The 115,343-nt window shown below is 32.5% G+C and carries 98 protein-coding genes, 3 tRNA genes, 2 pseudogenes and 1 CRISPR repeat array (1 of these 104 only partly in view); of the genes and pseudogenes, 36 read left to right on the top strand and 67 right to left on the bottom strand.

Translation table 11 applies throughout. The features are described 5' to 3' along the window. Together ACM55G_RS09185 and ACM55G_RS09180 are read left to right on the top strand one after the other, a co-directional pair. Window positions 1-782: the 3' portion of an NAD-dependent succinate-semialdehyde dehydrogenase gene (locus ACM55G_RS09185; RefSeq protein WP_416843612.1), read on the top strand. 571 nt of this gene lie to the left of the window's left edge; only the last 782 of its 1,353 coding nucleotides appear in the window; its start codon lies off the left edge, out of view; the stop codon is at window positions 780-782. A 44-nt stretch (window positions 783-826) separates the two neighbouring features. Then, window positions 827-1,669, top strand: coding sequence for a TorF family putative porin (locus ACM55G_RS09180; RefSeq protein WP_416843611.1), 843 nt, complete (start codon window positions 827-829; stop codon window positions 1,667-1,669). 84 nt (window positions 1,670-1,753) lie between these two features. On the opposite strand, the gene can is transcribed toward ACM55G_RS09180, so the two are convergent. The 3 genes from can to ACM55G_RS09165 all read right to left on the bottom strand — a co-directional run bounded on the left by can (window position 1,754) and on the right by ACM55G_RS09165 (window position 4,453). Further along, a complete protein-coding gene (gene can / locus ACM55G_RS09175) occupies window positions 1,754-2,389 on the bottom strand; it encodes a carbonate dehydratase (protein WP_416843610.1) in 636 nt (211 codons plus the stop codon). A 37-nt stretch (window positions 2,390-2,426) separates the two neighbouring features. Next, window positions 2,427-4,082 (bottom strand): SulP family inorganic anion transporter, encoded by a 1,656-nt coding sequence (locus ACM55G_RS09170; protein WP_416843609.1) that lies wholly within the window; start codon window positions 4,080-4,082, stop codon window positions 2,427-2,429. 89 nt (window positions 4,083-4,171) lie between these two features. Further along, window positions 4,172-4,453 (bottom strand): hypothetical protein, encoded by a 282-nt coding sequence (locus ACM55G_RS09165; protein WP_416843608.1) that lies wholly within the window; start codon window positions 4,451-4,453, stop codon window positions 4,172-4,174. Window positions 4,454-5,205: 752 nt separating this feature from the next. Here ACM55G_RS09165 and ACM55G_RS09160 point away from each other — a divergent pair. Further along, a complete protein-coding gene (locus ACM55G_RS09160; RefSeq protein WP_416843607.1) occupies window positions 5,206-6,255 on the top strand; it encodes an outer membrane beta-barrel protein in 1,050 nt (349 codons plus the stop codon). A 362-nt stretch (window positions 6,256-6,617) separates the two neighbouring features. Here ACM55G_RS09160 and ACM55G_RS09155 read toward each other — a convergent pair whose 3' ends face one another. The 5 genes from ACM55G_RS09155 to ACM55G_RS09135 form a co-directional block, all read right to left on the bottom strand. After that, complete coding sequence (locus ACM55G_RS09155; RefSeq protein ID WP_416843606.1) at window positions 6,618-7,520, bottom strand: N-acetylmuramoyl-L-alanine amidase; 903 nt, start codon at window positions 7,518-7,520, stop codon at window positions 6,618-6,620. Between the two features lie 38 nt (window positions 7,521-7,558). Continuing rightward, complete coding sequence (locus ACM55G_RS09150; protein WP_416843605.1) at window positions 7,559-8,038, bottom strand: hypothetical protein; 480 nt, start codon at window positions 8,036-8,038, stop codon at window positions 7,559-7,561. 30 nt (window positions 8,039-8,068) lie between these two features. After that, window positions 8,069-9,382 (bottom strand): 30S ribosomal protein S12 methylthiotransferase RimO, encoded by a 1,314-nt coding sequence (gene rimO / locus ACM55G_RS09145; protein ID WP_416843604.1) that lies wholly within the window; start codon window positions 9,380-9,382, stop codon window positions 8,069-8,071. A gap of 218 nt (window positions 9,383-9,600) precedes the next feature. Continuing rightward, window positions 9,601-11,103 (bottom strand): OmpP1/FadL family transporter, encoded by a 1,503-nt coding sequence (locus ACM55G_RS09140; RefSeq protein WP_416843602.1) that lies wholly within the window; start codon window positions 11,101-11,103, stop codon window positions 9,601-9,603. Window positions 11,104-11,148: 45 nt separating this feature from the next. Beyond that, on the bottom strand, window positions 11,149-12,141 hold the full coding sequence (locus ACM55G_RS09135) for a hypothetical protein (RefSeq protein ID WP_416843601.1): 993 nt from the start codon (window positions 12,139-12,141) through the stop codon (window positions 11,149-11,151). A gap of 101 nt (window positions 12,142-12,242) precedes the next feature. On the opposite strand from ACM55G_RS09135, the gene proS reads away from it, so the two are divergent. From proS to rpsT, 5 genes are all read left to right on the top strand, one after another. Next, window positions 12,243-13,721 carry a proline--tRNA ligase gene (proS, locus tag ACM55G_RS09130; RefSeq protein ID WP_416843600.1) on the top strand — a complete coding sequence of 493 codons (1,479 nt, stop codon included), beginning with the start codon at window positions 12,243-12,245 and terminating at the stop codon, window positions 13,719-13,721. Between the two features lie 78 nt (window positions 13,722-13,799). After that, window positions 13,800-13,871, top strand: a tRNA-Glu gene (locus ACM55G_RS09125). 47 nt (window positions 13,872-13,918) lie between these two features. Continuing rightward, window positions 13,919-13,990 (top strand) — tRNA-Glu (locus ACM55G_RS09120). Window positions 13,991-14,028: 38 nt separating this feature from the next. Continuing rightward, window positions 14,029-14,100 (top strand) — tRNA-Glu (locus tag ACM55G_RS09115). A gap of 33 nt (window positions 14,101-14,133) precedes the next feature. Beyond that, on the top strand, window positions 14,134-14,385 hold the full coding sequence (gene rpsT / locus ACM55G_RS09110; RefSeq protein ID WP_039109573.1) for a 30S ribosomal protein S20: 252 nt from the start codon (window positions 14,134-14,136) through the stop codon (window positions 14,383-14,385). A 786-nt stretch (window positions 14,386-15,171) separates the two neighbouring features. Here rpsT and ACM55G_RS09105 read toward each other — a convergent pair. After that, window positions 15,172-15,579: a response regulator gene (locus ACM55G_RS09105; RefSeq protein ID WP_416843599.1), complete on the bottom strand. Its 408-nt coding sequence runs from the start codon at window positions 15,577-15,579 to the stop codon at window positions 15,172-15,174. Then, window positions 15,579-17,294, bottom strand: a complete 1,716-nt coding sequence (locus ACM55G_RS09100; RefSeq protein WP_416843598.1) for a PAS domain S-box protein — start codon at window positions 17,292-17,294, stop codon at window positions 15,579-15,581. Before ACM55G_RS09100 ends, ACM55G_RS09105 begins: the two co-directional genes overlap by 1 nt. Before the next feature lie 171 nt (window positions 17,295-17,465). On the opposite strand from ACM55G_RS09100, the gene typA reads away from it, so the two are divergent. Then, window positions 17,466-19,262, top strand: a complete 1,797-nt coding sequence (typA, locus tag ACM55G_RS09095) for a translational GTPase TypA (RefSeq protein ID WP_416843596.1) — start codon at window positions 17,466-17,468, stop codon at window positions 19,260-19,262. Window positions 19,263-19,437: 175 nt separating this feature from the next. Here typA and ACM55G_RS09090 read toward each other — a convergent pair whose 3' ends face one another. From ACM55G_RS09090 to ACM55G_RS09065, 6 genes are all read right to left on the bottom strand, one after another. Further along, the gene (locus ACM55G_RS09090; RefSeq protein WP_416843595.1) at window positions 19,438-24,396 is read right to left on the bottom strand and encodes a T9SS type B sorting domain-containing protein; all 4,959 of its coding nucleotides are present in this window, start codon (window positions 24,394-24,396) and stop codon (window positions 19,438-19,440) included. A 24-nt stretch (window positions 24,397-24,420) separates the two neighbouring features. After that, window positions 24,421-26,736 (bottom strand): choice-of-anchor L domain-containing protein, encoded by a 2,316-nt coding sequence (locus ACM55G_RS09085; protein WP_416843594.1) that lies wholly within the window; start codon window positions 26,734-26,736, stop codon window positions 24,421-24,423. A gap of 15 nt (window positions 26,737-26,751) precedes the next feature. Beyond that, a complete protein-coding gene (locus ACM55G_RS09080; protein WP_416843592.1) occupies window positions 26,752-27,588 on the bottom strand; it encodes an ABC transporter permease in 837 nt (278 codons plus the stop codon). 4 nt (window positions 27,589-27,592) lie between these two features. After that, the gene (locus ACM55G_RS09075; RefSeq protein WP_416843591.1) at window positions 27,593-28,507 is read right to left on the bottom strand and encodes an ABC transporter ATP-binding protein; all 915 of its coding nucleotides are present in this window, start codon (window positions 28,505-28,507) and stop codon (window positions 27,593-27,595) included. 66 nt (window positions 28,508-28,573) lie between these two features. Next, window positions 28,574-28,975 carry a response regulator gene (locus tag ACM55G_RS09070; protein ID WP_416843590.1) on the bottom strand — a complete coding sequence of 134 codons (402 nt, stop codon included), beginning with the start codon at window positions 28,973-28,975 and terminating at the stop codon, window positions 28,574-28,576. Then, window positions 28,965-30,794, bottom strand: coding sequence for a sensor histidine kinase (locus tag ACM55G_RS09065; protein ID WP_416843589.1), 1,830 nt, complete (start codon window positions 30,792-30,794; stop codon window positions 28,965-28,967). The genes ACM55G_RS09070 and ACM55G_RS09065 overlap by 11 nt, the downstream gene beginning before the upstream one ends. A gap of 321 nt (window positions 30,795-31,115) precedes the next feature. Between ACM55G_RS09065 and ACM55G_RS09060 the strand changes: the two genes are divergently transcribed. Together ACM55G_RS09060 and ACM55G_RS09055 are read left to right on the top strand one after the other, a co-directional pair. Further along, on the top strand, window positions 31,116-32,180 hold the full coding sequence (locus tag ACM55G_RS09060; protein ID WP_416843588.1) for a hypothetical protein: 1,065 nt from the start codon (window positions 31,116-31,118) through the stop codon (window positions 32,178-32,180). Between the two features lie 26 nt (window positions 32,181-32,206). Further along, window positions 32,207-33,091, top strand: coding sequence for a hypothetical protein (locus ACM55G_RS09055; protein ID WP_416843587.1), 885 nt, complete (start codon window positions 32,207-32,209; stop codon window positions 33,089-33,091). A 162-nt stretch (window positions 33,092-33,253) separates the two neighbouring features. Here ACM55G_RS09055 and ACM55G_RS09050 read toward each other — a convergent pair whose 3' ends face one another. The 9 genes from ACM55G_RS09050 to ACM55G_RS09010 form a co-directional block, all read right to left on the bottom strand. Then, window positions 33,254-33,376: a hypothetical protein gene (locus ACM55G_RS09050; protein ID WP_416843586.1), complete on the bottom strand. Its 123-nt coding sequence runs from the start codon at window positions 33,374-33,376 to the stop codon at window positions 33,254-33,256. A 258-nt stretch (window positions 33,377-33,634) separates the two neighbouring features. Beyond that, window positions 33,635-33,874, bottom strand: a complete 240-nt coding sequence (locus tag ACM55G_RS09045; protein ID WP_416843585.1) for a hypothetical protein — start codon at window positions 33,872-33,874, stop codon at window positions 33,635-33,637. Window positions 33,875-34,102: 228 nt separating this feature from the next. Beyond that, window positions 34,103-35,161 carry a nucleoid-associated protein gene (locus ACM55G_RS09040; RefSeq protein WP_416843584.1) on the bottom strand — a complete coding sequence of 353 codons (1,059 nt, stop codon included), beginning with the start codon at window positions 35,159-35,161 and terminating at the stop codon, window positions 34,103-34,105. Window positions 35,162-35,253: 92 nt separating this feature from the next. Further along, complete coding sequence (locus ACM55G_RS09035; RefSeq protein WP_416843583.1) at window positions 35,254-35,793, bottom strand: IS1096 element passenger TnpR family protein; 540 nt, start codon at window positions 35,791-35,793, stop codon at window positions 35,254-35,256. 213 nt (window positions 35,794-36,006) lie between these two features. Next, complete coding sequence (locus tag ACM55G_RS09030; RefSeq protein ID WP_416843581.1) at window positions 36,007-36,612, bottom strand: HPP family protein; 606 nt, start codon at window positions 36,610-36,612, stop codon at window positions 36,007-36,009. Window positions 36,613-36,618: 6 nt separating this feature from the next. Next, the gene (locus ACM55G_RS09025) at window positions 36,619-37,899 is read right to left on the bottom strand and encodes a chloride channel protein (RefSeq protein ID WP_416843580.1); all 1,281 of its coding nucleotides are present in this window, start codon (window positions 37,897-37,899) and stop codon (window positions 36,619-36,621) included. 185 nt (window positions 37,900-38,084) lie between these two features. Further along, window positions 38,085-38,474 carry an SMU1112c/YaeR family gloxylase I-like metalloprotein gene (gene gloA2 / locus ACM55G_RS09020; RefSeq protein ID WP_416843579.1) on the bottom strand — a complete coding sequence of 130 codons (390 nt, stop codon included), beginning with the start codon at window positions 38,472-38,474 and terminating at the stop codon, window positions 38,085-38,087. Between the two features lie 12 nt (window positions 38,475-38,486). Beyond that, window positions 38,487-38,747, bottom strand: a complete 261-nt coding sequence (locus ACM55G_RS09015; RefSeq protein ID WP_416843578.1) for a hypothetical protein — start codon at window positions 38,745-38,747, stop codon at window positions 38,487-38,489. Between the two features lie 9 nt (window positions 38,748-38,756). Further along, complete coding sequence (locus ACM55G_RS09010; RefSeq protein ID WP_416843577.1) at window positions 38,757-39,314, bottom strand: sugar O-acetyltransferase; 558 nt, start codon at window positions 39,312-39,314, stop codon at window positions 38,757-38,759. Between the two features lie 138 nt (window positions 39,315-39,452). Here ACM55G_RS09010 and ACM55G_RS09005 point away from each other — a divergent pair. From ACM55G_RS09005 to ACM55G_RS08980, 6 genes and pseudogenes are all read left to right on the top strand, one after another. Continuing rightward, a pseudogene (locus tag ACM55G_RS09005) lies at window positions 39,453-41,612 on the top strand (TonB-dependent receptor). A gap of 123 nt (window positions 41,613-41,735) precedes the next feature. After that, entirely contained in the window at window positions 41,736-42,356 is a 621-nt protein-coding gene (locus tag ACM55G_RS09000; RefSeq protein ID WP_416843576.1) for a hypothetical protein, read from the top strand. 27 nt (window positions 42,357-42,383) lie between these two features. Beyond that, on the top strand, window positions 42,384-43,739 hold the full coding sequence (locus ACM55G_RS08995; RefSeq protein ID WP_416843717.1) for a 2TM domain-containing protein: 1,356 nt from the start codon (window positions 42,384-42,386) through the stop codon (window positions 43,737-43,739). A gap of 30 nt (window positions 43,740-43,769) precedes the next feature. Further along, entirely contained in the window at window positions 43,770-44,111 is a 342-nt protein-coding gene (locus ACM55G_RS08990; RefSeq protein WP_416843575.1) for a 2TM domain-containing protein, read from the top strand. 15 nt (window positions 44,112-44,126) lie between these two features. Beyond that, window positions 44,127-44,480 (top strand): 2TM domain-containing protein, encoded by a 354-nt coding sequence (locus ACM55G_RS08985; protein WP_416843574.1) that lies wholly within the window; start codon window positions 44,127-44,129, stop codon window positions 44,478-44,480. Window positions 44,481-44,541: 61 nt separating this feature from the next. Beyond that, complete coding sequence (locus tag ACM55G_RS08980) at window positions 44,542-45,297, top strand: LytR/AlgR family response regulator transcription factor (protein ID WP_416843573.1); 756 nt, start codon at window positions 44,542-44,544, stop codon at window positions 45,295-45,297. Between the two features lie 104 nt (window positions 45,298-45,401). Here the strand turns inward: ACM55G_RS08980 and ACM55G_RS08975 are convergent, their stop codons facing one another. The 5 genes from ACM55G_RS08975 to ACM55G_RS08955 all read right to left on the bottom strand — a co-directional run bounded on the left by ACM55G_RS08975 (window position 45,402) and on the right by ACM55G_RS08955 (window position 49,727). Next, the gene (locus tag ACM55G_RS08975; protein WP_416835302.1) at window positions 45,402-45,584 is read right to left on the bottom strand and encodes a CsbD family protein; all 183 of its coding nucleotides are present in this window, start codon (window positions 45,582-45,584) and stop codon (window positions 45,402-45,404) included. A gap of 237 nt (window positions 45,585-45,821) precedes the next feature. Next, window positions 45,822-46,595, bottom strand: coding sequence for a CDP-alcohol phosphatidyltransferase family protein (locus ACM55G_RS08970; protein ID WP_416843572.1), 774 nt, complete (start codon window positions 46,593-46,595; stop codon window positions 45,822-45,824). A gap of 58 nt (window positions 46,596-46,653) precedes the next feature. Beyond that, a complete protein-coding gene (locus ACM55G_RS08965) occupies window positions 46,654-47,676 on the bottom strand; it encodes a COX15/CtaA family protein (protein ID WP_416843571.1) in 1,023 nt (340 codons plus the stop codon). A gap of 50 nt (window positions 47,677-47,726) precedes the next feature. Continuing rightward, window positions 47,727-49,148, bottom strand: coding sequence for a CCA tRNA nucleotidyltransferase (locus ACM55G_RS08960; RefSeq protein WP_416843570.1), 1,422 nt, complete (start codon window positions 49,146-49,148; stop codon window positions 47,727-47,729). An 18-nt stretch (window positions 49,149-49,166) separates the two neighbouring features. Further along, window positions 49,167-49,727, bottom strand: coding sequence for an L-threonylcarbamoyladenylate synthase (locus tag ACM55G_RS08955; RefSeq protein WP_416843569.1), 561 nt, complete (start codon window positions 49,725-49,727; stop codon window positions 49,167-49,169). Window positions 49,728-49,797: 70 nt separating this feature from the next. Between ACM55G_RS08955 and ACM55G_RS08950 the strand changes: the two genes are divergently transcribed. The 3 genes from ACM55G_RS08950 (at window position 49,798) to ACM55G_RS08940 (ending at window position 52,799) form a co-directional block, all read left to right on the top strand. Continuing rightward, complete coding sequence (locus ACM55G_RS08950) at window positions 49,798-50,760, top strand: WaaS/CpsH family glycosyltransferase (protein WP_416843568.1); 963 nt, start codon at window positions 49,798-49,800, stop codon at window positions 50,758-50,760. 82 nt (window positions 50,761-50,842) lie between these two features. Further along, window positions 50,843-51,958: a glycosyltransferase gene (locus ACM55G_RS08945; protein WP_416843567.1), complete on the top strand. Its 1,116-nt coding sequence runs from the start codon at window positions 50,843-50,845 to the stop codon at window positions 51,956-51,958. 19 nt (window positions 51,959-51,977) lie between these two features. After that, complete coding sequence (locus ACM55G_RS08940) at window positions 51,978-52,799, top strand: polysaccharide deacetylase family protein (RefSeq protein WP_416843566.1); 822 nt, start codon at window positions 51,978-51,980, stop codon at window positions 52,797-52,799. A 56-nt stretch (window positions 52,800-52,855) separates the two neighbouring features. On the opposite strand, the gene ACM55G_RS08935 is transcribed toward ACM55G_RS08940, so the two are convergent. Then, window positions 52,856-53,926 carry a glycosyltransferase family 4 protein gene (locus ACM55G_RS08935; protein ID WP_416843565.1) on the bottom strand — a complete coding sequence of 357 codons (1,071 nt, stop codon included), beginning with the start codon at window positions 53,924-53,926 and terminating at the stop codon, window positions 52,856-52,858. 264 nt (window positions 53,927-54,190) lie between these two features. On the opposite strand from ACM55G_RS08935, the gene ACM55G_RS08930 reads away from it, so the two are divergent. After that, on the top strand, window positions 54,191-54,952 hold the full coding sequence (locus tag ACM55G_RS08930; protein WP_416843564.1) for a lipopolysaccharide kinase InaA family protein: 762 nt from the start codon (window positions 54,191-54,193) through the stop codon (window positions 54,950-54,952). On the opposite strand, the gene ACM55G_RS08925 is transcribed toward ACM55G_RS08930, so the two are convergent. Genes ACM55G_RS08925 through ACM55G_RS08910 form a run of 4 tightly spaced genes read right to left on the bottom strand, consistent with a single transcriptional unit; the run spans window position 54,938 to window position 58,674 of the window. After that, the gene (locus ACM55G_RS08925; RefSeq protein WP_416843563.1) at window positions 54,938-55,726 is read right to left on the bottom strand and encodes a glycosyltransferase family 2 protein; all 789 of its coding nucleotides are present in this window, start codon (window positions 55,724-55,726) and stop codon (window positions 54,938-54,940) included. The genes ACM55G_RS08930 and ACM55G_RS08925 overlap by 15 nt on opposite strands. Before the next feature lie 30 nt (window positions 55,727-55,756). Continuing rightward, window positions 55,757-56,821, bottom strand: coding sequence for a glycosyltransferase family 9 protein (locus ACM55G_RS08920; RefSeq protein WP_416843562.1), 1,065 nt, complete (start codon window positions 56,819-56,821; stop codon window positions 55,757-55,759). Between the two features lie 20 nt (window positions 56,822-56,841). After that, window positions 56,842-57,822 carry a glycosyltransferase gene (locus ACM55G_RS08915; RefSeq protein ID WP_416843561.1) on the bottom strand — a complete coding sequence of 327 codons (981 nt, stop codon included), beginning with the start codon at window positions 57,820-57,822 and terminating at the stop codon, window positions 56,842-56,844. Window positions 57,823-57,858: 36 nt separating this feature from the next. Continuing rightward, a complete protein-coding gene (locus ACM55G_RS08910; RefSeq protein WP_416843560.1) occupies window positions 57,859-58,674 on the bottom strand; it encodes a 2,3,4,5-tetrahydropyridine-2,6-dicarboxylate N-succinyltransferase in 816 nt (271 codons plus the stop codon). A gap of 145 nt (window positions 58,675-58,819) precedes the next feature. Between ACM55G_RS08910 and ACM55G_RS08905 the strand changes: the two genes are divergently transcribed. The 3 genes from ACM55G_RS08905 to ACM55G_RS08895 all read left to right on the top strand — a co-directional run bounded on the left by ACM55G_RS08905 (window position 58,820) and on the right by ACM55G_RS08895 (window position 61,611). Next, window positions 58,820-59,554, top strand: coding sequence for a class I SAM-dependent methyltransferase (locus tag ACM55G_RS08905; RefSeq protein ID WP_416843559.1), 735 nt, complete (start codon window positions 58,820-58,822; stop codon window positions 59,552-59,554). Window positions 59,555-59,577: 23 nt separating this feature from the next. Continuing rightward, a complete protein-coding gene (gene ruvX / locus ACM55G_RS08900) occupies window positions 59,578-59,994 on the top strand; it encodes a Holliday junction resolvase RuvX (protein ID WP_416843558.1) in 417 nt (138 codons plus the stop codon). A 120-nt stretch (window positions 59,995-60,114) separates the two neighbouring features. Further along, window positions 60,115-61,611, top strand: coding sequence for a malate:quinone oxidoreductase (locus tag ACM55G_RS08895; protein ID WP_416843557.1), 1,497 nt, complete (start codon window positions 60,115-60,117; stop codon window positions 61,609-61,611). Window positions 61,612-61,677: 66 nt separating this feature from the next. Here the strand turns inward: ACM55G_RS08895 and ACM55G_RS08890 are convergent, their stop codons facing one another. Then, window positions 61,678-63,891, bottom strand: a complete 2,214-nt coding sequence (locus ACM55G_RS08890; RefSeq protein WP_416843556.1) for an FUSC family protein — start codon at window positions 63,889-63,891, stop codon at window positions 61,678-61,680. A 194-nt stretch (window positions 63,892-64,085) separates the two neighbouring features. On the opposite strand from ACM55G_RS08890, the gene def reads away from it, so the two are divergent. The 3 genes from def (at window position 64,086) to mazG (ending at window position 66,108) form a co-directional block, all read left to right on the top strand. Beyond that, the gene (def, locus tag ACM55G_RS08885; RefSeq protein ID WP_416843555.1) at window positions 64,086-64,673 is read left to right on the top strand and encodes a peptide deformylase; all 588 of its coding nucleotides are present in this window, start codon (window positions 64,086-64,088) and stop codon (window positions 64,671-64,673) included. Between the two features lie 90 nt (window positions 64,674-64,763). Beyond that, window positions 64,764-65,249, top strand: a complete 486-nt coding sequence (locus ACM55G_RS08880; RefSeq protein WP_416843554.1) for a DUF5606 family protein — start codon at window positions 64,764-64,766, stop codon at window positions 65,247-65,249. Between the two features lie 79 nt (window positions 65,250-65,328). Further along, a complete protein-coding gene (gene mazG / locus ACM55G_RS08875) occupies window positions 65,329-66,108 on the top strand; it encodes a nucleoside triphosphate pyrophosphohydrolase (protein ID WP_416843553.1) in 780 nt (259 codons plus the stop codon). A 428-nt stretch (window positions 66,109-66,536) separates the two neighbouring features. On the opposite strand, the gene ACM55G_RS08870 is transcribed toward mazG, so the two are convergent. The 9 genes and pseudogenes from ACM55G_RS08870 to ACM55G_RS08830 all read right to left on the bottom strand — a co-directional run bounded on the left by ACM55G_RS08870 (window position 66,537) and on the right by ACM55G_RS08830 (window position 84,966). Continuing rightward, on the bottom strand, window positions 66,537-68,558 hold the full coding sequence (locus tag ACM55G_RS08870) for a DUF349 domain-containing protein (RefSeq protein WP_416843552.1): 2,022 nt from the start codon (window positions 68,556-68,558) through the stop codon (window positions 66,537-66,539). Window positions 68,559-68,908: 350 nt separating this feature from the next. Beyond that, a CRISPR array of direct repeats spans window positions 68,909-72,443; the repeat unit is 46 nt; unit sequence GTTGTGAATTGCTTTCAAAATTGTATTTTAGCTTATAATTCCCAAC. Window positions 72,444-72,560: 117 nt separating this feature from the next. Next, window positions 72,561-72,908 (bottom strand): CRISPR-associated endonuclease Cas2, encoded by a 348-nt coding sequence (gene cas2 / locus ACM55G_RS08865; RefSeq protein ID WP_416843551.1) that lies wholly within the window; start codon window positions 72,906-72,908, stop codon window positions 72,561-72,563. Then, entirely contained in the window at window positions 72,901-73,797 is an 897-nt protein-coding gene (gene cas1, locus ACM55G_RS08860) for a type II CRISPR-associated endonuclease Cas1 (RefSeq protein WP_416843550.1), read from the bottom strand. The genes cas2 and cas1 overlap by 8 nt, the downstream gene beginning before the upstream one ends. 210 nt (window positions 73,798-74,007) lie before the next feature. Then, window positions 74,008-74,430, bottom strand: a pseudogene (tnpA, locus tag ACM55G_RS08855) (IS200/IS605 family transposase). Between the two features lie 213 nt (window positions 74,431-74,643). After that, a complete protein-coding gene (gene cas9, locus ACM55G_RS08850; RefSeq protein ID WP_416843549.1) occupies window positions 74,644-79,299 on the bottom strand; it encodes a type II CRISPR RNA-guided endonuclease Cas9 in 4,656 nt (1,551 codons plus the stop codon). 307 nt (window positions 79,300-79,606) lie between these two features. Next, window positions 79,607-80,356, bottom strand: coding sequence for a shikimate dehydrogenase family protein (locus ACM55G_RS08845; protein WP_416843548.1), 750 nt, complete (start codon window positions 80,354-80,356; stop codon window positions 79,607-79,609). Next, window positions 80,356-81,753 carry a tetratricopeptide repeat protein gene (locus ACM55G_RS08840; RefSeq protein WP_416843546.1) on the bottom strand — a complete coding sequence of 466 codons (1,398 nt, stop codon included), beginning with the start codon at window positions 81,751-81,753 and terminating at the stop codon, window positions 80,356-80,358. The genes ACM55G_RS08845 and ACM55G_RS08840 overlap by 1 nt, the downstream gene beginning before the upstream one ends. 313 nt (window positions 81,754-82,066) lie before the next feature. Beyond that, window positions 82,067-83,254 (bottom strand): aspartate aminotransferase family protein, encoded by a 1,188-nt coding sequence (locus tag ACM55G_RS08835; protein ID WP_416843545.1) that lies wholly within the window; start codon window positions 83,252-83,254, stop codon window positions 82,067-82,069. 83 nt (window positions 83,255-83,337) lie between these two features. Beyond that, window positions 83,338-84,966 carry an OstA-like protein gene (locus ACM55G_RS08830; protein WP_416843544.1) on the bottom strand — a complete coding sequence of 543 codons (1,629 nt, stop codon included), beginning with the start codon at window positions 84,964-84,966 and terminating at the stop codon, window positions 83,338-83,340. A 274-nt stretch (window positions 84,967-85,240) separates the two neighbouring features. Here ACM55G_RS08830 and ACM55G_RS08825 point away from each other — a divergent pair, with 274 nt between their 5' ends. Further along, window positions 85,241-87,109: an alpha-amylase family protein gene (locus tag ACM55G_RS08825; protein ID WP_416843543.1), complete on the top strand. Its 1,869-nt coding sequence runs from the start codon at window positions 85,241-85,243 to the stop codon at window positions 87,107-87,109. Between the two features lie 60 nt (window positions 87,110-87,169). Here ACM55G_RS08825 and ACM55G_RS08820 read toward each other — a convergent pair whose 3' ends face one another. The 8 genes from ACM55G_RS08820 to rsfS all read right to left on the bottom strand — a co-directional run bounded on the left by ACM55G_RS08820 (window position 87,170) and on the right by rsfS (window position 93,483). Continuing rightward, window positions 87,170-87,613, bottom strand: a complete 444-nt coding sequence (locus ACM55G_RS08820; RefSeq protein ID WP_416843541.1) for a hypothetical protein — start codon at window positions 87,611-87,613, stop codon at window positions 87,170-87,172. 254 nt (window positions 87,614-87,867) lie between these two features. Then, the gene (locus tag ACM55G_RS08815; RefSeq protein WP_416843540.1) at window positions 87,868-88,641 is read right to left on the bottom strand and encodes a superoxide dismutase; all 774 of its coding nucleotides are present in this window, start codon (window positions 88,639-88,641) and stop codon (window positions 87,868-87,870) included. 3 nt (window positions 88,642-88,644) lie between these two features. After that, window positions 88,645-88,920, bottom strand: coding sequence for an acyl-CoA-binding protein (locus tag ACM55G_RS08810; RefSeq protein ID WP_416843539.1), 276 nt, complete (start codon window positions 88,918-88,920; stop codon window positions 88,645-88,647). Then, window positions 88,920-89,573, bottom strand: coding sequence for a phosphatidylserine decarboxylase family protein (locus tag ACM55G_RS08805; protein WP_416843538.1), 654 nt, complete (start codon window positions 89,571-89,573; stop codon window positions 88,920-88,922). Before ACM55G_RS08805 ends, ACM55G_RS08810 begins: the two co-directional genes overlap by 1 nt. Further along, the gene (locus ACM55G_RS08800; protein ID WP_416843537.1) at window positions 89,563-90,453 is read right to left on the bottom strand and encodes a phosphatidate cytidylyltransferase; all 891 of its coding nucleotides are present in this window, start codon (window positions 90,451-90,453) and stop codon (window positions 89,563-89,565) included. Before ACM55G_RS08800 ends, ACM55G_RS08805 begins: the two co-directional genes overlap by 11 nt. 1 nt (window position 90,454) lies before the next feature. Beyond that, complete coding sequence (locus ACM55G_RS08795; RefSeq protein ID WP_416843536.1) at window positions 90,455-91,057, bottom strand: LUD domain-containing protein; 603 nt, start codon at window positions 91,055-91,057, stop codon at window positions 90,455-90,457. Between the two features lie 113 nt (window positions 91,058-91,170). Beyond that, window positions 91,171-93,096, bottom strand: a complete 1,926-nt coding sequence (ftsH, locus tag ACM55G_RS08790; RefSeq protein ID WP_416843535.1) for an ATP-dependent zinc metalloprotease FtsH — start codon at window positions 93,094-93,096, stop codon at window positions 91,171-91,173. Window positions 93,097-93,111: 15 nt separating this feature from the next. Next, window positions 93,112-93,483, bottom strand: a complete 372-nt coding sequence (gene rsfS, locus ACM55G_RS08785; RefSeq protein ID WP_039109645.1) for a ribosome silencing factor — start codon at window positions 93,481-93,483, stop codon at window positions 93,112-93,114. A gap of 97 nt (window positions 93,484-93,580) precedes the next feature. On the opposite strand from rsfS, the gene ACM55G_RS08780 reads away from it, so the two are divergent. Next, complete coding sequence (locus ACM55G_RS08780) at window positions 93,581-94,309, top strand: biotin--[acetyl-CoA-carboxylase] ligase (RefSeq protein ID WP_416843534.1); 729 nt, start codon at window positions 93,581-93,583, stop codon at window positions 94,307-94,309. 89 nt (window positions 94,310-94,398) lie between these two features. Here the strand turns inward: ACM55G_RS08780 and ACM55G_RS08775 are convergent, their stop codons facing one another. Both ACM55G_RS08775 and pyrE read right to left on the bottom strand, forming a co-directional pair. Then, complete coding sequence (locus ACM55G_RS08775; protein ID WP_416843533.1) at window positions 94,399-94,791, bottom strand: SRPBCC family protein; 393 nt, start codon at window positions 94,789-94,791, stop codon at window positions 94,399-94,401. 28 nt (window positions 94,792-94,819) lie between these two features. Further along, entirely contained in the window at window positions 94,820-95,467 is a 648-nt protein-coding gene (gene pyrE / locus ACM55G_RS08770; protein WP_416843532.1) for an orotate phosphoribosyltransferase, read from the bottom strand. A gap of 7 nt (window positions 95,468-95,474) precedes the next feature. Here pyrE and ACM55G_RS08765 point away from each other — a divergent pair, with 7 nt between their 5' ends. Continuing rightward, the gene (locus tag ACM55G_RS08765) at window positions 95,475-96,080 is read left to right on the top strand and encodes an NUDIX hydrolase (protein ID WP_416843531.1); all 606 of its coding nucleotides are present in this window, start codon (window positions 95,475-95,477) and stop codon (window positions 96,078-96,080) included. Window positions 96,081-96,402: 322 nt separating this feature from the next. Continuing rightward, the gene (locus ACM55G_RS08760) at window positions 96,403-97,749 is read left to right on the top strand and encodes a DEAD/DEAH box helicase (protein ID WP_416843530.1); all 1,347 of its coding nucleotides are present in this window, start codon (window positions 96,403-96,405) and stop codon (window positions 97,747-97,749) included. Window positions 97,750-97,918: 169 nt separating this feature from the next. Here the strand turns inward: ACM55G_RS08760 and ACM55G_RS08755 are convergent, their stop codons facing one another. The 3 genes from ACM55G_RS08755 to ACM55G_RS08745 form a co-directional block, all read right to left on the bottom strand. Further along, complete coding sequence (locus ACM55G_RS08755; RefSeq protein ID WP_416843529.1) at window positions 97,919-98,497, bottom strand: PhnA domain-containing protein; 579 nt, start codon at window positions 98,495-98,497, stop codon at window positions 97,919-97,921. 77 nt (window positions 98,498-98,574) lie between these two features. Continuing rightward, window positions 98,575-99,030 carry a pantetheine-phosphate adenylyltransferase gene (gene coaD, locus ACM55G_RS08750; protein ID WP_416843528.1) on the bottom strand — a complete coding sequence of 152 codons (456 nt, stop codon included), beginning with the start codon at window positions 99,028-99,030 and terminating at the stop codon, window positions 98,575-98,577. Between the two features lie 11 nt (window positions 99,031-99,041). After that, window positions 99,042-100,013 (bottom strand): D-alanine--D-alanine ligase, encoded by a 972-nt coding sequence (locus ACM55G_RS08745; RefSeq protein WP_416843527.1) that lies wholly within the window; start codon window positions 100,011-100,013, stop codon window positions 99,042-99,044. Window positions 100,014-100,132: 119 nt separating this feature from the next. On the opposite strand from ACM55G_RS08745, the gene ACM55G_RS08740 reads away from it, so the two are divergent. Further along, window positions 100,133-100,756 carry a PASTA domain-containing protein gene (locus ACM55G_RS08740; RefSeq protein ID WP_416843526.1) on the top strand — a complete coding sequence of 208 codons (624 nt, stop codon included), beginning with the start codon at window positions 100,133-100,135 and terminating at the stop codon, window positions 100,754-100,756. Then, on the top strand, window positions 100,746-101,792 hold the full coding sequence (locus tag ACM55G_RS08735) for an RluA family pseudouridine synthase (protein ID WP_416843524.1): 1,047 nt from the start codon (window positions 100,746-100,748) through the stop codon (window positions 101,790-101,792). Before ACM55G_RS08740 ends, ACM55G_RS08735 begins: the two co-directional genes overlap by 11 nt. 148 nt (window positions 101,793-101,940) lie before the next feature. Here ACM55G_RS08735 and ACM55G_RS08730 read toward each other — a convergent pair whose 3' ends face one another. The 3 genes from ACM55G_RS08730 to ACM55G_RS08720 form a co-directional block, all read right to left on the bottom strand. Further along, complete coding sequence (locus ACM55G_RS08730) at window positions 101,941-102,084, bottom strand: hypothetical protein (protein ID WP_416843715.1); 144 nt, start codon at window positions 102,082-102,084, stop codon at window positions 101,941-101,943. A gap of 101 nt (window positions 102,085-102,185) precedes the next feature. Beyond that, window positions 102,186-102,992, bottom strand: coding sequence for a transglutaminase domain-containing protein (locus tag ACM55G_RS08725; RefSeq protein WP_416843523.1), 807 nt, complete (start codon window positions 102,990-102,992; stop codon window positions 102,186-102,188). 224 nt (window positions 102,993-103,216) lie between these two features. Further along, entirely contained in the window at window positions 103,217-104,638 is a 1,422-nt protein-coding gene (locus ACM55G_RS08720) for an adenosine deaminase (protein WP_416843522.1), read from the bottom strand. 333 nt (window positions 104,639-104,971) lie between these two features. On the opposite strand from ACM55G_RS08720, the gene ACM55G_RS08715 reads away from it, so the two are divergent. Then, a complete protein-coding gene (locus ACM55G_RS08715; protein ID WP_416843521.1) occupies window positions 104,972-106,495 on the top strand; it encodes a SulP family inorganic anion transporter in 1,524 nt (507 codons plus the stop codon). A 40-nt stretch (window positions 106,496-106,535) separates the two neighbouring features. Here ACM55G_RS08715 and ACM55G_RS08710 read toward each other — a convergent pair whose 3' ends face one another. Then, entirely contained in the window at window positions 106,536-107,786 is a 1,251-nt protein-coding gene (locus ACM55G_RS08710; RefSeq protein WP_416843520.1) for an ATP-binding cassette domain-containing protein, read from the bottom strand. A 149-nt stretch (window positions 107,787-107,935) separates the two neighbouring features. Further along, window positions 107,936-108,460 carry a GNAT family N-acetyltransferase gene (locus ACM55G_RS08705; protein ID WP_416843519.1) on the bottom strand — a complete coding sequence of 175 codons (525 nt, stop codon included), beginning with the start codon at window positions 108,458-108,460 and terminating at the stop codon, window positions 107,936-107,938. Between the two features lie 175 nt (window positions 108,461-108,635). On the opposite strand from ACM55G_RS08705, the gene yaaA reads away from it, so the two are divergent. Next, window positions 108,636-109,394, top strand: coding sequence for a peroxide stress protein YaaA (gene yaaA, locus ACM55G_RS08700; RefSeq protein WP_416843518.1), 759 nt, complete (start codon window positions 108,636-108,638; stop codon window positions 109,392-109,394). A gap of 116 nt (window positions 109,395-109,510) precedes the next feature. Here yaaA and ACM55G_RS08695 read toward each other — a convergent pair whose 3' ends face one another. The 4 genes from ACM55G_RS08695 to ACM55G_RS08680 are packed head-to-tail and all read right to left on the bottom strand — an operon-like array spanning window position 109,511 to window position 114,137. Beyond that, window positions 109,511-111,097, bottom strand: a complete 1,587-nt coding sequence (locus ACM55G_RS08695) for an MDR family MFS transporter (RefSeq protein ID WP_416843517.1) — start codon at window positions 111,095-111,097, stop codon at window positions 109,511-109,513. 1 nt (window position 111,098) lies between these two features. Next, the gene (locus tag ACM55G_RS08690; RefSeq protein ID WP_416843516.1) at window positions 111,099-112,178 is read right to left on the bottom strand and encodes an HlyD family secretion protein; all 1,080 of its coding nucleotides are present in this window, start codon (window positions 112,176-112,178) and stop codon (window positions 111,099-111,101) included. Between the two features lie 11 nt (window positions 112,179-112,189). After that, window positions 112,190-113,515: a TolC family protein gene (locus tag ACM55G_RS08685; RefSeq protein WP_416843515.1), complete on the bottom strand. Its 1,326-nt coding sequence runs from the start codon at window positions 113,513-113,515 to the stop codon at window positions 112,190-112,192. After that, complete coding sequence (locus ACM55G_RS08680) at window positions 113,505-114,137, bottom strand: TetR/AcrR family transcriptional regulator (protein ID WP_416843514.1); 633 nt, start codon at window positions 114,135-114,137, stop codon at window positions 113,505-113,507. Before ACM55G_RS08680 ends, ACM55G_RS08685 begins: the two co-directional genes overlap by 11 nt. A gap of 258 nt (window positions 114,138-114,395) precedes the next feature. Between ACM55G_RS08680 and ACM55G_RS08675 the strand changes: the two genes are divergently transcribed. Continuing rightward, window positions 114,396-114,953, top strand: a complete 558-nt coding sequence (locus ACM55G_RS08675; protein WP_416843513.1) for a DUF4494 domain-containing protein — start codon at window positions 114,396-114,398, stop codon at window positions 114,951-114,953. Window positions 114,954-115,343: the final 390 nt, after the last annotated feature.

Genomic DNA, 115,343 nt, shown 5'->3' with positions numbered 1-115,343 from the left:
GTGTAATCGCTTCGAATATTGTACATGGAATTACGTTGACTGGTAGCGAAATGGCGGGTTCTTCTGTGGCTTCTTTGGCTGGAAAGCATATCAAAAAATCAGTTATGGAGTTGGGAGGTTCAGATGCATTTATTGTTTTGAATGATGCCGATATCGAAAAAGCCACTACTGTTGCCACTCAATCCAGAATGCTGAATGCGGGTCAGGCATGTATTTGTGCCAAGCGTTTTATAGTTACCGAAAAAGTAGCGGATGAATTTGCTGCTCTTTTTGCCCAAAAAGTACGTGCTTTAAGTCAAGGAAATCCTTTACAGATCGGAATTAGTATGGGACCTTTGGCTCGATTGGATTTAGCCGAAAAACTTAGTCATCAGTTAGAAAAAGCATTACAACAAGGTGCGAAATTAGTAGTAGGGGGAGCGCAAGAAAATTGTAATTTCCAACCGACCTTAATTGATTTTGTGGATGCTAATAATATTGCTTTTCAAGAGGAAACTTTTGGACCACTAGCAACAATAATTAGAGCCAAAGATGAAAATGATGCTGTCGCAATTGCCAATAACCATAGATACGGTCTAGCATCAGCAATATGGACAGAAGATCGTGAAAAGGCATACCGATTGGCACGAAAAATTGAGGCCGGAAATGTTTTTATAAATTCATTGGTCCGTTCTGATCCCAGAATTCCCTTTGGAGGAACAAAAAAATCGGGTTACGGAAGGGAATTATCTGAAGTAGGAATCAAAGAATTTATGAATATGAAATCGGTAATTATTGAATAATTGTTATTGAGGAATAAAAATTAACTAACAAAACCAACTTAAGAATGAAAAAAACAGTACTAATCTTTACACTGATGTTGACGGGAAGTTTAGCATTTGCGCAAGATAAACCAGTAGCAGTAGCTACCGAAGAAGAAGCGCCAAAATTTACCGCTGCAATTGATGTAGTGTACCCTTATTTATGGAGGGGGATAAAATATTATGGGGATAAAGTAGCTTTTCAACCGTATCTATCGTATGCTTTTACTGATAAATTGTCTGTTGGCGTATGGGCAACAACTAACTTTTCTAATGCTGCCGATGCTTACAACGAATTTGATTGGAATATTGCGTATCAATTGTCTCCTGTGGTGAAAGTAATGCTGAGTGATTATTATTGGCCGGCAACTAAGAATAATTCAGATTGGGAAAGAAGTAGCTATTTTGATTATTCGGAAGGTTCAGCGCAAAGTTTAGATCTTTCTGTATTATTAGATTTTTCTGAAAAAGGGGTGCCATTAGATTTTCAGTGGAACACGTTTATTGGAGGAGGAGATTATAAATATGATGATAATGGAAATGCTTCAAGAGCTTTTTCTAGTTATGCTGAAATAGGATATACTTATTCTTTTGATAAAGCTAGAGTTGACGTTAGGCCTTTTGTTGGTGCTGCAGTGATTAACGGCGGTTATTATGGAGCAGACGCCAGTGGTAAATCAGGTTTTTCTTTCTCGAACGTAGGAGTAAATGTTGCTAAAGAATTGAAAATTACGGAGAAGTTTAGTTTGCCGGTTTTTGTTCGGTATACAAATAGCGATTACGGAATTCAAGAATTTGACGAGAATGATAATCTGACTAAAACGGTTAAGAATTTCTTTTCTGCGGGTGTGACCTTTAATATTAAATAATATGTTTAACTGTCAAAAACACTTTTTATTTTGATAGCCTAGTTTAATTATGATATAAAAAAATCGCCATAAGGCGATTTTTTTTTAGAATCTTAATTGATAAACTTCATCTAAATCCTTTTCTGAACTGATATTCACATTTAAATCAGTTACAAAACCTGAATTTAATCCATAAACCCAACCGTGTAGTGTTAAATCTTGTCCGTTTTTCCAAGCTGCCTGAACAATGGATGTTTTAGCTAAATCAAAAACTTGTTCTTTTACATTAACTTCAACAAAAGCATTGAAACGTTCTGCCTCATCAGTAATTGAATTTAAGTACTGATCGTGTAAACGATAAACATCTTTTATATGTCGAATCCAGTTGTCAATAATACCAATTGAATCATTTCCCATCGCAGCTTTTACACCGCCACAACCATAATGGCCACAAACAAGTACATGTTTTACTTTCAAAACATTAACAGCATAGTCTAATACACTTAGCATATTCATATCTGAATGTACCACCATATTGGCAATATTTCTATGAACAAATACTTCGCCAGGTTTAGCTCCAATTATTTCATTAGCAGGAACTCTGCTGTCAGAACAACCAATCCATAATAAGGGTGGAGTTTGGCCTTTGGCCAAATCTTGAAAATAATTTGGATCTTTAGCTAAAGAAGTTACGACCCATTCTTTATTATTTTCTAATATTTTTTTATAAAAATCTTTCATTTTTTGTTTTTTTTTAATAGATGTATTTTTTCAATTCTTATTTGATTAAATCTTCCGATGTGATTTCTCTTTGAACCATTTTTCTTTTTGCAACATCGTAATAATGTTCAAAAGTAACTTTGTTTGGCGTTTCTTCACTATTTTCTAACTGATAGGCTTTTTTAAATCCTCTAAGCTTTACTTTTATATTATCATCTTTAGCTCTAGTAGTTTTAAATTCATGGATTAAATCCAAGATATCATGGGCTATGTAAACAGTATCTTTTGCATCTATGATTACTTTTGAATTTTCTGGAATATCATTCAAAGTGGATTTAATTGCCGCTTTATTTAAAAAAGAAACTTCCTGTGCTAAATCAATATGAATTACATCACCATCCGCATACTCCTCTTTTCTAAAATGATAAGCTCGTTTCAAATTCCCTTTTAAAACAAATATAATACTAATGATTATTCCCAATGCCACTCCTTTTAATAAATCGGTAAACACAACTGCTAACATGGTAGCCATGAAAGGTACAAATTGGTATTTTCCTTTTTCCCAAAAATGCATAAATGTTGATGGTTTAGCCAATTTATATCCTATCATTAATAATATTGCTGCTAACGTTGCCAATGGAATTTTATTCAAAATTAATGGGATAGCTACAATACTTACCAATAACAATGTACCATGAATAATGGTTGACATTTTGGATTTGGCCCCCGAACTACTATTTACAGATGAGCGTACAATTACAGATGTTAATGGTAATCCACCTAAAAGCGAACTTACCATGTTTCCAATTCCTTGAGCTTTTAGCTCCATATTGGTATCAGTATAACGTTTTTGGACATCCATCCTGTCAGAAGCCTCAATGCTTAATAACGTTTCTATCGAAGCAACAATCGCAATGGTAAAGGCTACAACCCAAACTTTAGAATTTGTAATCGTAGAAAAATTAGGGGTTACAATTATTTGTTTGAATTCTTCTAAAGACGTTGGAACTGGTAACGAAACTAAATGTTCTTTGGCTATAGCTAATGAGCTTCCAGCTGATATGAAGATTTCATTAAAAATAACACCAAGAATTACGGCTACAAGTGCCCCAGGTATTAATTTTAATTTTTTCAAAAAAGGAACTTTATTCCAAGCGATCAATATTGCTAATGAAAGTATTGTAATAATAATGGACCCCAATTGAATGTAATTAAAAACGGCCAGTAATGCAGAAAATGTATTGCTTCCTCCTAATTCAGAGAAGGCTTGATCCCCTTCAAAATCATTATCATAACCAAAAGCATGGGGTAGTTGTTTTAGAATAATAATAATTCCAATTCCTGCCAGCATTCCCTCAATCACATTGGTTGGAAAATAATTTGAAATAGTTCCAGCCTTGAAAAATCCCAATGCTAATTGTATTAAACCTGCGATAAAAACGGCAGTTAAAAAAACATCAAAAGCACCTAAATCAGTAATAGCAGTAAGAACTATAGCAGTTAATCCAGCGGCAGGACCAGAGACACTTAAGTTAGATGTGCTTAAATAACCTACAATTATACCACCTACAATACCTGAAATTATTCCCGAGAATAACGGTGCGCCAGAAGCCATTGCAATGCCTAAACACAATGGAAGCGCCACCAAAAAAACCACTAAACCAGATGCAAAATCGGATTTGAGGTTAGCAAAAAGATTGATTTTTTTTATCATAATACCGTACTGAAAATTGAATACAAAGATTTTATTCACATTATTATATGTGAGAATTAGATTTTAAAATTTTTAAAATCAACGTTGTATTAAACTTGGTCAGGCGGGGGGATAAATATAGAAGAAGCAATTATATCGTGCTTGGATAAATTCTCGGAAAGAATAAGAGTTGAAGGTAACTCCGATAAATTGATTATTTCATAACCCATATCAAAATGGCAAATTGCTTTAATCTGTTTGTGTGATTGTTCTTCCTCAGAAAAACTATAGCCAATAGAAGTGTTAGCACCTTTCTTTATAACACTAACAATTGTTGGTGTTGAAAGAAAAGCAATAAAAACAAACAATAATATTTGTGCAATCAGCTTCATAGTTGCAAAAATATAATTTAACAAATGAAATCAATACTACTTTGTGAAATTTAAAATAAAATTAACATCTGTATAGCTAAAAAAAGGAGAAAAAGGTTTTCAGGATGATGTTTCTGTTGCTAATGAAATGTTGATTTAAGGGTAATTAATTATTTGATAATCCATAAAATGAATTTCTGTTAAATTCTGGCTTTTGCATCTTTGAGGTGTTTTTTATTGCTTGCACATTGGATTGGATATTAGAACAGTGTTTTTGATTTATAATTTGAAATTTATAATTAAGAATTGGTAATAATAGTTGCTTTTTGTTTTTAATATAAAAATATAATTTTAGTATCAGGGGCTAAAAAAATGGGGTTTAAATTTATCTATTGTTAAAATTATGTATAAAAAAGTATTTTTAATATGTATTTAGATAATTTTAGATAAAAAAAATAGGGGTAATGGTGATATTTTAATTATGAATTTTTTAAAATATCACAATAAAAATATGGAATGTGTATTATTCTTTAACCATTTTTTGTTATCAATAATTCTTCTCCAAAAGAGGTAAAAAAGTAATTAGTAATTATTCATCTTTAAATAAAAGTTAATAAATTCGTCAAAAGGAAAAGGTTGTTTTCTCATAAAAAAGAATAATGTGGAGTGCTTTTTTTTAATAATAACTTAATTAAAAAATTTGATTTGAATATTTTATAACCATTAAACCAAAATAACAACCAACTAGATTAAATAACTAAACTAAATTAAACATGAAAAAAGCAGGACTAATTTTAGCATTGATGCTAACGACGAGCATGATATTTGCACAGGAAACTCCACAGCCGGCAACTACTTTTGGAGGGTCAGCAGATATGTACTACAAATATGATTTTGCTAATCTTGCAGGAAATGGTAAAACTAGTTTTACTAATTCTCATAATTCATTTGAGTTAGGAATGGCTTCTATTGAAGCATCTCATAAAATGGGTAAAGGGTCTGTTTTTGTTGATTTAGGTTTTGGGAATAGAGCTAAGGAATTTACATACAATGATAATGCAACTTCATTTATGATAAAACAATTAAATTTCACTTATGAATTTTCAGATAAATTTAAAGTTACTGCAGGTAGCTTTGGTACTCATATAGGATATGAGTTATTGGATGCTTTGGATAATAAGAACTACAGTATGTCTTATGCTTTTACAAACGGACCGTTTTTTAATACAGGTGTAAAAGCACAATATACCTCGGGTAAAGTTAGTTTTATGGCTGGGGTAACTAATCCAACTGATTTTAAAACGGCTATTGAAGCAGGTTCTACTCAAAAAACATTCATAGGACAAGTTGCTTATGTTGGGGATTCAGGAAGTGTTTATTTTAATGCAACTTCAGGAAGTGCAAATCCTGCAACTACTGTAAATAAAACGCAATTTGATATAGTAGCTTCTAAAAAGATTTCTGATAAATTTTCTTTAGGATTTAACGGAACGTACGCTTTAATAAATGATGATGTGATTAGTGCAAATGATGAAAAATGGTTTGCTTTGATAGGATATGCTAGTTATGCTGCAAAAGAAAATCTTAGTTTAGCATACAGATTAGAGTATTTTGATGCAACGGATGCTGCTGTAACTCTTTCTGCTTTGGGCGGGTCTAGTATTGTAGGGAACACACTTTCGTTGAATTATAAAGTTGGGAATTTAACAATTATTCCTGAGGTTAGAGTTGACCTTTCATCAGAAGATGTGTTTATGGATACCGATGCACTTCCAACAAGTTCTAATGCATATCTTTTACTTGGAACAACTTATAGTTTCTAATTAATTAGATAATAAATATTTTTTTTTGCTGTCGAGATGCTTTTAAGTATTTTGGCAGCTTTTTTTATTGACTAAAACTGAATGTTTTTGCTGATGAAGGGCTAAAGAAGATGATATTTTCTTTAAATATATTGTTTCGTTAGAATGACAAATGGAATATTTTATCAAAATTTCAGAGAATTTAGCTAAAGGATTTGTTGTTGTTTGATAGTTTAATTAAAGGTTTAGGCTTTGTTAAGTCTGATAATGATCAACAATCAATTTATTCTTAAAAATTATAGAAGAAGAGTGTCAACCAAAAAAAATCGGCTTTTTGAATTTTTCAAAAGCCGATTTGCTGTGGTTTATTTTGGAACAAATAATTATTGTTTATTATAAATAGAGTAGATGGTATTCTTAGTATTTTCATCTACGACATCATCAACTTGAGATTGAATGTAATGTAATTTGAATGCAATTACAGCTGCCGAAAGACTTTTAGTATCATAGCCTATAATTCGCAATCCCTGTTCTACATTAAAATCTAATGGTGCAGTTTCTAATAATTCATCAGACCAAATTCCAAAACCTTTCTCCGCTAAGATTTTCCAGGGAAATAATGCACTGGGATCTTTTTTTCTAGTTGGAGCAATATCAGAATGGCCAATGATATTTTCAGCAGGAATATTATAGTCTTTTTTTAATTTAGTCAAAAGCGCCAGTAAACTGTTTATTTGTAATTCAGTAAAAGGTTCGGTACCGTTATTATCTAACTCAATTCCTATCGAGGATGAATTGATATCAGTGTTTTTCCCCCAAGAACCCGTGCCGGCGTGCCAGGCTCTTAAATAATCATTCAACATTTGAACCACTTTACCAGTATCTGAAATTACATAATGGGAACTTACCTGCGTTTGAGTTTTTGTAAATGTTTTAACGGTCTGTTGCAATGAATCTTGGGCAGTATGGTGAATAATTATAAAGTTAGGTTTTCGTAAATTAAAATTTACGGTACCTATCCATTCTGTATTAATTCCATTTAGTAAAGGAGTTGATCCCATTTTTGAAATAGAATCTTTAAAAATATGTAATTGTTTCGCGTATAAAGTATCAATGCTTATTGCAGTTTCGGCAACATAGGGCAAAGGCTGCGGCTCTTTAATTGAAATCTGATCTTTTAATGTTTTGAGTTTTTTGTCATATACTTTCTCACTGGCTTTGTAAGGATTAGTGGAGCAAGAGGTAATTATAACGGCCGAAATGAAGTAGTAAAAGGATTTTCTCATATTTTAAATTGCATTTTTGTATTCCAAATACGAATTATCTATTTTTTTTTCGATTTTTTTGGGTTTTTACTTTCTTCTTTAAGAACCTTATATTTTTCTTTTTGATCGTCATTTAATAATTCTACAATCTTTCTTTCAGTATTTTCAGAAAGTATTTGAATATCTTTCATTTGATCACTTTGATTGGTTTCCTGTTTTAGTATTACTCCTTGGCGTTTTATACTTTCAATGAAAATATTTGATATAGCGATTTCTTGAAGCGCATCAAGACTAAGTGCTGGTTTTATTTTTTCCATTATTTTTGCTACAGTTTCTTCAGCAGGAATTTCTTTTGGTTTTTCCTGACTTCTACTTTGGTCCATACTACTATTCATTCGGCCACTTCCGTAACCGTTTCCACCATAGCTATTTCCGCCATACCCGCCTCCACCATAACCATTGTTTCCGTATTGAGCAGAAATAGTGTTAATAGATAATAACATAAATGCGCCCACTAATAATAACTGAACTATTTTCATATTAAATGTTTTAAAAACTATATTATAAACCTAAACAGGCTCACCGTACAAATCAAATTCTGTAGCCTCGATAATTTTTATCATTACAAATTCACCAGTTTTTACATAATGTTTTGAAGCATCAATTAAAACTTCGTTATCTACATCAGGACTGTCAAATTCAGTACGTCCTACAAAATGACCACCTTCTTTTCTGTCAATGATGCATTTAAATGTTTGACCCACTTTTTCTTGGTTTAAATCCCAGGAAATTTGAGATTGTAATTCCATAATTTCGTTCGCACGTTCTTGTTTTACTGTATCTGGAACATCGTCTTCCAATAAATAAGCATGGGTGTTTTCTTCATGAGAATAAGCAAAACAACCCATTCTGTCAAATTTCATTTCTTGAACAAAATCTTTCAGTATGTTGAAATCTTCTTGAGTTTCTCCAGGATAACCTACAATTAACGTGGTACGAATAGCCATTCCGGGAACTGCTTCACGAAAATCTTTCAATAATTTTGTTGTTTTTGCCTGAGTTGTTCCGCGACGCATCGATTTCAAAATAGAATCTGAAATATGTTGCAACGGAATATCAATATAATTACAAATCTTAGGTTCGCGTTTCATGATTTCCAGAACATCCATAGGGAAACCAGTAGGGAAGGCGTAGTGCAAGCGAATCCATTCGATTCCTTCAACTTTTACCAACGCTTCTAATAATTCACCAAGATTTCTCTTTTTATAAAGATCCAACCCATAATAAGTCAAATCCTGAGCAATCAAAATCAATTCTTTTACGCCATTTTTTGCTAAACCTTCTGCTTCTTTTACCAATTTTTCAATGGTTTGTGAAATATTTTTTCCTCGCATCAATGGAATCGCACAAAAGCTGCATGGTCTGTCGCAACCTTCGGAAATTTTTAAATAGGCATAATTTTTAGGCGTTGTAGTCAAACGTTCGCCCAATAATTCATGCTTATAATCGGCACCCAAAGCTTTCAGTAATTGCGGTAACTCAGTAGTACCAAAAAACTGATCCACATTTGGAATTTCTTTTTCTAAATCAGGTCGGTATCGTTCAGATAAACATCCAGTAACGAATACTTTATCTACTAATCCTCTTTCTTTTTTATCGGCATATTGTAAAATCATGTTTACTGATTCTGCTTTAGCATTATCAATAAATCCACAAGTATTGATCACAATAATATTTCCTTCTTCGGCTTCCGGTGCTTCGTGTGTGACGTCTTTTCCGCTAGCGCGAAGCTGGCCCATTAACACTTCACTGTCATACACATTTTTCGAACACCCAAGAGTGATTACGTTGATTTTATTCTTTTTTAAAGACTTCGTTCTCATAGCATTATAGTCCCGATAATTTGGGAATTTTGCAAATTTACAATTTTTTATTCAAACTGAACTTATTTCAGTTTCTTTTCAATTTTTTTTATGAAGCTATTCCTGCTGTACGTTTCAATCTCCCGAAAAAAATCGGGAGGATTTACACTGCCATCAGGGCTAAAAAAAATCCGTTCCATAATAACGAAACGGATTTCTAATGGTATTTTTTTTGGAAACTATAATTCAAACAATAAAGTCAAAGAAACATTATTATTGATAGTATTTATTTTAGCACCATCGGTAAATCCTTGGTTAAAAAAACCTTGTTGAGAATTTCTTTCCGAAGATGAATACGATAAATCTAACTTGGTTGAACCAAAATTATAACCCAAACCGCCAGAATAACCAGTCAAATCACCAACTGTTGTTTTGTTTTTATAGGGACTTTGTTCGTAGCGGTATCCTGCTCTTAAACTTAATCTCTCAATTTTGTATTCAGCGCCCACTCTTATTTCATTGGTTTTATCCAAAACAGAATTCATATAGCTGTTTGTGTTACTGAAATAGGGATCATTTTCTGGTTTGAATTTCGTATTGCTGTAATCTTTCATCGCATAATCAATGCTTATTAATCCTGATTTACCAAAAACATAAGCAAAGCTTCCCGTAAGTTTACTAGGAGTTTGTAATTTGTAAGGTTCGTAATAATTTTTAACTTGAGGATTTACAACGTCATTCGTATCCGGTAGATTTGTTGCGCTACTCACGGCAACCAATCGTTGTGAAAACTCATCGCTTAAGTGATACCAAGTTGATGATTCGTAAGCCAGTCCTAAGCGAACTTCATTAGTTACTTTTGCAATAGCACCCACTTGAAATGAAAATCCAGTTCCGTAAGTATACAATTCATTATCAAAACGTAAATTAGTCACGGTATAATCCGATGTTAATGGAGCGCTGTTCTCTTCGTAAAAACGAGAAGATTGTCTATAATCTGTAAAATGGGAGTTTAAATTAACTCCTATATATAACTTATCTTGGTAAGACGTAGCTGCATTAAAAGACAATTTTCCATTATAGCCATTAGTGCTCATGGTATTTTCATGATAATAATTCCCGCCCGCTGGAACATTTGAAGTGTATTGTGTGTTGTTTGAATCGGTGCTTACAGGATTAATAATATAACCTTGGTATCCTAAAAAAGCTTGTTGCGCTCCGTGATTTAAATTTCCATAACTGGAGTCTCTGAGTTCGCTTAATGGAATTCCATCAGCATAGCTTAAAAAATAGCCGTCAACTGAATTATTTGGATTGGTTCCTGCTGAAAACAAAGAGTTGTTAAAATTATTGATGTTGTCATAATTCACTCCTACTGAAAACTTTTTCCAATTACTATTTGAATTTCGGTTATTAAAAACAAAAACACCTCCAGCTTGATTTAAATCAAATGAATTCTCTTTTTCGGTGGTTTCAGTGCCAAAATAGTTGGAATTATTTTTAGTATCGTAACTACTCAAAGTTACACCTATTTGGTTATTTGAAAAAACAGCCGAACCTGCAGGATTTATATTCAAAGAAGATAAATCTCCACCTAGCGCTCCAAAAGCGCCACCCATAGCTCTAAAACGTGCTGTCCCATTCAAATTGTCCTGCGCATATCGCATCGCATCTGTTATTTCTTGTGACTGTGCGGCACTAAAAGTGAAGCCAGTCAATAGTAAGAATAAATATTTTTTCATTTTATTTTAAGTAAGATTTAGTTTTTATTCAAATAGATGCAAAAGTTATCTTCTTCCACCTCCGCCAGATGATGATCTTCCACCACCACCACCAGTACCACCGCCACTGTTTTCACCACTGCTTCTGCCATAGTTAGAACCACTTGAGCTAGGGCTATATGATCTGGAAGTATCACTTCTTGGATTTGGTGTGTAAGATCTTGAATTAGTATTGTTGCTTTCGCTGCGAGAACTGTTTGTATTTGTGCTAGTTCTACGATTAGTAGTGCTGAAAGTATTGTTCTGATTTTGATTTCTTGTAAAAACAGGACTTGTTCTGTTAGTGTTAGTAGAATTTCTATCGTTTGATCCTCTGTAACTATTAATTTGGTTTTGAGAATAATTTGAGGAGCTGCGGTTGGTATAATTTCTATTACCGTTTACTGTGTTTGAATAGGATGAACCTCTTCGGCTTGGATTGTAAGAGTAATTACTGTTGTTATAGCCCTGATTATAGCCATAACCATAATTAGCATACCCGTAATTAGCATAGCCAAATCCAAAGCCAAAACCGTAATATGGGTAGTTCCAGCCAAAACTAGAGTAACCAAAACCAGGATATCCATAGCCATAAAATGGATAACCATAGCCGTAATTTGCATAACCATAATTAGGATAGCCCATTCCATAACCGAAAGAAAAATCCCAGTAATTAGGTGATACATTTATTGTGGTTTCACGGGAATTACTTCCCCATCCACCATAGTTTTGATTCGTGCCTTGGATGCTATCGTCATAAGTATTGTAGTTATCCACATCTGTAAAGATCTCTGGCGATTGATTGTTGTCTTGTAATGAGCCAAAATAATTTTTGTAATAATTATTGGTAGTATTTTGATTCTCACTTTCAATGATTTTTCTGTTTGAATTTCCATAAATTCCATCCCCGTCATAGTAAGAGCTATTTTGATAAGAGCCACATGAGGTTAACAGAATGCTCAAAAAGCCAACAATATAATAAATTGATGTGTTTTTGAAGGAAAAAGGACTAGTTTTCATATCTATGGGGTTTTTTATTGTTGGACAATACAAAAATAGTTAGTTTTGCGAAACTATTTAGTTAAAATGATTAAAACAAAATTTGTGCCAAACTATTCAATATGAGTAAGAACTTAACTACAAGATCAGAAGATTATTCAAAATGGTATAACGAGTTGGTTGTAAAAGCCGATTTAGCCGAAAATTCAGGAGTTAGAGGTTGTATGGTTATTAAGCCTTATGGTTATGCAATATGGGAAAAAATGCAAGCTGAGTTGGATCGAATGTTTAAAGAAACAGGTCACCAAAATGCCTATTTTCCTTTATTTGTTCCAAAAAGCATGTTTGAAGCAGAAGAAAAAAATGCGGAAGGATTTGCGAAAGAATGTGCCATTGTAACACATTATAGATTGAAAAATGATCCGGATAGGCCAGGAAAACTTATGGTGGACCCTAATGCAAAACTGGAAGAAGAATTAATCGTTCGTCCAACAAGTGAAGCTATTATTTGGTCAACCTACAAAGGATGGGTGCAATCTTATAGAGATTTGCCGTTGTTGATTAACCAATGGGCAAATGTAGTGCGATGGGAAATGAGAACAAGATTATTTTTACGTACTGCAGAGTTTTTATGGCAAGAAGGGCACACTGCTCATGCTACGAAAGCGGAAGCTATTGAAGAATCTGAAAAAATGATGCATGTATATGCTGAATTTGCAGAGAATTTTATGGCAATTCCAGTAATAAAAGGTTTTAAAACTGAAACAGAACGTTTTGCCGGTGCTGAAGAAACCTATTGTATAGAAGCTCTAATGCAAGATGGAAAAGCATTGCAGGCAGGAACGTCTCACTTTTTAGGACAAAACTTCGCTAAAGCTTTTGATGTTAAATTTGCTAATGCTGAAGGAAAGCAAGAACACGTTTGGGGGACCTCATGGGGGGTTTCTACTCGATTGATGGGGGCTTTGGTAATGACGCATTCAGATGATAAAGGATTAGTTCTGCCTCCAAATTTAGCGCCTATTCAGGTGGTTATTGTTCCAATTCACAAAACGGATGAGCAATTAGAAGAAATATCGACTGTGGTTGCTGATTTAGTTTCTCAATTCAAGAAATTAAAGATTGCGGTTAAATACGATGATAGGACTACGCAAAAACCAGGATTCAAATTCAACGAATATGAACTAAAAGGAGTTCCTATTCGAATTGCTGTTGGTCCAAAAGATTTAGAAAACGGGACTTTTGAAGTTGCACGAAGAGATACATTGACTAAAGAAGTTGTTTCCAAAGACGGAATTGTAACTTATATCAGCGATTTATTAGCTCAAATTCAAATTGATTTGTTTGATAAAGCCTTAAATTATCGTGACACGCATATTACTGAAGTAAATAGTTTTGATGAATTTAAACAAGTTTTAGAGACTAAAGGAGGCTTTGTATCAGCTCATTGGGATGGAACTGCAGCAACTGAAGAGAAGATAAAAGACTTAACCAAGGCTACGATTAGATGTATCCCCTTGGATAGGGTAGAAGAGGCGGGAACCTGTGTTTTTACTGGGGGTGAGTCTACAGGAAGAGTGTTGTTTGCAAAGGCATATTAAAAAAAAATAAATTTTTTTGCATCTAGTATTGTACGTTTCGAAAATAGTTGTATTTTTGCATCCGCATTAGAGAAGCAGGGCCCGTTCGTCTATCGGTTAGGACGCATGGTTTTCATCCATGTAAGAGCGGTTCGATTCCGCTACGGGCTACTATTTTTTTTGCATGTTAAAGTTTTCCTGAACTTAGAGGGAAGAATGGCCCGTTCGTCTATCGGTTAGGACGCATGGTTTTCATCCATGTAAGAGCGGTTCGATTCCGCTACGGGCTACAATTTCAATTTAGATTGATAAAAACTTAGGAGGATAAGGTCCGTTCGTCTAGGGGTTAGGACGCCAAGATTTCGTCTTGGTAACAGGGGTTCGATTCCCTTACGGACTACAAAAAAATAATAAAAGATAAAAAAGCAATAAAATGGCAAATCATAAATCAGCTCTAAAGAGAATTAGAAGTAACGAAAAGAGAAGAGTATTAAATAGATACCAACATAAAACTACTCGTAATGCAATTAAAGCATTAAGAATAGCTACTGATAAAGTAGATGCTACTTCTAAATTATCAAGTGTAATCTCTATGATTGATAAATTAGCTAAGAAAAATATCATTCATGATAACAAAGCTTCTAATTTAAAGTCTAAGTTAACGAAACATGTTGCTAAATTGTAATTAGTACAATTTTTAAAATACTTATGAAAAAAGCTCTCAATTTATTGAGAGCTTTTTTTATGTATATTATGTCCCGTCCTGAAATAACGATACACAAAAAACATCGTTATGGAAGAAAACGAAAATTATGTAAAACGCACTCAATGCGATTACAGTATGTCTTTAAAGCTTCAAATCATTAGTGAGATCGAAGAGACACATTGTTGTTAAACAAGTAAAAAGCAATATGGCATTCAATCCCGTTCAGCTATTGTTCAATGGGTAAAAAATTTGGTGACTTTGATTAGGAGAGTTAAATCCACTAACTCTTTGAACAAATCGGAACAAGTGTGGGTGTTGGACATCACGTATATTGGAAAAAGAGAGAAGCCTTGCTGTTTAATCCAAGAAAATTATGGGTATCTTGTTGCTGATGATCTTTAACACCTAAAGTAGTTTGGCTTTGAAAATGGCAGTCAAATAAAGAAAATACAAAGAAGCATAAACGGCATTTTAAAACAAGAATTTATGTTTGGTAACGACAAACGAAATTAAAGGTTATAAAATTTGTGGTGATTGAAGCCATGAAAACTTATAATAAATAACGTCTCATTATTCAAATTAGATATTGACACACGATCAAATGCGTATGCAAAACCAAATTAAAATAAGAACTTATAAAACAAAAAAAAGTAGTAAACTTACGTTTACTACTTTCTAGAAATTGTACTTTTTTTATTAATCCTGTATCACTTTTTCAGGACTGGGCATTTTGTTAATCTTGTGTTGTTATTTCAGAGCGATACATTATATTTTACTTTTTAAGTATTCAAGCATTGATATGGTTATAGGTTTTGATAAAAAATCAATGACCATAGAGTATGATTTTGCTTTTTCTAAGTCTTCAGGGTCTATTGTAGAGGAAAGAACAATTACTTTTATAGTGTTGAATTCTGAATAGTCATCGGTATTGAAAATATCTAAAAACTCCCACCCTCCCATTACCGGCATATTTAAATCTAAAAAGATTAATTGAGGGTGCTTAATTAATTCGCATTCAGAGTTAGTGCCTTTTAGTTTATTAAAGAAATTAAGCGCTTCTTCTCCGTTTTGAGAAGTAATTATTTCATTTGAAAATGATGCTTTAGTGATCACTTTTTTGCATAACATAAGTGTTATAGGGTCGTCATCAACGCATAAAATTTGATCCAACATTATTGTTTGTTTTTAAATGTTAATGTGAATGTAGTTCCTTTGTTTACTTCACTTTCAATATTAATGGTTCCTCCCATAGTTTCAACCTGAGATTTTACAAGGTATAATCCAAATCCTTTACTGTCAGGATAATTATGGAATCTCTGGTAAAGTCCAAAAACTTTCTCTCTATTTCTTTCTAAATCGATGCCTATTCCATTGTCTGTGAATAGTAGATAAACGGTGTCGTCAATTTCATTAGCGTTAACTGTTATTTTAAGCTTTCTATTTTCAGATTTGTATTTTATGGCATTTGTCAATAGATTTAACAATATGCTTTCTATATAGGCTTTGTTTGTATTTAAAACTGAAACTTTTTCGAAATTAAGTTTAATAATGGGTTTGTGTAATTCAATTTGAAAACTGAGCTGATTAAAAACGTTCTCAAAGATTTCTTTTAAAAGGACAGCTTCTTTTTGAATTGAAGGATTGTCTTTAATAATAATAACTTTTACTAAGTCATTAATTGTTTCATTTAAGAGATGTGTTGATTTATTAAAACCGTTTAGGATTTCCTTTAATTCTTGATCCTCTATGGGGATGTCTTCAATTAAGTTTAAAAGACCTGTAAGGTTAGATAAAGGAGCTCTAAGATTATGGGATGTTATGTAAGAAAATTGTTTTAAGTCTTTGTTGTTTTGTGTTAATTCTCGAATAAGCTGCTCTTTTTCTTTTTCTTGTTTCTTTTTTTCAGAAACGTCTCTTTGTATTGAAATCCAATGCGAAAGTTCGTTTTCTGAATTATATATAGGAATCATAGAAAAGCGAACCCAATATTCTTCTTTACTTTTCTTATAACTAATGGTCTCAATTAAACATTCTTCCTTGTTTTTTAAAGCGTTGATTAATTTGTTGTACTCTTGTTTATCAGAATTTGGACCTTTGAAAAGATTTGGAGTTTTTCCAATAATTTCCTCAGAATTATACCCTGACATAATAGTAAAAGCGGGATTGACATAAATTATTTTTGGAATGGTTGCGTTGCTGCCATTGGCTTCGGTTATAATTATAGAATCTTTAGATTGTGTAATTACAGTTTCTAATAGTTTAAGTCTTTGTTCTTCTTCTTTTTGTTTTGTTATATCCTGAATTGCTCCGATCATTCTTATAGCTTTTCCGTCTAAATCTTTAAGAAGGAATCCTCTGTCAAGAACGTATTTGTAGGAGTTGTCAGCACATCTAAACCGGTACTGATCTTGCCATTTTTCTGTTTTTTGTTCTATGAATGAATATAGTTTAATAGACATTTTAATGCTGTCTTCAGGGTGGATTTTATCAAACCACCATGTTGAGTTAGTACCTACCTGATCTTCTTTGTAGCCAAAAACATTTTCTATTCCTTTATTCCAAGATAAATTATCTTCTTGTATTTTCCAATCCCAAATAGTATCGCTTGTTGCTTTTGCTACAATGTCATATTTTTCGTTTGATTCTTTAATTTCGTCATTTGTATTCTTTAATTTTTCGAAAACCGCTACGTTTCTATTGTCATTTTTTGATAAAATAAATTTGTAAGTGATACCTGTTAAAGAAATGAATAACAAATCTTTTATAAAACTATAATATTGGTAATTAGTATTTTGAGTGTAATTTTGAAATAATTTATGACAAATAATGGCCATAAATATGGAGATGAGGAGATAAGTTAAGGTAATTTGATTGGTTTTATTTTTCATCACTCAAATATAATTAAATAAAACTTAATTATTAAACATGATATCAAACTATTTTTTAAGCTTTATTTACTTACTATTTATGGTTGTAAATGGTTAACAATAGGTAAACTATTGCATTAATATTTTTTATATCAAAATAAAGTGTACCTTTGCACCCATTAAAAATCACAGATGGAATCTATTAGAAACATTGCAATTATTGCCCACGTCGATCACGGTAAAACAACTTTGGTTGATAAAATTATGTATCACTGTCAGTTATTTCGTGACAACGAAAACACAGGTGACTTAATCCTTGATAACAACGACTTAGAGCGTGAAAGAGGTATAACCATTACTTCAAAGAATGTTTCTGTAGTATACAAAGGAACAAAAATCAACATTATCGATACTCCTGGTCACGCCGATTTTGGTGGTGAAGTAGAACGTGTATTGAATATGGCTGATGGAGTTTGTTTACTTGTAGATGCTTTTGAAGGACCAATGCCACAAACGCGTTTTGTATTACAAAAAGCTCTTGACCTTGGTTTGAAACCATGCGTTGTTATTAACAAAGTAGATAAAGAAAACTGTACTCCTGAAGAAGTTCACGAGAAAGTTTTTGATTTAATGTTCGAATTAGGAGCAGAAGAGTGGCAGTTAGATTTTCCAACTGTTTATGGTTCAGCTAAAAATAACTGGATGTCTGACCATTGGGAAAACGTAACTGATAATGTTGAAGCATTGTTAGATATGGTTCTTGAAAATGTACCAGCTCCAAAAGTTTCTGAAGGAACGCCACAAATGTTGATTACTTCATTAGACTTCTCAGCTTTTACAGGTCGTATTGCTATTGGTCGTTTGGAAAGAGGTGTTTTGAAAGAAGGAATGCCAATTTCATTATGCAAAAGAGATGGTGTAATAATTAAATCACGTATTAAAGAATTACATACTTTTGAAGGGTTAGGTCGTAAAAAAGTGCAAGAAGTAGTTGCTGGAGATATTTGTGCAATTATTGGAGTTGAAGGTTTTGAAATTGGAGATACTATCGCTGATTTTGAAAATCCAGAACCGTTACAAACAATTGCTATTGATGAGCCTACTATGAGTATGTTGTTTACAATTAATGACTCTCCTTTCTTTGGTAAAGAGGGTAAATTTGTAACTTCTCGTCATATTAGAGACCGTTTAAATAAAGAATTAGAGAAAAACTTAGCAATGAAATTGGGTGAAACTGATTCTGCTGATAAATTCATGGTTTTTGGTCGTGGTGTACTTCACTTGTCTGTTCTTATTGAAACAATGAGAAGAGAAGGATATGAATTACAAATTGGTCAACCACAAGTTATAATCAAAGAAATTGATGGTAAAAAATGTGAGCCAATCGAGGAATTAACAATCGACTTACCAGAAACACTTTCTGGAAGAGCGGTAGAGTTTGTTACTATGCGTAAAGGTGAAATGCTGAGTATGGAAACTAAAGGGGAGCGTATGATTGTAAAATTTAATATTCCATCACGTGGAATTATTGGATTGCGTAATCAATTGCTTACTGCAACAGCTGGTGAGGCTATTATGGCACACCGTTTTATAGGATATGAGCCTTACAAAGGAGAAATTTCTGGACGTAACAAAGGTTCATTGATTTCTATGGAGAAAGGAAAAGCTATTCCTTATTCTATTGATAAATTGCAAGATCGTGGTAAGTTTTTCGTTGAGCCAAATGCCGAAATTTACGAAGGTCAGGTAATTGGAGAAAACTCTCGTGGTGATGATATGTGTGTAAACGTAACTAAAGAGAAAAAACAATCTAACGTTCGTTCTTCTGGAAATGATGAAAAAGCTAGAATTATCCCTCCAATTATTTTCTCTCTTGAAGAAGCTTTAGAGTACATTCAAAAAGATGAATATGTAGAGGTTACACCAAAATCTATTCGTTTGAGAAAAATATATTTGACTGAAACAGATAGAAAAAGATTTAAATTCTAATTTTAGATTTTATAGTAAAAAAGCCATTCGAAAGAATGGCTTTTTTTATGCTTTTTCTTTTTTATTAAAGTATTAATACCGCTTAGAAATATAAAAACAATCCAAATTTAGCTCCCTCTCCTTTGGGAGGTAGGGGTAGACAGAAAAAACTGTTTTATATTTCTAATGGTATAATTTATCTCTTCAAGCTAAAATGCCCCTTTGCTTCTCTACCGTCTTCTAGTTTTAAGGTATACCAGTAATCATCCGCCGGTAGGAGAAATCCATTGAAAGTTCCGTCCCAACCTTGGCTTGAAGGAATTATTTGTTTAAGGAGTTTTCCGTATCGGTCAAAAATATAAATTGTCGATTTTGAATTAAAAATAGAATTTACTCCTTTTATATTCCAATAGTCATTATAACCATCATTGTTTGGCGTAAAGAATTTTGGGACACCAATTACGGCGATGGTTTGACTAATTAATCCGCATCCATTTTTGTCGTTTATGTATACTTCGTGAATTCCAGCAGGAACATTATTAAAGATATTGGAATCTTGGAAATATCCGGAAGTTTCGTCTAAGCTATATTCATAATCCCCAGCTCCGGTAACATTTACAGTAATCATATTTAAATCAGCCATATCAACAACATCAACCTTTTGAATGGTTGCAAGATCTGAAGCAGTTACTTTTATGGTTCGAATTTTAGTGCAGCCGGATAATGTAGCTACTTCAACGGTATAACTTCCTTCGGCATTTACATCTAATGTATACGCTATTTTATCAAGTAAAATGACTCCATCTTTTGACCAAACATATTTGTAGTTGCTTGTAGAAGATCCATCTTGAATTCCCGCATCTAGTTTTACAAAAAACGTCGGAAGATTGGAGCAAACTAATCTGTCTTCACTTGCATCTGTATTCAAATTTATTTTTGGTGTAGGTTGTACAATAAAAGGAATAATTAGGGAAGCTTTACAAGTCGTATTTATCGGGTTTTCTATTACAACCCTTATGTTTTGTGTTCCAGTGACGAATGGATTTGGTAACGGACTTGGTAACGAATTTCCATTTCCATCAAAGTATTTAACAACCATTCCGGTTTGAGTTCCTAAAATGGTAGATTGAAATGTAGTTGTATCAAAAGCAATCTTTCCGTCTTGAACCAATGGATCTGATTCGTCATCACAAGTAGCCGTCAAATTTACCGGAACACCAAAGGCTTCAGGCAAATCATCCACAATAAATTGAATGGTGTTTTCATCAAAACATTTTTGCGTCGTATTATTGGTAACAACAGCCTTAATGGTTTGTGAAGCAGTTGTGAATGTCGCTGGAAATGGACTCGTTATCAAAACTCCGGAGGCATCTTTTAGAGGATTATTTGCCGCATCAAAATAGGTCACGGTCACAGGAAACGATTGATTGGTTCCCAATAAAGTGGTTTCTAAATTTGATGTATTGAAAGGGAAAATTCCATCTTGATTGTCGTCGCATCGTCTGAAAATTGCGAGAGCATTGGCATAAGGTAATTTTTCTACAGTTAATGTTACAAATGGTCCCAAACCATAACAAGCATTGTCAATATCACTATCTACACGAACCCAAATTTTTTGAGTATTTGGATAGCCAATATTTCTATAATTGGAAATATCAGTAATTGCATTGAGTTCGGCCAAGGCATCAGCTTGATTTCTATAATAGGTTATGGAGTAATTTCCATCGGGTAACAAATCCTTAATGTCAGTTGTAACGCTGCTGAAATTGAAAGTAGTAATTCCATCTCTTTTATCATTATTGGCATTGCTCGCTCCGTTTGTGTCTAGAAAATCATCGCAAACTACAAAAGGGCGATTAAAAGTGATTGGAATTTGTGTTGATAAAACTTGTAATGTGATTTTTGCAGTTCTAAAGCATCCATTATTGTTTACCACTCTTGCCCAAACCGGCATTGTTCCTGCAGTCGTGTTTGTAAATGCTAATGGTGTAGTGATTAGTTGTGCTGCATCGGCGGTATTGGCTCCAGCCAAAGTTTTGTAGTAAGTGAAAATTTCATTAGCGGAATTACTTGAAATCACGTTGTTTTTTACCGTTAAATTAAAGGTTGATTTTGCATCCAAATCGTCATCGCATTGTATTATTGTCACATTATTGACAACTGGTAGGGGGTAAATGGTCAAGGTGGTTTGGGACGAAGTCAATCCGCATGAATTTCCTATTTTGTTTAATTGAACACGATATTTGTAACCGTTCATTGCATTGGTAACACTTATTATGGTCAGTGGGTTTGCTGTAACATTAGGATAAGTTGGATTACTGGTAAGGGTGTTCCAATTCACTCCGTCAGTGGATAATTGCCACTGATAGGTATTTCTGCCGTTATCCACTAATGAAACTGTAGCGTTTTGTAATTCGCACGTTGGGGATACATTGGGTTGCGTAGTTATTGCGATAGGGGCAGCCATGATATAATTTGGATTAGGTATTGTATAACCCATGCCGCTAGTTACTAATCCATTTGCGTCAACTGTTGGTGGAGTTATACTTCCAAGAATTCCATCTCCATTGGCATCTAAAAATCCAGCTTCAATAACGTCACTGCATAAATCGTTGTCACTGTCTAAATCGCGGTAATTTCGAATTCCATCGACATCTAAGTCGTTTCCGGTTTCTGCGGAATCTAAAATTCCATCATTGTCACTGTCTAAATCTAAATAATCTAAAACGCCATCATTGTCTGTATCAACAGGAGTAAATCCGGGCTCAAAAGCATTGTCTATTCCGTTATTGTTTGCATCAGCATTTGATAAAACCACCGAATTGTTTACCTGGACTTCTATTATATCCAGAATTCCATCGTTGTCGCTATCCGGATCCAATTGGTCGGGAATTCCATCTAAATCAGAGTCTTTTGGAAGACAAGGTGTGAAAAACTTTAAGGAGACTCGATTTGGGGCAGTATCAGATAGATTTTTATGGGTGAAACTTATCGAATTGGTTAAATAGGTTAAAAATTGGAAAGTACCAGTTCCCGCCTTTAATGGCAAAGTTCCATTTAACCTAAAGCGTATTTCAAAAGAAGAATATTTGGTTATTCCAGTTTCGTATATGCCATCATAATTCGTGTCTATTAATAATTGATTGTTTGGATTGAGGACTGTTATGGTTTTGTTTATATCAGAATTTACAACATATTCAGCATCAGTATTTAATAAATCTGTTGAATTTGCAGTTGAAACGTATTCAATTCCTGCACTCATTGGGCTCGCAAAGTTCATGGTATAAGTTACACTATTTGTTTTTCCTGCAGGAATTTCAGTGATAAAACTACCATTGGTATTTCCTATAAATGTTCCTAAAGGCAATCCCGACCCGGTAGTTGTAATGGCTCCAGTAAAGGAATTAGAATAACCACCACTACCAATAGTTCCTGCTGCGGCATTTGAAATGTTTATATTTTGATTTCCATACGATTCGGTACAATTGGTAATTCCATCATTGTCGTTGTCTAAATCAATATTATCATTGGCTTTGTCATTGTCATAATTTGTTGCACAGCTACTAACGGGAATTTTATCTGAAAATATAAAGGTGCCACAGTTTGAGTTAGTGCCTTTTACTTGATAAAAACCCGGTACAGAAGGAGTATAAGAATTGGAATTGGAATTTGGAATAGCATTACCATTATAATACCATTCAAAAGCATCATATGAAGTCAAAGCACTAATGCTTAAAACTACATCTGGGATACAATTAGAGCTTGCGCCAATTTTTATATCGGAAATGATTTCTGGTTTCAGGTCAAAACCAGAATAATAGCCACCATAAGTTGCAGCACCATTAGTTCCAAAGTAAGACACATAAACCTGTTTCGTAGATTTCACGGCGATATTGCCAAATAAACCATTAATTGTATATCTCACAAAACCGGAATTTCCTGTAATCGCAACTGGTGAAGCTGTTGTAGGAATGCCTTTTATTTTGACCAAAGCACCTGTTTCGGTAACGATATTTAAACCTCCGTTAAATGTTATATTTCCTATTGATTCAATAAAAGGGATATTATCAACACTATTCGGTGTGGCACAATTTAAAGGTGGCACAAAAAATAGGTTTTGATTTGCCGGAGAGGCGGACCCTCCAATACTTTGATAAGCAAACACATTTTCTGATGTGGTAACATACAAGTTTCCATTACTAAACTGACTTCCGTCAATAGCAACATAATCACCGGCATTAATAAGTGTGGCAAAAGGAGCTGCTGAACCATTCAAATAAATTTGGGTGTTGGGATAATTTGCAATCAGTAAAACACGCTCTATATCATTAGTACCAATTCCTTTTACAAAAATATACTCTTTTCCTGTTTTTTCAAGAGGAACTATTTGGTCATATCCCACATCTCTCCCATTAGTACTTGTGCTATTGCTTCCTCCAAATGAGCCGGAATTGACAACTACTGGTCTATTGGATTCAACCAAAGCACCAATCATTTTAGAGCTATTGGACGGAAAGTTATTACCAGCATAATTTTCCAAAGCCATTACATAACTTTCATTCTTGTTTAATGTTACTACTATTGGAGCCGTATAAATTGTGCCATCTGAAAATAGTGTTCCTATTGGAATGTTTGAGATTGTTACTGTCGTATTATTTTCTGTTGATAAAATTGAGGCAAAATTTAATAAGGTGCCATCTACATTTGGATTTAACATCGCTCCTAATCTAAATGTTTTACCAAGTGCACTATTTCCTTTAGATACAAGACCACCAGCGTGATTAAAAGAACCGTTATTGTTTACGGAAGAATTTCCTCTTACGCTTGCATAAACTAAATTTTCGGCTTCTATTATATATCCTTTGTTTTTTACAATCCCTATATTGGTTTTTGTGGTGAATAATTGAGTTGTATTTCCTATTCCGATAGTATATACATATGGCGCATTGTTGTTTACAACACCCGTTATTATATTTCCTCCAATTTCAATAATTTTAAAATTTACGTTATTAGTGTTAGGAGTAGAAATGTATAAATAATGATCGGCAGCCATCCCGTTTTGAGCTGTTACTGGTGGAATATAATGTGTTTTACTAAATTGGGCAAAACACCCGATCGATAAAAAAATAAAGAAAAGGAGTATTTTTTTTTTCATTCGCTAAAAATAGGGAATTAAGATTTATCTTTTTAGTGAAAAATGCCCTTTTATTATTCGTCCATCTTCAAAAGTTAAATTAAACCAATAATCATCTGCGGGCAACGTATATCCATTAAAATTTCCGTTCCAACCAAAGCTGGTTGAACTAAGTTGTTTTAATAATTTACCGTAGCGATCAAAAATTATTATTGTAGATTTAGGCAACAAATCAAGGTTTTTGATTTTCCAAAAATCGTTATACCCATCCCCATTTGGAGTGAAATAATGAGGATAATCAAGCACGTAAATTTTGAAAGGATTTGAAAGCCCACAGCCATTTTTATCTCGAACATAAATTAAATAATCACCAGAAGCTACTGCGTTGAAAAGCGGCTCGTCCTGAAAAAACGATCCATCAAGCGAAAATTCATAATCGCCGGCTCCCGTATATTCAATCAAAACTGAATTTCCGTTTCCATCAAAGTCATTTATTTTCGCTCCCGTAATAGTTGCAATTCCAGATGCAGTTACATCAAAATTCTTTGTTGCAATACACCCCGTTGGATTAGTAACTTTTACGGAATAATTGCCGGGAGTAGTTACATTAACTGTACTTGTAGTTTCTCCGGTATTCCATAAATAACTTGAAAATCCAGTATTAATAGCTAGGTTTATTGAACTGCCATTACATAATACAAACTTCTCTTCTTGAAAATTTACTGGGTTAAAAGTACTAATTACAAGTGTTTCTGGAGTAATTGCGTAACAATCAGAACCATTTACAATTCGGGCATATATAATTTGTTGATTGGCAACAGTATTATTAAAAACGTTCGGCAAAGGATTTTTTTGAGCAATAGCATCAGTAGTATTCAAATAATATTCAACTACTAATCCGGTTGGCAACCCATTCAGTACCTGGGGCGTTACTTGTGTATTTAAGTCAAACTGATACAAACCATCTTGAACGGTGTCTGCATCACAGGTTTTGATTGGATTTTGGGGACTTATTCTATTATTTGAAATTTGGAGGCTAACTTTTGCATAATTGGCACAACCATAAGAATTTGTAGCTCTTGCAAAGATAATTTGGTTAGTTGTTGTATTTTGATAATTTGTAGTGTTTACGATTGAATTGCGTTGTGCCTGGGCATCCGCTAAAGATTCATAATATACAATGTTGCTTACATCTGAGGCATTGTTTTTCACCAATGTATCAACACGGGTTAAATCATAAACTGTAATCCCATCATTGTTATCATCACACTGTGACAGTGTTGTGTCATTCAAAACGATTTTTGGAGCATATTCTACTTTTATTTCATCAGTGGTCATGCAAGCGGCGGGAGTGAAAGTAATTTCAACTTTATAGTTACCCGTATCAGTAACTATAAGCGATGGGCTAGTTTCTCCTAATATCTCATTGGAATCTTTAAACCATTTGTAGCTGTAGCTTGCGGATAATTTAGTATCAATAATATAATTTTCGCCAAAACAAATAGGATTATTAGTTGTTAATAATCGATCCAAACCTAAATCTATTTTTGGAGAAAAACTACCTGCCTTTAGAAAAACAGCAGAGTCATAATATTGAAAAGTGTCATCAGCAATTACTAATTTTATATGATAAGTTGTTCCGGCTATAACATTTGTTTGCGCATTCATCACCACAGTTTGTGCACTATAGTTAGTAGGACTAGTAGCGGAACTATAACCCCCAAAATAGTTTTCGTTTTTTGCAGGGCAACCACCGAATACGCCAAATGACGGGATGAAAGGATGTATGTTTAATGATGAAACAGGAGTAGTGGAGCCAGGAATTACGGCTAAATTTTGATAATTAGCAGGACTACCTTTTACCTTTATTAAAAATGCAAATCCATCAGAAAAACGACATGGAAAATCATCCTGATATTCATTTGAAGCGAATAAATAATCAAAACTTATGAAATTAGTCAGAGGTGTAAAATCGAATTCTAAGATGGTAGCATTTATTGTTTTAAAACCTAATTCCTTATCTAAATCGGCATCACCTATCCAAGAAGTATCACCCCCTCCTTGATTTCTTATAAAAGGTCCTGTAGAATTTTGACTGCTCCACGTACTTAAAAGCACGCCTTCGGTAAAAGGGAAACTTCCTCCCTGATTGTTAAAATATCCATAGCTATTTTTTCCTGCAGTAAATGTATCTCCAGTTGCAATTGGGTTCGAAATAGTTGCACAAGAGCTATTTACTAAAATATTTTCAACAAGTTGCTGTGCTGAATAAGAGTCATTTACTGAAATAGATTGCGCCGTTGCACTAAATAGAGTGGAACAAATAAAGATATAAAATAAGATTGTTTTTATATATTTCATAGCACTGTAAAGATACTACAAATCTCTATTTTTTAATAAGCGATAGGATAAGAATGTAAAAATGAAAGTCCAGCATAAAACAATTAAAATTGTGAAAAAATGGACACTGTAATCCTTACTGTTGTCCATTCCAATCTGGTTTCCAATAGACTTAATAATTGACAATCGGGATAATGGTTCCACAATTAAATTAGACATGGATTCCAAAGGAAAAAATTGTGTAATATAAGATGCATTATTACTGTCGGGAAATATTTTAAAAGTTAGAATTCCTTTGGCAATTCCTTCAATAATATTCCAAACTAAAAGAAATCCAAGTGCAAATGCCGAACGTTTTACCAATATTCCTAAAAATAAACAGAAAGAGAAAAATCCGATCAATTTTATAAAATAAGCCAAAATATATTCTAAATCAGAGAAAACAATGCTAATTTCGGTATAAGAAGAAAAACTGAATCCAAGAATTAATGATATTAAAAACACAAAAACGGTTGATGCCGCAGCAAATAAAACAATTGTCAGGAATTTAGACAGAATAAATTCTTTTTTACTCATTCCGTCTATTAAATTTTGTTTCAATGTACCGTAACTATATTCATTTGCCATCATTGAAACAATAACAATTGCCAAAAATAATTTTAAAATTGCCGCAATATAGGTGTTGAAATGCCAAATGAATGGAAAATTAAAAATGCCCATTTCAGCAAGATGAAGCTTAAAAATCCCAAGATCAAATTTGATTGAAGCTATTAAAGCAATAAAGGTTAAGAGAATAAAATAAGTTAAAGTCAATACTCGGCTTGCTTTATTTTTCCATATTTTTAGTAATTCTATTGAGAGAAGTCGTTTCATTGTTTTAGTTTTTGGTAGTTGGTTTAGTGTTATTTGTTAATTCTAAAAATTGCTCTTCCAAGCTATTTTTACGTTTAACCAAATGACTTAATACGATGTTTTTTTCAAAAAGAAATTGATTCAACTCCTTTGCATCCCAATCGTGTTTTAAATAAACTAAAACTTTTCCCCCTTTATTTTCAATATTTTTTACAGCTGGATGAGTCTTTAAAACGACCTCCAAATTTTCATTGTCATCAGCTTGTAACTCAAAAAAGCCTTCATTGACAGACATACCACCAACTAAACCAGAATATAAAATTTCTCCTTTTCTTAAAACCAGTGCATGCGTACATACTTTTTCCACTTCGTCCAGTAAATGGGAGGCGAGTAAAATAGTGGTTCCTTTTGAAGCTATATGTTTGATAATATCACGGATTTGATGGATTCCTTGCGGGTCTAAACCGTTTGTAGGTTCGTCAAGAATTAAAATTTCCGGATCATTTAGTAGGGCAGAAGCTATGGCCAATCGCTGTTTCATTCCAAGAGAAAACGTGCTGAATTTACTGTTTTTTCGGTCTGTTAAACCCACTAATTCCAGCTTTTCGTTTACTTTAGCGTAGTTAATACCTTTGATTTTGCAAACCAATTCTAAATTCTCTTTAGCCGTCATATACGGATAGAAATTAGGTCTTTCGATGATAGCTCCCACTTTTTTTAATGCTTCATGAGTTTGCATTGAACCACCAAACCAGCTGTATTCACCTGAGGTTTTATTTACTACATTCAAAACAATTCCTAAAGTTGTCGATTTTCCGCTACCGTTAGGACCAAGAATCCCGTAAACATTGCCTTTATATATTTCGAAGGAAACGTTTTTCAAAGCTTGTAAACTGCCATAACGTTTGTTGAGATTTTTAATAGCGAGTATAATTTCCAAAGTGCTTGTTTTTTTGAGTTTTATATAGGACGAACAAGGTAAGGATTTGTTACTATTAGACTGTATTTAGTTTGTTTTGCCAATTAATATGCATAGCGTATTTAATTTCTCAGTAGTAATAGGTTTCATAATATAGTCTTTTACTACACTGTATTTTTTTGCCATTTCAATATCAATTGGATCGATTGAAGAAGTGATAATAAAAATTGAAATTTCTTTTTTTATTGGCAACAAAACAAATTGATCCAGAAATTGCCAGCCATCCATGATAGGCATATTTAAATCAAGTAAAATTGCATCAGGCAGATTTTTATTTTCAGTACAATTTTGTTTTAATTTATCTAAAGCAGCTTGAGCATTATAAAAAGGTTGCACGTCCTCACAAAACTTGTTTTTTGAGATGAGAATACTGATTAATTTGACAGACATTTTATCGTCATCAATAATATAAGTTAATTTATTTTTCATTTAAATATACTTTAAAAATGGAACCCAAACCTACTTCACTTTCTACTTCAATTTTTCCATTCATGGCCTCTAATTGATTTTTGGTTATAAATAATCCAATGCCTTTTGCATCTTCATTGCCATGGAAGGTTTTGTACATGCCAAAAATTTTATGTCCATTTTGCTTTAAATCTAAACCTAATCCATTATCCTTGAAAGTTAGAACTGTAAAATTTTCATTAGTTTCATAACCGATTTCTAAAATAGCATTACGTTCAGGAGATCTGTATTTTATGGCATTTGTAAATAAATTAAGTAAAATACTATCTAAATATGCGGGAATTGCATTTACCATTAATTCATCAGGAATAGTATGAGTTATCGTTATGTTACTTTCTTTAATAACTAAACTTAATGCTTTTTTTGTTTTTTCAATTTCACTCTTTAAATTAATTTTAGTTATTTCAATATTTGTTTTCTGCTGAATGGTTATAATTTCATTTAAATATTCAATTGTTTCTGATAATTTTTCAGTTCCTTCTCTAAATAAATCAAAATAAGAAAGTTTCTCAGTAATATCTTCAGTATTTTCGATTACGTCTACAACCATGGCTAAATTGCTGCTGTGTGAACGAATATTATGGGAGACAATGTGAGCAAAGTTATAAAGTTTATTGTTTTGTTGGCTGGTAACTTCTAACAAGTGCTTGAGTTCAATCTCTTTTTCAATTCGGTGAGTAACATCTCGGCCGACACCAACAAAATTCATTAAATTATTTTGATTATCAAAAACGGTAGTGATATTCAATTCAAACCAGTATTTTTCTTTTTTCTTATTGTAATTCAGAATAGTAATTTTGATACTTTCTTTAGCCTTGATTGCTTCCCGCATTTTTGCGGTAGTTTGTAAATTTGTTTCTGGGCCTTTTGATAAATATCCAAGTTTTTGGCCAATAACCTCATTCATATCTAATCCTGTAAGATCTAAATAAGCCTGATTTATCCATATTACCTCTCCCTTTGGATTAGCAATTACAATAGTGTCAGTAGTCTCTGAAGCTGCAAGAGACAGCAGTTTCATTTTTTCTTCAATATTCTTCCTTTCGCTAATATCTCTAATGAAACACACTAAATAACTGATCTGATTTACCTGAAATGATTTTCCGGAAGCAATTTCTACAGGTATCGACGCACCAGATTTAGATTTTATATAGGTTTCATTTACACCATAATCATTCCTTGTTAAATTATATGCTAGAAAAATCCGTACTTCTTTTCTGTATGCCACAGGAAATAATTCGGAATTATGTACGCCCAATAAATCGGAACATTTATAACCAGTAAGAGATGTAGTCCTAGGATTACAATCAGTTATTATTCCATTAGAAGTATCAATGATAATAATGGCATCATTAGCACTCGAGAAAATGGAAGAAAATTTTTCAACATTTAATTCAAGTTCATTGATTAAATTTTGCTCTTTTGTAATATCTTGAAAAGTACCAATTAATTTATAAGGTTTTTCGTTTTTGTAAACTATTTGTCCTATACTTTCAATGTGCTTTATATTACCTTTAGCAGTAGTAATTTGAAATTTATCATTGAAAGGAATTCCCTCATTAATAGCTCTTTCAATTAAGTATTTGATTCGAACTCTATTCTCACCTTCAAGATAAAAAAAAATTCCTTTTTCTACACTTGGAATAAAATAATGAGGAACTTCATGGATGTCCCTAGTAACAGCATTCCAATAAACTAGATTAGTTTCTAAATTAATTTCCCAAATCCCAATCTTTGCTGATTGTGCAGTTTTGAAGTAGAGTTCAAGTTTATTTTTCATGATTCGTTTAATCTAATAGGAATTAATCAAAAGTAAAGTAAATATGCTTGTGTGGTTTTTTTTTAACATAATATGGGATGCTATTTTAACTTTTTGGTTTTTTTTAATGTGTTTAAAATTAATGGATTGTATTTTAATTTAAAAAAAATCTAATTATTTTTTTTCAATGAGTAATCCTTTTACGTGTTAAATTTGGATATGATTGACTTTTGAAATATCTTGAAAGGAATCAAAATCATGATTTGACAGAAGTTGAATAAGTACGTTTTTTTGATGTTTTGGAGTTCTAATTTGTTGTAATTTTGCAATAAATATTTTAGAATGAACGAGCCGATAATGCTTTTTAAGAAACCATCTTATCCTATAAATAATTCTCTTTTGGATTATTTGGAACGATTTGACAGAATCTCCAAAGTGCCAATTTTTTATGATGATTTGTTGCGTTTTTCTGGTTCCATAAATGTGTATGATAAAAACGACCAAGATACTTTATGGATTCGGGTGTATTATAATGAATTTGAAAGAAAAGAAATTGATTTGACTTTGATGAAAATCTATTCTCTGTTGCATTCTGATGGTAATCTTGGAATTATTAAATTTCTGAATGTAGATTCGATCGATTATTGCACTTTTGGAAATTCGAAACCATTCCGAATAAAAGTCAGAAACATCTTGAATGATAATTACACGCATTTTTATATTAAAAAAGCAGATGCCTCTCGTGTTTACGGACTGGAACTGGAACATATTCTGTCACCGGATAAAATAAATTTTTTAGTATACAATGATACTTTAATCGAAGAGCACATTATGGGAATTGCTGGAGATGTATTCATAAAAACACTTCTCGCTGATTGTACTGAAACCGAAAAATCACAAATCGCAAAAGAATTTGTCAAGTTCAATGAACGTTGTATGATCCGTTTGTTGGGAGATATGCGTTCGTATAATTATGTAATTATTCCTATTCACGATTTTGATCAGGTGGTTTATAAAATCCGTGCTATTGATTTTGATCAACAATGCTTTGAAGGGAATTTTAAAGTATATCGTCCTCAGTTTTTTAAAGAAAATTATCCAATGGTACACTTGGTTAAAGAAAAACTTCAACACAGTTCGATTGAACAGTATAAAGATGAAGAGCGAGCAGTTCTTGCCAAAAGAATACATTCTGCCGAAAATCGTATCAAAAGATTATTGCAAATCATGGGTTCTGACACAATATCGACCGAGGAACATTTGAATCAATTGAAATTAGAACTGTATAGTTATACCAATGATTTAAATTTTAAAAAGGCAAAATCCATGGGGAATGTAATGAGTGCGGCTTTTGAATTTATTACCCGAAACTTTAAAAATACAAATTTATTCAATACTGGATTTTAGCCTTTTATAAATTTATTTTCATTTCAATGAGTTCGAAAAACTATATTTCTGTCTTATTTTCTTTTGTTTTTTTATCTTGTCAGCAAGATTCGAATTCATTAGAAACGCTATATTCTTTACCTAATAAGTTAAAAGAAGTTTCTGGAATTACCTATTCATCAGAAACTAATTTACTGTGGACACTGGAAGACAGCGGTAATGCAAATGTGATTTATGGTTTGAATTTTCAAAATGGTGAAATTGAAAAAACGGTAACCATCAAAAATTCAGAAAATATCGATTGGGAAGATATTACTAAGGATAAGAATGGAAATCTGTATATTGGAGATTTTGGGAATAATGACAATGAAAGAAAGGATTTGTGTATTTATAAAATTGACAAGAATTCATTGAACAGTGAAAGTGCTGTTCCAGGTTATAAAGTCTCATTTGCTTATCCGGAGCAAAAAAAATTCCCGCCAAAAAAATCAGCAATTTTGTATGATGTTGAAGGCTTTTTTGAGTTTAAAAATAATTTCTATCTCTTTACCAAAAATCGAAGCAAAGGATTTGATGGCACTGCTTTTTTATATAAAATTCCGAATACACCTGGATTTCATCAAGCGGTTTTAATGGGGAAATTTATAACATGCGACGACTATGACCATTGTGCAATTACCAGTGCGACGATAAGTCCGAATGAATCTACAGTCGCCCTTTTAATGCATGATAAAATTTTAATATTCGAAAATTTTAAAGACGAAAATTTTTTGAATGGAACAAAAACGATGCTCAAATTAAACCATTTTTCTCAAAAAGAAGCGGTTTGCTTTAACGATAATGATCATTTATTCATTGCCGATGAAAGAACCAAAAGTATTGGTGGAAATGTTTATAAGACCAGTATCAAAAAGCTAAAATCCAAATCCTAAATCAAAAGTAATTCTGGCTTTCTCATTTGCACTTTTAAAATAGGAATTTCAACTTTTTGAAATAGATCAGGTATAAGCATTTTAGGAGTTTTTCATTATTATGAATCAAATTTAAATCATCAATTCCCGTTCCGAATTCTGAGAAAGGTTCTATTTCTCTCATTATGCTTTAGCATATGAGCGATAATCTACATTGGTTACAGCAATTTTATCTAAAGTTTCAATGAGTTTATCAAACGAAAGTAAGGTCTTAAATGGACTTTCTTTGAACAAAAGAAAATCCATTTGATAGTTTATTTAGAATACTAAATTTCAATTTCCCTTAAAGTTATTCACAACAATTATGAAATAGAAATACTATTGTACTTTAATAATTTTTTTTGGTTATTTTTTTGTCTCAATATCATAATAGACTTTATTAATAGAAGGATTAGCATCTTTTCAAGGTATTAGTAGGTTAGTAGTATGTTGTAATTTAATTTTTTTAAATTTTATTTAACAAAAAGCTAATAATTTACAGCTTTGAAATCAAAAAAAAATGTCTTAAACAGTATGAAGCCTTTTTTTACAAAACCCAATCAATGTTTCGTTTATTTCTTTTAGTTCTGGTGTGAGAAATGTTTTTTGACCATTTACATCGTTGGTTAATTCCAGATTACAAACGGTGCATTTATATTCCTTGAAATGATTTGTTATATTTCTAGTTGTGATAATTCTGTGTCCAAATAGTGAACACAAGATTTTTTTATTAAGAAATTTCTCTTTGATCTCGATTGGCTTCATAACTAGGATATTAGATTAGGGAAGTTAAACTTAACTATTAATCGTTTAAGTGCAAAATAAAACCGATTAAATACTGATTATTTTAATTTAAATATAAAAATACTTACAGAACAAATAGTACCACTTCTTATTTTGTATTTTATAGTCACAAAAAAATCCCCAATAATATAAGTCATTGAGGATTGGGTATTTATAATTATATGAACAGTGACGGTGAGTAACTAAAAACTAACTCTTCTCTTCTTTATTGAAATAAACTAAGTAATAATACATTTGTTTTTCTTCATCCCAACCTTTTTCTACAAATTTCTCTGCACTTTCAGGATTGATGAAATCCATTTTTATTTGGATATGCGTATCTAAATTGATTACATTTTTTATCGATTTTCTAGCATCAGAAACTGCAGCATTTGCAATAGGGAAAGAAGTTACATCTTCTATGCTATATTTTTCTCCTTTGTCTATTTTGTAATTCTTAAATTCTGGAATCAAATCTGGATTGTCTAAAACTTCATTTAAGAAATTAGTTTCTTCAAACTGATCATTTTTGGCAAAGTAGTTTACGGAACGATTCATGAACATCACTTCTTCTTTTTTGTCTTCAGCAGGAAAAACAACATCTTTGGCGAAGTTTTGACAGAATTTTAAATACTTTTTAGTAATGAAATTTTCATCTTCAAAAGCATCCACTGAAAGAAAATGTTCCAGCCAATATCTTGCATCATAACGGTTGCTGTCCACTGTTAGGATTTTATAACCTTCTTCTTTTTTATAATTAAAGATTAAACACCCTTTATCTAATTTGTTTAGACTTACACCTTGTTGTAAAATCATTTCTAAGTGCGTTTCTTTTTCCTCAAATTGTAAAAAGTCAGCTTGTATCTCACTTTTGAAAATTCCTATGGCATCTACCACATTATTGTCAATACTGACATTTGTTAAATAAGTAACATATACCTCTCCATTCTTGATGTGCGGATGATTGGATTGCTCAAATAAATGCTTCGTAATTTTTTTTGAAGCTTCGTGTATTGAACTTGGATTTTCAAAAATTTCCGTTGCAAATTTAAACATATCATTATAATCCAAATCGATTTCATGTGCAAATTGAAAATAGTTTTCTTCTTTTTCTCTAAAAGGTTTAAAGAAAAATTCTTTCATCAAGGGTACAATTTCATCATTTAAATTAAAGGGGTGCTCTGATAAAAAAAGGGCTTCGTTTCTACTTTTATTACCAACTCTATGAATTGATAAGTTCTCGATATGGGTGTTATATAAGTTGATCATGTTTTGTGTTTTATATTTAGATGAGAGGGCCAAGATAAATGACAATTTTTAAGTCTTTCATCTTGGCTCTTGATGCTTTATCGCTTAGTTATTTAATTCCAATTCTCCTCAAACCCATAGTCTTCAAAACTATCATCTCCTTCAAACATGTCTAAATCATCTTCGTCCAGTCCATCTTCAAATTCATCATTATAGTCATCGGCATTATCTGATTCAAAGTTTTTTTCCATAGCTTCATCAGGCATTTCACCGTGAGAAAAAATCGTTTCTGGATATAAATTTCCAACAACCTGGTCCTCTACTGCGGCTAATTCTACAAGGAAAGTCCACATGTTGATGAAATCATATACATAGATAATTTTGGTATTTTGCTTATCTAAAATATCTGATAATTGATAATCGCTCATTACTTTTTGTTCTCCTGGAATATCTCCAGTATCAAAAAGCGAAATTTCGTCTTCCTGATTCCAGGTTTCATCACAAGTATAAAAGGAGGCCACTTCCATTCCGTCAAAACCAAAGGAATTAAAGATAGCATTGTGTAAATCTTCTAAAGTATCGTCTTCAAGTATTGCAATGTCTCTAAAAACATCATCTTCCGCGTCTAGAATTACTCTAAATTTATAAACCATAATCTTTGTTTTTGTTGAATGGTCAAAGGTAAAATTTAATTTTAGATTTTAGATTTCAGATTTCAGATTTGTTGATAAGATTTTTGCGTATAAATGGATAAAGAGCGTAAGTGATCGTCATTTATAATGAAATGCAATCAATAGATAAATTAAAAAATATTAATTTTAATTTCTAAAATATCAGTTTGAATTAGGGTTTGCGAAGATAATAATTTATGATATGCTTTTTTTGAATTTACTAGCTAATCTTTTTCTAATGATGTGATACTTTTTATGACTTGGATAAGATCTGTTTGAGGTCATGTTATTGAAAATTAAAGCCACAATTAATAGAATAAGTACGCCACTCAAAACAGGATATAATACATACCAGTAGCCCAGAATTTTAATTTTTGGGGAGCCTATTACGGCAATTAAAGCAGTCGCTCCTCCGGGAGGATGCAGTGTTTTTGTCACTTGCATCAGTACAATTGAAAACGATACTGCAAGAGGCGCAGTTAACCATAAAATATCAGGTACAAATTTAGTGACCGTAACCCCTACTATTGCTGAAACGAGATGTCCACCAACCAGATTTCTGGGTTGAGCCAATGGACTTTGAATGATTCCATATACCAAAACACTCGAAGCGCCAAAAGAGCCTATCAGGTAAATGACATCAGAATGCAAAAATGAGGTTGATTGAATGTAAGCTATAAATCCAATACCAATAAACGACCCTAAAAAAGCCCAAAAATGTTCTTTAAAATCAATTAAAGTTTCTTTGTATAGAATGTATTTGGTTTTGCGATAATTCCTTTTTATTTGTTCAATTGGCATAAATTATTATTTTGATAAACTGGTAGAATAGGAGTAAACCGTAAATGGATAAATCATTTTTGCTGTGTATTTTGAAATCAGACAAACAACCAAAATAGGAAGAAATAAAGTATAATCATTCGTTAATCCACAAACTAAGAAAATCGCAGTAAAAGGGGCGTGGATGCTGGCGCTTAAGACCGCAGCCATTCCAATAACCATAAAGTTTACAGGAATTACATTAGCATTCAGATACCTGTTTAAAAGCAAAGCAACGAGTAATCCTAAAAAGGCACCTATGAAAAGGCTTGGTGCAAAAACACCTCCATCACCACCTGAAGCAAGAGTTGCTGAAGTTACGATTGGTTTTAAAAAAATGATTCCAATAAATGTAAGTACCAATGAAAATGAAAATGTCACCTCATTTGAATTAACAAAAATCGTTTTGATAGCATGATATCCTTCTCCATAAAGTTGTGGAAAAAAGAATAAGGAAATACTCAGGATTAGCGAGCCTATTAAAATCTTATAATAATGAATTTTTATTTTTGAAAATTGGGATTTAAAAAGCAAAACGCATCGGGTGAGATAAACGGAATTGATACCCGCTAAAATCCCTAAAAGTATAAAATATGGAATTGCTCTTAAATGCCAGGTTGTAATAGTTACGGCAAATAAAGGTTTTTCATCCAATAAAAAAACAAGTCCAAAAGCTATTGCTACTGCTATCAAATTACTGATTAAAAACGCTCGGGTTACCTTTCTGGAAATGACTTCAATCGCAAAAAGAATTCCGGCAATAGGACTACTGAACAATGCGGTAACTCCTGCCGCAACACCCGCGCAAATCAATTCGGTTTTGTATTGTCTGAATACGTTTTGTTTTCTTTGGGCTACAGAACCAATCGTGGCCGAAGCAACAACGGTCGAAACTTCAATCCCTGTAGATCCTCCAAAAACTACGGTCAATATTCCGTTGATGAAATGAGAGGGGATTTTATAATTGGGTAAGTTTTTGGATTTAGAATTCGTGCTTTCAAAAATTTCTTTAATTCCTTTGTTTTCTTTTTTTCTAAAAAGATATTCTCGAAGGAAATAAATAATGGATAGACCAAAAACAGGAAAAACAATGATGAATATTGGGTTTATAGTAGTTTGATAAAAAAAAATTTCCTCGTAATATTCAGTTATTTTTTTTAATGAAATTGCTAAAAATGCCGAAAGAAAACCAATTAGAACAGAAACAATAACTAATTTTTGAAATTTAATTAATTGGTAATTTTTTTTAATTCGAGCCGTATTGTTCATCTGAAAATTGTTTTACAACCCTTGATTCCAGATAAAATAAAAAATGATTTATTTGAAAAAATAAAGTTTTTGAAAGTACTACAAATTTAAAGAAAGAATCTTAAAATGAGGTTCCAAAATCAATATAATTGCTATTTTTTATGATTTCTTTATGAATTGTACTTTTTTGCTAGGCTAAAAGGGGCTTATTTTTCATAAAATTCAATAGGAAGATTATCTGGATCAGCAATAAAAGTAAAACGTTTGTTTGTCGTTGGGTCTAATCGTATCGCTTCAAAAGCAATGTTTTTTGAAGATAAAAAAACAATGGTTTGATCTATGTCAGTTACTTCAAATGCTAAATGGCGTAATCCAGTGGCTTCCGGTCCTGAAGGACGCTGCGGTGGATTTACAAACGAAAAAAGTTCAATGATGTAAACACCATTTAGGGCCAAATCAAGTTTGTAGGATTCTCTTTCCTCACGGTAAATTTCCCGAATAATTGTTAAGCCCAATATATCAGTATAGAACGTTTTAGATTTTTGATAATCAGAGCAAATAATGGCAATGTGGTGAACTTTATTGATGGAGATCATAATTATTTAGTTTTATTTTAAATAAGTCATTTCAGGAAGATTCGCATTTGGATCTTGCGCTAAAGCGTCTGAATGAAGTTTGTGGATTACCGCTTTTGTTTTGTCGAGGTTATCAATCCTAAAGAGGAATTGCACTTCATTTTCATCATCGGCATTTTGCCAAAGCTGTTCTAAATACATTCCTTGGGATGCATGAAACGCTTTGTCTTTTTCTAAAACAGCTTTGATGGTTTCCAGAGGTACATATTTGAGTTTTGCTAGAACATGTGGCATAGGTTTAATTTATTCGTTAAGTTTCCGAATCACTTTTGCTGGATTTCCAACTGCCAATGAATTATCAGGAATGTCTTTTGTGACAACAGAACCGGCGCCTATCACACAACCGTTTCCTATAGTTATTCCTGGGCAAATAACAGAATTTCCACCAATCCAACAATCATTTCCAATAGTTATTGGTAAAGCATTTTCATGGGTTTTTCTCAGTTCAGCCTCAAGCGGATGTGATGCGGTATAGAGTTGAACGCCTGGAGCAAATAACACATTAGACCCAATGGTCACTTTGGCACAATCTAAAACAACACAATTTACATTGAAGTAGACATTTTCTCCACAACTGATATTGTAACCGTAATCGCAAAAAAATGGAGGTTCAATATAAAGATTTGCTCCTGCATTTGGAAGGAGCTCTTTTAGTATTTCTCGCGCTTTTTTTGTTACTCGATACTCGGTAACATTTAATCTATGAAGAAGATTTTTTGATTTTCGCCTGTCTTTTACTAAAACGGAATCACCAGCCAAATAATGTTCTCCAGCTATCATTTTTTCTTTTTCTGTTTTCATAAAGGGATTCTAGTTTAGGGTAAATATAAAAGAAATTGCTCTGGATTACAACTCATCCTATAATTTCAACAGTTCAGTTACTTATTGTTTTTTAAGATTAATCCCCGAAATATATTTGCTTCATCAAAACATCATGTCATGAAAATTATTTATACGCTGACTATTTTACTTTTTTCTGTAACGCTATTTTCACAAACAACTGTTTCCGGGAAAGTAGTCGATGAAAAAGGAAATTCAATAGTGGGAGCCAATGTTTTTATCGAAGGAACGTATGACGGTACTTCCAGTACTGAAACGGGTGATTTTACTTTTACCACTACTACAACAGGGAATCAAACTTTGGTAGTGAGTTTTTTAGTATATGAAACTACAAAAATGGTGATTGATGTTTCAAACTTTAAAAATAAAACCATTAAATTAAGAGACAATGTCAATGGACTGGATGCCGTAATTATAACCGCAGGAAATTTAGAAGCAGGTGACAAAGCGCGAGTTTCGGTTTTGAAACCACTGGATATTGTTACTACTGCGGGTTCGGCAGGGAATATTATTGCGGCTTTACAAACGTTGCCAGGAACCCAAAATGTGGGTGAGGACGGACGATTATTTGTTCGTGGCGGTGAGGCCAATGAAACACTAACCTTTGTAGATGGAATGCGCGTGGCACAACCGTACGGCGCTTCTGCACAGAATTTACCAACAAGAGGTCGATTTTCACCCTTTCTTTTTAGTGGGATATCTTTTTCAACAGGCGGTTATTCTGCCGAATATGGGGAAGCTTTATCAAGTGTTTTGTTATTGAATACGCAGGATGAACCCGACCAAAACAAAATCGAAATTTCGTTAATGACCGTTGGTTTGGGGGTTGGAAATACTCATAAATGGAAAAAGAGTTCCTTGAGTGTGAATACCGTTTATATCAATTTGGCGCCATATCAAGTAGCAATCAAACAAAATGTAGATTGGAATAGCCCGTATCAATCTTTGTCCGGAGAAACGGTATATCGCTTTAATTTCAATAATGGAATTTTAAAATTATATGCTGCTTTTGATTCTTCAAAATTCGATATCAATCAGGAGAATATCAATTCGGCACAGAAGATCAGAGTCGATTTAAACAATACTAATTTTTATTTTAATTCGTCCTACAAAGGCGGTTTTGGAAACAATTGGCAAATTACTTCTGGTTTGAGTTATGGTTACAGTAAAAATAAAATAAAATTGGATTCAGATGCTGTCGCAAATGATGAAAACGCAGCCCATTTGAAATTAAAATTAACACAGCGTTTTTCTGAAAGAGTGAAATTGTCTTTTGGTTCGGATTATTTTGTTACCAAATTCAATGAGGATTTCAAGGAGAATTTAGGAACTGCAAATACAAATGGGTACAATTCAAGCATCGGAGCCGTTTACACCGAAGTTGATGTTTTTTTCTCCAAAAAGTTTGCTGTAAAAGCAGGATTGAGAGCTTCGTACAATGATTTATTAAATGAAACTGCTTTTTCTCCCAGAGTTTCGTTGGCTTACAAAATGGCTAAAAATAGTCAGCTTTCAGTAGCTTTTGGAGACTTTTTACAAACACCAAATGTTGATTATATCAAATATTCTAAGTTCCATCAGTTTGAAAGTGAGAAAGCGTCGCATTATATTTTGAATTATCTGTACAATAAAAACGGAAAAACCTTCAGAGCGGAAGCCTATTACAAAGATTACAGTGATTTGGTGAAATACGACACGCCATCGATACAATACAATTCGGTTTTTAATAACAATGGTTCCGGTTATGCCAAAGGATTGGATTTGTTTTGGAGAGACGGGAAATCAATTAAAAACTTAGAATATTGGGTTTCGTACTCCTACATCGATACAGAGAGAGATTATAAAAACTACCGTGCGCAAGTCACACCTAATTTTGTTGCCGATCATAGTTTATCGATTGTTACTAAATATTGGATAAACGATTGGAAATCACAAATTGGCTTCACAAATTCATACAGTTCAGGGCGTCCATATAACAATCCAAATGAAACGAAATTCATGAACGGAAAAACAAAATCGTATAACAGTTAGAGTTTCAACTGGGCGTATTTATTGACTTCGCAAAAGATTTTGTATTTCTCCGTTTCTAATATTTTAGGAAGCCAAAATGTGTATGGTTATGATTATGCAAAAAATCCAAATACAGCCGGAGTTTATAACAGGGCAGCAATTACGCCAACTGCGGATCGGTTTTTCTTTCTGGGATTCTTTTGGACGATTAGCAATGATAAAAAAGAGAATCAGTTGAAGAATTTGTAGAGTGATTGCATAGCTCTACAATTCATCCATCAAAATCAACAGTTCAGTAAGTATAAATTTTAAAAAAGGTACTACCAATGTAAATTTGGGAAACAATTCATCAACCACTAAAAATTAAATATCATGACAAAAGTTATCACCGCAATCGCATTATTTGTGTGCAGTTTATTATCCGCTCAAGGACAATTTGAGCAAGGCATGGGAAAAGCATTCGGACTTTGGAAGGAAGGAAAAAACATCGAAGCTTCGGATTTATTCGAAAGAATTGCAGGAGCAGAAAAAACGAGTTGGCTGCCTAATTATTATGTTGCATTGGTAAATACAACCACTGCTTTTGGGACGCAGGATAAAGATAAAATGAATTTGTTGCTAACCAAAGCGCAAAATGCATTGGATACAGAAATGAGCAAAAATCCAAATAATGCAGAATTATTGGTGATGCAAGCCATGATTAATACCGCTTGGATTGTTTTTGATCCCATGACAAATGGAATGTTATTATCTGGAAAAACAATGCAATTGTATTCTAAAGCGGAAGCGATTGCACCAGAAAATCCGAGAGTGGTTTTTGGTAAAGCAGAGTTTCAAATAGGAGGTGCAAAATGGACAGGGATTGATACGAAACCTTTGTGTGGACAAATTGAAAAAGCAATCGGACTTTTTGCTACTTTTAAACCAGAAACTCCTTTCTCTCCTAAATGGGGATTAGACAGGGCGACTGAAGCGTTGAAAAACTGTAAATAAAATTTACTAGAAAAGCATAACATGAAAATGGAAAATCAAAGGATACAGACCTATACCGAATTTAAAAAAGGAACAATTGTTTCTCTTAAAATTGCGTTGATTTTTACATTTGTATTTTCTTTAATTCAAGGCCGTTTCGATTTTGAAACAGTGCTGACCACTTTTTGGGTAAGTTCATTATATTCTTTTGGGATTGGTTTTGGTAATGGTGTCATCAACTCGCTTCTGAATAAGAAATGGGATTGGTTGGAGCACACTAATTTGAGAGTGTATTTTGGAATAATTGCTACAGTGTTGTATACGGTTCCCGTTGTTTTAGGAATTGATTATCTGACTTTCGTGGTTTTTCAAAAAATGGATCCTGCTGAGTTTTTTAATGATAGAATGATTTGGGTCCACTTATTTTATATCATACTTTCTTTAGGTGTTTCGACCTTCATGCATGCGCGAAGTTTCATGGCTAATTGGAAGCAAGCATCGAGAAAAGAAGTAACGGAACAAAAAATAATCGCAGGAACGGCTTCGGCAAAGTTTGAGAGTTTAAAAAGTCAAATTGACCCTCATTTTCTTTTTAATAGTTTGAATGTTTTAAGTTCTTTAATTGAAGAAAATCCGGATAATGCGCAACGATTTACGACTTCATTGTCAAAAATATATCGCTATGTATTAGAACAAAAAGATAAAGAGTTAGTTTCTGTTGAAGAGGAATTGACTTTCGCCAAAACCTATATGAACCTGCTCAAAATGCGTTTTGAAAATAGCTTGTTTTATGAGTTGCCAACAACAACTAGCAATCCTCAAGCAAAAGTGGTTCCACTTTCTTTACAGCTTTTATTGGAGAATACGGTGAAGCACAATGTGGTTAGTGAACAAAGGCCTTTACACATTCGCATTACGATTGAAGGAGATTACCTTGCTATTCAAAATGAGTATCAAAAGAAGGAAGTTTTGCAGGATCGCCAGGGTGTAGGATTACAAAATATCATCAATCGCTATGGAATTATCACAAACAGAAAAGTATTGATTGAACAAAATGAAAAAACCTTCACGGTTAAAATACCTATTTTAACTAAACAAATTTCGGTTATGGAAACTAATAGTAATTACAGTGAAAACAGTGCGTATTACCGAGCTAAAAAACGGGTTGAAGAACTTAAAGGCTTTTATGGAAACTTAATTTCATACTGTTGTGTCATTCCTTTTTTAATATTTATTAATCTTACTTATTCTCCACATTTTCAATGGTTTTGGTTTTCGGCTGCAGGCTGGGGATTTGGATTGCTTATGCATGCTTTGAAAGTTTTTGGATATAGCACTAATTGGGAAGAAAGAAAAATTCAGGAGATTTTGCAAAAAGAAGACAATAAACAAACTTGGAAATAGTAGTAGCATTCCGTTATAAATGGAATTTTTATGACTGAACCTGAAGTAATTTTAAATAGAAACATCATGGAAAATAATAATCAAAACGAGGAACGCTATTACAAAGCGAAAAAAAGAGTAGAGGAAATTAAAGGTTTTTATGGGAATTTAGTAGCCTATATTGTTGTTAACATTGGACTTTTAGTGATTAATTTACTCACTTCTCCCAAACATTTGTGGTTTTATTGGCCGATGTTAGGCTGGGGAATTGGGGTTGTTTTTCATGGCATGAAAGTTTTTAATTATATGCCATTTATAGGGAAAGACTGGGAAGAGAAAAAGATTAAAGAGTTTATGGATAAGGAAAAAGAGAACAAGGAGACTTGGAGATAATTTAATATTATAAAGATGGGAAGATTTAGAGATGGAAGGCTAAATGATTATAATAATGAAACATATAATTCTGACGAACGTTATAATTTAGCTTACAAAAGAGTAAAAAGAATTAAAGGTTTTTATATTCATTTGCTGGTTTATCTAGGCGTAAATACATTCATTATTGTTGCGAATAACAACGAAAGTATACCGGGCAATCATCTTTTTTGGAGCTGGGAAACTTTTTCAACAGCATTGTTTTGGGGAATTGGATTAACAGCTCATGGACTATCTGTTTTTGGAAGAAATATATTTTTTGGGTCTGAGTGGGAAGAGAAAAAAATTAAAGAATTAATGGAAAAAGAAAAAAGCGAGAAATGGAAGTGAAAATGAGTATTCAATCACTGTTTCCAGTTAGCCAAATAACCAATAAAAGATTCAGCATTAAATGACGACAATAATAATCGAAGACGAAAAACCTGCTGCCAGATTGCTTCAGCGAAAACTCGAAAAGCTACATATACAAGTAGGAGTGATGTTACATTCAGTAGAAGAATCTATTGATTGGTTTTCTAAAAATGAACATCCGGATTTGATTTTTTTGGACATTCAATTATCGGATGGATTGTCTTTTGAAATCTTTGAAAAAGTTGCTATCAAAAGCGCCATAATTTTCACGACTGCTTATGATGAATATGCGTTGCGTGCCTTCAAATTAAACAGTATTGATTATCTTTTGAAGCCTATTGATGAAGCCGATTTGGAAGTGGCAGTTTCTAAATTTAAAACTCGCTTGCCAAAACAAGAAACGGTACAATTGGATTTTGAGCAAATCAAAAAAATGCTGACCAATCCATTTGAAAAAAATCATAAAAAACGTTTTACAGTAAAAATTGGTCAACATTTGAAAGTGATCACTACCGATGAAATCGAATGTTTTTTTAGTGAAAATAAAGGAACATACCTTCATACTTTCGACAATAGGAATTATTTAATTGAAAATACTTTAGAAGTTTTGGAACTAGAATTAGATCCAAAAGATTTCTTTCGAATCAATCGAAAATTCATTATTCCGCTTAAAGCAATTAAAGAAATTGTACTTTATAGTAACTCTCGTTTGAAGTTGATTTTGCCTTCTTATAAGGAAGACGAGGTGATTGTAAGCAGAGAAAAAGTATCCGATTTTAAAACCTGGATTGGATAATTAAAGTAATAATAAAAACTGTTTCAAAAGCTTCAAAAAAATCTATAAAACGAAAATATTCAGCAAAGCTTTTGAAATAGTTTTAGTGTTTTTAGCTCTAGGAATTATTCAAATAAGGATCTGATTTCTTTTTCAGTTTTGCCTAATTTTTGTTGTAATTTTCCCCAAGTTTCATCCTCTTTTCCTTCTTCAAACAACACATCGTCATCTGTCAATTCCGCAAACTTTTGTTTAAGTTTTCCTTTTAATTCATTCCAGTTTCCTTTAATCTCTTTTGAATTTGGCATAACGTATAGTTTTAAATTTATATTGTTTCCTTTACAAATTTGGTGATTGAAAAGGGTAAAACTGTTATGTGATTCAGAGAATTTGTTGTTTAATTTTTGGTAAATTGTTCTGGAGTTTGAATTCTACTTGAAATAGTTTAACGGGTTATTGGGTTAAATAAAAAACAGAGATGACTGTGTTTAAATTACTGATGTTGAATAAAATGTGATTTAATAATAGATTATGTCTATAGTGAATTAAATCTTGAAAACGGCTTTTCGGATTCCAATTAATAAGAAAATAAACAAAGAGTAGGCGATAAAAAACGGAGCGATGTATTCAATTAAATTCATCGGTAACATAACGGCAATAATGAGCAATTGAAATCCTAATCCGTAAATTGAAAGTAACGTCATAAACCAGTTTGGAAATGTTTTTACCTTGTACGCCTCTTTGTCTAGTGTGTGAATTATTTTGTCAAAAGTGCCGTAGACAATAGTGTAAATTCGGAACAAGATATCAACTGATTTTTGGGTTTCCCCAGGCAAAGCTCTAGGTGATTTATATTCAAAAATTTTACTGGTGGAATCTCCTCCAACAGATTTATTTCTTAAAATTACATAGTAATAATTGTATAAAGTTCCTTGTAATTGGATGGCTATAAATGCTAAGATAGTAAACCAAATTGTAGTTTTTGAAACATAACAAATGGTCATAAAAAGCAAAAAGTTTAAGAGGATATCAAAAACACTGTCGAGGTATCTTCCGGTGTAAGAAGGGGTGTTTTTTATCCTTGCCAGTTCACCATCGGCAGCATCAATTCCCGATTTTAGAATGATAAAAAAACTAGCTAAAAAGTAATGATTTTGTAAAATACAGTAAATCGCAATACTTCCTGAAAGCCCAAAAAGAAGCGTAACATGAATGGGAGTAAATCGGGTATTCTTTAATTGATTGGCTAAAAATTTTCCGAATGGTCTTCCGTAATCGGATAAATCTAAAAATTTATCTTGAGCTGCAAGTTTAGACATTTAAGTTTGTTAACTAAGAAATGCGACAATATAGTCAGGTAAAAATAGTAAAAAAAAATTATTTTGATAATCGATGTAATGTAAAAGTCATTGCGGTCAATAAGAAAAACGCACTAACTTGATGTAAGAGTCCTAACCACATAGGAACACCATATAACAAGGTTAGAACACCTAATCCAAACTGTACAAAAACCAATAATAAAAGGAATTTAATTCCTTTGGTTTGGGGTGTGTCTAAAGTGAAATTAATGCTTTTGAAGTACAACAAAACAATCATACCCACTACAAAATAAGCCAATGTTCTATGTACAAATTGAACCCCACTTTTTCCTTCTGTGAAACTCAAAAACAGGTTTTTTTGTTCCAGAAAAACACTTTCATGGATGAATTGTCCATCACTCATTAAAGGCCAGTGATTGTGAATTAAACCGGCATTTAAACCGGCAACGAAACCACCATATATAATTTGCAATAATAAAAAAGCCATTGCTAAACGGGCAATGTTTCGTAATGATTTTTTAATTTTTTTCTTTTCAGGAAATAGTAAATCCAAAGCAACCCAAAGTGTATAGGCAAATGTGATAAACGCAAAAGTTAAATGCAGTGCAAGTCTAAAATGACTTACGTCAGGATTATTTACCAGACCACTTTTTACCATAAACCAACCCAAAAATCCTTGAAAAGCACCCATTCCCAGAAGAATGCCACATTTTTTTAAGGTTTCGGGGTTAATTTTTTTCTTAATTAAAAAGTAAACAAACGGAATGATAAATACAAAACCAAGAATTCGTCCGATGAAACGGTGAAACCATTCCCAGAAGTAAATAAACTTATAATCCGAAAGGGTAAAATCATTATGGATATTGATTTTCTGATATTCAGGAAATTGCTTGTATTTTTCAAAAGCTTCCTGCCATTTTGCTCCCGAAAGTGGGGGTAAAGTATCGGTAACTAAATGCCAGTCGGTCATGGAAAGTCCTGAATTAGTCAAACGTGTAATTCCGCCTACAACCACCATTATAAATATTAAAAGACAACCTGAAAGTAACCAAATAATAATTGACTTATTCTCCTTTTTCATTTTAGAAACTATTTTTTGCAAAGATATTTTAAAAACAATTAATCCTTAATTCAACAAGCGTTAATCTTTAATCCTATTTTTTCGGCCCTTTTTAGCATAAAACCATAAGCAGCTTGATACTCATTCGGGATTTCTCCTTCTAATATGGCTTCTTTGATCGCTTCTTTGAGCATTCCAATTTCCTTGGATGGCTTAATATTAAAAATTCCCATAATCTCCTCTCCGGTTATGGGAGGTTGAAAATTACGAACCTTATCGCGTTCCTCTACTTCCACAATTTTCTTTCGAACAATTTCAAAATTATTATGGTATTTTTTGAATTTGCCAGGGTTTTTGGTGGTAATATCCGCTTCACACAATGTCATTAGATTTTCAACATCTTCACCAGCGTCAAAAACCAAACGACGCACTGCAGAATCAGTAACGGTATCTTGCGATAAAACAATCGGGCGCGAACTCATCATAACCATTTTTTGCACAAATTTCATTTTTTGGTTCAAAGGCATATGCAAACGTTCAAAGATTTTCTTCGCCATTTTTCCGCCAAGAAATTCATGTCCATGAAATGTCCAACCTTGTTTTTTGTTAAAACGTTTCGTTGGCGCTTTTCCAATGTCATGTAACAAAGCAGCCCAACGCAACCATACATCATCTGTATTTGGACAGATGTTATCAACTACTTCTAAGGTATGATAGAAGTTGTTTTTGTGCGTGTGGCCTTCAATTTCTTCAACTTGATTTAATTCAGTCAATTCCGGTAGAATGATGTCCAACAGTCCAGTTTTGAACAATAATAAAAATCCGACAGAAGGTTTATCTGTCGAAAGGATTTTATTCAATTCATCCACAATACGTTCTCCGGATATAATCTTAATACGTTCTGCATTTTTTGTAATAGAGTTCAAAGAGTTTTCTTCGATTTCAAAACCCAATTGATTTGCGAAACGAATCCCTCTCAACATTCGCAATGGATCATCAGAAAAAGTGATATCCGGATCCAAAGGTGTTTTGATTGTTTTGGTTTTTAAATCTCCCAGTCCATTAAAAGGATCGGATAATTCGCCAAAATTTGATGTGTTTAATGATAAAGCCAATGCATTTATTGTGAAATCACGTCGGTTTTGATCGTCTTCAAGCGTTCCGTTCTCTACAACAGGATTGCGACTATCTAAATTATAAGATTCCTTTCGGGCACCTACAAATTCAATTTCGGTATCCTCAAAACGCAACATCGCTGTTCCATACGTTTTGAAAACCTGAACTTTTGGTTTTTTTGGAAGTAATTGGGAAACTTTCAAAGCCAATTCGATTCCGCTGCCAACGGCAACAATATCAATATCCTTTTTGAAATCTCTATTCAAAAGTAAATCTCTCACAAAACCACCAATTACATAACTATCCATGTTAAGTTCTTGGGAAGCTTGAGAAACCACTTCGAAAATTTTATTATTTAAGGCTTCTTTGTAGTTCATTCATTTTCTATAACGTAATTATTTACGAATCACTTTTACCTGCGAATCATTCGTCAATTTTATAATTGTTGAAGATTTTGCAGTAATTTTTTCGCGATGCAAATTTACAACATAGTCGACGCCTTTTATAATTTCAGGGCTGATTTCTTTGAAACTTTTTGGAGTAGGTTGTCCAGAAATATTTGCTGAAGTTGAAACCAATGGTTTTTTCATCTTTTCCATTAATTTAAAGCAAAAAGGTTCTTTTACGATACGGATTCCTAAAGTGTTGTCTGGGGCAATTAAATTAGGTGCCACGTTTCTTGGTTTGTCCAAGACTAAAGTCGTTGGGTTTTCAGATAAATCCATGATTTGCCAAGCGACTTCTGGGATATCTTTAAAAACATTGTACATCATTTTTTCGCCATTCATCAAAACAATCATGCTTTGGGTTTCGGCTCTTTGCTTGAGTTTATATATTTTGGCGACAGCCTCAGGATTTGTGGCATCACACCCAATTCCCCAAACGGTATCGGTAGGATAGAGGATTAGGCCACCTTCTTTTATTACTTCGTAGGCATTGTGTATTTCTTCGTTCATTATAATTTTAGGTATTTAAATATAACTTTCTATTTTTGCTAGAAATGATTATTTTACAAAGATAGCAATAATGACAAAAATTAAACGAATAGCAATAATAACTACGCATTCATTTGGGTACATTGACTTTTTAGTTGAAAAGCTTAATCAAGCAGAGAATGTTGATTTGACCTATGTTAATATTGATACCATTCCTTTTTTATATAAAAATATACTTTCTAGAATTTCAAATTTTTTATTAAAATTAATAAGTTTTTCTAGTTTAAAAGAAATAAATAAGACAAATTACATAAAAAAAGCAATTAAAAATGGAGATTTATTTGATCAAATTTTAGTTATCAGACCTGATAAATTGCAACGAAAGGCTTTGTTTATATTGAGGGACAATGCAATTCAAATGAGCTGTTTTTTGTTTGATGGTATTGAAAATTTTAAAGATCAAAAAAAGACATTATCTTTTTTTGATACAGTCTATAGTTATGATAAAATAGATGTTGAAAAGTATAATTTTCAATTTTTGACCAATTACATTTATGATGATTACATTCAAAATAACGACATTCAAAACAAAGTTTTTAATATTTCTTCATTTGATAGAAGATTCCCTTTTTTAGAGAAGGTTGCTAATTATCTATCTAAAAATTCCATTTCTTTTCGGTTTATAGTAAAAAAAGATAAAATATTTGAACATAAAAACATAGAAATTATTAATGAATACTTACCCATTAGTGATGTTAAAAAATTAATAGCTAGTAGTTTAGTTTTGGTTGATATTCAAAAGGAAAATCAATACGGATTGAGCTTTCGTATTTTTGAAGCGTTAGGTTATAGGAAAAAATTAATAACTAATAATCAGGATATTGTTACTTATGATTTTTATAATAAGAATAATATTTTTGTGATTTCTGAAGAAAATTATGAGATACCACTTGATTTTTTTGAAACGGATTATGTCGAAATTGATACTGAAATTATTAATAAATATAAATTAGCAAGCTGGATTTCAGAGGTTTTTAAAGTAAATTTAGAATAAAATGAGCATTAATGAATTAAAAAGCACTTTTTAATTTTTTAAGATCAGGTTTCGACTACATTTACCGTTAAAATAATGTTAAATGAGAGTAATACATTTTACAACTTCAAAAGTTTGGCGAGGTCATGAGCAAATGATAGTAGATATCTATGAATCATTTAGGGATAATAAATTTGTTCAAAATCAATTAATTATATGTACTGGTGATTCACAGATTTTTAGGGTTGCAACTGAAAGAAAACTACAAGTACAAGCAATTGATTTTAAATCGGAATATGACCTCAAATTGGCTAAAAAATTAAAAAAAAATGTAGCTGAATTTGGCGCGGATTTAATAATCATGCATAATAGTAAGGCACATACCATAAGTGTTTTATCGTCTGTTTTTTTTGGATTAAAAGTCCCTTTAATTTTATGTAGAACTTTAATTAAAGATATTGGAACTAATTTTTTTAGAAAATATAAGTACAATTACAATGGTATAAAAAAAATCATTTGTGTATCAGATTCTGTGGTTGAGATACTTAAGCCTTCTATAAAAAATCATGATTCCATGACTGTTATTGGAAGTGTCGTTGATACGGAGAGGTTTCTTAATAATAAAAAAAATGGATTTCTTCACAAAGAATTTAATATACCATTAGATTATAAAATAATTGGAAATATCTCTGCATTTTGTAAGGTCAAAGACCATTATACTTGGGTAAATACCGTCGAAGAATTGTACAAGAGGGGGCTCAAAGCAAAATATATTTTAATAGGTGAGGGGTCTTTAGAAGCAGAGATCAAGAACTATGTTAAATCAAAAGGATTAGAGAATGAGATTATTTTTGCGGGTTTTAGAAATGATATTAATAAATGCCTCCCTGAGTTTGACTTGTTTTTATTTACTTCTTATGCTGAAGCAACAGGTGGGGTTATTTTAGAAAGTTATGCTTGTAAAGTTCCAGTTGTTGCTTCAAAAGCTGGTGGAATTCCAACAGTCTTAATACATAATGAGACAGGTTTATTGGCAGAAGCTGGAAATTCGATTGATTTTGCTAATAAAGTTGAGCTTCTAATTAACGACACTGTTATGCAAGATAAATTTACAAACAATGGCTTTGATTTTTTGATGGCTACTTCTACACGTTTAATAATTGGAACAAAATTTTTAGATGTTTTGAATGAGGCAATTAATACTAATTTGATTTATTAAGTTGAAAAATATTGATACTATGATTTTTATAATAATTATGCTTTTTTTACTAGTAATTGTTTTTTTTATTTTTGTAAACATCCAATTTAAATTGTTTTATTTTCCTTCAAAAAAAGTTAGAATTTTAGAATACCATTCTATTTCTACAAATGGTTTTGAAGATCAGATTACAATTAGTAAAGAGAAGATAATCGAACAATTTGAATATTTAAAAAATAATAATTATAAGACTCTTTGGATGTCAGACCTTGATGACTTACAAAATAAAAAGCAGGATTTGGCCCCAAAAAGTGTTGTTCTTACGTTTGACGATGGTTTTTTAGATAATTATTCAGTGTTATTTCCTTTGTTAAAACAATACAATTTTAAAGCAGTTTGCTTTATGGTTTTGGGTAGAATAGGGCAAGATGTGGACTGGAATGGACAATATGTTAATGAGAATATGAAGTTGATGAATAAGCAACAATTAGTGGAAATAGGTTCTCATATTGAGTTAGGGTACCATACTTATAAACATGATAATTATGCTGATTTAACTTTGGATGAAATTGAAAAAGATCTTCAGCAATGTCAAGAAATAGTAAAAAAAGAAAATTTAAATGTTTTTCCTGCATTGGCATATACTTATGGTGGATATTATAGAAAAAAAGGAGTTAATCAAAAGCTGTTTTTTGATGTATTGAAAAAATCGGGTATAAAATATGCGCTTCGTATAGGAAATAGAATTAATGTTTTTCCTTTGAAAAACAGTTATGAAGTTCAACGTATTGATATTAGAGGTACAGATTCTATGAAAGATTTTAAAAAGAAAGTGATTTTTGGACGAAAAAAATTATTTTAGAACACTTAATTAAATAGTTTATTGTCGCGCTAAAAATTAACTTTTAAACACTATTTTTAAAAAAGACATTTCTGATACACTTTCAAATAGTCAGCCGCTGCATCTTTCCAATTGAAACTTAAAGCCCTTTGTTTCATAAGTAATTGCATTTCGTTTTGATTATTATAGAAATGATTTAGACCATCCATCAGAATTTTTTTCATGTATTCAGGATCAAAATTATCCCAATAATAAGCATGTTCTCCGCCTATTTCAGGCAAAGAAGTTTTATTGGATAAGAATACAGGTTTGCCAAAATGCATAGCCTCCAGGGGCGGTAATCCAAAACCTTCACGAATAGAGGGGAAAAGAAAAGCATGGCATTTTGATAAATAAAATTGTTTAGCTACATCATCCACTTTTCCAGTTAGAAAAACTCGATTTTGCAGGTTGTTTTCTATAATGAATTTTGCTATTTCAATCCCATACGATTTATCGTTATTCCCGGATATAATTAAATTGAAATCAGTAATGTGAACCATCATTTTTACTATGGATAGGAAATTTTTTCTTACCAGAAAGTCACCTATAGAATACAGGAAAGGCTTATCAATTGAAATATCTGAGATAAAATTAGATGTATCGAGTAGGGCTGTAATAGGATTTCCATTATGAATTACATATTCAGGAACATTTGGAACTTTAAAATAGTGATGTGTTTGTTTTTTTGCAAATTCCGAAACATAAGTAATTGCTGTAGATTTTTCTAGCTTTGCAAGAAAAAGTTTGTTTACTTTATGATTCAAGTCAGATGAAATTTCTTCTACAAAATTCACATCATGTATTGTTAGTAAATATTTATTCACATGAAAAGGTTCCACTTTTGTGTTCTGATTTACGGAGTGCCATAAGTCATGCTTTTTTCGAGTTCTAAAAACACTCCATCGGGATAAATCATTGTATTTGTTGTAGTTGAATTTACTGCCAAATTCTGCCTTCAGAAGTTCTGGATTTTTGGTATTTAATATTAATTCTAAATTATTAAAGTTTAATTGGTACAAACCTTTAATTAACTCATAATTAAAAGTTCCTAATCCAGTGGCTTTATTCTTAAGATTATGCGTTTCTAGTAAAACAGTTTTTATCATCGATCTTTACTTTGGATGTTTTAGAAAAACGGCTCTAAAACGTAAATATTGTTTATAGATTTCTCAAGAGTGATAGCGTTTTTTTTTAATACACTCATTCTTTTAGACTTTAATAAATCTAAAAGGTTTAATTTATTTTAAAGGATTATTTCTAAATTTATAGTGTGTTGTTTTCTATAAAATTAATTAATAAGTCTGTTTTTTATAAAATTAAAAAAGCATTTAACTATTTTTGTTTATTAAAAATATTCTAGCCAATTATTCATGTCACTATTTATAAATACTACATTCATTTCTAAAGAAAAAGAATTGAAAGATTACATAACCAAATTTAATTCGACAGGGATTCTTTTCGGTGATGGCAAAAGAAATGTAATTAAATTATTTAAATTAGAGGAAGTTGCTATAAATGTTAAATCCTTTAAGATTCCACATTTAATTAATAAGGTAGCTTATAAATATTTCAGAAAATCTAAAGCCAGACGTTCTTACGAATATGCTAACCGTTTACTGGAAAGTGGAATAGGAACTCCAAAACCTATTGCATACTATGAAAATTTCTCGGTATTAGGATTACAAGAAAGTTTTTATATTAGTGAACATCTTCAAGCTGAGTTGACTTTTAGGGAATTGGTGCTAAAGCCAGATTATCCGGATCATGAAAATATATTGAGACAATTTACAAAGTTTACTTTCGATTTACATGAAAAAGGTGTCGAATTTCTAGACCACTCTCCAGGAAATACTTTGATTAAAAAAGGTTCTCAAAATCAGTATGAATTTTTCTTGGTAGATTTAAACCGTATGAATTTTCATGAAGTTATAGATTTTGATTCTCGCATGAAAAATTTTCACAGGCTTACACCAAAAACAGAAATGTTGGCCGTAATGAGTGATGAATATGCTAAACTTTACCATAAAGAATATGATGAAGTTTTTAGTAAAATGTGTTTTTATACTGATGATTTTCAAGTGAAACTTCAAAAAAAAATCGGCCGGAAAAAGAAATTGTTATTTTGGAGATAGAGATTGTTTTTTATTCCAAAGTTGTTCAAGTTCTTTATATCTAATATGAATGCAATAGGCATTTAGATAACAAATAAACACTCCTTTTTTTCCATCAAGAAAACCCAAACGTATTATAAAATTGTATAAAAAATTATAAGTTGGATGAAGAAGATGAAGTAAATAGAAACCTTTTTGTCTCTTGTTAAACTTTTCTTGCGCTTTTAGCTTTCCATAACGAATTATTTTTGATTTATAGAATTCATAATTGGTATAGGAATAATGAATGAGTTTATTTTTAAGGATGCCAATTTTTCCATCTACTTTTAATTTTTCATGAATCAGTCTGTCTGATGTATATTCAGCATGCTTTTTATGGAAAAGCCTAAATATTTTATCATTTTGATTTCCGCTGAAATGCAATACTTTGTTCTCAAACATAAAAGTTCTCCGAAATAGAAAAGCAGCGTATGTTTCGTTATTTTTTAAGGTAACTAAAATTTCATTTTTTAATTCAGAAGTCAATCTTTCATCCGCATCCAGAAATAAAATCCAATCATTTTTTGCATGTGAAACAGCAAAATTTCTTTGAGAAGAATAATTTTCAAACCTGTTTTGTATGAATTTTACGTTTTTAAATGATCTACAAATAACTTCAGTAGTATCGGTACTGAATGAATCTACAACAATAATTTCGTCAGCAAAATCCAAATCAGCTAAAAGTGCTGTCATTTGTTTTTCCTCGTTTAATGTAATTATTAAAACTGAAATGTTAGTATTGTGATTGTATTTCATTAATATTTGGCTGTTTACAATAATAAAACATTATTTTAAATGTGTTTCCAAGAAAGTATTTAAAGCAGGGAAAATCAACTCGGGAGTAAATTCCTTATAAAATAAAACGGTTTCTTTTTTTACTGTTTTAGCTGTTTTTTCTTCAAATAAGGTCGGTTTGAACTCTTTTAAATGAAGCGAAACATGATTAATTCCATCTTCAAATGTAGCCCATCCTTTTTTATCAATCCAAGGCGAAAATATAATGAATGAGGGTTTTTCTAATGCTTTTGCCATATTTATAGCCCCTCCATCGTTGCCAATTATCATATCACAATGATTCATTATGGCAATAAATTCACGGATATTTTTTCCTAAAACGGAGAAGTAAATTTTCTGTTTAGTGCTTTCTTTACAGCCATTGTAAATCGTTTTCGCATCTTCCATTTGCTTTGGAAAATAATTAAAAAGAATATTCACCTCACCTTTATCTGCTATGAAATCTACTAATTGCGACATGTAGTCTAGCGGATAGGTTTTGTCAGGACTGCTTCCAATTATGCTGACCATAATTGTTTTTTTGGATTGGTCTATACCGTGAGATTCATAAAGAGAAGTAGCGAAATCATTCTCTTTTTTTGTGACATAAATTTTGGGAAATGTTTCTAATTCAATATCCAGATGCAAAGGATTTAGCAATGCTAATCGCTGTTCAATTATTAAACCTAAATTGGTATTGGTCGTTTTTTTTCTAATCACCGTATCCGTATAAAGAAAGTCTCTTCCTTTTTTCCAATACGATATTTTTTGTTTTGCACCCGAAAATAATACGACAAGCCAGCTTTCTAATTTGGAGTACGCATCAATAACAATGTCATATTTTTCAGCTCGAATGGATTTCAATAATTTAAAATAGTCCCATTTACTTTTTTGATGCTTTTCCTTGAAAATGATGAGATTATCGAAACTGGTGTTTCCCTGTAAAACAGCAATTGTAGATTCGTAAACCATATAATCAATTTGTGCTTTTGGATAGGCTTTACGCAAATTGTCGCATAATATCGAGCTTACTAAAACATCTCCAATCATTTTTTGTTGAATTACTAGTATTTTCATTCGAAGTAAATTTGAAAAAATTATGCTTTTGTTTTCAAGTAATTCGTTGCACGAGGACTAATCCAGGTTTGTTTTAGGAGTGCGTTTAAATAGTAAACGAATAGGTTTTTAAGCATCAATCGATTCACTTTCAATTTTGGAATAAAAAATAAAAATAAGCTTAAAAGCGACAAAATTATTTTCTCACTAACTATTCCTAAAATCAATACACTATGCAAATACAGTTGTATTCCTGTTGAAAATTGATTGCTGATGTAAACGTGTTTAGAAATAATGACTTCGGTTTTTGTAAGTGCTTTTGTCTTTACGTTTAATCGGGATGCACCACCATGTTGATGAAAAATAGTAGCTTTTCTAGTTACGGCAACTTTTCCTTCATTATCAAAAATCTTTTTACAAAGATCAACATCTTCAAAATACAACCAGTAATCTTCATTCCAGCCTTTAATTTTGTTAAACCATCCTCGACTTATATAAATGACCGCTCCGGTAACCCAATCTGGGTAAAACAAGTCATTGTTGTTGTTAAAACGGTTTTCCAGTTTTACCTTATTCAGCTTTCTAAAAAGAGATCTTGAGATTCCGAAAAATCGTCCCAAAGCCGGAAATAAATTATTCTGTTTGTAAAAAACAGCGTTTTCATTTATTTGTAAACAAGACAAAATTCCAATTTCAGGATGTGAAATAGCCGTTTCTAAAAGAGTTTCAAGGGCTTCAAGAGTAAGTTTTGTATCTGGATTTAAAAAAAGGAAATGGTTTCCCGTAGCAATGCTTGCACCAAAGTTGCAACCATTTGAGAAACCATTATTACCAGTATTTTCTATAAATGTAAACTTGGAATATTTTTGTTTAAAAATGATGAATTGTCCGTCATTAGAAAAATTATCAACAATGATAACTTCGAATGCCAATGTTTTCGAAATAATTGTTTCAATAGATTCTAAACATTCGTCTAAGGCTTTCCAACCACGGTAATTGACAATAATTATTGAAATATCCAATAGGTCTTTTTATAAAGAGTTTTATACGAAAACGGATTAAACCGCTACATCATATTCACGTAAAGCATTGTTCAATGATGTTTTTAAATCAGTTGAAGGTTTACGGGTTCCAATGATTAAAGCGCAAGGGACTTGGAACTCACCAGCAGCGAATTTTTTAGTATAACTTCCAGGAATTACTACGGAACGAGCAGGGACATAACCTTTCATTTCAACTGGAGTATCTCCTGTAACATCAATAATTTTTGTAGAGGCAGTCAAGCAAACATTGGCACCAAGTACAGCTTCTTTCCCAACATGTACCCCTTCTACAACAATACAACGAGAACCAATAAAAGCTCCGTCTTCAATAATTACGGGAGCTGCTTGTAATGGTTCAAGAACACCACCGATACCAACACCACCGCTTAAGTGTACGTTTTTACCAATTTGAGCACAACTTCCTACGGTTGCCCATGTGTCTACCATAGTTCCTTCGTCTACATAAGCACCAATATTTACATAACTTGGCATCAAGATAACACCGCTTGAAATGTAAGCACCGTAACGTGCTACCGCGTTAGGAACTACGCGAATCCCTTTTTCGGCATATCCTCTTTTCAATAACATTTTGTCATGGTATTCGAAAATTCCAGATTCCCATGTTTCCATTTTTTGAATAGGGAAGTACATTACTACCGCTTTCTTTACCCATTCGTTTACTTGCCATCCTTCACCAACTGGTTCGGCAACACGTAATTTTCCAGTGTCTAATAATTCAATAACTGCTCTGATAGCATCAGTTGTTGTCGTTTCTTGTAACAAAGCACGGTTTTCCCAAGCTTGCTCTATAATAGTTTGTAATGGATTCATTTTAATTAAATTTTTGACAAAGATATGTTTTTTAGCCAAAAGCCAAAAGGCAAATTGAGGTGAAAATGTTACAGATTTAACTTGTTTTGTATTTAATGTTTTTTAAATGTTGTAAATTTGATAAATAAATGAAAATCTTTAGAATATGAAAGATAATTTCTCCAAACAAGCTTCGGGATATTCAAAATTTAGACCGCAATATCCAGATAAATTGATTGATTATTTAATTTCATTTGTGAAAAAAAAATCGGTTGCGCTTGATATTGCAACCGGAAATGGGCAAGTGGCACAGAAACTTTCTCGCTCTTTTGAAACTGTTTATGCAATTGATATTAGTCAGAATCAACTTGATAATGCGATTCCTTCGGATAATATAATTTATAAAGTAGCTGCTGCTGAAAACACCTTTTTTAAAAATCAAGAATTTGACTTGATAACTGTAGCGCAAGCAGTACATTGGTTTAACTTTGATTCGTTTTATAAAGAAATCTGTAGAATTTTAAAACCGGACGGAATCTTTGCCGTTTTAGGATATGGATTATTTTCTACAAATACAGATTCGGATAAAATACTACTAAATTTTTATCACAATATAATAGGACCCTATTGGGATGCCGAACGAAAATACTTAGATGAAAATTACAAAACGATTCCATTTCCATTTGATGAAATTGTTGCGGAACCTTTTGTAAATCATTTTACATGGACCTTTGATGAACTCATTGGATACCTGGAAACTTGGTCAGCGACACAACATTATATTTTAAAAAACAATAAAAATCCTTTGGACTTGATTTATGGGGAATTAAAAATTTCTTGGCAAAAAAATGATAAGAAAGTGACATTTCCATTGTTGCTAAGAATTGGGAAATTAAAATAGTTACCTTTGAAAAAAATAAACAAATGCCAAGAATACTTTCCATAGATTACGGACAGAAACGAACAGGAATAGCCGTTACCGATGAAATGCAAATTATTGCTTCGGGTTTAACTACCATTCCATCTGCAACTGCAATTGCTTTTTTGAAGGATTATTTTTCCAAAGAAAAAGTAGAAGTTGTACTTATTGGAGAACCCAAACAAATGAATGGTGAACCCTCAGAAAGTGCTTCTATCATTAAGGGATTTGTAACGCATTTCACGAATCATTTTCCAGATATGAAAGTCATTCGGGTGGATGAACGGTTTACATCAAAAATGGCTTTCCAAACGATGATAGATAGCGGTCTTAATAAGAAGCAACGTCAAAATAAAGCACTGATTGATGAGATTTCGGCAACGATAATGCTTCAGGATTATTTGACTCGAAAAATATTTTAAAATTGTTATTTCTAAGACATTAAAATACCTTCAATATTTTGGTGATTTCCTACTTTTTAATAATAATTTGTTATAAATTTTATGGTTATATAAAGTATCTTTGCGCTTTAAAATTTTGTTATGCCTGATACAACCATTCGTTCAAATAGTGATGTAGTTCTTATAGGAGCTGGAATAATGAGCGCCACACTTGGCTTAATCCTAAAAGAATTACAACCAGATATAAAAATTGAAATTTACGAAAGATTAGATATTGCTGCTGCCGAAAGTTCTGACGCATGGAATAATGCCGGAACGGGTCATTCTGCTTTTTGTGAGCTTAATTATACTCCTGAAAGTGAAGATGGAAGTGTTAGTCCTAAAAAAGCAATTAGTATTGCGGAATCTTTCGAAGTTTCTCGTCAGTTTTGGGCTTATTTAGTCCAACAGAAAAAAGTTACATCTCCTGAAAATTTTATAAAAAGCATTCCACACATGAGTTTTGTTTGGGGTGATAAAAATGTGGAGTATCTAAAAAAAAGATATGAAGCTTTACAGGCTAATCCGCTTTTTAAAGAAATGCTTTTTAGTACTGATTTTTCCAAGTTAAAGGAATGGATGCCTTTGGTTATGGAAGGCAGAAATGAATCTGAGAAAGTTGCTGCAACTTCGATGGCAATTGGAACGGATGTGAATTTTGGAGAATTAACCAGAAGCATGTTCCGTTATCTGACTCAATTGGATGGTGTTACGATGTATTTTCATCATGAAGTTCAAAAATTGAAACAACGTGAGGATAAATCTTGGAGAATAAAAATTACAGATTTGGCTACAGGCCAAAAAAGAAAAGCATATCCCAAATTTGTTTTCATTGGTGCTGGTGGTGGTTCCTTGCCGTTATTAGAAAAAGCAGATGTTCCTGAAGGAAAAGGCTATGGTGGTTTCCCTGTAAGCGGCCAGTGGTTAAAATGCACCAATCCAGAGGTAATTGCAAAACATCAGGCCAAGGTATACGGTAAAGCCAGTGTGGGCGCACCACCTATGTCTGTACCGCATATTGATTCCCGAATGATAAATGGAGAAAAAGCACTGCTTTTTGGACCTTTTGCAGGTTTTTCTACTCGATTTTTAAAAAATGGATCCTATTCGGATTTGCCTTTATCGATAAAACCAGATAATATCATTCCTATGATTGCTGCTGGTATTAAGAATATTCCACTTACAAAATATTTGATTGAGCAAGTACGTCAATCACCTAAAGATAGAATTAATGCGTTAAGAGAATATGTTCCTGGAGCAAGATCTAAAGACTGGAAATTAGAAAGAGCAGGACAACGTGTACAAGTTATCAAGAAAGACGAAAAAGAAGGTGGAATATTAGAATTTGGTACAGAAGTAATCACAACTGCCGATGGTTCATTAGCTGTTTTACTTGGAGCTTCTCCAGGAGCTTCAACTGCAGTTTCGATTATGATTGATTTAATAGGTAGATGTTTCAAAGAACAAATTGGAACACCGGAATGGCAGGAAAAATTAAAAAGAATGATTCCTTCTTATGGACAGGATTTGAATACGAATCCAACGTTATTAGAGGAAATCAGAAAAGATACTGCTGAAATTCTAAAACTGAATAATTAGACCTTTACAATAAAATAAAAAGCGCTGGTTTTTAGATGTTCAATCTAATTCCAGCGCTTTTTTATTTTAGGATTCTATTAGCTCTTTTGTTGTCTTTACAATATTTTTGGATAAATTAGTTAACCAGAGCAGCTGTTCTATAACCAATTGTGCTTCTTGCATTTTTAATTGAAATGCTTCCTCATCGATAGGAATGCCTTCTTTTAATTCTTTTTCTCGAATGTTTTTTAACTCTGTAAAACGCATTGCTAAATCTTCTTTTGGCAGATTTTCTTTTATATCTAAATCATTTTCTTTCAAAAGCGCGATGGCGTTATCCAGATTTTTAATGACGGTATCGACAACAACATTAAATGCCTCAGAAGCTGATGTTGTTTTGTGAGACTGTATGTAAGTTCCGAGTGATGCTGAAGATGACAGTAGGGAATGATTGAGTATGGCCAGTTTATATACTTGTGGCAGTTGTTTTTGTTTGGATTTGGGTTCTTGAACCATTCTTTGAAAAGAAGCCATTAAATTTCCTATTTCGATAAAAGCATTCTTTCTGGCTAATCGGTATGCGGTAGAAATTGTTCCTTTTTCGTTATAAAAAATAGAAATTTCCTTCAGGTAATTTTGATTTGCCTTAATAGATTTTTCCAAATGAATGGGAATGTTTAAAAATTCCCAGGAAGGCCATAAAAAGTGATTGGCAAGAAATGCCAAAGCGGCTCCAACTATAGTATCAAGAATTCTATATTGAATTACTTCATTAATATTGGGAGTTAATATTCCGTAAATAAAAACAATATACATCGTCACAAATGTTGCACTGACTTTATAATTTGTTTGCGTAAAAGAGAATCCTAAAAGCATACAAATAATTGAAAGAATGCTGATTATGATGCTATTATTTGTAAACGTAAGGACCCCAAATGCAATTAATCCGCCTATAACAGTACCTAAAATGCGATGAAAAGAGCGTTGTTTTGTCAATCCATATCCAGGTCGCATGATTACGATGATAGTTAATAAAATCCAATATACGTTGTGAAAAGGCAGTACATTACCAATGATAAAAGCAATCAGAATGGTTAAGGTTAATCGTAATGAATGCCTGAAAATTGTGGAAGCGAAACTGAAATTTTCAATCAGAGTACTCAAAGGATAATATTGTGGCGTCAAAAATTTTTCTAAGTCTTTATCTTTTCCTTTAAAATCCAATGAATTGATGGCTAGAGTAAAAGTATGTTCTACAATTTTTATTTTTTCGACTTGCTTTTCGGCATATTGAAGCATGGTAGTGAGCATAAAAACACCTTCGGAAGCAGCAATTTTTCCTAAATCATTTTCGTATGTAGTGATTGCAAATTGTAAGGCGTTTAAATCTCCATGTAAATTATGTTTAGAAATATATTTGGTCCGGTTCTGTACACTTTTATATACTTGTTTTAAACTTGCCGCAAGATTGTAAGCTAAGCTTTGATAAGTTAGTAACACCTTTGGATGATCGTCAAATTTTTGATGTAGCTTCTCATGGTCGAATGACGTGGATAAGGCAAGTTCCAAAATTTCGATCAAAGAAATAAAAACAATAAGCATTTTTCGGTTTTGATTAGAAGAACCAGAATTAGTATGACTGCTAATAAGCACTTCTCTTATGTTTTCTCGAATGATATTGAGCTCTACCTGAAGATGTAATTGTTTTTCAATAATTGCTTTTCTGTCAGCATCAACTGTCCATAAATCACCTCTTAGTTTTAAATACTTTGCCGTAAGTTTTATACACTCGGCAATTTGTAATTCGATGTAACGATGAGGGCTTAGATAATGAAAAATAAGTGAGATTAGGAGGTAAAACAAACCTCCGGCCAGAATTAATCCTGAATATTCAATCATTTCCCAGCCGGAATGTAAATGTGCAAATGCCAATGAAACGGCAAGTAGTGCTGAGAAAGAAACCGCCGTAGCCCTTTTTTCATAGACAGAAAGCATAGATAACAAGAAAATCAACAGGGCTAAAAATGGATAAAAGATCCAAGAATAGGGATGCAGAATATTCACTAACAAATTGAGAACGGCAACTAGAAAAGCGGTAACCAGAACACCATTAATTTTATGTTTTAAGCTACTTGGAATGTCGCTTGGGTAGGTAAAAAAAGCTCCTAGCGCTATTGTAAATCCCATTTCAAAATCCCCAAGAAAAGAAAACAACAAAACAGGTATAACGGCTGCCATTGTTACTTTTAATGCATTATTGAAATAGGTGGTGTCGGTAAATTTTCGAATTCTGTAAATCATATAGTTTTATTACAAACAAAGGTAAGAATTGTACGAATTATACAAAGGATAAAGAGATGCGTTTTGGACTTAATTGTAAAAAAATACTAATTATCAATTCAGGATTAATCATTGTCTATTTTTTTACTATTTTTGCACACTGAATTAAATAGAAGCATATTTAGTTTTAGTAGATAATACTTAATACAACAAGAATGATTTTACCAATTATAGGATATGGTGATCCAGTTTTAAGGAAAGTAGGAGCAGTTCTTTCACCGGAACATCCAAACTTGAAAGAAATAATTGCCAATATGTACGAAACGATGTATAATGCCTATGGTGTGGGACTTGCTGCACCACAAGTAGGATTAGCAGTTCGTTTATTTGTAATCGATACGACTCCTTTTAGTGAAGATGAAGATTTAGAAGATTCTAAACAAAAAGAATTGAAAGGATTCAAAAAAACTTTTATTAATGCAAAAATGATAAAAGAAGAAGGGCCAGAATGGAGTTTCAATGAAGGATGTTTGAGTATTCCAGATGTTCGTGAAGACGTGTATCGCAATCCAACTATAACTATTGAGTATTGCGAAGAGGATTTTGTAATGAAAACCGAAGTTTTCGAGGGATTAATTGCCAGAGTAATTCAACATGAATACGATCATATTGAAGGGATTTTGTTTACGGATAAAATTTCGACATTAAAAAAACGGTTGATTCAAAAGAAACTGAAAAACATCTTGGAAGGCAAAACATTCCAAGACTACCGAATGAAATTTTTCGCCAAAAAAGGAAGGTAAATTTTATTTATACTTTTATGTTGGTATGGTTCTTGGTTTTAAAAGAAAAAATAAATAAGTCAAATTCTTAATAAATAATTTACAAAAAAAATGAATTTAGAAAAAATATTATCCATTTCCGGGAAACCGGGTTTATACATTTTGAGAGTACAAACACGCACTGGGTTTGTTGCAGAATCATTAGTGGACGGAAAAAAAATCACAGTGAATTTAAAAAGTAATGTGAGTTTATTATCGGAGATTTCAGTTTATACCTATGAAGGCGAAAAACCATTAGCAGAAATCATGCAAAAAATTGCTGATAAAGAAAATAAAGGTACAGCGATTTCTCATAAAGAAGATAATGCTACATTAACAACTTATTTCAAAGAAATTCTACCTGATTATGATGAAGAAAGAGTTTATCCATCTGATATCAAGAAAATTTTAAATTGGTATAATATGCTTCAGGCAAAAGGGTTGGTTACAGATGAAGTAGCCGTTGTAACAGAAGAAACACCAGCTACTGAAGAACTTGTTGCTGTTATTACTGAAGAGAAAGAAGTAAAAGCTCCAGCAAAAGCTACAAAAGAGTAGTTTCTATTTAATATACTATTTAATCCTGTTCAGCTATTTTCCTGAACAGGATTTTTTATTTTTACAAAAATAATTTCTTATGAATTCAAGACTAAACCAACTGCAAGCTTTCGAAAGATTATTAGACATTATGGATGATTTGCGCGAAAAATGTCCTTGGGACAAAAAGCAAACCATGCAAACTTTACGGCATCTTACTATAGAAGAGACTTATGAATTAGGCGATGCTATTTTAGATAATGATTTGACCGAAGTCAAAAAAGAATTAGGGGATTTGTTATTGCATATTGTTTTCTATGCCAAAATAGGAAGCGAAACCAATGCTTTTGACATGGCAGATGTATGCAATGAAATTTGTGAAAAGTTAATTCACCGTCATCCTCATATTTACAGTGATGTTGTTGTGAAAGACGAAGAAGAGGTGAAGCAAAACTGGGAAAAATTGAAACTAAGAGAAGGTAAAAAATCAGTTTTAGAGGGTGTACCCAAAAGTTTACCCGCATTAGTAAAAGCCAGTAGAATTCAAGATAAAGTGAAAGGGGTAGGATTTGATTGGGAAGAATCGCATCAGGTTTGGGATAAAGTTCAGGAAGAATTAGAAGAGTTGCAAATTGAGGTTCAATCTGGCGATCAGGATAAAATAGAAGCTGAGTTTGGAGATGTTTTATTTTCAATGATAAATTATGCACGGTTCTTAAATGTAAATCCCGAAGATGCTTTGGAACGAACCAATAAAAAATTCATTAAGCGCTTTCAATATTTAGAAAGTAAAGCGGGTGAATTAGGAAAACCATTGATGGATATGACACTTGCAGAAATGGATGTTTTTTGGGAAGAAGCGAAGCGTCTTCCTAAATAAAATGATTTCAGTAATAAAAGGGTCACCACTCTTCAATATTTAAAATGAAGATTCTCATATAAAATAGGCAAAAAAAATGTCTTTTTATAAACAGTCTCTTTTAGTGAGTTATCGTTAACGGGAAATGCAATCCTGAATTATTTCGATCTATTTTTTTTGTTAATTGACTGATTTTAAGCAAAAAACAGTATCTATTGTTTCGTTTTCTATGGTGCATAAGAGATTTTTTTGTCCAAAGCCAACTTTTTTGTTTTGAGATTCAGTTAATTCAACATTGAAATGAACAAAAACCGAGGAATGAGGGATGAAAGCAAGAACTAGTTTTTTCTATTTTAATTTTTAAATCTGGATCCTCATTTGCATAAAAAAACCTCGAACTATTTAAGAACGAGGTTTGTAATCTTGTAATCTTGAAAAATTCCTTAAAATTATTCTATTTTCAAATTTCTCAATTGTTTTAGTTTTTCTTTCCAAACATCAAGACTTTCTTTGTGAATAGCTATGTTTTTACGAACTTCTAATACAATAGAATTTTCTTTTTTTGCATTTCTGGTATTGGTAAAAAACTGAATGTTATTCTCCAGTTGGAAAATTTCATTCTGAACTTCCTCAATTTTACGCATCAGAAATATCTTTTCGTTATCCAGTTTGCGCGTGTCATTACTTTCGGATAGATTGTCCATTCTATTGGCAAAACGAATCATATCAGTGTCTTTTTTACTCAAACTTAATTTTTCAAAAAGAGCATCTAAGATTTTATTAAATTTTCCTTCGATATGTCTTCTTGGAAAAGGCACTTTTCCAAAGTTTTTCCAAGTTTCAATGTGTAATTTTATAGCATCTAAATCAGTTTTGTGATCACCAGTTAATTGGAATTCTCTCAACGTTTCTAAATAGGCTTTCTTATTATCAAAAGCTTCTACTTCTTCGCCATTTTCCTCATTCTTTTGCTCTTTTAATTTGTCAAAATAATGATTACAGGCATCTTTAAACTCTTTCCAGATTTTATCCGAATATTTTCTAGGTACATGTCCTATTTGTTTCCACTCATCCTGAATTTGCTTCATGATAGGTGTAGTCGCTTCGAAATCAGTGCTTTCTTGTAATTCTTTGGCTTTAGCAACAAGAGTTGTTTTTTTGCTTAAATTGTCGTTTTGATCTTTTTTGATGTCTTTATAAAATGAATTCTTGAAAGAATTAAAATTTCTAACGGCAGTTTTAAAACTGGCCCAAGTTTCTTCATTAACATCCGAAGGTACTTTTCCAGCAGAGAAGAAAGCAGTTCTTAAAGCTTCAATTTTTTCTATTTGAGTCAACCACTGTGAATGAGCATTCACTTTTTCAGTCGCTAAAACTTCAATTTTGGCAATAATTTCTTTTTTCTTTTCTAAATTTTCAAGTTCTGTCCCTCTTTGATTTTCAAACAGAACTTCGCGTTTATCATGCATTTGTTTAGTCAAATCGCTAAACTTGTTCCAAATTACATCACGATGTTCTCTAGAAACAGGGCCAATGTCTTCTTTCCAAATTCGATGTAAATCCTGTAATTCGCGGAATGCCTTATTGATATCGGCTTCTTTAACCAATTCTTCGACACGCGCGACAATTTTTTGTTTTTGCTCTAAATTGTGTTTGAAATCCAAGTCTCTTGCTTCTCGATCAAGATGCAAATAGTCATAAAAATTTTCCACATGGAAATGGAAATTATTCCAAACATGATTGTATTTATCTTTAGGAATTGGTCCCGCATTTTTCCATCGTTCTCTTAAATCATTAAAGTGTTTTAAGGTGTCTTTGATGTTTTCTTGCGGATTGATTAACTCTTTCAATTCCTCAACAATAGCCAAACGATTTTCTAAATTGGTTTTTAGATTTGTTTGCAAACTCTTGAAATGTGTATTTTTAGTGTCTCTAAAAAGAGAATAGTATTTGTCAAATTGGGTTTTTAACGGAGAATGATATTGAAATTCTTCATTTGTATCTAGATTTTCTGCGAGAAATTCCTCTTTTTTCTCTTCAAGAAGGTGGTTGTATTTGGCTAAGAATGCTTTTTTAATTTCTTCAATATGATCCTTTGCTGACATCACTTTTTCACTGGTAACTAAACTTTTAAGTGCTTCAACCAGTGCTTCAAGAGACAATGTTTCATAATCCTGCATCGGAATATCGTGACGCTCTTTCAATGTATCATCTTCACTTTCTTCAGCATTAGCTTCTGTAATTGCGTTTAATACCGATTGGTTTTCAGTTTCTATAGTAAGTTCATCTTGTGCCAACTCATTCCTTGTCAGGGTTGCAACATTTTCGTCAATAGAATGAGTAGCTACGCTTTCGTTATTTTCGTCAATAGTTTCAGTTTCCATAATAGTATCTGATTGATTTAATTCAAATGAATTATTCTCTAAACTTCCATCCGCTTCCAGCAGGTTATCATTCTTTTCTTCTAACATTTTTTCAATGTATAAGGTTTTTATTTTTGGTATCGAACACGAAAGATAGTAAAGGAGCATGAAATTACAAAATAATTCCTTTATTTAGAGTCGTTTTATGTTAAAAAAATTTTTTTTTTGAAGCAATTTCCTGCTATTCGCTTTATCTTTTTTATCCGCCAAAAAAGCGGATAAAAAAGGATGCCGCTGTTATCAGGGCTAGTGTTTTGGGAATTAATCAGGATTTTTTTTAATTGCTACAGTTCAGTGATTTAAACCAAAATCCACTCTTTTTAAATGGCTTTTTTACTTACACGAGTACGTGTACGAAAAATGAGTTTTTTCTATTATTTATTCCAAATTTTCCCTTAGTTGTGAATTGCTTTCAAAATTGTATTTTAGCTTATAATTCCCAACCTATGCCGCTAATTATATCTCGCCCTTGTAGTTGTGAATTGCTTTCAAAATTGTATTTTAGCTTATAATTCCCAACATGATTAAATTCCCGCACTTGCGGCTTTGGTTGTGAATTGCTTTCAAAATTGTATTTTAGCTTATAATTCCCAACATATAAAGGGATTACAAGACGGTACCGCGGGTTGTGAATTGCTTTCAAAATTGTATTTTAGCTTATAATTCCCAACGAAACGGTGGCGCGAGTTAGCGATACACCCGTTGTGAATTGCTTTCAAAATTGTATTTTAGCTTATAATTCCCAACGTTAACGCCTTCGATTGGATGGGGTTGAAGGTTGTGAATTGCTTTCAAAATTGTATTTTAGCTTATAATTCCCAACAAATCTATTCTTGAATGCGACAGTTGTGCAGTTGTGAATTGCTTTCAAAATTGTATTTTAGCTTATAATTCCCAACAATATGAAGATATGAGTTATGCTGATTTTAGTTGTGAATTGCTTTCAAAATTGTATTTTAGCTTATAATTCCCAACTAAAGCAACTATTGAAGGCGTGGAAATATAGTTGTGAATTGCTTTCAAAATTGTATTTTAGCTTATAATTCCCAACAAAACTAACAAAATCATCATCAATCCTTCCGTTGTGAATTGCTTTCAAAATTGTATTTTAGCTTATAATTCCCAACTTTGCGATTAAACAACTACAGAAAGATATGGTTGTGAATTGCTTTCAAAATTGTATTTTAGCTTATAATTCCCAACATGAATTATTGTGACACAAACGGATGTATGTTGTGAATTGCTTTCAAAATTGTATTTTAGCTTATAATTCCCAACCAAAAGTCATGTCGTAAACATCACTCAACCGTTGTGAATTGCTTTCAAAATTGTATTTTAGCTTATAATTCCCAACATCAGAACATAAAATAAGTGCTGACTTATTGTTGTGAATTGCTTTCAAAATTGTATTTTAGCTTATAATTCCCAACTGCCGTCTATATTAACTAACGGTTGTAGTAGTTGTGAATTGCTTTCAAAATTGTATTTTAGCTTATAATTCCCAACTCGGCACATAAATGAAGGATTATCTTCTTGTTGTGAATTGCTTTCAAAATTGTATTTTAGCTTATAATTCCCAACTATATTGTTTTGTATCTTTTCTTCTTCTTCGTTGTGAATTGCTTTCAAAATTGTATTTTAGCTTATAATTCCCAACAGAAAAGCCCTGCACCAATTGCGACAACACGTTGTGAATTGCTTTCAAAATTGTATTTTAGCTTATAATTCCCAACTTAGCCAGCTTAAGTTATACTGCTTTATCGTTGTGAATTGCTTTCAAAATTGTATTTTAGCTTATAATTCCCAACGCAATTTACTTAAACAACCTACCAAAATGAGTTGTGAATTGCTTTCAAAATTGTATTTTAGCTTATAATTCCCAACCGCAAACGAGCAACAGCTTCAAACTTTCGTGTTGTGAATTGCTTTCAAAATTGTATTTTAGCTTATAATTCCCAACATTTAAATTCTTCTATTGGAGGAGGTATGCGTTGTGAATTGCTTTCAAAATTGTATTTTAGCTTATAATTCCCAACATAGGGTATTCCAATCAGAAGTGCCGTTATGTTGTGAATTGCTTTCAAAATTGTATTTTAGCTTATAATTCCCAACATTGTTCTCATTTTTGTCCCGTCTTTTTTAGTTGTGAATTGCTTTCAAAATTGTATTTTAGCTTATAATTCCCAACCAACTACGATCATAACAACAGAACCTACTTGTTGTGAATTGCTTTCAAAATTGTATTTTAGCTTATAATTCCCAACCATTCTTGATTTTGTGTAAATGCTTCGTTAGTTGTGAATTGCTTTCAAAATTGTATTTTAGCTTATAATTCCCAACTTTCATTGCAGTTACCTTCAGGGTAAAAATGTTGTGAATTGCTTTCAAAATTGTATTTTAGCTTATAATTCCCAACCAGTGAGTGTCGAGGGTTTGTCAGAAGGAAGTTGTGAATTGCTTTCAAAATTGTATTTTAGCTTATAATTCCCAACAAACTCGTAATTCATGAAGTGTGTATTTTAGTTGTGAATTGCTTTCAAAATTGTATTTTAGCTTATAATTCCCAACTTTATCAGGTTGTTTGAAAGCAGTCTCTCTGTTGTGAATTGCTTTCAAAATTGTATTTTAGCTTATAATTCCCAACCTTCTGATTTTGTAATTCGGTGTGTTTCTGTTGTGAATTGCTTTCAAAATTGTATTTTAGCTTATAATTCCCAACTTCTGCTACATTCTCAATTTCACAACTCTTGTTGTGAATTGCTTTCAAAATTGTATTTTAGCTTATAATTCCCAACCGTCGCTGTTGGCTAGGGCTTCGATTGCTTGTTGTGAATTGCTTTCAAAATTGTATTTTAGCTTATAATTCCCAACGATGCGCAAAATAAATAGCATTCACCTAGCGTTGTGAATTGCTTTCAAAATTGTATTTTAGCTTATAATTCCCAACTGCCGACCTTGTGACAATTAAGCTAATGGCGTTGTGAATTGCTTTCAAAATTGTATTTTAGCTTATAATTCCCAACTCGTAAGTATTAACCAGTGCGCTCGCCAGGTTGTGAATTGCTTTCAAAATTGTATTTTAGCTTATAATTCCCAACGTAAAATAATAATTCCCTCCAGTCACATTTGTTGTGAATTGCTTTCAAAATTGTATTTTAGCTTATAATTCCCAACTGAAGAAGTTAACAGCTCGTACAACATACCGTTGTGAATTGCTTTCAAAATTGTATTTTAGCTTATAATTCCCAACGAACGACAAATATTTATACATACTGCATCTGTTGTGAATTGCTTTCAAAATTGTATTTTAGCTTATAATTCCCAACACATTACCATTGTTAGTTAATGCTTTCCACGTTGTGAATTGCTTTCAAAATTGTATTTTAGCTTATAATTCCCAACTGATGATTTAATATTACTGCCCAACATTCTGTTGTGAATTGCTTTCAAAATTGTATTTTAGCTTATAATTCCCAACAAGTATCCCTAAACACGTAAAGCTCCCTCTGTTGTGAATTGCTTTCAAAATTGTATTTTAGCTTATAATTCCCAACGAGAGTATTTTTTTACTTGGTGACAGCCTTGTTGTGAATTGCTTTCAAAATTGTATTTTAGCTTATAATTCCCAACTCTGAACATGTGAAATAAAGAAGCTATTCGTTGTGAATTGCTTTCAAAATTGTATTTTAGCTTATAATTCCCAACGTAAACTCTTAGGATGTTTAGTATTTTTTCGTTGTGAATTGCTTTCAAAATTGTATTTTAGCTTATAATTCCCAACTAGAATCTTTTTATTATTCCGATGATTGCCGTTGTGAATTGCTTTCAAAATTGTATTTTAGCTTATAATTCCCAACCCTGATGCATTTAATCTATTTGCTGCCATAGTTGTGAATTGCTTTCAAAATTGTATTTTAGCTTATAATTCCCAACATACCGCGATTCAATCGTTTGATATGTTGGTAGTTATGAGTTAATTTTGAAATCGAAAAAAGGAAGTGTTTATATGTTGTAATAGAGCACGCTAGTCTTTTTTCTAATCCTGTAAGACTAAAATAATTCTAATTGTTGTGAAGGTTTGTCTGTTTCTACGAGTTTTTTTCCATAAAAAAGTTCCATCATCCCAAATTGTTTGTCGGTTATTTGCATGAAGCCAATTTTACCATGTTCGGGTAAGTTATTTTTTATTCTTTTAGTGTGTACTTCGGCATTTTCCCTGCTGGCACAAAAGCGCATGTAGATCGAAAATTGAAACATGGAAAAGCCATCGTCTAATAATTTCTTACGAAATGTACTGGCTATTTTGCGTTCTTTACGCGTTTCCGTGGGCAAATCAAAAAATACTAATATCCACAAACTTCTATATTGGTTTAAACGGGTGTAATGTTCATCATACATAAACAGGGTATAAAATTTTCCTTGCTGTTCCTTCAAAACATTCGTGTAAGGAATGTGTTGTTCTACTCATTGCGACCATCAATGGACTATTTTTTCCGTCTATAAATACATCAATCGTAGCAATACTTAATAATTGTTTTTTGATGTCAATGGTCAATTCTTCAAATGTATCTTCAGTTTCCATGATGTGGCACACAATTAAATCAACATACGGACGATACGGTTCCATAATATCATCGGCAAGGCAATAGGCATTGTATTTATTGCGATGAAAAATGCCTAAAGTGGGCAGCATTCCAGAACTAACTATAGCTCGTGCCGTAATAGCTCGTAGGATGGCGTAGCCATAATTCAACAAATTATTGGGTGGAATTCCTTTTTGTCCTCGGGTAAAATTTTCTATTTGGATGAGATTTTGCCAATAATATACTGCCGCTCTTGATTCGTGATTGAGTGCATCACCGGAAGTTACTTCCTTTGCCCAAAGCTCCATTTTACGCATTGGAATTCCTTTTTCTTTCAGTACTCCTGCTTGGTTCATGATTTTGGAACTAATGGTTTGTTGCCACAAATTCTTTTTGAGCGGGGTAGAAGCATTAATTTGGTTTTTGAACCGTTCAGATTGTTCTGTATGACCGTTCAAAGGCATTAACAAACCAATAGGTAAATGGTATTGGTCACAATTAATAAGTGCTACATTATTATGAATTAGTTTTTCTAATAAGCCATTTGTAATCGTGATTTGTTGGTTTTCCAGAACGATAACGCCAATGTCTTCGATAGCCACGGTTTTGGTCTCTTGATCCTTGTCAGGATACGAGATGACTATTTGCTCGTTTTTGGTACTCAAATAAGCAGGATTGCCGAAAAAAAGGGTTCGTTTTATCATTTTTTGGATTTAAAAATGCTTCATAAAATATTTTGGTTAAAGCCATTTGAATTATTTTATATATTGTTGAATGGGCTAAAGCCCAATCCTATTGATTTTGAATTCATTCCAATTTATTGAATTGCCTCCAGCTTTTGAATTGCCTCCAGCTTTAGCTGGAGGGGAAAAAATTATAATAATGCAAATGGCTTTAGCCAAATTCTATTCTTTTTAAAATTTGTATTTAGCAATAAATTCGTAGTATTCTCTTTGGAATGTTTGTTTGCTATGATGTTCTTCTTGGTTTTTAATGTAATTTCGAACTTTATCAACCATAGATTCTGAAACCGAAACCGCAAAATATTCATCCTGCCATTCAAATTTATCTAAACACAATTTGTTTTTGTTAATCCAAAACGAAGATTCTCCTTTTATGATTTGCATTATTTTTTGAATGGTTTGATCAGCTCCCAAGGAAACCAAACAATGACAATGATCCGTATATCCATTAACAAAATCAACAAAAATCCCTTTCTATTTGGCATTTTCTTTGATATGGTGCCAAACTTTTTGTCTTAATTCTTTATTATCCAAAAAAGGAATTCTGTTTTTTGTACTCCAAACAAAATGAATATAGGTTTTGATATAAGGCATAATTTCATATTTAAATTGCTTACAATTTTTGAATTTTATCTATTCTATCAATTGTCTCCATTTTATGAATTGCCTCCATTTTTAAATGGAGGATATTAAATTTATCTCTAATTAGGCTTTAGCCGAAATATTTTTGGCTAAAGCCCTTTTTATTTATTTATATTTTTATCGAATGGGCTAAAGCCCAATTCTATTGATTTTTGCAAGAATAATTTATCCTCGGATGATTTTTTTAATTTTTCCAAGTCTATCAACTTCTAGTTTCCAACAAACAGATTTAATTTGAATTCCGTTTAAAGAATTTTGATTTTTTGATTGAGGGCTTCCTAAACCATATTCATTTTGTATAGGATAATTCAAACCAATTTTCTCTTGATCTTTTTTTGTTATACTGAATATTAAGCTCGAAGTGCTTGCGGGTATGAAATTACAAGTTGTATCACTACTATCGGTAAATTTATATATTCTTTGATTTTGCTCTTTTGTAAAGTTTTGTATATTAATGTTGTTAGGGTTTTCAATTTCTTCAATAGTAGGTACAAATACTAAATCATTAGGATTTAGATAAAATAAAAGAGAAGATAATTCTTGATTTTTTTCATCTATAGACATATTTGGAACTGAGCATTCATTTGGTTTTAGATTTTCAAAAGCACCTAATTTTTGACTTTCAATGATTTCATTTAATGGAATAGTTTTGTAATTTCTTTTACCACTATTGTCTTTGTAAATAGCAAAGAACAGATTAGTTCCTGATGCGGTCTCTACAAATTTATGTTTTTTGTTTCCTGTATCTCCAAGAAAGAACCTTCCACTTTCTTCAAAAACTCTAACTTTCTTTATTGGTTGATGTTTTTTACCATTATTTAATAGGGTAATGTTTTTATTTAATTCATCTAATCCATTTTCAGAAAAAGCAACTTCGTGAGCTGGAATTTTTTTACCATTTTCATCAATAGCATTTTGATATATTTCTTGTTTAAGATGATTTAATAGAATTTTTTGTATTCCTGTATCAGTTATTTTCTCAATTCTTTTTTCGTCAAAAGTAACATCAAGTGTTTTTCGAGTTGCTGTGGCTTCTATCTTTTCATAAATCTGAACTTTGTCAATAGCTTTTCCGTCGATCATTACTGGAAAAGCTTTGAGGTGTTTTTTTACACCCTCACTATTGTTTGAATATAACTTGATTTTTTCTTTTAGTTGTTTTTTAACGTTTGTATCAACAATCAATTCTACTTGTTCAATCGAATTTGCAACAGTAATATGACTTTGTTTGATTCGTTTTAATAATACTTTTCCACTTACAGTTTCTGCGTGCATTGGTTTTCTAATCGCCCAATTATCTCCTTTTGTTTGTTTGGTAGTGATTTTTTTCTTTGTACCATCTTCTTCTTTCCAAACTTGATATTTGTTTACCGTTTTGTTGATAACCCTAGTGTTTTGCTTGAAGCTAATAATAGTTTGATTCAATTCATCTTCTGCTTTTTTTGTAAAATTCTCCCAAGGTTTGTAAAATTCCCATTTGTAATTTCCATTTGCATCTGTTTTCGTTTTAAAGCAAAGTTTGTTCCTTAATTCGTGTTTGATTGATTTGTCATTTTCATCTTTAGCATTTAGATTGTTTAAATAGTTGATGTGTGTTTTATTCACACAAGCAATTACCAAAGCGTCTAAAGCGTGATGGCGATGGTCAATTCTTTTTTTAGAAAAACCTTTTGCAATGGCATCTGGCACTGTAGTTTGAAAAACTTGTTTTCCAGTGTTTCCAAATTCATCTTTTTTGAGTTCTAATTGACCAAAATCGTTAGAATTAGTAATAGAATTCAAACGTTCAAAGCGAGGTGTAATTATTTTGTTCCAAACATCATTCAAGCCCCAATCTTGTTTCATTTTTGAAGTGATTGATCCATTTAAGGAAACGATATGTTTTGAGGTTACTTCTTGTTCATCATCTTCTCGAACTATTTTACTCAAAAGATTCTTTACAATTTTACTGATGTATTTAGTATCGTTTAATTGTCTTTCGATAAATTTTTCTGGAATTTCTTCACTTAATAACCGTTTTTGCTTGTTTTTATTTTTAGCATAATAACTAGTGATGTGTTGGTTATAAGCTTCTTTAGTGAAAATTTTAACTGTTTTTCCACCAGTTAAGGTTACAATTCGGTCTTCATTTTTCAGGATGAATTTTAATGCAGTCTTGTTTCCTTTCAAATCATTTACTTCAGATTCACAAATGACTTTATTGGATAACGAGTCATCAAATAATCTTGATTGTGGAATAATGTGTTCGATTTGATATTTGGTTGTAAATAAATCACTTAACGGTATTAGTTTTCCTGTATATGGCGAAATATAACCTTGTTCCAGCCAAAGTTTGTATTTGATAATTTCAGAAGTTGTAGGTTTTGCATTCTTCCTGATTTTATCAATGTCTTCTAATTTTTCTTTTCTAGTTTCACTGCTATAAATACCTTCTTCGTAAATTTTTAGAATTTCTTGTTGACTTGGTGAATAGGGGCGTACATCATTTATACCATCATTTTTTAATTCCGTTAAAATAGCTTTGATTCGCAAGTTTGTGTTTTCGTTTTGAGAAATTTGTTTGGTCATTCTTTCACGAGTCGCTTTGTCGTTTTTCATTTCACGACCTAACTCAATATGAATTTCATTGAAAAAGTTTTCTTTGCCTTCTCCATAATGTTGCCAAATGTCTTTTACAACGCGTAAAGTTTCTGTGATAACTTGTTCTACAATTGGATTTCTGAGGGAATGCTGTTTGAAATCGTGTTTCAAAAAGTGTTCAATGTCTGCGGGAGTTTTCCATTTCGAAATATCACTAGCTTCATTGTGTCTGTCGTAAATAATGTAAGATGCTAGCCATAGAGGTAAATTTTGAAAATTAGTAATGTTGTTTAAATCAATGGCTTTGAATCGAACACGAGTTTTTATGTTTTCATCAAATTCCCCTGTTTGTATTTTGTCAATTCTTGCCAAAGTTTTAGTATCGATATTCTTTTCGTCCCAATTACTTCCAAAACGCATTAATGTCAATAATTTCTTTATTGCTTTTTCAGAATAAGAACCATAATCTTTTTTATAAGGTTTTAATTTAGAAAAATTTGCTATAAATTCATCAGATAAATTATGTCGTTTGGCAAAAGTTGTAATTGCTTTTGTAATTTCGATTTTATCAGTAACCGAATATAAAATATGCCATAAATCTTGAGTGTTTTTGGCATCAAAAAAAGTTTTATCTACATCAATCTTTGCAATGGCATTCAAAAATTGATTTCTGGTTTCGTTACAAGGATAGATTTTGTCTTCTACAAAATTCCATCTGAATCGATCTTCTTTTAGCTTGAATTTTGGATACGCTAAAAATTGTTTTTGACTGATTTCAGCTTTATCGTTTAGCCAATTAAATAATTCTACTACGTCTTCTTCAGTTTTTAAATAATCATTGGTTACATCAATTTCATTTACTATTTCTTTTTTGAAAATTTTAAGATTTTTTACAAATTGTAATAGTCTGAATTCCTGAAAAATCGGATTTGATTTTGCAATACATTTCAAAGGTTTTAAAACTTGCTTTCCATTGGTGTCTTTTACCAAAATACCCTTTTTATCTTTAATAGGGATAACTTCTAAACTACAATCGCTTATCAATGAAGTTTTACTTTTTAAAGGACGTTGATAATAAATAATATCATCTAAAAACAAATAGTCAAAACCTCTGTCTTTAATGTTGTTTTTATGAGAATCATTGTGTCTGTATAGTTCATCAATACTTTTTTTATAAAGATTTCTATCGTTTAAAGTATTTTTATGAAAAACAATTTGAGTTTCAAGTATCTGTTTAAGTTCACTTTTATAATAATGTCTTTCAATGGTTCGAACTAATTCTCCTTTTATTTTTTGATTTGGATTTTTTAAAAGTTCTTCATAGATATAAGAGCCAACCGATTTTCCACTCTGATTAATGGTTTGTTCAGTTCTAATTTTTCGTAATCCCCAATCGTCTTCCTTTGGAGACCTAAAACTTCTCTTCTCTTCATTTTCTTTATTGAGTTTTACAGTTCCGTCATCATTTAATTCAGTAGTAACAATAAAATTCTTTTGTTTACCAACCCAGTCAAATAATGCGATTTTGCTTTCTCGTTTATAAATCCAACCGTTTTCAAGAATTACGTTGTACCAAATACCTGATTTTCCTTTTTCTCTTTCAATCACGTCAACAACCGTAAGGGTATGAAATTCCTCTAGTTTATTTTTGTTCTCTTCTTTTTCTTCTCCACGCAATTGATAATATCCTCTTTTTTGATTGAAGTTTAGCAATACCCAGGCAAGTTCTTCTTTAGATATTTTTTGTGTTAATGCTTTTTTTCTTAAATAATAAATTGTCCAATCATATGGAACTTGTTTTAAATCAGGATTGGTTAATTTAAATTCAGCAAGCATTTCTTGGTGGCTTTCCAAAAATAAAAATTGGTTTTTGCCACTTTCATTTTTATAAAAAGACAATTTTTCTTCTCTTTCAGGTTTAAATTGTCCAAACTTTTTATCAAAATCAATGGCTTCGGAATAATGTTGAGGAAGAAAATTAAGAATGTTCAGGACTCTATGAAGCCGTTCTCTTCTTAATAAGAAGCGTTGGACTAATCTTCTAGTTCCGCGATATTTTGTTCTTTCAGCAGTTTGAGAAATAGAAACGCCACTATCAAACTTACCAAGAACATCTTGACTCATAGGGATTATTCTGCTTCCTAATCCTTCAATATTTCCAAGTTTATTGGTGAAGTCGTTATTCGTCAATGCCCAGCCAATACTATTCGTCCCCAAATCTAATCCTAATATTTTTTTCATTTTTATAGCAGTATTTTTTGATGATTTATTCCTGATTGTAAATTAATCTCGAAATTTAATCAAAAGAAAATTAATTGCTTTACGGGAAACCTCAATAGAAGAGTAAAACTTTTGTTGTATACTTGCAGTACAATTTTGAAGCAATTCACAATAAGGATTATTCCGTTGTGAAAACATTCAAAGCGGCATCTTTACGGTTGTCGCTTTTTTTTATATAAAAAATCGTCTTGTTTTAAAACAGCATTACCCAAAACGAGTAAACCTAATTTTAAAACAAGACGATCTATTATTGAGGGAACTTCTAAACTTATTTATTCCAAATCTTCCAGGCTTTCTCTGCTTGAAAAATTAACATATCCAGTCCGTTTTTTATTTGGGCACCTTGCTGTTTGGCTTTTTTAAGAAATTGAGTTTCGGCAGGATTGTAAATCAAATCATAAGCAATATGCTTATTCGTAAAAAACTCATACGGAATTAATGGGAATGCATCCACATTAGGACTTGTTCCTACTGGTGTAGCGTTTATTATGATTTGATAATTATCAAATGTTGTCGCGTTGATTCGGTCATAATCGACAGCATTTTCTTTGGCTTCTCGGGAAACAAAAGTGTATGGAATATTCAATTCATCCAGAGCAAAAGCCACTCCTTTAGAAGCGCCTCCTGTTCCTAAAATTAAGGCTTTTTTATGGTGAGGCTGCAATAAAGGTTCTAATGATTTTTTGAAACCATAATAGTCTGTATTGTATCCTTTCAATTTTCCTTTTTTGGTAATTTTAATCGTATTTACAGCACCAATTTGCGCTGCTTTTTTAGATAATTTATCGAGAAATGGAATTACTGTTTCCTTGTACGGAATGGTAACATTTAATCCTTTTAAATCCGAAGTGTTTTTAATTATTTCGGGAAAAGAGGATATTTCAGGAATGTCGAAATTCTCATAAGTACAACCTGTGAAGTTCTCATTATTAAATTTATCGGTAAAATATCCTTTTGAAAAAGAATAATGAATGTTTCGTCCTAATAAACCAAAGCGTTTTCTAACTATGTCAACCATTATAATTTTTTATGTTTTGCAATATAATTTTGAACCATTTTTTTTGTCCAAACCACTGGGAATAAATCTTCTAATAGAATATAGTTGTCAAAATTCAATCGCATGGCATTGCTTAAATGGAATTTTGCCTTAGTGTTTTGCGTAATCATAAAGTACAATCCAGCCAAACGGTATTCCACTTCATTCTCTTCTGGAAAATATTCGGAAGCTTGCAATAAAGTTTGAATAGCACTTTCGAATTCCCCTAAAAACTGAAGAATGTCCACCCAAAACAACCAAGTGTCTAAACCGTAATCACCAAATTCCACGGCTTTCCTGTAGCCAAGTTCCGCTTCTTCAAAAAAGTTCATTTGTTTATTAATGGTTGCAAAGCGTTTCCAATACAGACGATTTTGGTTGTCAATTGCTAATGCTTTGTTGACAAAAAACAATGCTTTTTGATAATTTTTTTGACGGACGTAAAAGTCCGTTATGGCAATCCATCCTTTGTCTAAAAGCGGATCTTCATGAACGGTTTGATTAAAGTATTTTAATGCTAATACCTTATTTCCTAACTTTTCATAGCATTTTCCCATTCGAAGTAACGCATAGGATGTTGCATCGTCTAATTCGATGGTTCTACTATAACTTTCTATTGCCTCAGCGTATTTTCTTAAACGTTCATAAGCTTTGGCTTTCTCCATGAAAGCGCCAAGGAATTCATCATCGATTAAAGTAGCATAATCAAAAGCGCGAATCGCATTTTCATATTCTTTTACACCGTAATGCAAACGGCCTAATTGGTGCCAAGCGATTTCGCTGTAGGGATTTTGGTCAATGTATTTGTTCAAATAGGCAATAGCCTCTTGATTTTGATCTAAAAATTCAAAACAATACACAACGTTGTATAATGCGGATTGGTCTTCCAGATCTTCTTCCAGACACTTGATAAAGCTTTCTTTGGCCATTTCAAGATTATCCATAAAAAGATATTCCATGCCTATTAAATTATAGACATCGGCATAATCATCCGTGTATTGTAAGGCTATTTTTAACATTTCAACAGCCTTCTCATGCTGATCTCTTTTAGAACAGATGTTGGCTTTTTGAATGTAAATTTCTTCATTGGTTGGTTCAATAGCGTACAACTCATTCAATAGCTTTTCGGCTAATTCGAGTTTGTCATCATAGACAAGCATTTCCACTTGAACTAGTTTTAGTCCTGTAGATTTTGGATGTTGTTCCAATGCCAGTTTGAGTGCTTTTTTTGCCAAAGCGGCCTTACCCATATCGAGATAATGAAGAATAATTTCTTCAAATTCTTCGGAGTCAAAAAAGAGAACTTTGTTGGTTTTCAACATGGACTCAAATTTAGACAATGATAAGTTATAGTCGTCTTCTTCGTTGCTTAATTGCATACTGTGTGTTTTTAATTTGGCCTAAATAAATGTAGGTAATCGTGCTTGGAATGTGAGGGAAAGTCAGAATTGTTGTGAACAATTTAATTAACAAAAAAAGCTTTGGTATAAATTTATGCCATAGCCCTGATTACTTCACTGTACTTTTATTTTAATTGGAATTCAGTGAACTTCGTTTAAAGTGAAAATCCCACGTTTTTCGCGTGGATTGCAACGGATAGCGGGAAATAGCTCCCAATTTTTTTTATTGTTTTGAATATCTATTTGATATGTTAGCAATGTTGCTACTTCTGCAATCAAAAATCGTTAATCATCATTCTTCACTCATCATTTCATCCATTACTTCAAGCATGATGCGGCAACCTTCTCGTACTTCTTCTTCAGAAATGGTCAACGGAGGTGTTATTCTAATGGCGCATCCTTCAAATAATAACCAAAATAAAATGAGTCCTTTGTCTTGACATTTGAGAATCACTTCGTTTGTTATATCGGGACTTTTGGTCATTGCTGCCAGCATTAATCCTTTTCCTCTTATTTCTATTATCAAAGGATGTACCAAAAGTGTTCTAAATAGCTTTTCTTTTTCCAATGCTTCGGCCATGAGGTTGGTCTCAGTAATTTCCTGCAAAGTCGCCAAACAGGCTGACGCAATGACAGGGTGGCCTCCAAAAGTAGTGATATGTCCCAGTTTAGGATTGTCGCTCAACAAATCCATCATGGCAGATGAAGCCGTAAAAGCTCCTACAGGCATGCCGCCACCCATTCCTTTTCCCATCACCACAATATCTGGAACGACATCGTAATTTTGGAATCCAAAAAGTTTTCCAGTTCTCCCAAAACCCGGTTGGATTTCGTCGAGAATCATAATCGCACCCACTTCAGTACATCGTTGGCGGACTTTTTTAAGGAAATTATTGTGTGGCTGAATAAATCCGGCTCCACCTTGAATGGTTTCCAGAATAATCCCTGCGGTTTTGGTTGTTATTTTTTGTAAATCTTCTTCGTTATTGAATGTGATAAAATCGACATCAGGGATCAACGGGCGAAAAATTCTTTTACGCTCTTCAAATCCCATAACGCTCATAGATCCCATAGTATTTCCATGATAAGCATTGTGGCACGAAATCAATTGGCTTCTTCCTGTGGTTCGTCTGGCGAGTTTTAAAGCGCCTTCAATCGCTTCTGTCCCTGAATTGACCAAATAGGTTTTGTCTAAAGGTGCGGGCAGGAGCGAGGCTAATAGTTTGCAATACTGGACTGCAGGACTTTGGGAATATTCCCCATAGACCATGACGTGTGAATATTTGTCTAACTGATCTTTGATGGCTTGATTGACTCTCGGGTGTTGATGTCCCAATGTGCAAGCGGAAACTCCCGCCACAAAATCCAAGTATTTTTTATTAGTGGAGTCGTAAATATACGAACCAACTGCATGTGATACTTCCATACCCAATGGATACGGAGAAGTCTGTGCTTGGTATTTTAAGAAATCAGTATTCAATTTTTATTTGTTTAATCGTTTATGAGTGAATTGCGGTCTTAAGCCTGCAGTCTTTAATCTAAGCAACTGTGAATGAACACGAATCACTTCTTTTTCTTTTTATCATAATTCAATGTTTCCTTTCGGATTTTCATTGGAACATCTTTTTTTGCATCTTCGGCTTTGGTTGCTTTGGCTATTTTATCGTTATCTTCATTTTCTTCCGGTGGAAAAATATCGTCTTTGGATTTTATTCTTTCATCGCCACGCCAGACCAAACCCCGAAGTTTTCGTGCATTTTCAGGCAACTCTTTCTCGGGAAAAATATCGCCATCTACTTGCTTAAAAAAGGTGATGGTTTCTATTGTTTTTTTGTCAAAAATAATATTGATTTTACTACTCACATTTTTGTTGATTCCAATCAGTTCTTTGGCGTCGTTCCGCATGTAATAAATGACTTCGGTGTTTTTTATGATATCCACATCATGCAAATTTCCTTCTTCAAATTTTCCAAAAAGATTTTGCCCTTTTACCTGATTATAGCCCGTTCCCAGTGTGTCTTTTGAGACCAGAAAAGTATTATTCAAGACTTTAAGCGAATCAAGCGCTTTAGTATTTTTATTTCCAATAAGATGCATGATGTCTCCTGTAATCTGGTTTTCACCATTCCAAAGTATTGGATTTCTAATCAGTTTTGTTAAAGCTGTTTTTGAACTCGAATGTATCGAATCACATTTGCCGCTCATATCTGTTTTATAAAAGCGAACATTGTTGAAAGCCCGAATAATTCGGTTCCCTTCTTTACCGGTAACCATTAATTTTTTTCCATGAATGTAAACCGAGTCATTTTCGACAAAGTTTACTGCCACGGCTCTTTTGGTTACAAACATCGAATCTTGATTTTTATATATCTCGGCGTAATTCCCTTTAACAATTCCGCGATTGATGGAATCCGTTATTTTGACATTACGCGTTGCCGATGCAAATTCCCTGTTTCTATCATAATACAAGCTATCTCCTTTAATTACCCGATCATCATATCGAATATAGGATTTATTGAGAAAATGGGCCAGATTTTTTTTGGTGTCATAAAATCCTTTTTCAGTATAAATATAATTAGTCTTGCTGGTAATTGTCGAAGGCCCTAAAAGATAGGAATGCCCTGAATTACTGAAATAATCCAAATGATTTGTTTTTATCACATAGGTTGGATTCGTAATAGTAACTGCGGTAAGAAATTGGAATTTTTTTTCAGCGACATAATATTTTCCTGATTTACTTTTTAAAGTATTATCCTTATTTACGATTGTTCCAGGGGAATTGTAAAATACTTCCTGTGTGTTTCTGTCAAAATTGATGGTGTCTGTAGCCAATGTGGCATCCGGAGAACTCATCACTGCATTTCCCGTAGCAAATGCTTTTTTTACATTTCCGTTATATTCAGCATATTTACTGTTTAAAAATAAAGTATCTCCTTGAACTAATTGTACATTTCCAAAAGCCTTAATGTAATTCTCCTTTTGAAAATAATAGGCTTTATTGCAGGTTAAAACGACTCCATCATGATTTACTCGAACATTTCCGGTCAGCAAAACTGCATCGGGTATTTCAACTTGATTCACTTCAAAATAATCTGAATGTTCAACAATAATTTTTTTTGGTGCTTGTGCCAAAATCAAATTAGTACAAAGTAAGAGTAAACAACAACGAATGAAAAATAGTGGTTTCTTCAAGGGATTTATTTTTTGTCAAATTTATGAAAAAGGAGACAATCCTAATCCATATTAGGATTTATTTATAATTACACGATATGGCCTCAAAAACCAATTGCCCTTATTTTAAAGTTATCAACAAATAATGAGACTCTTTCGTTGTAGTGTGCTTTTTTTAAAAGGGACTTATTTTAATTTTAAATGATTGCGGCTTCTTTATTCTAAAAAATATTAAATTTAAAAATTGATTTGTAATTCATAAAAAAAAGGTAGAAATCACGGTAAATAATTTTGTATGATAAAAAAAATAACTATTGTTGCAGGAATAAGCTTGGTGCTTTTGGCGACGGCTTGTAAAACGAAAGATTTAAAAATGAACGCAGCACAAAAAGAAGGGATCTCAAATAAAAAAGAAGTTGTATATCAGGTTTTTACTCGGTTATTCGGAAATAAAAACACCAATAATAAACCTTGGGGAACCCTTGAAGAAAATGGGGTGGGAAAATTTAATGATTTTACAGGTTCGGCATTACAGGAAATAAAGGGTTTAGGGGCTACTTATATTTGGTACACCGGAGTTCCGCATCATGCTTTGATAAGAGATTACACTGCAATTGGAATTTCTAATGATGATCCAGATGTAGTCAAAGGAAGAGCAGGCTCGCCATATGCCGTAAAAGATTATTACAACGTGAATCCGGATTTGGCAGTTAATCCAGCCAATCGTTTGCAAGAATTTGAGGCATTAATTACTAGAACCCACAAAGCAGGATTAAAGGTAATTATAGATATTGTTCCCAATCATATTGCTCGTAAATATGAAGGGAAGAATAATCCTAAAGGGGTGAATGATTTTGGTGCCAATGATGATGTAACTGTTGAATATAAAAGAGATAATAATTTTTATTATATACCAAATAAACACTTTGAAGTTCCTGATACAGATAGACCATTAAACGGAGAAAAGAATCCGATTATTGATGGGAAATTCGAAGAATACCCGGCAAAATGGACTGGTAACGGTTCTCGTCTCGCAAAACCAGATCGTAATGATTGGTATGAAACGGTGAAAGTAAATTACGGTATTCGTCCTGATGGTTCGAAAGATTTTCCAGAACTTCCTGCCGGTTTTGATGCAAAATCATATAAAGAGCATTTCGATTTTTGGAAAGGAAAGGATGTTCCGGATTCTTGGAAAAAATTCAGAGATATTGCCTTGTATTGGACTGAAAAAGGGGTTGATGGCTTTCGATACGATATGGCCGAAATGGTGCCTTATGAGTTCTGGAGCTATATGAATTCAGCTGTTAAAGTTAAAAATCCAGATGCTTTTTTATTGGCAGAAGTCTATAATCCGAATGAGTATAGGAATTATATCCGTTTGGGTAAAATGGATTATTTATATGATAAGGTAGAAATCTATGATAAATTAAAAGATGTAATTCGAGGCAAGTCATTACCTGACGGATTATCGGACATACAAAACGGTATGGCTGATATTGAGCATCATATGTTGCATTTTCTGGACAATCATGATGAACAACGTTTAGCAAGTCCGGAATTTGCAGGAAGCCCAGAAAAAGGGAAACCTTTAATGGTTGTTTCAACCACAATAAGTACTTCGCCTACGATGATTTATTTTGGACAAGAAGTAGGAGAGGCAGGAAACGAAAACGGAGGTTTTGGTACGCATTCCAGAACTTCAATCTTTGATTATGTGGGTGTTCCAAATCACCAGCGATGGATGAACGGAGGGAAATTTGACGGAGGTCAATCGACACAAAGCGAAAAAGATTTGCGTGATTTTTACAAAAGATTGCTGAATTTTTCTCTTAAAAGTTCTGCCCTAATGGGAAAATACAAAGAAATTCAATCGGTTAATCGCCATGAAACGCAAGGGTATGATTCAGGAATTTATGCTTTTACTCGTTGGTCAGATACTCAAAAATTAATAGTAGTAACTAATTTCTCTTGGCTTACCAGTAGTAATTTCGAATTAAAAATTCCTTCAGAAATTATTCAAAAATGGAATTTAAAAGATGGAAATTACACGTTAACGGATCAGTTGTATGATAAAAGTTCCATTCAATTGCAGGTTTTAAATGGGGAAGGAAAAGCCCATATTACAATTGCTCCATCCGAATCGTTTATTTATCAACTCTAAATTTAGGGCATAAAAAAGGGTGAAATACTATTTATTCCACCCTTTTTTTATGTTTAGTTTTTAGAATTTTTCCGTTTCTAATATGACTTGTGATCTTGGGTATTGTGTGTCTGCATTATCTTCAGCAGTAATGAATATTTTTGTGGGTTTAAATGCGGTTACGGTTTCAAATGATGCTTTCAATTTTGAGGATATAAACTTAGTATCACTTTGGATTTGTCCAATATTTTTGGTAAGTGATTCATCGGTTTCAATCCAAACTACATAAGCATTTTTTGAAGATTCCAGCCTTTTTACTTCGGCTAAATTATCTATTTTTATCTTAATAAAATAATTTTTATTGTTGTCCTTTTTGATGGTAACCTGTCCACGAGCTGCAGGAACAATAGAGGAATTTTGAAAAGATACTTTTTTCCCACATGAAGCAAATGAAAGGGCTAGAAAAACTAAAAAAATATTTAAAAATATTTTTTTTGAAAAGCAATTGGATTGTTTTTTTTTCATTTTATTTAAAAATTTGGTTGTTAGAACTATTTGTACAAAGTTGATTTTTTTATGATAATGGTTCTTATATAAAATCATAAATAAGTTATAAAATTCACGGGTGTTTTTTAAAACTAAATTATTGGTTACAGATTCAAAAAATTTTTTTTTAAAAAAAACTGTTTACGACATAAAAATTTCTTGTCAATACGACAAACTTAGGAGATAAAATGGATGGATTTATTATATCTCAGTAACTAAAAAGATATAGTTTGCTACTTCTTATTTATCGCAGCGTCATAATTTTCAGCTACTTTTTTCCAATTGATTACATTAAAAAAAGCATCGATATAGTTTTTCCGTTTGTATTGGTAATCCATATAATAAGCATGTTCCCAAACATCTAAAGCTAATATTGGAGTTCCGGGAATAAGTGCATTATTCATCAAAGGATTATCCTGATTTTGAGAGCTGGTCACTTGGAGTTTACCGGTTTTATCAACTACAAGCCATACCCAACCTGAACCAAATTGTTTTGTTGCTTCGTCTTTGAATAAAGTCACAAAATTTTCAAATGAACCAAAATCGGTTTTAATTGTTTCGTCTAAAATATCTGTGGGCTTTCCACCGGCTTTAGGAGCCATAATTTGCCAATATAAAGTATGATTGTAATAACCCCCAGCATTGTTTCTTGTATTGGCATCATTTAAATCTAACTTTGCTAATACTTCCTCAATAGTCAGGTTTTCTAATACAGTACCTGCAACAGCCTGATTCAAGTTATTAGTGTAGGTTAAATAATGTTTAGAATAATGCATTTCTAGTGTAATAGCCGAAATATTTGGTGCTAAAGCATCATAAGAATACGGTAGTTTTTCCAGTTGAAAAGAACCTTCATTAGCCTTTATATCATCAGGAATTCCTACTGATACTTTTTCTTGAGCTGTTGGTAAAGGAACTTCCACAACTTCAGTGAGTTTTTTGTTATTGCACGAGAGTAAAAGGATTGCTGTTACTAAACAAGGGATACAAAAATTAAACTTTCTCATGAGTTACTTTATTTTTTTTACAATAGAATTGATGATTTCGATATACTGTTCTTTAGCTTCATCTGTAGTTAGATGACTTATTTGCATCCAAGCATTTATTTTGAAAGCATCTCTTAAATGATTATTTGAGGTTTGTTTTAAATCTAAAGTTCCCAAAGTTGCCTGTTTATAAAAAGCATAAAGCCTTAGCTGAACATCTTGTGGTAAAGATGACTGAGTCATTTCAGAAGCTATTTCAACCGCTTCTTGAAATTGGGTATTTAAATCTTTTTCAATCATTATCCTTTTGTAGCAATAATTGTTTTTCCTCCAATTGCTTTTTGATTAAGAACTACATTTATGGGTGTTCCTAAAGGTAAAAATATATCTACTCTTGAACCAAATTTTATAAAACCGGCATCAGTTCCCTGAATTACCTGCATTCCTTCTTCGGCATAGTTTACAATTCTTCGGGCTAAAGCACCGGCAATTTGTCGGTATAGAATGGCACCGAATGTTTTATTTTCAATGACGACTGTTGTTCTTTCGTTTTCTTCGCTCGCTTTTGGATGCCAAGCCACTAAGAATTTTCCAGGATGGTATTTACTGAATTTTATAATTCCGCTTAGTCCATAACGCGTTACATGTACATTTATTGGTGACATGAAAATCGAAATTTGCAAACGTTTGTCTTTAAAATACTCTCCTTCGTAAACTTCTTCAATAACAACCACTTTTCCATCAACTGGAGCAAGTATTACATTGTCATTAAGTATGGCAGTTCTTTTTGGATTTCTGAAGAACTGTAAAATGATAATCAAAAGTAAAAAAGCACTTAATTGGATTAACATTTTAAGCCAATTGTGGTCAATAAATTTGTCGGACAATAAAAGCACTACAGCAGTAAAAATAGTGCCTAATAAAATTGATGGGGTTCCTTCTTTATGAAACATAGTTTAAGATTTGGTAAAATAAAAATATAATTGGTGCTACAAATATAACACTATCTAATCGATCTAGGATGCCTCCATGGCCTGGCATGATACTTCCGCTGTCTTTTACACCAGCTATACGTTTGAATTTGGATTCAATTAAATCTCCGATGGTGCCTACAATTCCAACAATTACAGCTATTGAAGTCCAAATTAAGACAGATCTATCACTAAATTGAGGATTGGCTCGGATATAGTATTTTGATATTAAATAACCCGCTACAACCGCAAAAACGATTCCGCCGAAGAATCCTTCTATTGTTTTTTTAGGTGAAATTTTTTCGAATAATTTGTTTCGCCCTATAGATTTCCCTACAATGTAGGCAAAGGTGTCATTAGTCCAAATTAAGATAAATAAACCAATTATAATTTTAGGATTATAGTCATTTATTCCAAATGAAATTTTAGTTATAAATATAAATGGAAGTATAATGTACCCTAATAAATACAAATATTTAGATGAAGTACTTATTTTTTGAATATTATCATAAAACAAGAAAAGGATGCATTTTATGGATATCACCAATGCTACCACCAATAAAACAACGTCTAATTGTTGAATGTTTATTGAAATTTCTAAATCAGTATTGAATAGCTGATTGATAGTATCTGTAGTAATTTTATTGTAATGGCTTACTAAAGTTACTATAGAATATAAAACTGTTCCGAAAAGTATTGGTAATAATTTATGTATTTGAATTAAATTGCAAAATTCATAAACTGTAATTATAAGAAAGATTCCAAATAGAATAAAAAAGCTTTCCGTTGAATATAAAATAGAAGCGAGTAATAATATGATATAAATAGCTCCTGATATACCTCGTTTTAGAGTTTCATTCATTTTAAAGATCTTCTAAAAGCAATAAATATAGATTTTTTGCCGAACTTCCATATTGTGTAAAATCTTCTTCTTTCGCTTTTTCGAAATATTTTATTGTAGTTATATTGGTAGGATAATCGGTTTGGTATTTCTTTTTTATAGCACTGAGTCCGTCACTTTTAGCATCAAGGATCTGACTTGTATGTGCTAAAATGATAATGTTTGCAGGTAATTCGTTTGGTTTGTTTTGTTTAATTTGCTTTGAAGAGAATAATATAGAACCTTCTTCAGCAATTAAATTTTCACAACCTGCAAGAATAAATTTTGGATTTTTAGGTTTGTCATAATTAAGCTTATTGTCCTCCAGCATCCCAAAAAGAGCAGGCTCATAACATAAAACTTCACTTTCAAACCAGTCATTCTCCTCGAGTATGTTTTCGAATTGTTCTTTTACTTCTTCAGAGTTCTCACAATATAAAAATTTACCACCATTTTTTTTAAAATTGTAGATGAATTTTTCATCTATAGAGGTAGCTTTATCAGCAAAGGATTTATTAAATTCACTTTCTTTATCTTCCTCAGAAGCCGGATTGCTAGAACCAAAAATTTTTCTAAAAAGACTCATATTCTTGTAAACTACTTAATTTATTATTTGAAAACGTTCAAAGATAAAAAAATCTTAATTCAAAAAAGGTTTTTGAATTAAGATTTTAAAATAAATTAAATAATAGGTGTTTTTTAAGAGACCACTTCCTCAAGATTTTTATCAAAAGTTCTTTTTCCAAAAATAGCTTCTAAATCATCTTTAAAAATAACTTCTTTCTCAATTAAAATATTTGCAAGTTGATCCAGTTTATCTTTATTTTCTTCTAATATTTCAATAGCTCTTTGGTACTGGCTTTCAATAAGTAACGAAATTTCTTCGTCAATTACTCGAGCAGTTTCTTCAGAATATGGTTTTGAAAAACTGTATTCACTTTGTCCGGTAGAATCATAATAAGTAACATTACCTATTTTTTCATTCAAACCATAAATGGTAACCATCGCACGAGCTTGTTTCGTTACTTTTTCTAAATCGCTTAATGCACCGGTTGAAATTCTGTTGAAAGTTACTTTTTCTGCAGCTCTTCCGCCCATTGTAGCACACATTTCGTCTAGCATTTGATCAGGGCGGACAATTAAACGTTCTTCTGGTAAATACCAAGCAGCACCTAAACTTTGTCCTCTAGGAACAATAGTTACTTTTATTAACGGAGCTGCGTGTTCAAGCATCCAACTTACCGTTGCGTGACCAGCTTCATGGATAGCAATTGCTTTCTTTTCTTCTGGAGTTACAATTTTATTTTTCTTTTCAAGACCACCTACAATTCGATCAACTGCATCAAGGAAATCTTGTTTGTCAACTGCTGTTTTGTTATGTCTTGCTGCAATCAAAGCTGCTTCATTACATACATTGGCAATATCAGCACCAGAAAACCCTGGAGTTTGTTTTGCTAAAAAGTCAGTATCCAATCCTTCTATTTTTTTCAAAGGAGCTAAGTGTACTTTAAAAATTTCAGCACGCTCACGAATATCTGGTAAGTCAACAAAAATTTGTCTGTCAAAGCGACCTGCACGCATTAACGCTTTGTCAAGAACATCAGCTCTATTTGTTGCTGCCAATACGATTACATTTGAATTGGTTCCAAAACCATCCATTTCAGTAAGTAATTGGTTTAGTGTGTTTTCGCGTTCGTCATTTCCACCTGACATATTGCTTTTTCCTCTGGCTCTACCAACCGCATCAATCTCATCAATAAAAATGATAGCAGGAGATTTTTCTTTTGCTTGTTTGAATAAGTCACGGACACGTGAAGCACCTACACCCACAAACATTTCAACAAAATCAGAACCTGATAAAGAGAAGAACGGTACTTGCGCTTCACCGGCAACTGCTTTTGCTAGTAACGTTTTTCCTGTTCCTGGAGGTCCTACGAGTAAAGCTCCTTTTGGAATTTTACCACCAAGGTTGGTGTACTTTTCAGGATTTTTCAAGAACTCAACAATTTCTTGAATCTCTTCTTTTGCACCTTCAAGGCCAGCAACATCCTTAAATGTAGTTTTGATATCAGTTTTTTCGTCAAAAAGCTTTGCTTTAGATTTTCCAATATTGAAAATTTGTCCGCCACCGCCACCGCCACCGCCTGACATTTTTCTCATGATAAAAATCCAAACCCCTATAATGATGATGATTGGTAATAAACTGATTAAGATATCAGACCAATTATTTTTTGGCAGGAAATTAAAATCTTTTAATTTTCCTTCAACAACAGCTTTTTCAAGTTTAGTTTGAAATATTTGATCATTACCAATATCGAATGAATAATGCGGACCTTTGTTAGGTCGGTCAAAAACATCTTTGGCAACTTTTTTGTTTTCAGGATCTTTCAAAGCTGCTGAGTTAAGATACACTTCAGCCTCAGTTTTATTGTAAACGATAACTTTTTCAATTTGACCTTTTTCTAAATAATTATTGAATTTAGAAGAAGTTAATTGCGCTGGTTCACTTAAAGTTGAGCCTCCAGTTATGAAACTTATAAACAAGAAAATTAAAAGAATTGCTGTATAAATTAACCAAGGACTTATTTTAAATTTATTCGAATTTGGATTATTCTCTTTAGCCATTATAAGTTTGTTTCTTTAGTATTTGTTTTCGATTGTAGTGATTTTTGCATCACCCCAAAGACTCTCAATGTTGTAATATTCTCGGATGTGTTTTTGGAAAACATGAACCACGATATTTACATAATCCATAAGAACCCATTCTGCATTATCAGTCCCTTCAACATGCCAAGGCTTGTCTTTTAATTCTTTTGAAACTGTTTTTTGGATTGAGTTTACAATTGCGTTAACTTGTGTGTTTGAATTTCCATTACAGATGATGAAATAGTCACAAACTGCCGTGTCTATTTCTCTTAAATCAAGAATGTCAATATCATTTCCTTTTACTTCTTCTATTCCTTTAATGATGTTCGCCAATAGCACATCATTGTTTATAGTCTTTTTCGCCATGAATTATTTTTATATATAAGTTTGTAAAGTTACCATTTTTTGTGATTATTTTTGAACCTTAACATAATATTAAATTCTGTTTCACAAAAAAACGTATATGAAACGTATCAAACTCGATGCCATAGATTCTACAAATGAATTCCTTAAACGGTTATCGAACAAACAAGAACTGGAAAATTTTACTGTTGTAACTGCTGAAAGCCAAACAAAAGGCAAAGGACAAATGGGTGCTGTTTGGGCTTCTGAAGCTAGTAAAAACATAATAATGAGCATTTTGGTAAAAGATTTTTTACCGAATATTTCGCAGATATACAATCTAAATATTGCAGTTTCTCTTGCTGTTATTAAAGTTTTAGAATTCTACGAGATTCCCAATCTTAGCATAAAATGGCCTAACGACATTATGTCATACAATAAAAAAATAGGTGGCATTTTGATAGAAAATAGTATTAAAAGTGACGGAACGATTATTTCTATAGTAGGTTTAGGGCTAAATGTAAATCAAACTAATTTCGAAAATCTACCTAAAGCATCCTCCTTAGCGGCTGTTTGTAATAAACAATTTGATAAAGAGGAGCTGCTTTTTTCTATTAAGGATAAGATTGAATCAAATATAAAATTATGGAAACACCAATCGGATTTTTTATGGTCTGATTACACTAATAAACTATTCAAAAAAGGAGTTCCAACGCCTTTTTCAGATCAAAATAATCAAAATTTTATGGGAATTATCCAAGGTGTTTCGCCTGTTGGAAAACTTCAGGTACTTTTAGAAGGAGATCGTGTTTCTGAATTTGACATTAAGGAAATTCAAATGTTGTATTAACCTTGGCCATAATGAGGTCTTCAAAGTATAAAAGAAAAAACCCTTTCAGTTTGACGCTAAAAGGGTTTATAAATTTTTTAAAAAAAGGTTTATAGTTTTGCCATGTTAGTAGCCAATGTTTCGATAAATTTTCCAATAGGACCTTTTATCATCATGGCCATCATAGGATTAAAATCTCCTTCAAAATCAAGTTTCACATCGCTTGAATTGTCTGAAATAGGATCAATATTTGCGATTAAAGTAAAAGGAAGTTTATCACTTGCAGCAGCCAAAACAATTTTGTTCGGCGCTACTTTTTCTTTCATTTTTAATTTTATTTCTGGCATGCCTTTTAATCCAAAAAGAAATGCATCGTCACTAATAACTTCAAATTTAGCAATGGTTTCCGGCATCAATTTTTCGAAATTTCTAACGTCACTCAATAAATCAAATAATTCTTGAGCTGATTTTGGTACAGTAACTTTTGGACTTTGTAAGTTCATAGTTTAGCGGATTGTATTTTTAAATTTTTTAAACTTCAATATTCCAATTTGACGGACTCACATTCCACTCTCTCAAGGTTTGTTCCTCATCTTCAGTAATATATTTTTTGGCAACAGCCAAATTCAATAAATTCGTATAATTACTGAGGGTAAATAAATCAATATTTGCATCTTTAAAATTTTGGTCTGCAACATCAAAACCATAGGTAAAAATGGCTGCCATACCTTTTATGTTTGCTCCTGCTGCACGCAAAGCCTCAACAGCAATTAAACTACTGTTTCCAGTACTGATCAAGTCTTCTACAACAACAACATTTTGTCCTTTTTGTAAAAAACCTTCTACTTGGTTTAATCTTCCGTGTTTTTTTGCCTCTGGGCGTACATACACAAATGGTAAGCCTAAACTTTCGGCTACGAGCATTCCTATTCCTATTGCTCCTGTTGCAACTCCCGCAATAACATCAGGTTTACCAAATTGTTTCTCAATGTTTTTGGCAAACTCATCCCGTACATAATTTCTTATGGCTGGAAATGAGAGTATTAATCGGTTATCACAGTAGATAGGAGATTTCCATCCGGAAGCCCATGTAAAAGGATTTCCTGGATTCAATTTAATTGCATTTATTTGCAAAAGCAATTCGGCTGTTTTTTCGGCTGTTTCTTTATTAAAAATCATACTACAAATGTATAAAGTTTTTGTTAACGACAAACCACTTTTTTTGACAAATCACATCTCTAAGGAGACGGATTTTCAACTTTTTTTATTAGAAAGTATTGACATAGAGCAACTTATAGTAAAAATCTTTCAAAATAAAATTCAAAAAGCCTACTTGTATCACCCTGATGAAAAGGAGATTATGAAGACTTTGAAAGCCAAAATTCCTGTTAATAAAGCTGGAGGCGGCTTGGTATACAATAAAAAAGGGGAGGTTTTATTCATTTTCAGAAACGGAAAATGGGATTTACCAAAGGGCGGAATCGAAAAAGGAGAAGAAATTGAAGCCACAGCCATGCGAGAAGTAGAGGAAGAGACTGGCGTAAATGGTTTAACAATTTCCCATAAACTTCAAAAAACGTATCATGTTTTTAGACGCAATGGAAAATATAAACTAAAAATTACGCATTGGTTCGAAATGCAATCTGATTTTGAAGGTACTCCACAAGGACAATTAGAAGAAGGAATCGAAAAGGTGGCCTGGATGAATCCGGAACAAATTAAGGAAGCTTTAAAAAATTCGTACGAGAACATAAAATTACTGTTTGAAGAAGAAAAAAGTCTTCATTCATAAATAACGCTATTTTGGGCGTGCCACCAATAATAAAAAGGGGCTAATCATCGTAATACTGATTAGCCCCTTTTTTATTACTGATGTCAGGCTATCCGCAGCACTTGGTGCTTAGCTTCTATCCTTTACTCAGTAGGAGTTATCCACATTCATTTTTTAGTATTCAGTTAAAGCTGTGATTCAAATGTAAGAATTTGTCTTGGGAGCTATGTTTTTATTTTTTGGATTCTCTTCGATTAAACGAATTACCCACGACTGCAGCTGAAAACTGCGACTGAATACTAAAAACTGATAACTGACCACTTTTTTTAAGTACTTTTGCAAAATGAATAAGAAACACCATTCCAACAATATACTTTTAAATTTAGGCATCGAAAGCCTGAATGAAATGCAGGAAGTCGCGCAAGATGCAATACTGAATGATAATAATGTTTTATTACTTTCTCCAACAGGTTCGGGTAAAACGCTCGCTTTTTTGTTACCTGTTTTAGAAATGTTACAGCCCGAAATCCAATCGGTTCAATGTTTAATTCTGGTTCCATCTCGTGAATTAGGTTTGCAAATTGAGCAGGTTTGGAAAAAAATGGGAACTGATTATAAAGTAAATGTGTGCTACGGCGGACATTCCATTGATACTGAAATAAAGAATTTAAGCAATCCACCAGCAGTTTTAATAGGAACGCCGGGAAGAATTGCAGATCATATCGACAGAGGAACTTTCCGAGTGGATAAAATCCAAACGTTGATTTTGGATGAATTTGACAAATCATTGCAATTGGGTTTCCATGAGCAAATGTCATTTATCATTGGGAAACTAACTAAACTAAACAAACGTGTTTTAGTTTCGGCAACTTCAGATATTGAGATTCCAAGATATACGAGAGTAGTAAACCCAACAATTCTGGACTTTATTCCAGAAAACGTAAAAGAGACGAATCTTTCCATGAAAATGGTTGTTTCTAAAGAAAAAGACAAAATTGGCAGTTTGTTCAATTTGATTTGTTCATTAAAATCGCAATCGGCAATTGTTTTTTGCAACCATCGTGATGCTGCAGAACGTATTAGTGATACGTTAAACGAAAAAGGAATTTATGCCACGTATTATCATGGCGGGATGGATCAAGATGAGAGAGAACGCGCGCTAATCCAATTTAGAAATGGAAGTGTGAGTTATTTAATCACTACCGATTTAGCTGCTCGTGGACTTGATATCCCCGAAATGAATCACGTAATTCATTATCATTTACCATCCAAAGAAGATGAATTCACCCATAGAAACGGACGTACAGCACGTATGTTAGCTTCTGGAACGGCGTATATCATTGCTCACGAAAGCGAGAAGAAAATGGATTACATCGATTATGGTATGGAATCGTTAAAAATTGAAAACTCGACTTCATTGCCAAAACCGCCGGAATTTCAGACGATTTACATCAGTGGGGGAAAGAAAAATAAATTAAATAAAATTGACATCGTAGGGTTCTTTTCTCAAAAAGGAAAACTGGAAAAAGGCGATTTAGGATTAATTGAAGTGAAAGATTTTATTTCTTTTGCGGCAGTGAAATTCAATAAAGTAAAAGATTTATTGCATGCCATAAAAGATGAAAAAATGAAAGGTAAGAAGTTTAAAATTGAAGTAGCCAGAAAAGTAATTAAGAAAGAAGAAGAGTAGTTTTTAGTCTAGAAGCTTCGGGATTAGTCGCGGTTTTCAGTTAAAAAAAATCGTTAACAGTAAAATATTTTACTGCTAACGATTTTTTTATTTGAATCAGCTGGAGGGCGAAATAGTGAAACACATTTTTTTAAACTTCAGAGACTGAAAACTGTGACTGGAAAAAAAACTATATCTTCTTCACGTATTGTGTAATAATGACAATAGTCTGACCATCAACTTTTCCTTCAATATATTCTGCATTTTCGTGGTCCAGTCTAATATTACGAACTGCAGTTCCTTGTTTAGCTACCATACTCGAACCTTTTACTTTTAAATCTTTGATTAAAACAACTGAATCTCCGTGTTCCAAGATTACTCCGTTACTGTCACGGTGAATCACTTTGTTTTCATCATCTTCACCTTCACCTGTAGCTTGTGCCCAAGCCAAAGTATCTTCATCTAAATACATTTGGTCCAATAATTCTTGAGGCCAACCTGCCGAACGAAGACGACTTAACATTCTCCATGCAACAACTTGTACTGGAATATGTTCACTCCACATGCTGTCATTTAAAGATCTCCAATGGTTTAAATCTTGAGTATCCGGATTTTCAATTTGATCGATACAGGTGGTACAAGCTAAAATGCTTTCATTAATTCCACCTTTTTTTGTAGGCAACACTTGATATACCTTTAAGTTTTCTGTTGCACCACAAAGTTCACATTTTGATCCACTTCGTTTATTTAATTCTCTTTCTATACTCATGTCTAATGGCTTTTATTTTTAGTAAAAATACGGCTAAATAGCCTTTCACAAATTTATATCTGTTGTCCCAGTAGTTACTATTTAACCCGAACCGCGTCAGGAACCAACATTTCGTATTGACCGCCATTGCGAATTACATCTCTCACAATGCTGGAGCTGATATACGAAGTTTTTGCAGCGGTTAATAAAAAAACGGTTTCTATTTTTGCTAAACGGCGATTGGTGTGGGCAATGGCTTTTTCGAATTCGAAATCGGCTGGATTTCGCAACCCACGGAGGATAAAATCGGCTTTTAATTTTTTGCAAAGTTCAGTGGTTAAACCTTCATACGTAATCACTGAAACTTTGGGTTCGTTTTTGAATGTTTCTTCTATAAATCCTTTTCTTTCTTCGAGTGAAAACATGTATTTTTTTTCGGCATTGACACCAATAGCAATTACGATTTCATCAAATAAAGAAATGCTTCTCTTGATGATGTCTTCATGTCCTAAAGTGATTGGGTCAAAGGAACCTGGGAATATGGCTTTTCTCATTTATTTTATTTTTAAACTAAAGCCAATTCTATCGCATTCGTAAACAAATCTTCTAATGAGATTCCGGCGGCTTTGGCTTGTTGCGGAATCAAACTTTCCGTGGTTAATCCCGGGATAGTGTTCATTTCCAGCATATGAGGTTCTCCGTTTACAATAATAAATTCGCTTCTGGAGAACCCTTTCATTTTTAGGACATCATACGCGCGTTTGGCTATTTCGCTTACTTTTTGGGTCATTTCATCCGAGATTCTTGCGGGTGTGATTTCCTGGGATTTACCCAAATATTTGGCTTCATAATCGAAAAAATCATTATCAGAAACGATTTCGGTTATTGGTAAAACGGTTACGGTTCCTTTGTAATTAATTACACCTACAGAAACCTCCGTGCCATCAAGGAAACTTTCTATGATGATTTCGTTATCCTCTTTGTAAGCTACTTCTATTGCTATTGGCAATTCGGCGGCAGTTTTAACTTTGGAAATTCCAAAACTGGAGCCTGCTTTATTGGGTTTTACAAAACAAGGCAATCCTACTTTGGTTACAATTTCTTCGGTATTGATGCTATCGCCTTTGTTTAGGTAATAAGAAATAGCCGTTTTTATTCCGTATGGCTTTAAAACCGACAATAAATCACGTTTATTGAACGTTAATGCTGCTTGGTAATAATCACAAGATGTTTGTGGAATTTGCAATAATTCGAAATAAGCTTGCATTAATCCATCTTCGCCCGGAGTTCCGTGAATGGCATTGAAAATGCAATCAAAAGTGATTTTAGTTCCGTTTATTGTTACTGAAAAATCATTTTTATCGATCGGGAATTCGGCATCATTGGTATCAACATAAACCCATTTTTCTTTGAAAATATGGATTCGGAATCCGTTGTATTTAGTTTTATCAAGAAATTGATATACGACGTTTCCACTGATAAGTGAGATTTTATACTCGCTGGAATATCCGCCCATGATGATGGCAATGTTTTTCATTTTATACGTTTAATCGGTTAAACGTTTAATCGATTAACCGATTAAACGTATTCTAAACAAAATTATCATTTTTTTTGAAACGAAATAGCTTTATCTTTGCCGCATATAAAAATAAATTTATGACTTTACGTAAGTATCTTACAAGCCGTGTCTTTTTTGGGCAAGCATTAATTGCTCTTGCCATTATTGCCGTTTTGGGCTATTTGTTTATGCATTGGTTGACATTTACAACAGATCATGGTCATGAAATTGCTGTTCCGGATTTGCGTAAGCTCACCGAAGAACAAGTAGAGAATAAGTTGGATGAATTGGATTTAGATTACGTGCTTTTGGACAGTGTGGATTTTAGAAATGATTTCCCAAAGTTTAGTGTCGTGGAGCAAGATCCATTGCCCGGGACTAAAGTAAAAGTAGGTAGAAAGGTGTATATCAAAATCAACGCTTCAGGATTTTCGTCTGTGCGAATTCCTGATTTGATTGAAAAAACATATCGTGAAGCAGTGCCCACATTGAAAGCTTTAGGCCTTGAAGAAGGAACTATTACTTATGTTCCAAATCTTGGAAAAGATATGGTACTGGAAATGCGTTACAAAGGCAGAAACCTAAAAGTAGGGGATAGAGTCTTGAAATCCTCCAAAATTGATTTGGTTTTAGGAGACGGAAAAATGAGTTATGAAGAGGAAAGTGGAGCAGTAGACAGTCTTGCAACACAGTTAGAACCAACACCAGCAAATGAACAATAATATAGATACAGTAGATTTAGAAGAAGAGTTATTTGAACATTTTAGATTTGAAGTTCCGAAAGGCCAAGCGCCTTTACGAATTGATAAATATTTGATGGGTTTGATTCAAAATGCCACTCGGAATAAAATACAAACAGCAGCAACTGAAGGGAATATTTTTGTAAATGACGCCACTGTGAAGTCGAATTACAAAGTGAAAGCCAATGATGTTGTTCGCGTTATGCTAACGCATCCACCTTATGAAAACCATATTAATCCAGAGAATATTCCGCTTGATATTGTTTATGAAGATGATGCGTTGTTATTGATTAACAAATTGCCAGGAATGGTGGTTCATCCCGGTCATGGGAATTATACGGGAACTTTGGTTCATGCTTTGGCCTATCATTTTGATAATTTGCCTATGAACAGCAGCGAACGTCCCGGACTTGTGCATCGAATTGATAAAGACACTTCTGGTTTATTGGTTATTGCCAAAACGGAAGCAGCGATGACACATCTTGCCAAACAATTTGAAGCAAAAACTTCCGAAAGAGAATATGTTGCTTTAGTTTGGGGAAATGTGGTTGAAGAGCAAGGAACGATTGAAGGAAACTTAGCGCGTCACCTCAAAGATCGCATGCAAATGGCAGTTTTTGCTGATCCGGAAATAGGGAAACCAGCTGTGACGCATTATAAAGTGTTGGAGCGTTTTGGATACGTGACGTTAATTTCGTGCCAGTTGGAAACAGGAAGAACACACCAAATTAGAGCGCATTTAAAACACATAGGGCATCCTCTTTTTAATGACGAGCGCTATGGCGGTCATTTGATTCTAAAAGGGACTACGTTTACTAAGTACAAACAATTTATAGAAAACTGTTTCAAAGCATTGCCTAGACAGGCCTTACATGCCAAGACTTTGGGCTTTGTACATCCTGCAACAGGAGAAATGATGCGTTTTGATACGGAACTTCCACAGGATTTTCAGAATTGTATTGAAAAATGGCGCGGATATTCAAAATCCCATACCAAGGACGACGAAGAAGAAAATTAAAAATATAAAAGCCCCGAATGGGGCTTTTTAAATGGTGTTTTACGAGTGATTAAATGGAAAGTAAAAGTTCATTTCGCAAATTGGCATTTTTTATTTGTATGATTATAATAGGGTTTACAAACGTCAATATTCATTTATCAAAATAAATTTATTCGTACAAAATTGTGATTACTCTTCCTCTGTAAAAAGTTAATCGGTTTCCAAATGGATCAATAGCTTCTATATAAATCCCACTGGGACTCCAAGAAGCTTTTTCTATATTGAGTCTGTTGAATTTGTAGTTTTTGGATATGATTTTTTCGTACCGGTAAGATTATTGGAGTTTTCGATAAGAGATCTAACTATGTAAGTAATTTATTATAAGTAAATTATAATTACAAAATAGAGTCAAATTTACAATTTTACAATTTTTTTTATATTTGGAAACTCAAAAGTATAGCTTTTACCAAGAAGAAATAGTAGTCCATGAACTATAGACTCTGGAAGAAAATTTAGCTTATTTAAATAAGAGTCGTATGTTTTATTACAATAATTAGTGATTAAAAAAGGAGAAGAATTAGAAGTGATATAAATATCCGTTATCCTTTTACAGTCAAGTACGGTGTTTTCGTTAAAACACGAAAAGCTTACTTTTTGATTTCCATTTTTTAGAGTAACCAAATCGAAAATGGATAATGGAATCATTGGATTTATAAGATAGAAAAGTAGTGATTTGGAAACATCAATTATAAACCATTTTTGCAATTCTCTGGAATACACTTCGTTAAATGCATGACCGCCTTTAAGACTGGGGTCATTTGAAATTACTTTCAGTCCCCATTCTTTTACTTTTAAATCATTTATTACACAAAAATTATTGAAAACTTGCGAAAAATCACTGCAAACACCTCCTTCTCCGTTCATCATTTTTCTTAAAGCGATTTCTGATGATTTCCCTAATCCCTCCCCGCCTTTTATGTTGTTTCTTAGCCAAATAGCTATTTTTTTTGCTTTATCGATGTCACTTAATACGTTTTTTGTTTTTTCGAAATTTAATGGATTTAATTCAAAATAGATTTCAGGAATATCGGCTGTTTTATTAATGTTATTGTAACAAAAATTTTCTACGCGATCAACAGATGCATTTTTAGATAATAATCTAAATCGTACTTCGTATAGTAAAGGATGCCTTCTTAAATACCAAATTAAAGATCTACTCATTGTTCAATAATTTATCCTGTTTTTAAACAATTAAAATAAAGAAATGAAACGTAAAAAATTATTTTTTTTAATTGTAAACGTTTAGTAATTAAGTAGGTATGTCAAATATAGTGAAATTAACTATTTAAAAATTATTTTTTCTGGTTAACCGTTTAAGAGTAAATAAAAAGGTCCAAAAGGGACTTTTAAGTTGTTTTTAAATGCATTCTAACGAGTTCCTAAAATTATTTTTTTAAAGGATAATTTGCTTCGAAAGTTTTAAATCGAGTGTCGAGATTTTTAAGCAATTTTTTTTTTACAGAAGTGTCTTTTATAAAACTATAATTGATACTGTTGTAAACAAATTGTTTAATATTAACGTAAGTTATTTCTTTGTATCTTTTTGCTAATAGCACATATTGCTCCGTCATATTGGTTCTTAATATGCCAGCATCATCGGTACTGATGACTATCGGAACGCCAAATTCTTTATACAATGTCAACGGATGACGGTTTTCTTTTACTTTTAAAATAAATTCATTACTCACCAGATTTATTTCGATCGGAATTGTTTTCCTAGCCATATACCGCAATAAATTATAAGAATTTTGCTCATACGCGATATCCACACCATGACCAATACGATTTGCTCCGGCAATATACACAGCTGCATTGATATGCCAAGTAAGGTCTTCAGGTTGCACTAAACCAAGGGTCAGTTCACCGGCGTGTAACGTATATTTTACATTTGGATAACGAGAATGGCAATATTTAAACATTACCATGTGCAACCAATAATCTTTCATCGATGTTTCGCCATCTTCCGGGGAAACAATGTTAACACCGGCCATAAGCGGACTGTTATCTGCCGAAATAAAAGCAATGACCAGATTTTTAAATAAATCGACCGGTTCCATGAAACGCAGAACAAAATTTTGATAACGCATTGTAAAGCGGGCATCATCAATTTGAAGGTCATTATGAAGTTTTGCTACAAATTTAGTATTGAAATCATTGGCGTACGATGCAGCATCTTTTTGCAGTAAAGCATTGTAAATAGAATCCAGCGATTTTATAATTGCTATCTCATCTTTTACTTTTGCTAATTGTCGCAATCGGGTGTTGAATTGGGTTAAATCATCGGTGTTCATAGCACAAGGAATCGTAGCTAATTGCGTTTCAATATAACTCACATTCTCAGTAATGGCTCTGTTTTTTAGTTCCAATAGTCCTTGTCCAAAATTACCTTTGATTGCTGGTTCAAACTTCATAAACGATTCAAAAAATAACTTGTCCGAAGGATAATCCACATGATTGTAATCTTTCACAGACCATCTTTGCATAATTTTTTGTTTATAGACAGCTAGTTCCCCACGACTTTTCAGTGTAGAAAATTGTTCCCAGTTTCCAGTGGATTTTTTTTCTTTTTGCACTTGCATGGTTTCGGTATTGAGGTAAAGATCATCAGCAATGGCTCGTTCTAATAGTGGTTCTGCATAAATCGATCCGGAATAGTGGTGGTGTAAATCGCCTCCTTTAGGCATTTGAGAAAAGAAAGCGGTTAATTTGGCTTCATTATTTCTAATCTTTTCAAAATACTCGTTAGTAGATTGTGAGTAACCGATATTCAAAAGAGCAGTAAAGAGTAAAGTATAAAGTAATTTCATATTGTAATTTCAATTGGATGATTTGTTTAATGACCTTTGCTAAATCGTCAAAAATGAATTTAGCTTAGAAACTAAGAAGTTTAATAAGCATTTTAAACGAAGGTTTATTTTTTTCAAATTTAAGCAATTCCGTTTTCTATTTTATGCATCGAATAAAAAGTTTTACTTTTGCAATTCGATAAAAAAGTATTTTGCCATTTTCTAATTTGATATACTTTGGTTTATTTTGTACTGATTTATTTGTACAATTTCGTATTATACGTATTGATTTCTTTCGGGATTTTGATTTCATGAATCCTGACGTTAACATTTTACACATCTAGTAAACAACCCATGAAGAAATATTTTGATTTTAAGCAAGCTGTAAATTATAAAGCTGAATTTTTAGCGGGTTTAACCGTGGCCATGACCATGATTCCTGAATCACTGTCTTTTGCTATATTGGCAGGTTTTCCTCCTTTGACAGGTTTATATGCCGCTTTTATTATGGGTTTGGTTACTGCAATAGTGGGAGGCAGACCTGGAATGGTTTCCGGAGGAGCAGGGGCAACGGTGATTGTATTAATTGCCTTGATGAAATCAAACGGTTTAGAATATGTTTTTGCTGCCGTTGCTTTAGCGGGAATTATACAAATTTTAGTTGGTGTTTTTAAACTTGGGAAATTCATACGTTTGGTGCCACAACCGGTAATGTTTGGGTTTGTCAATGGTTTAGCGGTTATTATTTTTATGTCGCAGTTGGAACAATTCAAAACTATTGTTAACGGTCAGAGTATTTGGCTTTCCGGTAGCCCAATGTTGATTATGCTTGGTTTAGTTGCATTGACAATCGGAATCGTTGTTTTTTTGCCAAAAATTACTAAAGCTGTTCCAGCCTCATTAGTAGCGATTATAGTTGTTTTTGCGTTGGTTTTTTTCTTTGGTATTGAAACCAAAACAGTAAGAGACATAGCTTCAATAAGTGGGGGTTTTCCACCATTCCACATTCCGAATATTCCATTGAATTTTGAAACTTTGCAATTGATATTTCCTTATGCTTTGATCATGGCATCGGTAGGATTAACGGAAGGTTTATTGACTTTGAATTTAGTCGATGAAATCACCGAAACAAAAGGAAATGGAAATCGGGAATGCATCGCACAAGGAAGTGCAAATATCCTGAATGGGTTTTTCTTTGGAATGGGCGGTTGTCCCATGATAGCGCAAACATTAGTGAATCTTTCCGCAGGATCCAGAGCCCGTTTATCCGGAATTATTGCTGCGTTGACAATATTGATGATTATTTTATTTGGTGCACCAATAATTGAGCAATTACCTATGGCTGCTTTGGTTGGGGTCATGATTATGGTTGCTATTGGAACATTTGAATGGGCTAGTTTTCGCATCATCAATAAAATGCCGAAACATGATATTTTTGTTGGAGTTGTAGTGGCGTTAATTACTATTTTATTGCACAATTTGGCTTTGGCAGTTTTAATTGGAGTAATTATTTCTGCTTTGGTTTTTGCTTGGGAAAGTGCCAAACGAATTCGTGCCAAGAAATATGTTGATGAAAAAGGAGTGAAGCATTATGAAATATATGGTCCTTTATTTTTTGCATCTACAGCAGCATTTACCGAAAAATTTGATATTTCTAATGATCCAAACGAGGTAATCATTGATTTTAAAGAAAGTAAAATTACCGATATGAGTGCAATTGAAGCCGTTAATAAAATCACGGAACGCTACGCCAAACGCAATAAAACAGTTCATCTCCGTCATTTAAGTTCTGATTGCCGTCAGCTATTGAAAAATGCGGACGACGTTATTGAAGTCAATATTATTGAAGATCCAACGTATCAAGTGATTTCTGAATAATTTAGAATAAAAATAGATTTCGGTATCTATTCAAGACCTCTTAATTAAGCTGGGAATGGAATTTTATTTTACCAATTGATCCTGTTTCCGTTGGAATTAATTCAAAAATAGAATTAGGAGCGAGCTTTGCTTCAATACGATGGGAAACATAGATAATCGTCATTTTAGTTTCTTGGATTAAAATATTGATGAGTTGTATTACCAAGGCTACATTTTCATCGTCTAAGCCTTCTACCGGTTCATCTAAAATAACTAATGGCGGGTGTTTTAGAACGGCACGAATAATCAGTGCGACTCTTTGTTGACCAATAGAGAGTTGATTAAACATTTTATTCTTTAAATGGCTCATCTCAATTACCTCAAGCCATTGGGCTACAATTTGTTTTTGTAAAGTGGTTGGTTCAGTGTATAAACCGATAGTGTCAAAAAAACCGGACAGAATCATTTGTTCTAAACTATTATTTCTTTGGAATAATTCCATCATTGGCGTTGAGAAAATACCAATTTGTTTTTTGATTTCCCAAACACTTTCACCGCTACCTTTTTTTCGTCCAAAAAGGTATAATTCTTGTCCGAATCCTTTTGGGTTATCCCCTGTAATCATGGATAAAAGCGTGCTTTTTCCAGAACCGTTCGGCCCAATAAGTTGCCAAAATTCACCTTGTTTGATAGTCCAGGAAATCCTGTCTACAATTTTTCTATCCTCATAACTCACGGAAATTCCATTCATTTTTATAAGAACACTTTCGTTATAATCAAAAGATTTTAATGGTTTTGGAATTAAAGAAGTTGCGACTATTTTCTCATTGGTTTCAATTACATTGATTTTGTTTAAAGTAAAAGAATTATCAATTATTTGCCCTTTATTTTCAATAAAAGGAAGTAAATCATTGGCACGGTTTACCAATTGTAAAATACGAACAGAAGCCGATAATTTCTCGAGGGAATTAAACAATGTTACTCTGGAGGATTGGTCTAAATGATCAAAAGGATTATCAAAAATGATATAATCTGGATTTTGATTGACACAATAGCGTAAAAACTCTTTTTTTTGTTCACCAGAGGAAAAAGTACGTAGTTTTCTGTTTGATTCTGGAGCAGCTTCTACAATATCATAACGATTTTCTCTTGTGATGAATTTTTCAATAGCAATATCTGAAAAAAGAATCCCTTTCAGTTCATTAAAAGTAGTTAATTCACCTTTTGCTTCTCCTGATAACAAGGTTTCAATAAATTTTTTTTTATTTACCTGATTAGATAAAAGGATGTTCCAATGTGTATTTTTGTACATTTTAAGATAAGTAATTTGTGGCGCTAAGTGCAAGTACAAAATTAAACGTATAGTTTTTTAAACACAAATTTTACAGCTTTTGTTTTGATGGAAAATGTTTCTAATTTTCTGTAAGCTAAAATTGGAATTACGGATTATGCTGTTTGTTATTATTTATTTATTAAAAGCTGCATCAATAAGTCGGTTTGTTCTTCATTTCCTAATGTGAAAACATGTTTGTCAAATTCGACAAACCCATTTTTCGAATAGAATCTTAGCGCTCTGTGATTTTCTTCCCAGACACCAAGCCAAATGGAAGCAACACCCGTTTCTTGTCCAATTTTTTTTACTTTATCAATTAACAATTGACCTACATTCTTTCCATGAAAAGCTTGTGAAACGTAAATTCGATGTACTTCCAAAGCATTATCATTAATGGTTTCGGTTTGGGCATCGCCAAAATTTATTTTTAAATAACCAAGTATTTCGTTGCCTGAAGTGGCCAGATAAAACTGGGAATTTACATTGTTTAATTCAGCAGCTAATTGTTCTGAATTAAAACTTTCACTGACATAATTAGCAATATTTTCGGGTGTATTTACCGCTGCAAAAGTTTCTATAAAAGTTTGGGTACCTATCTTTTGTAAGGTTTCAAGATCAGATAGTGTGGCTTTTCTAATTTCTATTGGATTCATGATAGTAAATTGTCTATTGGTTTTTTTCAAAGTTCAAAAATACACAAAAATTTTTGGTGGCTATTTTCATTTTCTATTATACTATTAAACAAATCAATTCATAGATTCTTACTTTGTTGTTTTCAATTTGTACTTTTGAAACAATTAATAAAAAGAACTTGAAAGCGTATAGTATATGAAAATTGTTATATCACCGGCCAAATCCTTAAATTTTGAAAAAGAGTTACCCAGTCCACTTCACACAGAAGCCCAGTTTCTAAAAGAATCACGACAAGTTCATAAAGTTTTAAAAGAAAAAAAGCCTGCTCAGTTATCTGATTTAATGAGTATTTCGGAAAAACTCGCTGATTTAAACTGGAAACGCAATCAAGAATGGAAAACACCCTTTACTATAGAAAATGCGCGTCCTGCAGTTTTTACTTTTGACGGAGATGTATATACTGGATTAGATGCTTATTCGATTCCGATAGAAAAATTACAGACATTACAAGATAGTTTGCGAATATTATCCGGTTTGTATGGCTTGTTAAAACCATTGGATTTAATACAAGCGTACCGATTGGAAATGGGAACAAAATTACCTATTGGTGAAAGCAAAAACCTATATGAATTTTGGAAAGCAACGCTTACAACAGCATTAAATAGAGAACTTAAAAAAGGAGAATTATTTATCAATTTAGCCAGTACCGAATATTTTTCGGTAATTGATGTTAAAGCCTTGAAAGTTCCCGTAATTACTCCTGAGTTCAAAGATTATAAAAATGGAAAACTACAAATAATCAGTTTCTTTGCCAAGAAGGCTAGGGGAATGATGGTGCGTTACATCATTGATACCAATGCAAAAACAATTGAAGATTTGAAAGGATTCAATTATGAAGGCTATCAATTTGATGCTAATTTATCCAAAGACAATCATTTGGTATTCACTCGATAAAATGATTTCAGATTGTTGATTAACGATTTTTGATTGCAGAAGTTTTAAACCTCTTAAAATAGATATCTCGTATTTATCAACACGAAATCTAAAATCGTTAATCTGCAATCAAAAATCTAATGCATTGCATCTGCAGGATTGATTTTGTTCTTTCCTTTTTTAATTAAAAAAATAATAGGAATACAACATAAAAACATAATTCCGAGGTAAAGAAAAATATCCATATAAGATAGAACGGTACTTTGCTTCATGACTGAATAATCAATTACCTGATAGGCTTTTTTCAAAGATTCATTACTGGTAAATCCTTTGGACATAAAACCCTTTTGCAAGATAATCACGCGTTGTTGCACTTCTAATCTGCTTCCGTCTAAATGGGAAACCAAATTCACTCGATGCTCTTGGCTAAATCTTGTGATGAAAGTAGTGATAATGGCAATTCCGAAAGAACCTCCCAGTTGTCGCATCATTCCGGTAAAAGCAGCTCCTTCACCAATATTTTTTCCTTTTAATGTGGAAAGGGAAAGTGTCGTTATAGGCACAAAAAGTAATCCTAATCCGATTCCTCTTAAAATCAATCCCCAATAAAGATGTTCCACACCAGTATTTGGTGTCATATTATTATGCATCATCAGCGTAAAGAAAAAGAATATTAAGAATCCAATACCTACCATATACCCTTGAGGAACGCCTCTCTGGATTAATTTACCAATAATAGGCATCATAATAGCAGTTGTAATGGAACCTGGAATAAGCAATAAACCTGCATCTGTGGCGGTCCATCCTAAAATAGATTGTGTGTAAATAGGAATAATTAAAGTGGAACCATACAGTCCAAATCCTAAAATGAAACACATTACGGTTCCAATTCGGAGATTTCCATCTTTTAAAACACTTAAATTTACAATAGGATGTTTATACGTTAATTCTCTCCAGATGAATAAAATTAATCCAAAAACGGATACGACACTTAAAAATGTAATGACTCTATTATTGAACCAATCATCTTGTTGTCCGTGTTCTAAAACAAATTGTAAAGATCCGATGAAAGCTGTCAAAAGGAAAATCCCCAACCAGTCGACTTGTTTGGCTTTTAATTTCTCACCAAATTTAGGGCTTCTTACAAAACTCAAAGCCAAAATAGTGGCAATGATTCCAAGAGGAATATTGATATAGAAAATATAGGGCCAAGAAAAATTATCAACAATATAACCTCCCAATGGTGGACCCAATGTAGGTCCCACAATTACACCCATTCCATAAATAGCCTGTGCCATACCACGTTTTGCAACTGGATAACTTTCGGTTATAATTGTTTGCGCGGTCACTAATAGAGCGCCACCACCCAGACCTTGTATAAATCTAAAAGCGATAAGCTCCCAAATATTATTGGCATTACCACATAAAAAGGACGAGATCGTAAAAATAATGATGGAAGTCACAAAATAATTTCGTCTTCCAAATTGTTGTGAAAGCCAACTCGTCATTGGAATTACAATAACATTTGCAATAGCATAAGCAGTAATTACCCAGGCAACATCATTTAATGTAGCGCCAAGACTTCCTCTCATGTTTGTTAAAGCTACATTGACAATAGTAGTATCTACGATTTCCAACAGTGCACAAAGTACTGCTGTGATCGTAATTAGAACTCGTCTATAACCATATTCTACTAAATCATCTTCTACTTTTACTTGTGCCATTTTAGTTTAAATGTACGTCAACGTCAACATTCATTCCCGGTCGTAATAATTTTATTTTTTCAACATCATTAGTTGCATTCAAGTTAATTTTTACAGGTAATCTTTGAATGGTTTTTACAAAGTTACCAGTAGCATTATCCGGAGGCAATATAGAAAAACGAGAACCTGTTGCAGGAGAAAATGAAGTCAATGTACCTTCAAAATCGTAGTCAGGATACGCGTCAACTTTAATAGTTACTTTTTGTCCAATAATCATTTTGTTCAATTGTGTTTCTTTGAAATTAGCAATTATCCAAGCATTAGAATTATTGATAATATAAAAAAGAGATTGTCCCGGTTGCACCAATTGTCCTGGTTGGATATCAATTTTTGAAACCTGCCCATCGATAGCCGCGGTAACTGAAGTGTAGGATAAATTTAATTTTGCAGCTTCAAGCATTGCTTCTGCTCTTTTGATATTGGCAGCAGCAACTTCAGTTTGTTTACCTGAAACTTTTGATTTGGCTACAATAACTGATTTTTGATAGGAGCTTGCTTTTTCTTGTTGTTGTAAAATACGTATTTGACTTTCCGCTTCTTGTTTTGCTGCTAAAGCTTGCTCATATTGTTGTTTTGTTATCGAATGATTTTTATATAAATTTTCATAACGATTGTAATCACTGGTAATTCTGCCTAATCTAATTTTTGCAGTTTCGATATTTCCACCTGCTGATTGTACATTAGCATCAGAAACAGAAATATTAGCCAAAGCGCTACCGATATCCGCTTTTGAGACTTCAAAATTCCCTTCAGCAGCCATTAACGCTGCACTTGCTTCATCAATTTTTAATTGATAATCTCTTTTGTCAATCGTAAAAAGCGTATCGCCTTTCTTTACAAAATCATTGTCTTTTATATATACTTTGTCCACATATCCCGAAACTTTTGGAATAATTGGATTCATGTTTTTTTCTATCTGCGCATCATCGGTTTCTTCGTGCGATAAGGAGTGCATGTATTTATACGTTCCATAAGTTCCGCCTAATACAACCAAAGCCACTAGAATAATAATGAATTTTGTATTTGTTTTTTTCTTTTCCATGTGAGTGGTGATTATATTTTTGAAAGATTGAAAGATTGTGATAATTGTCCGGTAACAGAAAGTAATTCGTAGTATTTCTGTATGATATTGGCTTTAGCTAATGCTTTATTAATTTTTGAACCCAATTGTTCTACATCGGCTTCCAGTAAATCATTAGTGTCTGAAAGTCCGTTGTCGTACTTGTCTTTTATGATTCTGTAATTCTCTGTTGATTGTTCTACAGCTTGAGCATAAACTTCATTTTGTTTTAATGCCAAATCATAATCTTCTATCGCTTTTTCAACTTGCATTTTAATATAATCCGTCAATACTGCTTGCGAATTTTGAACTTCTAATGATTTGCTCTCGGCTAGTTTTACCAGAGTTCCGTTTTTAAGAATAGAGCTTATGTCATAAGAAATACCAACACCAAAATTCATTGCGTTTTGAACCGTTATCACATTTTTTAAGTCTAATGCAGTATAACCGCCAATAAGGGAAATAGCAGGATAATAGGCGCTTTTTGCCATTTTTATATTAGCCTTACTTGCTTTTTCCTGAAACCGAATCGCTTCTAAATCTTTACGATTTTGTAATGCGGGCTCCTCATTAGTAGGTATGTTATCCATTTGAAAATTAGCAAAATCACTTTCTCTAATTTCTAATTTGGTTGTAACTGGTAATTTTAAAAGAGTCACTAAATAGAAATTTACAACATTCAAATTGTTATTTTCTTGATCTATTGACAATTGAATTTTTGAAACTTGTAATTGGGATTTTAATAAATCGTTTCTAGGAATAACACCATTTTTTTCCAAATCGCTAAAATCAGCGACCCGTTGCTGTGCACTTTTTTGATTTTCTTTGAGTAGCTCAATCGTTTTTTGCGATTTGTATAAATTAGCGTAGCTATTGATCACTTTCAACGCAATTTCTTCTTTTGCTTGGGAAGCTGTTGCATTTTCTGCCTGATACAAATTCTCAGAAAATTTGATGCTGTTTTGGATTTTAAAACCTGCAAAAACGGGAACATTGGCATTAACTTGACCAATCATCAATTGATCTACCACAGGCATCGGTTCCGCAGTACTGCTTTTATTAATTTTTAAATTTACTGAAGCCTTTGCCAATCGTTGGTATTGTCCCGACACTTTTAAATCAGGATATTGACTGTTTTTTACCGATTGTAATTCATATTTTTTAGTCGCCACTTTGGTGTTGGCTAAACTAATGTCATTACTTTTTAACCAAGCCATATGAATGGCTTCATCGAGTGTTAAACTGGTTTTTTCTTGTGCTTCTATTGAAGAAATTCCTATAAAGAAAATCCCAAAGAGCATTAATTGACTAACTTTCATATATTAGAAGGGCTTTTATAGTTTGTTGGATGTGCTTTGTCAAATTGGTTCTTATGTAATTATTATATAGATCGTCGGTTTTCAAGTTTAGTAAATTTTGAAAGAACGGTTTATTCATATGAAAATGAAAAAAAGTTCCCAGTATTGTGGGCGTTATTAGTGGAATTATGATGTCTTTTCTAAAAACGCCTTTCGTTTGGCCTTCTACGATTATAGCTTCAAGGGATTTTAGATTTCCTTTTTTTAATTCGGTAAAGGATTCAAAATTCAAATCCCGTTTATTAGTGGCAAATTCAAAATGTATAATTCTATAAATTCCTTTATTACTATTGATTCTATTAATATACAGCTCGATTAACTTATTGATTTTTTCAATAGGCTCGAGGTTTTCTTTTATTAAGGAATCTAATTGCGATTTTAAATCGGAAGTTCTATATAAAATGAGGGATTCGAGCAAACGTTCTTTGGATCCAAAATAATAGGAAACCATCGCAATGTTTATTTTTGCTTCTTTTGAGATGTTTCTGATTGAAGTACCATCAAAACCTTTTTCAGCAAATAGCGTTTCGGCTACCTGAAGTATTTTGATTTGTTTTTCGTTAAAATCAGTATTTGCCCCCATAAATTTAAATATGGCACAAAATTAAACAAGTGTTTAAATTAAACAGTCGTTTAATTTAATTTAACAATATTTTAACACAATAAAATTGATTTTTATTTTGTTGAAATTTCGTCGAAAAAGAATTTTTATTGAAATTCGAACCTAAAGTGTTAAAAAAAGCAATAGGAGAATCTATGTGAAATTGTGAATATCTATTTTATAAATTGTGAATTTATTTTCCCTTTAAAATCTATCTTTGACATCCTTAAAAAAAAAGAGATGAGCACAACGTGGTATGAATGCAAAGTAAAATATAGAAAAACGGATGAAACGGGAGGACAAAAGATTACAACAGAACCGTACTTGATAGATGCGTTATCCTATACCGAAGCAGAAAGTAGAATTAATGAAGAGATGTCGGCTTATATCAGTGAAGAATTTAAAATTACGAATATAAAAGTGGCCAATTATGCCGAGATTCATCCTTTCGAAAATGCAGATCGTTGGTTTAGATCAAAAGTTTCATTATTGGCGTACGACGAAGAAAGCGGCAAGGAACGCAAGACTAATATGTATTTATTAGTGCAAGCTAATGATGTAAAAGAAGCTTATGATAACACGATCAGTGTGATGAAAGGTTCAATGGGCGATTATACTATTCCTGCTATATCAGAATCTCCTATTATGGATGTTTTTCCTTATTTCAGTGGGGAAGAAGGGGAACTCGAACAATTAGAACGATTCAATGCGCTCAAAGGTTCTAAACCGGAAGTAGCTGCTGAGATAGTAGATCACATGGAGTTTGAAACGGCTCCTGAAGAAGAAGCTACAGTTTAAGATAATTTGTAAAAAAAATTACCGCAAATTCGCACATTATAGAAACAGTTGCTAACTATTTTTATCTGCGAATTTGCGGTTTTATTAATTTTAACTGTAAGCTTTTCATAATTTCAATTCGTCCTGTTTCGCTAAGACTTTCTCGTATGCTTTTCTGGAACTTCCTCTACAAGAGTATTTAAAATTTAAAAATAAAGATAAAAAATATGGTCATAAGATAAATAGTAATTTGTCTTATGGCTTTTTGAAAAATAGAAAACAATTTTTTAGTGATTTAGAATTTTTGTTAATAAAAAAAGTATACCTATTCGAACAAATCGAAGCATTAAGCGTCAACTAGGAAAATATCAAAATAGAATAAGGCTTTTAGTGCTTCTTTTTCGCTAAAAG

The sequence above is a fragment of the Flavobacterium algoriphilum genome, assembly GCF_048158655.1.
Lineage (GTDB): Bacteria > Bacteroidota > Bacteroidia > Flavobacteriales > Flavobacteriaceae > Flavobacterium > Flavobacterium algoriphilum.
This window is presented reverse-complemented; position numbering and strand designations above follow the sequence as displayed.

Coding starts and splice junctions, on each gene's coding strand:
- def (WP_416843555.1), top strand. CDS start 64,086: ATGATTTTACCAATTATAGGATATGGTGATCCAGTTTTAAGGAAAGTA.
- cas1 (WP_416843550.1), bottom strand. CDS start 73,797: ATGATAAAACGAACCCTTTTTTTCGGCAATCCTGCTTATTTGAGTACC.
- ACM55G_RS08980 (WP_416843573.1), top strand. CDS start 44,542: ATGACGACAATAATAATCGAAGACGAAAAACCTGCTGCCAGATTGCTT.
- pyrE (WP_416843532.1), bottom strand. CDS start 95,467: ATGATTTTTAATAAAGAAACAGCCGAAAAAACAGCCGAATTGCTTTTG.
- ACM55G_RS08880 (WP_416843554.1), top strand. CDS start 64,764: ATGAATTTAGAAAAAATATTATCCATTTCCGGGAAACCGGGTTTATAC.
- ACM55G_RS09045 (WP_416843585.1), bottom strand. CDS start 33,874: ATGAAGCCAATCGAGATCAAAGAGAAATTTCTTAATAAAAAAATCTTG.
- ACM55G_RS09000 (WP_416843576.1), top strand. CDS start 41,736: ATGACAAAAGTTATCACCGCAATCGCATTATTTGTGTGCAGTTTATTA.
- ACM55G_RS09155 (WP_416843606.1), bottom strand. CDS start 7,520: ATGAGAAAATCCTTTTACTACTTCATTTCGGCCGTTATAATTACCTCT.
- ACM55G_RS08910 (WP_416843560.1), bottom strand. CDS start 58,674: ATGAATCCATTACAAACTATTATAGAGCAAGCTTGGGAAAACCGTGCT.
- ACM55G_RS09065 (WP_416843589.1), bottom strand. CDS start 30,794: ATGAAAAATAAACTTGAACTCTACTTCAAAACTGCACAATCAGCAAAG.
- ACM55G_RS08765 (WP_416843531.1), top strand. CDS start 95,475: ATGTATAAAGTTTTTGTTAACGACAAACCACTTTTTTTGACAAATCAC.
- ACM55G_RS08995 (WP_416843717.1), top strand. CDS start 42,384: ATGGAAAATCAAAGGATACAGACCTATACCGAATTTAAAAAAGGAACA.
- ACM55G_RS09165 (WP_416843608.1), bottom strand. CDS start 4,453: ATGAAGCTGATTGCACAAATATTATTGTTTGTTTTTATTGCTTTTCTT.
- ACM55G_RS08720 (WP_416843522.1), bottom strand. CDS start 104,638: ATGAAATTACTTTATACTTTACTCTTTACTGCTCTTTTGAATATCGGT.
- ACM55G_RS08975 (WP_416835302.1), bottom strand. CDS start 45,584: ATGCCAAATTCAAAAGAGATTAAAGGAAACTGGAATGAATTAAAAGGA.
- ACM55G_RS08705 (WP_416843519.1), bottom strand. CDS start 108,460: ATGAATCCAATAGAAATTAGAAAAGCCACACTATCTGATCTTGAAACC.
- ACM55G_RS09055 (WP_416843587.1), top strand. CDS start 32,207: ATGAGTTCGAAAAACTATATTTCTGTCTTATTTTCTTTTGTTTTTTTA.
- ACM55G_RS08890 (WP_416843556.1), bottom strand. CDS start 63,891: ATGATTTACAGAATTCGAAAATTTACCGACACCACCTATTTCAATAAT.
- ACM55G_RS08920 (WP_416843562.1), bottom strand. CDS start 56,821: ATGAAAATACTAGTAATTCAACAAAAAATGATTGGAGATGTTTTAGTA.
- ACM55G_RS09060 (WP_416843588.1), top strand. CDS start 31,116: ATGAACGAGCCGATAATGCTTTTTAAGAAACCATCTTATCCTATAAAT.
- ACM55G_RS09170 (WP_416843609.1), bottom strand. CDS start 4,082: ATGATAAAAAAAATCAATCTTTTTGCTAACCTCAAATCCGATTTTGCA.
- ACM55G_RS08795 (WP_416843536.1), bottom strand. CDS start 91,057: ATGAGTCTTTTTAGAAAAATTTTTGGTTCTAGCAATCCGGCTTCTGAG.
- ACM55G_RS08745 (WP_416843527.1), bottom strand. CDS start 100,013: ATGAAAAACATTGCCATCATCATGGGCGGATATTCCAGCGAGTATAAA.
- ACM55G_RS08780 (WP_416843534.1), top strand. CDS start 93,581: ATGAAACGTATCAAACTCGATGCCATAGATTCTACAAATGAATTCCTT.
- ACM55G_RS08685 (WP_416843515.1), bottom strand. CDS start 113,515: ATGAAAGTTAGTCAATTAATGCTCTTTGGGATTTTCTTTATAGGAATT.
- ACM55G_RS08945 (WP_416843567.1), top strand. CDS start 50,843: ATGAGAGTAATACATTTTACAACTTCAAAAGTTTGGCGAGGTCATGAG.
- ACM55G_RS08800 (WP_416843537.1), bottom strand. CDS start 90,453: ATGAATGAAACTCTAAAACGAGGTATATCAGGAGCTATTTATATCATA.
- ACM55G_RS08840 (WP_416843546.1), bottom strand. CDS start 81,753: ATGCAATTAAGCAACGAAGAAGACGACTATAACTTATCATTGTCTAAA.
- typA (WP_416843596.1), top strand. CDS start 17,466: ATGGAATCTATTAGAAACATTGCAATTATTGCCCACGTCGATCACGGT.
- ACM55G_RS09010 (WP_416843577.1), bottom strand. CDS start 39,314: ATGAAAACAGAAAAAGAAAAAATGATAGCTGGAGAACATTATTTGGCT.
- ACM55G_RS08935 (WP_416843565.1), bottom strand. CDS start 53,926: ATGATAAAAACTGTTTTACTAGAAACGCATAATCTTAAGAATAAAGCC.
- ACM55G_RS09030 (WP_416843581.1), bottom strand. CDS start 36,612: ATGCCAATTGAACAAATAAAAAGGAATTATCGCAAAACCAAATACATT.
- ACM55G_RS08845 (WP_416843548.1), bottom strand. CDS start 80,356: ATGGTTGACATAGTTAGAAAACGCTTTGGTTTATTAGGACGAAACATT.
- rsfS (WP_039109645.1), bottom strand. CDS start 93,483: ATGGCGAAAAAGACTATAAACAATGATGTGCTATTGGCGAACATCATT.
- ACM55G_RS09090 (WP_416843595.1), bottom strand. CDS start 24,396: ATGAAAAAAAAAATACTCCTTTTCTTTATTTTTTTATCGATCGGGTGT.
- ACM55G_RS09085 (WP_416843594.1), bottom strand. CDS start 26,736: ATGAAATATATAAAAACAATCTTATTTTATATCTTTATTTGTTCCACT.
- ACM55G_RS08825 (WP_416843543.1), top strand. CDS start 85,241: ATGATAAAAAAAATAACTATTGTTGCAGGAATAAGCTTGGTGCTTTTG.
- ACM55G_RS09070 (WP_416843590.1), bottom strand. CDS start 28,975: ATGAAAAATAAATTAACTTATATTATTGATGACGATAAAATGTCTGTC.
- ACM55G_RS09105 (WP_416843599.1), bottom strand. CDS start 15,579: ATGTTGGATCAAATTTTATGCGTTGATGACGACCCTATAACACTTATG.
- ACM55G_RS08895 (WP_416843557.1), top strand. CDS start 60,115: ATGCCTGATACAACCATTCGTTCAAATAGTGATGTAGTTCTTATAGGA.
- ACM55G_RS08930 (WP_416843564.1), top strand. CDS start 54,191: ATGTCACTATTTATAAATACTACATTCATTTCTAAAGAAAAAGAATTG.
- cas2 (WP_416843551.1), bottom strand. CDS start 72,908: ATGTATGATGAACATTACACCCGTTTAAACCAATATAGAAGTTTGTGG.
- cas9 (WP_416843549.1), bottom strand. CDS start 79,299: ATGAAAAAAATATTAGGATTAGATTTGGGGACGAATAGTATTGGCTGG.
- coaD (WP_416843528.1), bottom strand. CDS start 99,030: ATGAGAAAAGCCATATTCCCAGGTTCCTTTGACCCAATCACTTTAGGA.
- yaaA (WP_416843518.1), top strand. CDS start 108,636: ATGAAAATTGTTATATCACCGGCCAAATCCTTAAATTTTGAAAAAGAG.
- ACM55G_RS09160 (WP_416843607.1), top strand. CDS start 5,206: ATGAAAAAAGCAGGACTAATTTTAGCATTGATGCTAACGACGAGCATG.
- ACM55G_RS08970 (WP_416843572.1), bottom strand. CDS start 46,595: ATGTCTAAACTTGCAGCTCAAGATAAATTTTTAGATTTATCCGATTAC.
- ACM55G_RS08905 (WP_416843559.1), top strand. CDS start 58,820: ATGAAAGATAATTTCTCCAAACAAGCTTCGGGATATTCAAAATTTAGA.
- mazG (WP_416843553.1), top strand. CDS start 65,329: ATGAATTCAAGACTAAACCAACTGCAAGCTTTCGAAAGATTATTAGAC.
- rpsT (WP_039109573.1), top strand. CDS start 14,134: ATGGCAAATCATAAATCAGCTCTAAAGAGAATTAGAAGTAACGAAAAG.
- ACM55G_RS08775 (WP_416843533.1), bottom strand. CDS start 94,791: ATGAACTTACAAAGTCCAAAAGTTACTGTACCAAAATCAGCTCAAGAA.
- ACM55G_RS08810 (WP_416843539.1), bottom strand. CDS start 88,920: ATGATTGAAAAAGATTTAAATACCCAATTTCAAGAAGCGGTTGAAATA.
- ACM55G_RS08955 (WP_416843569.1), bottom strand. CDS start 49,727: ATGAACGAAGAAATACACAATGCCTACGAAGTAATAAAAGAAGGTGGC.
- ACM55G_RS09040 (WP_416843584.1), bottom strand. CDS start 35,161: ATGATCAACTTATATAACACCCATATCGAGAACTTATCAATTCATAGA.
- ACM55G_RS09015 (WP_416843578.1), bottom strand. CDS start 38,747: ATGCCACATGTTCTAGCAAAACTCAAATATGTACCTCTGGAAACCATC.
- ACM55G_RS08940 (WP_416843566.1), top strand. CDS start 51,978: ATGATTTTTATAATAATTATGCTTTTTTTACTAGTAATTGTTTTTTTT.
- ACM55G_RS09150 (WP_416843605.1), bottom strand. CDS start 8,038: ATGAAAATAGTTCAGTTATTATTAGTGGGCGCATTTATGTTATTATCT.
- ACM55G_RS09135 (WP_416843601.1), bottom strand. CDS start 12,141: ATGAAAACTAGTCCTTTTTCCTTCAAAAACACATCAATTTATTATATT.
- ACM55G_RS08755 (WP_416843529.1), bottom strand. CDS start 98,497: ATGAGTATAGAAAGAGAATTAAATAAACGAAGTGGATCAAAATGTGAA.
- ACM55G_RS09035 (WP_416843583.1), bottom strand. CDS start 35,793: ATGGTTTATAAATTTAGAGTAATTCTAGACGCGGAAGATGATGTTTTT.
- ACM55G_RS08805 (WP_416843538.1), bottom strand. CDS start 89,573: ATGTTTCATAAAGAAGGAACCCCATCAATTTTATTAGGCACTATTTTT.
- ACM55G_RS08735 (WP_416843524.1), top strand. CDS start 100,746: ATGAACAATAATATAGATACAGTAGATTTAGAAGAAGAGTTATTTGAA.
- ACM55G_RS09180 (WP_416843611.1), top strand. CDS start 827: ATGAAAAAAACAGTACTAATCTTTACACTGATGTTGACGGGAAGTTTA.
- ACM55G_RS08760 (WP_416843530.1), top strand. CDS start 96,403: ATGAATAAGAAACACCATTCCAACAATATACTTTTAAATTTAGGCATC.
- ACM55G_RS08715 (WP_416843521.1), top strand. CDS start 104,972: ATGAAGAAATATTTTGATTTTAAGCAAGCTGTAAATTATAAAGCTGAA.
- ACM55G_RS08725 (WP_416843523.1), bottom strand. CDS start 102,992: ATGAGTAGATCTTTAATTTGGTATTTAAGAAGGCATCCTTTACTATAC.
- ACM55G_RS08960 (WP_416843570.1), bottom strand. CDS start 49,148: ATGAACTACAAAGAAGCCTTAAATAATAAAATTTTCGAAGTGGTTTCT.
- ACM55G_RS08710 (WP_416843520.1), bottom strand. CDS start 107,786: ATGTACAAAAATACACATTGGAACATCCTTTTATCTAATCAGGTAAAT.
- ACM55G_RS08870 (WP_416843552.1), bottom strand. CDS start 68,558: ATGTTAGAAGAAAAGAATGATAACCTGCTGGAAGCGGATGGAAGTTTA.
- gloA2 (WP_416843579.1), bottom strand. CDS start 38,474: ATGATCTCCATCAATAAAGTTCACCACATTGCCATTATTTGCTCTGAT.
- proS (WP_416843600.1), top strand. CDS start 12,243: ATGAGTAAGAACTTAACTACAAGATCAGAAGATTATTCAAAATGGTAT.
- ACM55G_RS08815 (WP_416843540.1), bottom strand. CDS start 88,641: ATGAGAAAGTTTAATTTTTGTATCCCTTGTTTAGTAACAGCAATCCTT.
- ACM55G_RS08985 (WP_416843574.1), top strand. CDS start 44,127: ATGGGAAGATTTAGAGATGGAAGGCTAAATGATTATAATAATGAAACA.
- can (WP_416843610.1), bottom strand. CDS start 2,389: ATGAAAGATTTTTATAAAAAAATATTAGAAAATAATAAAGAATGGGTC.
- ACM55G_RS09050 (WP_416843586.1), bottom strand. CDS start 33,376: ATGGATTTTCTTTTGTTCAAAGAAAGTCCATTTAAGACCTTACTTTCG.
- ACM55G_RS09140 (WP_416843602.1), bottom strand. CDS start 11,103: ATGAAAAAATATTTATTCTTACTATTGACTGGCTTCACTTTTAGTGCC.
- ACM55G_RS08820 (WP_416843541.1), bottom strand. CDS start 87,613: ATGAAAAAAAAACAATCCAATTGCTTTTCAAAAAAAATATTTTTAAAT.
- ACM55G_RS08740 (WP_416843526.1), top strand. CDS start 100,133: ATGACTTTACGTAAGTATCTTACAAGCCGTGTCTTTTTTGGGCAAGCA.
- rimO (WP_416843604.1), bottom strand. CDS start 9,382: ATGAGAACGAAGTCTTTAAAAAAGAATAAAATCAACGTAATCACTCTT.
- ftsH (WP_416843535.1), bottom strand. CDS start 93,096: ATGGCTAAAGAGAATAATCCAAATTCGAATAAATTTAAAATAAGTCCT.
- ACM55G_RS09025 (WP_416843580.1), bottom strand. CDS start 37,899: ATGAACAATACGGCTCGAATTAAAAAAAATTACCAATTAATTAAATTT.
- ACM55G_RS08675 (WP_416843513.1), top strand. CDS start 114,396: ATGAGCACAACGTGGTATGAATGCAAAGTAAAATATAGAAAAACGGAT.
- ruvX (WP_416843558.1), top strand. CDS start 59,578: ATGCCAAGAATACTTTCCATAGATTACGGACAGAAACGAACAGGAATA.
- ACM55G_RS09100 (WP_416843598.1), bottom strand. CDS start 17,294: ATGAAAAATAAAACCAATCAAATTACCTTAACTTATCTCCTCATCTCC.
- ACM55G_RS08990 (WP_416843575.1), top strand. CDS start 43,770: ATGACTGAACCTGAAGTAATTTTAAATAGAAACATCATGGAAAATAAT.
- ACM55G_RS08690 (WP_416843516.1), bottom strand. CDS start 112,178: ATGGAAAAGAAAAAAACAAATACAAAATTCATTATTATTCTAGTGGCT.
- ACM55G_RS08925 (WP_416843563.1), bottom strand. CDS start 55,726: ATGAAATACAATCACAATACTAACATTTCAGTTTTAATAATTACATTA.
- ACM55G_RS08680 (WP_416843514.1), bottom strand. CDS start 114,137: ATGGGGGCAAATACTGATTTTAACGAAAAACAAATCAAAATACTTCAG.
- ACM55G_RS08950 (WP_416843568.1), top strand. CDS start 49,798: ATGACAAAAATTAAACGAATAGCAATAATAACTACGCATTCATTTGGG.
- ACM55G_RS08695 (WP_416843517.1), bottom strand. CDS start 111,097: ATGGCACAAGTAAAAGTAGAAGATGATTTAGTAGAATATGGTTATAGA.
- ACM55G_RS08965 (WP_416843571.1), bottom strand. CDS start 47,676: ATGAAAAAGGAGAATAAGTCAATTATTATTTGGTTACTTTCAGGTTGT.
- ACM55G_RS09080 (WP_416843592.1), bottom strand. CDS start 27,588: ATGAAACGACTTCTCTCAATAGAATTACTAAAAATATGGAAAAATAAA.